Here is a 115,343-nt window from a genome sequence, read left to right on the forward strand (position 1 = left end):
GGGTTTATATGGTAAATAAGAAAAAATAAAAAGAGTCAAGAGAAAACTTGACTCTTAAAAAGGAATTTTTTATTTAAAGTCAGCATCGGAAACGCCTTCATTTACTTTGGCATCAATCAGTATTAGATTTATGCTCTGTGGGCCTAAATTTCCCGTTTTTTTAGAAGGAAAAAGAACACCATTAAACTGCTTGTAGTCACTATAAACAGTTTCTTGATTTTGTGCCGTCCCTCCCATATTGGTTGTTTGAATTTCTTTAATTTTTAAACCACTTTTTGAATCGTAATAAGAGGTCCATGATATTATTTTTCCTTTCCGAGATATCACATAGGCTTCTTGACTATTAACTGATTCAATTCCTGTTAGTTTTGTGTTTTCATCTTTTAAATATCCGATTTCAGGAAATACTCCAAGTGAAAAAGTCATTTCAGTTGCCATATCTGCAGGTAATGGTTGTCCATTAATTTTTACAGATTCTTTATTCATGATCATTCTCATCATTATATTATCATTCATCCCAAGAGAATTTTCATAGTTTGACGCAGTTCTTTTTTCAATGTTCTTAATCTTATTACCTGCTGCTTCGCCCTCGTAAGTAGTAAATGTTGAGTAAAGGGATTTAATTTTATTAACACCACCTAAAGCATCAAAGTATTTATTCAAAATACTTTCTTTTGTAACTCCAGCAGGAATCTCTTTTTTCATTGCAGGTTTTGATGTTGGTTCTCCGTATTTATCGTAATAATTAATTGTATAATCGGAGTTTTTTTCTAGATTTTTAAGTACATCAAGACCTTTACCTGTAATAATTATTCGAGCATTATCTCCTTTAAAATATTTTAAAGCTGCATTTTGAACCTCCTCTAAAGTAACTGCATTAATGTTTTTTAGATAATCTTCATAGAAATTATCGGGTAAATTGTATTTAGCTATATTCAAAGCAAATCGGGCAATTGTTTTTGGTTTTTGAACATTCCTTACGAAATTACCAATGTATTTAGCTTTTGAATTTTTAAGCTCTTCCTTTGAAGCCTTTTGGTATCGTATTTTATTGATTTCTTTTTGAATTTCAACTACAGCGCTGTCAGTAACAACATTTCTAACGGCAGCACTAGCCTTAAAGGTTCCTGCTCCTTCTAATTTATCTTGAGATATGTTTGAATAAGACCCGTAGGTGTACCCTTTGTCTTCTCGTAAATTCATGAATAAACGAGCTGTTCCACCACCTCCAAGAATATTATTAGCTAATAATGCAGCATAGTAATCTTTATCTCCTAAAGTTAGGTCTATTGAGTTAATTACAGAAACTTCAGATTGAACAGCGTTTGGCATATCAATAAAATTGATTTCTGTGGCACTTACATTTTTAGGTTTTGGTGTTGTTGATGATGGAATAACTCCTTTTTTCCATGAATCAAAATATTTTTCTACTAGTTTTTTAGTTTTTTTAGTGTCAATATCACCAACGATAACTAAATAAGCATTATTAGGTTTGTAGTAAGTAGTGTAATTATTTTTTACATCTTCCAAAGTAATTTGATTAATACTTTCTTTTGTGATGAACTCTCCATAAGGATGATTTTTACCATACACTAATGCGTTTTCTACCCTTCTTGCTATTGCTTTTACATTTTTTTCATTGGATTTAATACCTTCTAGCGTCCTTTCTACAGCTTTATCAAATTCCTCTTTAGTAAATAGAGGATCCTTAACACCTTCAGCCATTAATTCTAATATTTCAGTAAAGTATTTGGTTAACGATGAGGCATATGCTCCATTACTTTTGTAAAAAATAGAAGCGCCTAAATAATCAATACGTTCATTAAAATTGTCTTTTGAAATTTTTGAAGTGCCGCTTCCTAGAAGGTCTCCCATTAATTCAGATACTCCAGCCTTATTTCCTTCAATTAAAGGGGGGTTATCAATAGTTAATGATGCTGAGACACGCGGAAGTTTATGGTTTTCAACCATAATAACTTTTAATCCGTTTGATAGATTAAATTTTTGAGCTTTCCCTAATTTAATTTTAGGGGAAGGCCCTGGTTTCGGTTGGATACTTCTATCTATTTGTTGCGCTGTAACAGCAAAAGACATGGTTACCAATGCTACTGCTGATGCTATAATTTTCTTCATATTATGTCTAGTTACTGGAATTATTTTTTTGACTCTGGCAAATACTCCATTACCAAGCGTTGTTTCTTATTTAAGTACTTTTGAGCTACTGTTTGAATTTCTTTTCTTGTGATGGATCTGTAAATATCGATCTCTGTATTAATAAGGTTAGTGTTGCCATAAAGTACGTTAAATCGAGCTAATGAATTGGCAATGCCCTCGATGTTTGAGTTTGAGTTTACAAAATCATTTTCAAACTTGTTTTGTAACTTTTGAAAGCTTTTTTCAGAAATTAATTCATTTTGAATTTTATCAATTTCTACATCAATTTCTTTTATTAGATCATCAAGTGTATTCGCTCCTAATGGAAGCGCATATAAGATGTAGGTTCCATAATCTTCTTGACTTAAATTAAAAGCACCAGCTTGAAATGCCATTTTTTTCTTGTCAACAAGTTTTTTATATAGTACAGAGCTTTTACCACTGCTTAAATAGGAAGAAATCATATCTAATACACGAGCATCTCTTGTCTTCATTGAGGGAGTTCTGTATGCTGCAACTATAGCGGGTATTTGAATGTTTGGATCATAAGCCTTTGCTTTAAATTCTTTTTCTATAGGGTCTTCCTTAGGAAAATTTCTTATAATATTTTTCCCTTTAGGTATCGGTCCAAAATATGCTTTGATTAATTTTTTAGTTTCTTGAATGTTAATATCTCCAGCTACTACTAGGGTAGCATTGTTTGGAATATAGAATTTTTTATTAAAAGCAAGAAATTCATCTAAAGTTGCTGCATCAAGATGTTTCATTTTCCCAATTGTAGTACCCTTATAAGGATGTTTCTTAAACATATGTTTTTTAACATTTTCAAGAAAGCGAGAATAGGGCTGGTTATCAACTCTTAAACGCTTTTCTTCTTTGACCACTTCATTTTGAGTGTCAACTCCTTCTTGTTTTATAACAGGATGCATTAATCTTTCTGATTCCATCCATAAACCTAATTCTAAATTATTTGATGGAAAAACTTCATAATAGTATGTTCGATCATCTGTTGTATTTGCATTGTTGGTTCCTCCGTTAGAGGATACAATCTTGAACCAATCTCCCTTTTTTATGTTTTTAGTGCCTTCAAATAATAAATGCTCAAAAAAATGAGCCATTCCTGTACGATTAGGTTCTTCATCTTTGGCTCCAACATGATACATTACTGATGTTGTTACGATCGGTGCAGTATTGTCTTGATGAAGAATTACATGCATTCCATTAGTTAAGTCGTACTCTTCAAAATCAACCTTCTGTGCGTTCGATGCAAGAACAAATGCAACAGTGGCAGCAAGAGTGAAAATATTTTTTTTCATCTATTACTTTTAATTTACTTTATTAATTATCAAAAATATGACTCATATTTTGGTTATTAGTTACAAAAAATAACTTTTTTTTATTTTTTTAAAAATGAATTGTTGCTTTTATGACTAGTAGATTGTGAGTTAAAGAAATAACAACTATATTTGCACCCGCAATTCTATTATAGAGTTGCGTGTTAATGTATAAACGCAAAATAAGAAGTATGTACGCAATCGTAGAGATAGCAGGGCAGCAATTTAAAGTAGCAAAAGACCAAAAAGTATACGTTCACCGCTTACAAGAAGCAGAAGGATCAAAAGTAACTTTTGATAAAGTAATGCTTATAGAAGAAAGTGGAAGTATAACAGTTGGCGCCCCAGCTATAGAAGGAGCAGGAGTTACTGCTAAGATTTTAGGTCACTTAAAAGGTGATAAAGTAATTGTTTTCAAAAAGAAGAGAAGAAAAGGTTACAAGAAAAAAAATGGACACAGACAATACTTAACTGAAATTCAGATTGAAGCAATTGCTAGTTCAGGTGTAAAAAAAGCAGTAGCTAAGAAAGAAGCTCCCAAAGCAGAGGAAGTAGTAGACGCTAATGATTTAAGCTCAAAAACTGTCTCTGAATTAAAGGCTTTAGCAAAAGAAAAAGGTATCAGTGGATACACTTCTCTTAAGAAAGCTGAATTAATTGAAGTATTAAGTAAATAATTAACCTTAAAAACTTAAAAGATGGCTCATAAAAAAGGTGTCGGTAGTTCGAAAAACGGTCGTGAATCGGAATCGAAACGTTTAGGTGTAAAAATCTTCGGAGGGCAAGCGGCAATTGCTGGTAATATTATTGTTCGTCAAAGAGGTACTCAACACAATCCAGGAGAAAATGTATACATGGGTAAAGATCATACTTTACATGCAAGAGTTGATGGTGTTGTGAAGTTTCAAAAGAAAAGAGATAATAAATCGTATGTTTCTATAGTTCCTTTTGAGGTATAAACATTGTTTATTAGTATAAAAAAAAACTGTTTCATATAATATATGAAACAGTTTTTTTTATGCTGTAAAAAAATAATAATGCTAGATGTGTAAAAAAAAGAAAGGTATTGTTAAAACAATACCTCTCAATTTAATTATCATTTTTGACTAATCCCCCAATTATCAAAATGATTCCCCTTGTATAATACACTACAAAGATGCGACTAAAAAACAGTTTGGTGAAACGGTTATGTATAGTTAGTTGTTTCAGTTGTATAAATGGAGTGATTAATTTTATATAAGGTCATAAATTAATGTTTTTTGTAGCTAATTATCAAAAAACCATTTTATTTTTAATTTTTATTAAGGTACATTTGGTACAAAAGTAATACATGTTAAAAGCAGTTATTGTTGACGATGAACCTAAAGCTATTCAGGGACTTAAGTGGGAACTTTCTAATTTTAGTAGTGATATTGAGGTGATTAAGACATTTTCAGACGAAAAAAAAGCAATAGATTATATAAATTCGAATAGTTTAGATTGTCTTTTTTTAGATATAGAAATGCCTACAATGGATGGCTTTAAATTATTACAAAAGCTAAAAAAGAGAGATTTTGCAGTTGTCATAACTACAGCATATAACGAGTATGCTATAAAAGCATTAAAAAATCAAGCAATAGATTATTTACTAAAACCGATTGATTCTGATGATTTAGAAGAAACGTTAAATCGAATAAAAACGTATCATTCAAAAACAGACAGTACACAAAAATTTGAAAAAATTCTAACGAGTTTTAACGAACAATTTAATAGAAGAAAAATAACTATTAGTACAGATGGTAAACTAATATTTTTGGATGAATCAGAAATTATTTACGTAGAATCTGATGGAAATTATAGTTCTATATACATGGTACAGAATAAAAAAATTGTAATTACAAAGAAATTGAAGGAAGTAAACCTATTACTTCCAGACGATCAGTTTTTTAGAATACACAATTCTTTCATTATTAATTTAAATAAAATTAAGGAGTTTTTGAAGGCAGATGGTTACGTTGTTTTAGAGGGAGGGCATAAAATCCCTGTTTCAAGACAAAAAAAATCTGATTTTCTCGATAAATTTTAACTTTGATGGATAAAAAAGGGCTAGTTTTTTTCTTCGTAATGTTTTTTTCGGTTATGGCATTTGGGCAGCATAATCTGTCTGAAAATGATGAAATCATTAATGAATATTTTGAAAAGAAATTCCAAACATTTTTTGAGGTGGAGGCTTATTTTGAGCCTTTTAAATTTAGTAATTATGATCGACATAATTTACTAGAGAAAAGCTTTAAGTATGGAAATGAATTTGGGAAAATATATGCATATAATTCGATTGGAAAAGCTCAGAGAAATAAATCTTTATATAGAGAATCAATAGAAAACCATGATAAAGCTTTAAACATTTCTAGGAAAATAAAAGAGATTCCTGCAGAAATAACTACGTTAAATCTTATAGGAGTTGTTTATAGGAGACAGGAGAAAATTAGAAGTGCATTGAATTATCATCAATATGCTCTTGAATTACTTAATAATTATGAAGAAGATACTGAAAATATTATGCGTAATAAAAGTATCTCTCAAAATAGTATAGGTAATATTTATCTAACTTTAAAGCAATACAAGCTTGCTCTTGATAAATTTGAAGAAGCAATTGTTACTCAAAGAAAATTATCTGATAAAAGAGGTTTAGCGATTAATTATCAAAACATGGGGCTTGCTTATCAAAATCTGGGAGATATTAACGCTGCGCTGGAAAACTATAATTTATCTTTAAAGTATAATAAGGAGATTAAATCAGAATTAGGGAAAGCTATATGTCATAATAGTATTAGTAATATTTTGATAATGAGAGGGGAATACCTTAAGGCTTTTGACGTAATTAAAGAAGTAAGGTCCATAGTTGACGGAATGGATAATAGTTATTATTCAGGAATTTTTTATAATACTTATGGGTATTGTCAAGTAAAACTTTTAAGATTAAAAGAAGCTGAAAAAAGTATTAAAAAAGCTCTTCAAGTAGGAATTAAGTATGGTTTACCTAAAATTTTTAATAAATCATACGAGTACCTTTCAGAAATATATTTGTTACAAGAAAATTATAAAAAAGCTTATATGTTCTATAAAAAATCAATTGAGGGAGAACGTAAAACTTTTAATGATAGAAATGTACTTTATGTAAATAATTTAATTAATAAATATGACAATGAAGTTAAGAATAATAAGATAAAAGGATTAGCAAAGGAAAATGAGATAACAAAGCTTAAATTAACTCGTAATAGAAACGTATTAGTTATAGCTCTAGTTTCGATAGCCTTGTTTGGTGTTTTACTTTATGCAATATACGGACAGAGGCTTCTGAATGATGAAAAGAAAATTCTTATGCTTAAACAAGAAGCACTCCAAAGTCAAATGAATCCTCATTTTGTTTTTAATGCATTAAATTCAATAAAACTTTATATTATAAAAAACGAACAAAAGAATGCAGTATTCTATTTAAATAAGTTTTCAAAGTTAATAAGGAGTATTTTAGAGTCCTCAAAAACGAAAGAGGTTAGTTTAAGTGAAGAGTTGAAAACGATGAAATTATATATGAGTATTGAAAACATGAGATTTTCAAACGAAATAAATTACATCGAAAAAGTTGATGAGGCTATAAATCTTGATAAAGTAAAAATTCCACCACTAATACTCCAACCATTTTTAGAGAACGCTATTTGGCATGGATTATCTTCAAAGAGAGGCGATAAAAAAGTTTCTTTGAAAGTAACTAAATGTTCTGATGATTACTTTCAAATCGAGATCGAAGATAATGGTGTTGGTAGGTATCAGGCTTTTAAAATAAAAACAAATAAATCATTAAAGAGAAAATCAATAGGGATAGAATTAACAAAACAAAGGCTGAGAAATTTTTCCGATAGTTTTCAGAACAATTATACTTTGGAATACAGTGATTTAATAAAGAAAAATGGGGATCCAAAGGGAACAAGAGTTACTTTAAAAATTCCTTTAAGTTAAAAATCGAAAGAAAGTTGAATAGATATTGGATGTTTGTTATTATCCAAGTTACTAATTGAAATGCCAAGTAATCTAACGGATTCTCTTAAATTTTCTTGAAAAAGAAGTTCTTTTACTGAGGGAAAGAAATCCTTTTTTTTTGATATAAAATTTAAAATTGTTTTGCTTCGAGTTTGTTGAGTAAAATCGCTGTATCTTATTTTTAAGGTAATGGTTTTTCCTTTCGTTTTTGAGTTAATCATTCTTTTTTCTAGTTCATCTGCAATACTTTCTAGACGTTCCAGCATATATATTTCAGAAGAAATATTATCTATGAATGTGCGTTCTGCTGCAATTGATTTGCGAGTTCTATCGGGTTTCACTTCGTTTTTTTGAATACCTCGAACGATATGGTAGTAATGATTTCCTGATTTTCCAAACAATTTAGTTAGCTCTTCAAGAGATTTTTTCTTTAAATCAGCACCGTCAAAGATGCCAAGATTATGCATTTTGGCTGCTGTAACTTTACCGATGCCATAAAATTTATTAATTGGGAGTTCTTCTAGAAAATTAATAACTTCATCAGGATTTATAGTCTTTTGTCCATCAGGTTTATTAAAATCGGAGGCCACTTTGGCTAAGAATTTGTTAATAGAGATACCTGCGGATGCTTTCAGTTGAAGTTTTTCCCAAATTTTCTTACGTATTTCCTGAGCAATTAAACTTGCAGAGGGATTTCCTTTTTTATTTTCTGTAACATCTAGATAGGCTTCGTCTAGCGATAAAGGTTCCACTAGATCGGTATATTCATGAAAAATGGTTCTAATTTTAGAAGAGATTTCCTTATATCGAGCAAAACGAGGTTTCACAAAAACCAAATGAGGACATTTTTTTCGAGCCAAAATACCACTCATCGCTGATCGAATTCCATATTTTCTAGCTTCATAACTAGCTGCCGAAACCACACCTCTAACTTCACTTCCTCCGACAGCCACAGGTTTTCCAATTAATTCAGGATTATCTAGTTGTTCAACGGAAGCGTAAAAAGCATCCATGTCAACATGAATTATTTTTTTAAAAGGTGGTTGGAGTTTCATTTAGTAAAAATAAAAAACTCTCGAGATAATATCTCGAGAGTTTCTAGCTGTTTTTTATCAAGTACTTTTTATTGATGAGTTCTTTTAGAATAATTTTCTGGCAATATCATTACCATTTGCGAAAATTAGTAATGCAAGTAAAATAATGAAGCCTATTATCTGTGCATATTCTAAAAATTTATCGCTGGGCTTTTTACCAGTAATCATTTCCCAAAGCGTAAACACTACATGGCCTCCATCTAAAGCAGGAATTGGTAAAAGATTCATGAAACCTAACATTATAGATAAAAAGGCAGTAATACTCCAGAAAGCATACCAACTCCATGCTGAAGGAAATACATCTGCGATAGATAAGAAACCACCTAAACCTTTGTAAGCTCCAGTACTAGGATTAAAGATTTTTTTCAATTGCTTGACATAGTCTGTTAAAGTTGTCCAAGTTTTTTGAAAACCTTTAGGAATCGCCTCAGTAAAAGAGTAATTAAAGTTAGCTAGTTTATAATATCCTAACCTCTCAAGTTGTTCTTGAGATAAGTTAACTGGATAGGCACCTATTTTTCCTTCCTGAGAAATTTTTACATTTACTGTTTTTAGTTCTTCGCCTCTTTTTACATTTAATGAAATAGTTTGATTCTTATAAGTTTGAAAACTACTAACAATTTCATCGTAGTATTTGAGTTTTGTTCCATTGACACCAACGATTAAATCTTTTTTTTCTAGCCCAGAATTTATATTCAATGAACTGTCACTCAATTTTGCAATCATGAATGGAACTCTTAATGAAATTAGAGGACGTTCTAATTTTTCCTTTTTGTCGATTAGTTGAGCAATAAAGTTTTCAGGAATTTGTTTTGTTATAGTTTTTCCATTCCTTTCAATAGAAAATACTTCCCCATTAATAAATTTGGCTGTAAGTTCCCGAAACATTCTTGGCTTTTCACCATCGATATTTATAATTTTGTCTCCAGTTTTTAAGCCTAAATTCATAGCTAATGAGTCTTGTACCCAAACACCATCTTTAACATTTTCATTAGGTATAAACTTTTCTCCATATCCCCATAATAAACAGATGTAGATTAAAATACCTAGAATAAAATTTACGGTGACACCTCCTAGCATTATGATTAGTCGTTGCCAAGCTGGCTTCGATCTAAATTCCCATGGTTTCGGTTCTTGCTTCATTTGCTCCTTATCCATGCTTTCATCAATCATACCAGCAATTTTAACATACCCACCCAGAGGAATCCAACCGATTCCATAGACAGTTTCTCCAATTTTCTTTTTAAATAGTGAAAATTTATAATCGAAAAATAAATAGAACTTTTCAACTTTTGTCTTAAATAATTTGGCAGGAATGAAGTGTCCCAATTCATGAAGAACTATAAGTAGTGATAAACTTAAAATAAATTGAGATGCCTTTATTAAAATTTCCATAAAACGTATCGTTTCTATATTTTTAAAATCTGACAAATGTACGTTTTTAAAAAGAGTTCTAAAAGTTTGAAGCCTAATCTATTTTTTCTTTTAACAAACTTTTCGTTTCAATGGAATAAAAACGATTTTTAAAGCTGTATTTTTGTGATACACAATTTATTCAAAATGGATCTACTGTTCTTTAAAAAGTCAAAGAATACGTTTATATTTTTTATAGTTTTTATGGCTGTTGGGTTACCGTTTTACTATCATCTAGTAAAGGTGGAAAACAGATTACCTATACTTAATCCCAAAGATATTAATCCAAAACTTGTTGATGTATCCTTAAGGGGAAAATCAAAAAATCATACGGTAGCAAACTTTAAACTGATTAATCAAAATGGAGATACTATCACTGAAAATAATTATAAAGATAAAATCTATGTAGCAGATTTCTTTTTTACGAGGTGTAAGAATATTTGTATTGTCATGGCTAGTAATATGACAGACCTACAAAATTACTATATAAATGATGATGATATAGCGTTTCTGTCACATTCAGTTACTCCAACCATTGATAGTGTTTCTGTACTTCGCAATTATGCTGATATGAAGGGTGTTATTGATAGTAAGTGGAATGTAACTACAGGTGACAAGAAGCACATATATGATTTAGCTCGTAAGAGTTATTTCGCAGTTCTAGATGAAGGAAACGGAGATGAGAATGATTTTATACATACAGAAAATTTCGTGCTCATCGATAAAGAACGAAGAATAAGAGGTATTTATGATGGGACTAAGAAGGAAGAAATACAGAAAATTATTAAAGATATTTCAATCCTAAAGGAGGAGTATAAAAAATAGTTTATTACAAAAGGGACTTTAAGCCTAGTTCTTCTTAGAATTGTTGAAGTTTATTTTTGGTTACCGTTATCGTCAAAATTTTTACCGATCTCTATTTCCGTTTTTACTACTGAAACAGCCAAAGATATAAGCATAATAGCCATTGGTTGCCAGCTTACGTGCTTAAATAGATAAACAAATAAAAGAGCCATTATAAAGGAAATTGCCGAATATTTAAAAAATTGTTGCACAAAAAAAGCATTAGCAAATTTCCATACTGTTTCGTTTTTCATTGTTTTTGGTGTTCTATATCCATAAATTGAGCTAATTTTTTTAGGAGGAAATAGATAAAATATAATACTAAAAAAAAATAGTAGACCGTTAATGGAAATTACATAGTAATAAGGATTCATATTTTAGTTTTTTATTACTGAAATTATAGATTTTAAAAATAAATTAATGTCTGCATTTTTTGTCAGCCCCATACGAACAATTACCATTTCTTGTTCTGGTAATATAAAAACATTTTGTCCTTGATAGCCATTAAAAGAATACATGTCCTTGGGTACGTCAGGATATCTATTTCCTGCATTTAGCCATATCTGAGCTCCATACCCCCCATTCGAAGTTGGCGTTGGCGTTGTTGCATAATCGACCCAATCTTTATCAAATAATTGTTCACCGTTCCAATTACCATTGTTTAAATATAAAAGTCCTAACTTAGCCCAATCTCTTGGGGTTGCCCAAGCATAAGATGATCCTACGTAATTTCCATTCATATCGGTTTCTACTAACATTGAGTTCATGCCTATTTTATCAATTAATGCTTGGTACCAGAAATCTAAATATTCTTGATGAGAGTCAAATTGTTGTCTAAGAATGCCTGATAGTAAGTTTGTAGTTCCAGAAGAATAATTCCATGTCTCATTTGGTTTTCCAACAAAAGGTTTGTCAATTTGTACTTTTGTCATATCTTTTTCTAAAAATAGCATTTTAGTCACATCAGAAATGGTATTATAATCTTCTTCCCATTCAAGTCCTGAGTTCATTTGAAGTAAATTATGAATGGAGATATTTTTTCGATCATCATTTTGCCATTCCGAAATCGGCGCTTTGTCGAAAACATTTAAGTGTCCTTGACATTGTAAAATTCCGAATAATGTACCCGTAATACTTTTTGTCATTGACCAACCTAAAATTTTAGAGTTCTTGGTGAATTCAGGTCCATATTTTTCTGCTATAATTTGATTTTTATAAACAACAACAACAGCTCTTGTTTTATTAATTGGGTTAAACATTGATTCTATGGCTGAATTCAATTTTTGATAATTAATATTTTTGAATATTGTATCTTCCTGTGGTTTATTTCCAAAAGGAAATGAAGATTTTATGTTAGGTCTTGTTCTTTTGGGAACTAAAAAAGTTTTTTGGGTATTAAAGTCATTACCAATTAAAACACATCCTTGCCCTTTTCTGTAAATAGCTTTCCTGGTTAATAAACCAAAAACTGACCCTGAAGCTGATTTTTCTTTGCTATTGATCTTATCAGACGTTAGATTGATTGGGGAGAAATTATTGTCTGTGCTATCAGTAAACGCAAGTGTTCTACCAGCAACAAATACAGACGAGGCAGTGTTTTTTGCAGAATAGCCAGCAAGGATATTTAAACGCGGATAGTTTAAATACAGAAGAATAAAAATTATAAAAAGAATTACAAGAAGAAGGGGGAATTTAAATGATTTCATTCTAAATATTTTAAGCAAAAATAACTAATTTCAGTAAAAAAATGTATACCGATGTCTTTTGTTATATCTTGTTATCTACTAGTTTGATTTTAAAAATTTAGAACTATTATAATATACGAATAATTTATTTGATTCTTGTTTTTTTTGAAAATCAAGCCGTACCTTTGTGTTAAATAGAATAGCAAATGCCCACTATAGAGAAAATTAGAGAAGATTTCCCAATTTTAAAAAGAAAAGTTAATGGGAAACAATTGGTTTATTTTGATAATGGAGCTACTTCTCAGACTCCTCAAATCGTTATTGATGCAATAATTGATTACTATTCTAATTACAATGCAAATATTCACAGAGGCGTACATGCTCTAAGCCAAGAGGCAACAGATAAATATGAGGCGTCAAGAATAAAGATTCAAAAGCATTTTAATGCAAAAAACTCATATGAGATAATTTTGACTTCTGGTACTACGCATAGTATAAATATAGTAGCATCTGGTTATTCCTCTATTTTAAGTTTTGGAGATGAGATATTGGTATCTGCTTTAGAGCATCATTCTAATATTGTACCATGGCAAATGGTATGCGAAAAAGTAGGAGCAGTTTTAAAAGTAATTCCAATGAAAGATGATGGAGCTTTGGATATGATAGCTTATCATAAACTTTTAAATTCGAAAACGAAGCTTGTTTTTTGTAACCATGTATCAAATGCTCTAGGAACTATTAATCCTGTTAAAGAAATAATAGATTCCGCTCATGAAGTAGGAGCTAAAGTACTTATAGATGGAGCACAAGCTTGCCCTCATATTAAACCAGATTTTCAAAAATTAGATGTTGATTATTACGTAGTTTCTGCTCATAAAATGTGTGGTCCTACAGGAGTTGGTGTTCTATATGGTAAAGAAGAGTTATTGAATTTATTACCACCTTATCAAGGAGGAGGTGAAATGATTGAAACAGTGACTTTTGAAAAAACTACTTATGCTGGTTTGCCACATAAGTTTGAGGCAGGAACACCAAATATATGCGGAGGTATTGCTTTTGGTGTCGCTTTAGATTATATGAACTCAATTGGGTTTGAATTTATTATGAAACAGGAAAATGACTTGTTGAAATATGCAACCAAACAACTTGAGGAGATTGATGGATTAAAAATTTATGGTACAACTAACAAAACAGCTGTTATTTCCTTTAATATAGAAGGGATTCATCCTTATGATATCGGAACAATCCTCGATAAATTAGGAATAGCTGTTAGGACAGGCCATCACTGTGCGCAACCTATTATGGACTTCTTTTGTATACCAGGTACTGTAAGGGCTTCTTTTGCTTTTTATAATACGAAAGAGGAGATAGACATATTGTTGGGAGCTATAAAAAAGGCACAAATGATGTTGGTTTAAAAAGTATAAGAAGAAAATTTTCTAATTCTTCTAAGTGAAAGTATTAAAAAATGAATTTTTTCATAAAAAAAGCATCTTGAATGATTTCGAGATGCCTTTTTATTTTTTACAAGTTTTATTCTTCTTAGTCTCGAGACAAGAAAAGCTGTATTATATACCAGAATAATAACATTAAAGATGCAAATAAACCTAAAGCTGCAGGAATATAATCTTCGGTCGAATATTTGTGAACCATATTAGAAGTTTGATATAAAATAGAACCTCCAGCTAAAACACACATTCCTACAGAAAACCACAGACCTAAGTTGAAACCAAAAATTGCTCCAGCAATAACTAAGGCTATAGCTATGAAAAACCCTAAAGCTAAACCAGCTCTAATAAAAGAAAAATCTTTTTTAGTGATAAATACAATTGAAGATATTCCTGTAAATAAACCGAGGGTTACAATAGCTGCCTGATTTAAAATTTCGAAACTATTAGTAGCATTAATAGCCATATAAATAAGGGGGACAAAGATAAATGCTTCAGCAAAAATATAAATGGAATATGCTAAATACTGAACATTTTTATCCGAAGTTTTCATCGCAGTACTTTCAGCATAGTTTGTAACGAGCATAAAACCGCCTAATAAGATTAACCATTTATATCCATCCAACATAGATAGTGCAAAGTTTACAAGACTGGCACTTTGTAGGAATAAAAACTCAAAAACTAAAAAAAGAAAAACTCCTCCTGCTACATGAGAATATGTTTTTTTATAAAAAGCTATTCTTTCTTCTTGAGATACTTGTGCTGCTAAAACTTTAGTGTTGTGTATATTTTTCATAATAAATATATTTTTTGGCAAATATATTCATAATAGTGATAAGGATACTAATTACTTTCAAATGAAAAACGGCATCTAATTTTAGATGCCGAAATAAAAAGTTTTTAGTTACTATCTATATTTGTAAAGAGTTCTCCTCTTTTTTACTTTACCATCTACAATTGCTTGTAAGTAATAAAGTCCTCTTTTCAAATGAGATAATTTTAACGTTGCATTGGCTTTATTATTAATAAGGTTAACTTTTTCTTTGAAGACCTGTTTTCCAATACAGTTATAAACGATCAGTTCTATTGTTTTATTTGTTGACCCTTTTATTTTGACATAGCTGTTTCTTGCAAAAGGGTTTGGGAAAACTCTAAATTGTGTGAAATAAAAATCATTAGTATTACAACTACCTAAAGTTGCTCCATAGTGTAAGTAAAAATTAACAAAGTATTTTGGAACACAAATTGACTTTCCCCTAAAGCACATTTCAACACGATTGAGCTTCTTTCCACACCTAATATCTATTACCTTTACGGTTGTACTGATATTTATAGAGCATCCCTTAGCATCTGTAATTTCAACAGAATATGTTGTGGTTTTTGAAGGCTGAATAATATTACTAGTTGTTATAGCCCCATTATTCCATCGATATGTATATGGAGGATGACCACCTTTAACTTCTGAAACATTAATAGTTGTATAACTAGTTTCATATCCGTAGTAAATTGTTTTCTCATCAGAGATAACCGCTGATAGAGGTTCATTTTCTGAAATTTTAAATGAGGTTGTTACTGTGTTACCCAAAGCATCTTTAACTTCAACAGAATAATTTCCGGCAATAAGTTCCGAAATAGTATTTTCTTCAGTTAGTGCGCCATTACTCCATTTGTATGTATAAGGAGAGCATCCTCCCGAAATAGATACTGTTGCTTTTCCATCCTGATTTCCATTACATGAAACACCTGAAGTTATTACCCTATCTATCATGAGAGATTTTATTAACAACTGTGTAGATACAGGGAAATGATCAGATACAGTGTTAGTATAGTTAGCGTTGTAGAATTCGTAATGAACACGTTCGGAAGTTGTGATATATTCTTCATTTAATTCATTAGAAAGCATGATATGATCTATCATATTGTCTCTTGAAACATATGATCTGAATCCAAGATCACTTAAAGATGAAGATACAATGTTATAGTTTTCAGAATCCTCTATAAATGAATTATAAGTAGATATAGTGGTTGTGACATCTGCGACAGTTTCATCTACGTCGTCATTATAGTCCCCTAAGAGAACAATATTTTTATCAGCATAAGATGTATCTAGAGAATCCTTTAAAATTTGAATATCATATCTTCTCATATCGTAACGATTCTGAGCGTCTTTACGACTATTCGCTCTGGCATGAATATTTACAAGATTGAATTCCTTTGTATTTCCGTCTATAGTAATATTAGCTGTAATCATAAATGGCAACCTTCCACTGGCGTAAAATCTCGTCTTATCATTTGAAGGGTAATTTACAAGTGCCGATTCGTCTCCACCATTATAATATGGATGAATTGACTCTAATAATACTTTTGAATCTGTAACCGATACTGTGTTCTTATTATAAATAAAGCCGATATGTTGTTTCGGTTCTTTGCTATCGTTAGGGTAAGAAGTAGCACTTGAAAGAATAAATTTATAATTAGGTAGCTCATTAATCATTTCTGTGAAAAGAGGAATATCAACAATTTCTTGCACAGCAATAATATCGGCATTAAGAGCTTGAATTACCTTTTTTACGCTGTCTTTCTGTATAGCGTCTGAATTCGGACTTCCAGCTGAAGGTGAATTTGACTCATCACCAAACCATTCAATATTCCATGTTGCTATGTCTAACGCTTTTGATTTGTCTACTTCGATAAAAATATCTGGTACTTCGTAATTATTAGCACATGCAATATCTTTACGATTTCTTGGTAAAATTTGATAAGTATTTCTAAATCTACTTATTACACCTACTATTTCATTGCAAGATTGTGGTTGTCCTAGTCCCACAATACTCTTAACATCCATATCTATTCTTATATCTGCTTTACCGCTTTTATCCGTAAGCGTATAATTTGAATTTCCAAAAAAGATATTTCCTGGATCAGGGAATTTTGGATTTTTAATGCGAACTAGCTCTCCAGGATGTGCTGACAATTGGCTTAACGTTATTGTTTTAGGTTTGATTGAGATCGAAGATTTTCCGTTTTTTATAACTTCTGCAACTGAACTAATCTGAATTTGATTATTAAAGCTACTTCTTATTCCAGTCACTGTTATAGAATCACCAATCATAAAAACACCATCACCATATATTTGCTTATCAAAAATAGCAATTCCTCCTGTATTATCTTGTAAATAAGCAGATCCAGAAAATTGATCTGATACGGTTAAGGTTCCTGTAATAGTAACAGTTTCACCTTCTGATTTGGTTCTTGCTTCTACAATAGGTATAGCTTTGGTTGCCTGAGGCTCTAACTCATTTTTCTTACCAGGTGTTGGTATTGCTTGTACGTAAGATTCTGTATTTCTCGCTCCACCACTACCATTTTCGAAGCGTTGAGATGAATGGATATTTTTATTACCAGCACCATTTTCATTGACTTGAGGTTGGTCTTTATTTAAAAGTTTTTTTAGCTCAACATCATCAGCATCATTGGTGTCGTACACAAAGGCATCAATAAGGTTTTCGGTACTGATTTTTGAATTATTAGGATAATCAATTGCATTTCCCAAGTATAGCGCTACTGCGTCAGCTCCATTTTGAAGCCCATTACTATTAAAAGTAAGGGAAGAAACATTAGGTACACCAGCGTTTCCAATAACAAAATAACCTTCATTATTGGTTTTTTGCCCATCTAAATCATAAGTAGCATAACTTTGATTATTTGAACCGTTATAAAAAACTAGAACGAATCCATTAAGGCTTGTGTTTCCTGTTCCTCCATCATATAATTCTACGAATTCTTGAGTGTCAGTACCAGGTGTGTCCGCATCTACTTCATTGATTATAATATTTGAAGTTGATTTTATTTCGTTTCCTTGCAATTGAATATCATCAAAACCAGCATAATCACTTCCTCCGTTTTGCTTTACACTTATGGCAAAGCTAACTGATTTTACTGAATTAGGAATGGTTTCCTCAATAGTAATCCATCCCTTAGTGTTGTATGTATTTCCCAATGTTACAGGTATTGTTCCTTGAGATTTGTTATCATGAAAAAGCTCATAGTTAATACTATCACCATTTGACACATCATAGTCAACAACATTAATAGCAAATGATAACGATACATCGGTATAATTCGAAATATCTACATTTTCAAAAATAATAGTACCTCCATCAGCAGAACCACAGTTACCATCTAGGTCTCTTACACCGAAAAAATGATTATCACTATTAACTGAATTTATAGAGCCAACATTTTTTACAATATCCCATATGTCTGATCCGTCTGTACATTTCACAGGCGAATTAACGTATTTCCAGGTATCATTTAAGGTCTTTTCAAATCCTTGAAAAACAATTGCAGATCCTACAGGAGGATTTACTTCTTCAAGGGTGGTTAAATTTACTTCAATACTATTTGATGAAGCATTTCCAAAAGCGTCAATTGCTCTTATAAAAAATGTATACGTTGTGTTTGGTGTTAAGTTAGTAACTGTAAAATTTGTTTTAGAGGTGGCAGAAATTTGTTTACTATTGTTAAATATTTGATAAGCGATTACACCAGTGTTGTCAGATGAAGCAGTCCAAGACAAGTCAGCAGTTGTTTGTGTTATGTTCTGAACACTTAAACTAGTTGGAGTTGATGGAGCTTCATTATCTCCATTATTAGAGTTGAAACGATTTTCAGCCTGTGGCCCACCCCAAATTGATGTAGCAAAGGCAGGATTATCAATAAAAGGGTTTCTATTTCCTTGAATATTTGATATGATAATATTTCTGTTAATCTCATGCATTGAAACCGGATCCTCTGCATTCCATTCTAAGAAAATATCCATCATTTCATTATGGTACGTTTTTTTTCCAGTTCCGACATCTTCAGGAGAACATTGATTTCCATATCGTAAATACATATACATCATCATTCGAGCAATATCTCCTTTCCATTCGTCACCAGGGTACCAACCATTAGAAACATTTCCTGCGTTTCCAGCTCCGTCAGCAAAAGGCGTACTTTGCCTGTTACTGTTCATTTTAACATCACTTGCTCTTAAATGATGGGCATCAGCCCCTGCTCCTTTGGTTCCCAGATTGGGTTTTCCTAAAGATTTAGGAAAAGTGTGTTCTCTATTCCAATCACCGGTATTTCCACCATTATCTTCTTTTGAGCGTGAACGATCATTAATGGAGGTATTGTCGTTATCATTATATCCATAAATAAGAAGTACTTTGTTTTTGTCAATAGGGTCTAAATCAGCTTGCTTAAGTGCATTCCAAACACCTGGTGTGTAGCTTAAAAATGTGGTATGGGTACTTGAAATAAGTACAGAAAGATCATTTTTAAGCTCTTTTCCTTTTTGGTTAACATTTATGGAATTGTAATAATCTGGGATTTGAGCAAAAACATTGTTTTCCTGTAAAATAACAAATATCAATGCTATTTTAAATAGAAGGGCCGTGTTTTTCATTGTTGGGTTTTTGTAATTTAAATATAATTTATGGGGTGGAGGATATTCGACAAAATTATAAGTTGTTAATGTTAAGAGTGTTAATGAATAGTTAACTTTATTTTTTTTGAAACTCAATATTTAACGACAAAATAATTTTATAATCCTTAAAAAGTCAACTATTTTTCTTACTATTGTTTTTTTGATACTTATTTAACAAATAGTATTGTGTAAAGCAGTCCTTTTTAATAAAAAAGAGTTACTACATGAAACAATTAAACTTTCTAATTTTATTTTTTATTGTAATTTATTCTTCTTTTTCTCAAGAGTCAGAAAATAGCTTTGATTCCTTAATTTATAAGGCTTCAACAAGGGGTAGTTTTTTATTTTTAAAAGTTACCACAGAAACTGCATTATATAAAACAAATGAAAAAGAAAAAAGCTTTAAAGTTTCCACTAAAGATCAAAAAAGACTACTTGATTTATTAAATGAAATAGAATTTGCTGAAATACAAAAATATAAAGCTCCAACAGATAATCATTCTACGGACAGAGCGAAACAAGCTGAGTTTTTATTAATTAAAGGGGGAAATAAATACAAATCATCTATATTCGATGATGGAAATCCTCCTCATGAGCTTAAAAAGATAATTAATGCAATGATGAGTTGTGTAAAATAAAAAGATTGAGAAGATTCTCAATCTTTTTATTTTGATAAAATGTTCAAATATTTTTTTTATTTTAAAATTTTAAAATAGCACCCAATAAAAAGTTTCGTGTAGCTTGAGGATAATAACCTTGTACTTCAAATGAAGTAGGCCCTGTCCAGTAGTCTAAATAGGTATATCCCCTATCAACATATTCTTTGTTTAAGATGTTGTTAATGAGTCCGGTAAAGGTTATTGTTTTGATTACTTTCTCTAGAGATAGCTCATAACTAATATTAAGATCAGATACATAATAGCTTTTTAATTTCGAAGCCTTTGTATCTGTATTACTTAAATATTGTTCACCAACAAATTTAGATAATAATGCTACTTGTATATTCTTTTCGGGAAAATAAGTAAATATATTTCCAGCAATAATACTTGGTGAAAAAGCAATATTAGTATTTCCTATATTACGTTTAGTACCATCACGGTCTAGTTTGAAGTTTTTTATTTTATTACGACTTATAGTAAGGTTTTGTTGAATATTGAATTTCTTATTAACTTTAATATTAGCATCAATTTCTAGTCCCAAACGGTAACTATCGTCTACATTTTTGCGTAAGTACTCTCCAACATCATTCAAGCCACCAGTCTGAATTAATTGATTTTTGTATTTCATGTAGTAAATATTAGAGCTTAGTTGAATTTTTGTGTTTTTTAGTCTCCATCCCAATTCAAAGTCATGTAGGGTTTCGTGCTTTACATTTTTGCCATTCTGAAAATCATCACGATTTGGCTCTCTATTAGCATTAGCATAGGAAGCATATATGCTGTTTTCATCATTTATTGTATAGGTAACTCCAGCTTTAGGATTAAAGAAACTAAAAGAGGTGTTGATTTCAAGTGGGTTTCTATCAGCAGTTAACCCTTTAGTTTTGTAATCAATAAATCTACCTTGTAGGTCTACAAAAGTTTTTATGTTATCAGAAACATTAAAAGTAAACTTTGAAAAAATACTGAAATCACTTTTTTTAGCATCACTTGTGTAGTATCGATCTCTAATCGAAGTGCCCTCTGTAATCTTTTTTGCCCAAATAACTTCTCCAAAATGAGCTCCGGAGTAGTAACTGTATGACGCACCTGATGTTATCTCGAAATTATTTTTCTGATAGGTTATATTTGCATTGGCTACATAAAAATCATTATTTAACCAACGACGAACTATTAAGTCTGTTGCAGGTGTTCCATCCCAGCTTGTACCAGTTGCATCAACAAGACCGTTATATTTCGTTACAGGACTATTTTCTTTAAATTGTTCAAAGTATCCTTTCCCCTTAGTATAATTAAATCCAACGTTGGTAGTTAATCTATTTGATATTTTTTCATTCCAATGTAATTGATAATGATCTTGCCAGTAATTATCTGTTTCATTGTCGTAGGTATATGGATTTTGGCGACGATCTTCGTTCAGTTGTTCTTTTGTTAAACCAAACCAGGCTTGATATGTTTTTTCCTGACCGCCAAAAGTAAGCGCTTTTATCAAAGTGTTTTTATCTTTATAACTTCCCTGAAGAAAATATGATTTTAAATCTGTAAAAGCACGATCTATGTATCCATCTGAATAAATATTGGAAAGCCGTCCTGCCAATTCAAAGTTTTCATTAATTTTTCCAGTAGTGAATTTTATAGTGTGTTTTCTGGTTCCATACGAACCAAAGGAGTTTGAAATTTCACCACCAGCTTCATTAGAAATGGCATCGGTTAATATATTCAAACTTGCTCCAAAAGCTCCAGATCCATTGGTAGAAGTTCCAACGCCACGTTGGAGTTGTAAGTTTTCAGTTGACGAAGCAAAGTCTCCCATGTTAACCCAAAAAGTACCTTGGCTTTCTGCATCATTATAAGGAATACCATTTATAGTAACATTTACGCGTGAAGCATCTGAACCTCGTACACGAATATAAGTATACCCTATTCCTGAACCAGCGTCTGAAGATGATGTAACAGAAGGTAAATAATTTAAAAGTACAGGAATATCTTGACCTAGATTACGTTTTGCAATTTCTTTTTTTGATAAGTTTGAGTGTGTAACAGGGGCGTCTGCTTTTACTCGAACAGCTGATACTAAAACTTCTTCTAACACATTATCTGTAGTGATAAGTTTAAATACTAATTTTTTGAAGTTATTAGTGTTGATTTGTTGTTTAATCGTTTTGTATCCAACGAATGACACCTCAAATAAAAAATTACCTTTGGGCATGTTTAACTTAAAATTCCCTTCAGCATTAGAAATAGTTCCTTTTTTTTGAGATGAAACAATAATTGTAGCTCCTTCCAGTGGTTTATTTTCTTGATTAATTACTTTACCAGTTACAAAAGTATTTTGTGCATTCGTTCCCAGAGAAATAAGCAAAAGTGTTAAAAAAGTTATAGTTTTTACTTTTTTAAGCAATATGTAAAGTGCCATTATATATATTTAAAGAGAATAAAAAGAGATTATTATTCTAAAGTTAATTTTGTTCAAAGCCAAAAGCTTTTCTATTTTCCCTAAACAGCATTACCTGTTCTAGGTTCCATGGGTATGATCTCAGCTTTTTTTTCCTAGGTTTTACTTTTTACTTAAAGTATGTTTTTAGAACAATTTTTAAATAATAAATAAAAATATAGATTTAACTCTAGATTAAAAAGGCACCCCTTTTGAGAACGATGCAAAATTAAAACAGAAAATTAAAATAGCAATGTTTTAATAAGGAATAGTTTAAAAAAACATCTAAAAATAACAGAAAAGTATGCCATGTTTTAAATGCATATTTATAATGCTGGATTTTAAGGTGCTATCTCGGAGAATTTATTTGCGATAATTTTAATATTTTAGAGGAATAAACAGGAATTTTATGAGTAAACTATTCAAGGCTGTTGTCAATAATAATTATGATTTTGATTTTACGCCAGAACAAATTAGTGAATTGGATATGGTGACTGGATCTGACACAAGCATACACGTTCTTCATCAAAGTAAATCATTTCAAGCAAAAGTCATAGGGAAAAATTTTATAGATAAACTCTATAAAGTGGAAGTAAACGGAAACAATTATGATGTAAAATTACATAATTCGTTAGATGTATTTATTGATAAATTAGGTCTAAATACTAATTTATCAAAAAAAGAGAATTATATTAAAGCTCCTATGCCTGGATTAATCGTTTCAGTTGATGTTTCAGTAGGTCAAGAAGTGAAAGAAGGACAGGGAATTTTGGTGCTGGAAGCGATGAAAATGGAAAACACGTTATCAGTCCCAAGAGATGGAATCGTAAAATCATTGTTAGTACAACCAAGTTCTAAGGTTGAAAAAAATACATTATTAATTGAAATGGAATAATTATGAAAAAGATTTTAGTAGCCAATAGAGGGGAAATAGCTTTGCGTGTAATGCGGACAGTAAAAAAAATGGGAATTAAAACAGTAGCTATTTATTCGGATGTAGATAGAAAATCACCACATGTAGCTTTTGCTGACGAAGCTGTATGTATTGGATCTGCGCCATCAAATCAATCGTACCTTTTGGGAGATAAAATAATTGAAGTTGCAAAAAAACTTAATGTTGATGGAATTCACCCTGGATATGGCTTTTTAAGTGAAAATGCTTCATTTAGTGAAAAAGTAAATAAAAATGGAATAATTTTTATCGGACCTAAGCCAAAAGCTATTCAAATTATGGGAAGTAAATTAGCAGCAAAGGAGGCGGTGAAGGCATATGGAATTCCCATGGTTCCAGGAATTGATGAAGCAGTAACAGATGTTAATTATGCAAAAGAAGTAGCAAGGAAAATAGGTTATCCTATTTTAATTAAGGCATCTGCTGGTGGTGGTGGAAAAGGAATGCGAATTGTATATAAAGAAGAAGATTTAGAAGAGCAAATGAATAGGGCTATTTCTGAAGCGGAATCAGCTTTCGGAGATGGAGCTGTATTTATTGAAAAATATGTAGCCTCTCCAAGGCATATTGAGATTCAGATATTAGCAGATAATAAGGGGAATACAATTCATTTATTTGAAAGAGAATGTTCTATTCAGAGAAGACATCAAAAAGTAGTAGAGGAAGCTCCATCAAGTGTATTAACTTCTGAGCTTCGATATGAAATGGGAGAGGCAGCAGTGAAAGTAGCAAAAGCATGCGACTATAGAGGGGCTGGGACGGTAGAGTTTTTGTTAGATGAAAATAAAAATTTTTATTTTCTTGAGATGAATACACGTTTGCAAGTAGAGCATCCGGTAACAGAAATGATTACGGGAATTGATTTGGTAGAACAACAGATCAGAATTGCACGCGATGAAAAATTAGCATTTAATCAAGGAGATGTCACAATTAAAGGACATGCTCTTGAACTAAGGGTATATGCTGAAGATTCTCTGAATAATTTTGCTCCCAGTATAGGTATCCTTGATACGTATAAAGTACCTAAAGGCACAAATATAAGAGTGGATGATGGTTTTGAGGAGGGAATGGAGATTCCAATCTATTACGATCCGATGATAGCAAAGTTAATCGTATTTGGACAAAGTAGAGAAGAAGCAATTGAGTTAATGAAACAAGCAATTAATGATTATCAGATAAAGGGAATAGAGACAACTTTACCCTTTGGAAAGTTTGTTTTTAATCATGAGGCATTTACCTCTGGGGATTTTGACACCCATTTTGTGAAAAAATATTACACCTCTCAGGCTTTAAGTGCTCAATACAAACAAGAGGCAGAAATCGCAGCAAGGTTAGCCTTGTATGCTTATTTAAAGGAAAAACAAGTTTTAAAAACATGTTAATTTTTGATTTTTAGGTTATCGTTGGAGAATATAGTTTTTTCTATGAGATGGAAAATATCATTTAAAACAAATGTAATTTATAACTTCTAACAAAAACATAAAGGAACTTTAAAAATAATGGATACAAAAATAGAGGATTTACAGCATAAAATTGCAAAAGCAAAAATTGGTGGAGGTCAAAAACGAATTGATAAACATCATGAAAACGGGAAATTAACAGCTCGAGAAAGAGTCTCATACTTTCTAGATGAAGGATCTTTTGAAGAGATTGGAGGTTTGGTAACTCACCGAACCACAGATTTTGGAATGGGAGATAAAAAATATTTTGGAGATGGTGTAATCACTGGATACGGAACCGTAAATGGAAGATTAGTATATATTTTTGCTCAAGATTTTACAATCTTTGGAGGATCGTTATCTGAAACTCATGCAGAAAAAATATGTAGGGTTATGGATTTAGCCGTTAAAGTAGGAGCGCCATTAGTAGGACTAAACGACTCTGGAGGTGCTCGTATTCAAGAAGGAGTTCGATCGTTAGGGGGGTATGCAGACATTTTTTATAGAAATGTACAAGCATCTGGAGTCATTCCACAAATTTCCGCAATTATGGGACCCTGTGCAGGAGGTGCTGTTTATTCACCCGCGATGACAGATTTTACTATTATGGTTGAAAACACCAGTTATATGTTTGTTACAGGACCTAATGTGGTTAAAACAGTAACAAATGAAGAAGTAACATCTGAAGAATTAGGAGGTGCAAGTACTCATGCAACGAAATCAGGAGTGACGCATTTAACAGCAGAAAATGATGTTCAATGTCTAGAAAATATTAAAGTATTATTGAGTTATTTACCACAGAATAATCAGGGAATTACTCAGAGGCTCCCTTTTGAGTTAGGTACAGAAATCAGAGATGAGCTGAAAACCATTGTTCCTGATAATATTAATAAACCCTATGATATGCGCTCAGTGATAGAAGGTATCGCTGATAGCAATTCTTTTTTTGAAATTCAAAAAGAGTATGCAGATAATATTGTTGTGGGTTTTGCCAGGCTTGCGGGAAGAAGTATTGGAATTGTTGCAAATCAGCCAATGAGTTTAGCAGGGTGTCTGGATGTTAATAGTTCAAAAAAGGCTGCAAGATTTACTCGTTTTTGTGACTGCTTTAATATCCCATTATTAGTTTTAGTAGACGTACCAGGATTTTTGCCAGGAACAGATCAAGAATGGAATGCTATTATTACAAATGGAGCAAAACTATTGTATGCATTAAGCGAGGCAACTGTGCCAAGAATAAGTGTAATTACAAGAAAAGCATATGGAGGTGCTTATGATGTTATGAATTCGAAGCACATAGGAGCTGATATGAATTTTGCATGGCCAACTGCAGAGATTGCAGTAATGGGGGCAAAGGGTGCAAGTGAGATTATTTTCAAAAAAGAAATTTCAGAAGCGGACGATTATGAGGCTAAGCTAGCAGAGAAAGAGGCAGAATATGCAGAGAAGTTTGCGAACCCATATCGTGCAGCAGAAAGGGGGTTTATTGATGAAGTAATTTTGCCAGAGGAAACAAGAAGAAAGCTTATTAAGGCTTTCGCGATGTTAGAGGGAAAAAAAATAGAGGTACCAAAAAGAAAGCATGGAAATATACCTTTATAGGAATGTTTTTAAATCATATTAAAACTGTCTTGTTAATTTAATTAAGACAGTTTTTACTAAGTAATTATAAATTATCATCTAGTATAATTTGTTAATTATTTTATCTGTGATTTTTTAGCCTTAAAAATTAAAATTAGTTTTGTTTAATATTGATTATGTATTTATTGAGGTTGGATAAACAATAAAAAAATTTTATTTACAAAAATAAACGACCTCTTTTAAAACCGAAGTTTCTTACGGCTATCTTTTTTCTCTGAGAGATGTTTCTTAGCTTTCAACCTTTTTTGGTGAAGTTTTTTGTTGTATAAACTTTTTTTTCTAGGTTTAGAAATGATGGTAGCTTGTGCTAATAAGCTAAAAAAACGAATAATGACTAGTTCTTTATTATGATGTTGAGAACGAGTTGATTGGGAAGACATTCTAAGAACTCCATTACTGGAAATTTTATTTGATAAGTTTTTTAGTATTAACTCTTTTTCTGATTTAGAGAGTCCTTGTGACGTTTGGATAAAAAAACTGAGTACTACTTTTGACGCTACTTTATTAATATGTTGCCCTCCATTTCCAGAACTCCTAACAGCTTTAAAGTTCAGTTCTCTAAAAATAATAGTTTTATTCATCTTTTAGCACTTATTTAAAGAGTTTTTTATTTATTTCTCAAGTATATTTTCTTCTTTAGATGAATATAGGTTTATTTTTTCTATTATTAGTTTATCTATATATTCCACTGATTTTTTTAAACGCATATCAAGGGAACCTTTTATCAAAACATAAGGTTTTTTATATTTTTTTAGGGTATTTTCAAATGCTTCAAACATTTCTTGACGCTGGTTTGGGCGATCTCTTAAATTATCAGCTTCCCAAGGTATATCAATATACGTTAGTAAGTACAGATCATAAAAGTTATTTAGGGCTGCTTCATTCAATTTCGGATCGACAAATCCGTTGTAATATTCTTCTGAGTAAACTTTTGTTTCGAGTAGGTTTGTATCACATATAAGAACTTTGTTTGCGCTTTTTGCTGCTTTATTTTCGAGTTTCATTTGTCCTTCTGCAATAGGAAGTAAATCGGTTTTTTCACAAACTTTTTGCTCTCTATTCCATTTGTTTTGAAGAAACTCTCTGGCATATTCTGGAACCCAAGAGGTATTGTAATATTTTGCTAATTTTTTAGAAAGTGTCGTTTTACCTGTGCTTTCTGGTCCGAATAAAACTACTTTAACTAAATTAATAGGTTGCTGTTGATATTTTTTTTCCATGCGTGATATCCTAAAATTGCCATAAATGTAAAAATAATATATTGAATACTTGTGAAGGTAAGTCCCTTGTAAAAGTAAAGAGGAATTGAAATAATATTACCCACGATCCAGTAAGTCCAATTTTCAATTTTTCTCCTAGCCATTAGCCACATTCCCACGAAAAATATTGCTGTAGTAATGGTGTCTGCATAAGCTGTCCACCCATTCCATTTATCTAAAATATTATAAACTAAGTAAACAAAAGCCAACGTTAGAGTAAATATAATCAAACTAATTTGTTTTTCCATTGATGTCATCTTAGATATTGGAGTTACATTGTTTTCGTCGATCTTTCGAGTCCAAATATACCAGCCATAAATACTCATGAAAAAGTAATAGATATTAATCATCATATCGCCAAAGAGTTCCCATTTTAATAATAAATATGCAAAAATAGAAGTACTAATCATCCCAGAAGGGAACACCAAAACGTTATTGTTTTTAGAAAACCAAACTGATAGAAAACCAAAGATAACTGCTATAATCTCTAGCCAGATGTCAATAGAATCGTATAAAGAATATTGACCAAAGAAGAAATCAAAAAGTTGGCTCATAATTACTTCTATCTGATTTAACAATTTTAAGTAGGATAAGACCATTGTCTATAAGCTCGAAAGTATTTTTTATTTCTGAACTCAATATTTTCATCACTTCATCGTATTTACCATATACTTGCGTGCTTAGTGGATTTTCCATAACAGTAAGTCCGGAAGTTCTCATTTTTTTAATGAAATTTATAATAGGTTCTTCAAATTCATTTTGAAGAGGCGTAAGTGTAAGTTCTACTGAAATATTCATCGGTGAAAATTGAAAAACAAATATAAGTCTATTTACTTAAAAGTGTTGTTAGGTATTAATTTGTTATTCTATTGTATACTGTAAATTTATTTACTGGTCTTAATTTTTTATATAACACATATAAAAAAGAACTCCTTGTTAATTACCTAATAAGCATACACACAAGTAAAATCTTCAATTTCCAAAAAAAACACTCGATAATCACTTGTTTTTCCATCATAAAGAATTTTCCCAATAGTATGATTCGTTTCAAATGAAAAGTCTTCAATATACATGTGATTTAAGAATAACAATTTTTTTTTTCCATAAATTTTATAAAGACTTTCTTTAGCGCCCCAAACAATGGTTAATTTACTTACTAAAGCATCATGGTTAGCTATTGATTTGTAGGCTTCAATTGGTGTAAATTTATGTGCTATTTTTAATATTTTATCACGTCTTTTTTCAATATCAATTCCTACAGGTATCTCCGAAGAGATTATTATACCTGAGAAGATGAACGAATGTGTTATTGAAATAAATTTACCATCTCTCAGATGTGGTTTTCCAAAAATATCATAACTAAGGTCTTGGTCAGAATAACCTTCAAGTTCCAATAAACAGCGAATACTTAAAAAACCTCTTTGGTGTATTTCAGACTTCATGTTCATTAGTTTCTTTTTACTTTTTTCAGTCAAACTAAATCTGCAAGATAAGTCATCTATAGATTCTTCGATTTTCCAAATTAATACTTTCGTATTTTTATTGACAATTACTGTTTTATACAGAGGCATAAGTTAAAAAGTTATTCCGTAAATTTGTTTTATAAATTTATGATATTAAATATACAAAAATATGAGCGCAAATACAGCAACATACATCCCATACAAAGTTAAAGATATTTCTTTAGCTGATTGGGGTAGAAAGGAAATAGAGTTGGCAGAAGCTGAAATGCCAGGTTTGATGAGTTTACGCGAAGAGTACGGAGAAGAACAACCTTTGAAAGGAGCAAGAATTGCAGGATGTTTACATATGACAATTCAGACTGCTGTTTTAATAGAAACTTTGCAAGCTCTTGGTGCAGAGGTAACATGGAGTTCTTGTAATATTTTCTCTACTCAAGACCAGGCAGCAGCAGCTATTGCTGCGGCAGGGACTTCAGTATATGCATGGAAAGGAATGAATGAGCAAGAGTTTGATTGGTGTATTGAACAAACGTTATTTTTCGGAGAGGAAAAGAAGCCTTTAAATTTGATTTTGGATGACGGAGGAGATTTAACAAATATGGTTCTTGATAAGTATCCACATTTAGTTGATGGAATAAAAGGATTGTCAGAAGAAACTACCACAGGAGTTCACCGTCTGTACGAGCGTATGAAGAATGGTACATTATCAATGCCGGCAATTAATGTAAATGACTCAGTTACAAAATCAAAGTTTGATAACAAATACGGGTGTAAGGAGTCTGCAGTTGATGCAATAAGAAGAGCAACTGACGTAATGTTAGCTGGAAAAAGAGTTGTAGTATGCGGTTATGGAGATGTAGGTAAAGGAACGGCTGCTTCTTTTAGAGGCGCAGGAAGTATCGTGACTGTTACAGAAATTGACCCAATTTGTGCTTTGCAAGCTGCTATGGATGGTTTCGAAGTTAAGAAATTAGAAACTGTTTTGAAAAACGCAGATATCGTTATTACAACAACAGGAAACAAAGACATTGTTCGTTCAGAGCATTTTGAAGCAATGAAAGATAAAACGATTGTTTGTAACATAGGTCATTTTGATAATGAAATTGATATGGCTTGGTTAAATGAAAATCATGGTAATACAAAAGTTGAAATAAAACCACAAGTAGACAAATACACAGTTAATGGAAATGATATTATTGTTTTAGCTGAAGGACGCCTTGTGAATTTAGGATGTGCAACCGGGCATCCAAGTTTTGTAATGTCTAACTCATTTACAAATCAAACATTAGCACAACTTGAATTATGGAATAACGCTGAGGCTTATAAAAACGAAGTATACATGCTTCCTAAGCACTTAGATGAAAAAGTAGCGAAATTACATCTTGCAAAGATAGGAGTAGAGCTGACCTCTTTACGACAAGATCAGGCAGAATATATTGGAGTTACGGTTGAAGGTCCTTTCAAACCAGAACACTATAGATACTAGAAAATCAGTAAATATTTTTAGAATCAAAAATTATATTATAAGTCCTGTAGCCTATGCTGTGGGACTTTCTTGTTTAAAGATGGTACGATTCACAGATAACTATTTCGCATATAAACCAATCCCTTTCTACCTTCTAACAGATAAAAAAAGAAAATGTAGCCTATAGATTATGTTCCTCCTTCTTTTATTCTTTGTGATAAAAAAATCAATTACGGTACAAAATTTTAAAGACAGATCATATTAGGAAGGTTGTGATTTCATAAATATGTTCATTTTTATGCATTAAAAACAATTTTTAGATAATTTAAGATATCTTTGGACTTCATTTTTTGAAATTGAAGTATAAAAAAACACACTTTAAAAGTGTGTAAACTTATCAAAGGTGTTTTAATATTTTCTATGGGATTCCTCTTAAATATTCAAAGATTCTAATACTTCTACTAATTTAGGATCAGAGGGCCTAGGTGCTTGTGCATCCACAATATTTCCTTCCGGGTCAATTAAAATGAAGTGAGGTATTGCATCTATTTTATAGTTTTTTATAAATTCTGATTCCCAGTTTTTATCGGCAATTAATTGAGTGCCGGCTAACTTTTTATCAGAAACCATATTTTTCCAAATATCGTAATTCTTGGTTTCATCAATTGAAATTCCAACGAATTCAATATTCTTATCATGGAATTTTTCTTCAATATTCTTTAAGTAAGGAATTTCATTTTTGCATGGTTGACACCAAGTAGCCCACACATCAATAAAAACGTATTTACCTTTTAAATTATCTAAAGAAGTAGTACCTCCTTTGTGATTTTTATAATTTTCAAACTTTGGAGAAGTTAATCCTTGCGCAAGATTCTTTTTTATGTAAATTTTTTTATCATATTTTTTTGTTATAGATTTTTTCATTTTTGTGATACTTCTTTTTTGAGTAGCAATGAATGAACTATCTAATACTTTTTCTTCGAGTCTTTTTTCAAAAGATTCTTCGTAAGATTTTAACTTAGCCTCAAAGTCTTTCCTTGGTAATTTGTATAGTTCTTCAACATCAAATTTTTCTTTAATTAGAGTAGATTTTGCTAAGAAGTTACTCTCATCAGCTCCTTTTCCAGTATATGTAATGGTTTCATCAAACTTTTTAGTATCAAGAGTTAAATTAACTTCACTTCCATTCTTAAGGAAAAGAGATGTGTATTCTGTTCCATCGAATATGTAATGAATACCCGTTTTGACTTTTAAAGTATCACTAAAAGCTCCTGTTTCATTTACTTTTATAACTTTTCTAGTTTTTGCCTCATAGTTGTTAATTTCTAGCGAATCTGAATTTCTATTGGTGATGTTACCTGTAAATATTACATAGTCCTTTGGTTTTTCATTACAAGAAGTAATAGCAAGTGAAGCTAATGCAAGATAAATAAATTGTTTCATTTGAGTATATTTATACCGTTAAGTGTAAATCTAAATTAATGAATTTATGCGAATTTTGACTTTTCTAAGTTGCCCTAATTTTAAAACGCAAATGATGTGATTTTTTTAATGGAAGTCTTTAAAAACTTATAATATTATTAACCTACAGGCTTTTCATATTTTTAAGTTATGACAAAAAATTAATTTAAAATAAGAGAAATAATTTGATCTTATTTTTTCAGTGTTTTAAAAAAAAGTAGCATATCTATAATTACGTAATTATATCGCAATGTTTAAAAAAGAAAATGAACAAGTATTTATATGTTAAATGTTTACTTATCGTATTAATTTATCTTTGAATTATAAATCAAAAAGTCTCAATAATTAAATTGAGACTTTTTGATGTCAGTTTTTGTCATGTTATTTGTTATTCCTTAGGAATTCTTTCATCAATCATTTTTAATGGAAAGTCACCCATTAAGTCAATCATGTCTAGAATATCTCTCACTTTCTCTTCTTCTTCTGCTTGTTCAGTAACGAACCATTGTAAAAACACCTCAGAGGTGAAGTCTCCAACCTGACGAGCTTTTTTAAATACATTATGGATCGATTTAGTTACTGCTATTTCTGCATCTAAAGAAGCTTCAAATATACTCTTTAAGTTTTCATATTCATGTGTAATACCTTCTATTGTAGGTGAAAGAGCATTACCTCCATTGTCATTGATAAATTTGAAAATTTTCATCATATGTGATCTTTCTTCTTCTGCTTGATTATAGAAATATTGTGCACTATTTCTTAATTCTCGTTGATCACACCAAGAAGCCATAGCTAAATATTTGGATGAGGCTTTTTGTTCCATCATAACTTGATGGTTTAATAAATCGACAACTTCAACATGTAGAATCATGTTTCTTCTTACTGCAGTTTCCATATTAATTGTGGTTTAGGTGTTTGTACATCAAAGATAAGTATTAAAACAATGATTTAATAACTTGATATACAATTTAAAAGTAGTCTTAGTAAACTGAAATAATGAAAAAATAAGGATGGCTTTTTAGATGAAAATTGATTCTACAAGGTCTTTCAAGTCTAAAAGTTGAGGTATATCTAGATATAATAAATGCGATTTATCTGCTACCAATAAAAGAACATAATTATCTCCATTAATAAGCATTTCTAATTTATCAAAACTAGTGTAATATATAATTTTTTTTCTTAAAGCCAATAACTGACAAAATGTAAGCTCAATAGTTTTGTAACCTAGATCTAATTGGTAGGAATTTCGTTCTGACGAAATGACGCAATATTTCTTACTCTTTAAAGAAGCTTCCATAAATGCAAATATATTATTTTAAATTAATCTAAACAAGATTAGAGTTGCCAATTCAGTATATTTTTTATAAAATTAGTGTTTAATACAAAACAAAAAACACCTTCTATATCTATAATAGATGTTTTGATAAAATAATATTTAATTGCTTAAATCTTTAAAGAATCTAATACTTTTATTAGGTATTAATTTAAAAAGAAATGAGTTTGTGAGTTAATAGTATTTTCCCTTGGATCAATCAAAATGAAACGAGAAAAACGATCAATTTTATAGGCTTTAGTAAAATCAGAATTTCAATTATTGTAAGCTATTTGATATTGTTTATTTTTTTGTTTAAAACCATATTTTTCCCGTTTCTACATTTATAATTTACAGAGAGTCAAAGTTCTGATTGCCTATGTTTTTTTGATAGTTCGACATGTTTATTTATGTTTTTTTAACATGATAATAACCTTAATTACTAGGGCTAGTATATATTATTATTTGATGATTTGTACTTGTTTAAACGATTGAAATTTATAGCTTAAGCGATTTTAAAAGTTTCATTAGTTCTGGATCGGAAGGTCTTGGTGTTTTTGAATCTATAATGTTACCTTCTGGATCAATTAAAATGAAACGAGGAATGCCATTAATTTTATAGCTCTTAATAAAATCAGAATTCCAGTTATTATCAGCAAATAGTTGAGTTCCTTTTAATTCCTTATCTACTACCATTTTTTTCCATAATTCATGATCTTTCTTTTGATCTATTGAAATTCCAATAAACTCAATATTTTTACCATGAAATTCTTTCTCAACTTTTTTTAAGAAGGGAATTTGATTTAAGCATGGGATGCACCAAGTAGCCCATATATCAATAAAAACATATTTGCCTTTTAAATCATCTAAGGAGGTAGTTCCTCCAGTAAAGTTTTCATAATTTACAAATTTTGGAGAGACCATTCCTTTGGTAAGAGAAGATGTTTGATTGTAATATTTTTCTATGTAATTAATAATGGTGTTTAAGCGTTTTTCTTGATCCGCTACGAAGATTGAATCTGAATTATTATCCAAAAGTCTTTTTTTGAAATTAGCAGTATAAGACTTTAACTTTGCATCAAAATCTTCTTTTGATAAATTGAAAATTTCTCTATTTTTAATGAGACCTTCCTCTAATAAGAATGCTTCGGCTAAAAAGTTACTTTCTGTTGCACCCTCTCCTGAAAATGATACGGTTTCATGAAAATTTTTAGTATCAAGTGTCATATTCAGTTCTAAACCATTTTTAAAATAGGCAGTTGTCTTTTCTTTACCATCGAAAATAACATGCAAACCAGATTTAATATTTAAGGTATCACTAAAAGTACCATCGCTATTTAATTTGATTGTTTTTTTAAACCCTGTTTTTGGATTTAAAATAAGAAGTGAATCAGAATTTTTATCTGTGATTTTACCTGAAAACGAAAGGTAGTTTTTGGGCTCTTTTTTACATGCGATTATTGATAAAAAGGCTAATGAAAAATAAAATAGTTGCTTCATTATTTGAGTTTTATTAACTGTTTTTAGTAATCTTCTAAAGTAGTGAATATATATTAATTATTTGCTCATTACATATTTCACAATATCTAATATTTTAGAGAAAGTACACACTATTTTATGGTGAAACTTTTTAAGAGTGAGAAATGCTTATATCATCTGTAATTTTAAATATAAACGAACATTAATGAGATTTAATACAATTAGAGAGAATATTTAATAAAAAAATGAAGACTATGTAAAATAATTGAAAGATAAAAAGTAGAAGGAGAACACTATTTGATTTTACTCTACTTTTATAATATTATGATTTTTTTAGATTTAATTATCCGCTATCCAGCATCTAATTTTTATCTCTTTGGAATGCTGTTCGTTTACCTCAATGACATAAGCTTTGTTTTTGTATTCGTAAAAAAAATCTTCTGCATCAATCGCCCAGAAATAATGTTCATGATGTTTTTTACCATAGTCAGCTCCAATTTTACCCTTGAATTCTATAGAGGCTTTCCATTTAGAAGAGTGAGTTTTATGTCGTTCAACTAGTTCCCAGTACGCGACTTTACCTGCAGGAACAAAAATTTCATTATTACTATTTATTATGACAGTGTTATCATTAGGAATACAGAGAGTATTAGTTCCGTCAATAAATACATGTTTTGAAGATTTTAAACCCGTACCGAACCCTTGCGAATATAAGTCAATTGTAATTGAATTATCAAGTTCTGTTCTTAAAGGTATTTCTATTTTTCCCCCAACCTCTTCCTTTATGTCACCAGTTATATTCCAGTGAACATAGTTATGAATGTCAAATTCAGAACTACCTGGAAATGGTAACCAAGTATCTTTACTACTACTATTTTTATGAACTCTAGTTACAGAATATGGAATTCTTTTAAAATCGCTGTACGCCTCTTTTGATTTTTCGTTACAAAGAAAACCTTTTGTTCTATAAAGAGAGGACCAATTATGTTTTATGTTTGGGTTTTGTCCCTCACCACAGACATACTCATTGAAATAAACTCCAATGGGAGTTTCTTCTCCTAAATTTATCAGTCGGGCAAACCGTTGTTTTATATCGTCAATATTTCGGAAATTGATTCTGGTATTGACGCTTATATCTCTTAAATTATAACCATCAATTTTGTGCCAGTTCCCAAAAAAAGAACTTAACTTCCTAGATTTTTTTTTATGATAGACGGTTTTTGACCTTTTTATGAAAAGGTCGTAGTCGTCTGTTTTACCTTGTTCAGATGAAGTTAATTCATTAACTTGGTCGTTACAACTTAATGAAGAAAAAAATAGTGTTAAATAAAAAGTTTGTATCAATTTATTTTTCATATTAACGTGTTTATAATTTTTTATAAAAAATGAAACAACTCGTAACGGAAATTATTTAAATTCTTAGAACTTTAATTGCTGTCAGACAGTTTTTGATTCTAAAAATTAAAATACGATGAGTTGTTTTTGTGTTAATCGGCAAAGGTAGTACAAGTAATTATGCCTAATTATTAAAATGTCTTTTTATTTTTTATAAAGTGCAATTTGTTTGTTGTTTGCTCCACTATCAAAACTAATACTAATTATAGTATTAGTTAGGTTTCTTTGATTTTTAAGTTTCTATACTGGACATTAGAGTCATTTTTTTCTTATAATCTTTCAATAAGATAGACTAAATGAAAATACAAGGAATTATTAACTAATGATATTTAAGCTCAAGTTTGAGGAGAGTATTCATTTTCATTGATTTTTGGTCTGTAAAAACATCAACATTTTTGTAATTTAATTATACAACTAAATTGAAATTTTGTTTTAAGGTGTTTATTATTAATGTTTTATTTCTAGTAGAAAAAGTATTGTAAAATATTTGTATTAGTAAATATGATGAGATGTTAATAATTAATTGAATGGAGTATTAACTATTTCAAAATTTCATGATTCTAAAAAAAATAGAATGATTTGATATATTTTTTGTGTAAAATGGTCAGCGAACATTTATTTCTATGTATAGTAAAATCTGCTTTACAATTAAAATTACAATCTTATAATAAGAATAAATACTTAGCAAAGCTTCTAACAATTGTTGTCAAGTAAGAAAAGAAATTGTTTTAATATTCAGTAGATAATTTATGTGTGTTTTAAAATAAATAGAGGAACTACAAAATGTAGTTCCTCTTATTAAGCTTATAAGTAATTATTATAACTTTTTTAAGATAAATATTTTATTTTAATTATCGTGGATTACAGCTCTTATTTCAAATTGTTTTTGAATTGTAGAGAATACACTAATCTGATAAGCGTTTTTAGGGTTCTTAAATTCACGGAAGAAATCCGCAGCATGGACATACCAAAAATGATGACCTTTATATTTACCAGCTCCATAATCGGCTCCAACTTCACCTCTAAATTCAACAGGAACTCTCCAATCTCCATCAAAATTTTTATGACGTTCGTATAATGTCCAAGTAACCTTTTTGCGTCCAGGAACCATTATTCCAGTAGCAGATCCACCTATAGTAATTATTTTAGTAGTTGTCGAAGTATCAGAATAAGATGCCGAAAGCGTAGCAGTAACCGATGTTTCACCTTCTGCTACAAGAGGTAGGCCAATTTTTCCACCTGCTGTTAGAGCCAGTGATCCCCCAACCTCATATTTTACAGAATGGGTATCTCTGAATTCCCATTTTATTGGAGCTTCCATTCTTCTAGGTTCATTGTCGTAATTTCTTACAGAAATAGTTTCCTCTATTGGTTTCCAAGGTGTGTAGTCAGATATATTTTCTCTATCATAAAAAGACTCACCTACAGGTCTAAATTCGGCCTCCCAATATTGTGAAGGGTTAGGGTTGGTTCCCCAACCTAATCCTCGATCATTAATAAAAACTCCAACAGGTAATTGCGAACCAGAGTTCAATATTTCAGCAAATCTTGCTTTAGCAGAACCTTCATTATCATATCTAAAATTAACATCTCGGCTTAAGGTTTTTAGATGCTTACCACTAATTTTCTGCCATTCACCAACGATAGGTGCTTTCGAACGATGCGAAGTATCAACATCAAAATATTTTATATTGATTGTTTTTCCTACTTTGATACCTCTATCCTTTTGTTGACTAGGGCTTGACATAATTTCTTCTTCTTGGTTTTGACAAGAGAAAAAAGTTGCGAATAATAGAGCACTGCTCATTAAAATTAGTTTATTTTTCATTTTCTTTTAAATAAAGGGTTAAAAAACACATGCATCATTAACAGCTACTTAAACTTATAATTTACATGCTACATTATACAAAAAAGTTCATGGTAAAATTGAATTTATATAATCTAAAAAACTACAGATTCTTAATCGTTCTGTATTGTATTTTAGGGATTAATAAATTAAAAAAAATCATTCTTCACTCGTTGTAGTCTTAATAAGATGAAAAACTTTTATGAATACTCTTTTTAGTTTTTTTGAAAGAATGATTTATCGTGTTTTTTAGTTAAAATAAAGTTTTTTTTAACATTTGTGTTTTGATTATTTTGTTTTTAAGTTTTTGAATTTTAAATCTTTGTGTTTGGTTTGATTTTGCGTATTGAGCTGATATGTTAAAGTTTGGTTTTTTGATTTTATAAAATGATTAATTTGATTAAAAAAGACTTGTTACAACTTATTTTATAAAAGAAAAGGCGCTCAATGTGTAACTATTTTTTCAACTAATAATATAGAATTTAACGGGAGTATATCATTAGAAGTTTTAATATTTACGAAAATCATGCATCTATTTTTAAATAGAGCTTTTATTTCCTTATAATGAGTTAGTATTAATTTTATTTGAATGGTTATAATATTTAATTATTGTGAAATAAACACAATGTAATTCTAATAGTTTTTAAATAAGATTTCTCAATGCTCTAATAAAACTAATGGAGGTCTTGATATTTCTAAAAGTATTATTAAAACAAGAAGTTTTAAAAAAAAATAAAATAGAGGGACTTACAATTTGTCCCTCTATCTCTAAGAATTTATTTTTTATTTTATTTAAGGTAAAAGCACATGTTTTATTGAAATTACATGCTTTAGTATAAAAGATTTTAGAGGTGTAATTGAAATTTATCAATAATTTTGAAGCAAATCTAAGAACCATCGTTTTTATAATTTTGAGGGTTTAGGGGCGATATTAATAATTGTTAAAAACAACTCTTCATTCTATTTAGTGGTATAAAGGAAAAAAGTATACCTCTATACTCTTTTCAATCAAAAAAATAAATTTATTTGATCATAAATAACCTTAAAATATAATTTATTTTAACATAATTTCCTTGGTGTTTTTTTTTTATTTAGCTGTTTTAGAGTGTTTTGTTTTGTTGTGAAATAAGTATTTTGCCTAATGTGTTAAAGTTTTTTTAGGAGGTGTTATTGCTAGTTTAACAAGTATGAAATGTACTAGGAAGTTGCTTTAATTAATTAAAAAAGAGGCTAGTCGTATAGCCTCTTTTAAGTGATCAATTATAATAAAATATATAAGAATTATTTTTGCTGTTAAACAACTCTTATATTTTACTGACCCAGGCTCTTACTCTAATTTCTTTCGAGTATTCTTCATTTAAATCTACTAAATAAGCTTTTGTAAGAAAATCAGCAAAGAAATCTTTGGCAAGAACAGACCAGAAATAACTTCCATGGTGTATTTTTCCAAAATCAGCACCAACTCTACCTTTAAACTCAAGTGGAACTCTCCATTTAGTTTTAAAGTTTTTATGACGTTCTACTAACTCCCAATTGGCTACATGACCAGCAGGAACCCATATTCCATTTCCACCACGTATAACTTCAGTAATTTTTTTTGAATGGCTTCCACCACCACCAGCAGATAGTCCAACAGCAACTTCTATGCTTCCTTTAGTAACTAGAGGTACTCCGATACTTCCACCTACTTTTGTGCTAATATTACCGGTAACATTCCAATTAGATTCATTACTCGTTTCAATTCTCCATTCACCTGATAATTCCATGAATTTTCTTTCTCCTGAATTGTTTACTTCAGATCTTGAAGCAGTCCCTCTGATTCTTTTGAAAGAGGTAAAATTAGTATTTTCATTATCGAAGTCATTGATAGGTTCTCCTGTAGCCCTAAACTCAGCATGCCAATCTTGTTCTGAGTTTGGGTTTGTACCCTCTCCTAAATTACGTTCATTAATAAATACACCTTTTGGTTGGTCTGTTCCTCTGTTAAAAACTTTAGTAAATTGCTCTTTAGCATCGTTAACATTATTATAATTGATATTAACGCTTTCGCTGAGTTCTTTTAAATTTTCTTTGTTGAGTGTTTTCCATTCTCCATTAATAATTTCTTGTTTTCTAGATTGATTTTTTCTTGAAAAGTCACTTTTAATTTTTATTGCAGGGCCGTAAACAAACTCTACTTGATTTTGATTAGTAGTAGGTTCTTCATTAATCTTATTTTCACAAGAAAATAAGAATGTCACTAATAAAGAGCTACAGATAATAATTCCTTTTTTTTTCATGTTTTTTATAATTTAGGATTTATAATAAAACAGATGGTTTTTTACGTCAGCATAAAAAACACATCGTATTTTTAATTTTAAAAGGAAACACGTAAAAATGTTTAAAAGTATTGCGTATATGTTTATTTAGTTTTTTTTTAAGTAATCAAATAAATGATAGTAGTATATAAATCATGCATAAAATAAAAATATCAACGTATTTAAATAATCGTAATTTATTGTGAACTATTATATTAATAAAGTTTGATTTTTTGTTTCGTCAGAATTTACCTTAAAGTTGGATCTATATTATAATAAAAAAAATGTTAATCTGTTTTATTTAAAATGCAAGAGTTTATGGTAAGTGTAATCGAAAGTATTTAAATTTTTCAATATTGAATAGCAAAAAATAACAGTATACTCCATAAATTAATTCAAATATTTAACGATAGAAGTTCGTGTTTAAAATCTGTTAAATTAATGCAACCAACCATCTCTATCTAAACTTCTATATTGTATTGCTTCAGAAATATGATTTGGTAATATAGCCTCTTCATTAGCTAAATCAGCAATGGTTCTTGAAACTTTTAATATCCTATCATATGCTCTGGCTGATAAGTTTAAAGTTTCCATAGCTTTTTTAAGAAGTAATTTACTATCCTTTGATAGCTTACAAAATAGTTTTATATGTTTAACATCCATTTGTGCGTTGTAATGTAAATTACTAATCGCTTGAAATCTTATTGACTGTTTTTCTCTTGCTTTAACAACTCTTTCTCTAATATTAGAACTACTTTCACTTTCTATGTTGTTAGAAAGTTTTTCAAAAGAAACTGGAGCTACCTCCATATGAATGTCTATTCTATCTAATAATGGACCAGAGATTTTATTTAAATATCGTTGGACTTCTAATGGCGACGAAGAAGTAGGAGTGTTAGTGTTATAAAAAAATCCAGAAGGACTAGGATTCATACTAGCTACTAACATAAAACTACTTGGATAGTTTACAGTAAATTTAGCTCTAGAGATAGTTACTTCTCTATCTTCTAGTGGTTGCCTCATTACTTCTAAAACACTTCTTTTAAATTCAGGAAGCTCATCTAAAAATAAAACGCCGTTATGAGCAAGGGATATTTCACCAGGTTGAGGGTATTGTCCTCCTCCAACAAGTGCTACATCTGAAATGGTATGATGAGGTGAGCGAAAAGGTCTTTGATATACAAGACCTGTATTTTTAATCTTACCAAAGACTGAATGAATTTTAGTAGTTTCTAAAGCTTCGTAGATTGTCATGGGAGGAAGAATTGATGGGAGTCTTTTTGCAAGCATAGTTTTTCCTGACCCCGGTGGACCTATGAGAATGATATTATGTCCACCAGCAGCAGCGATTTCCATACATCTTTTAATTCCTTCTTGACCTTTCACATCAGAAAAATCAAATTCTGATGATTCTAAATGTTGACTGTACTTCGCTTTTATATCAACTTTTGTTGATTGTATTTTAGATGTTCCGTTTAAATGATTTATAACTTGTGTTATATTTTTTACTCCCAAAATATTTAATCCATCAACAATACCAGCTTCTTCTGCATTTTCTTCAGGTAAAATAAAATGTTTGAAACCCTCTTCTTTAGCCTTTAAAGCGATTGATAGGGCTCCTTTTACGGGTTGAACGCTACCATCAAGTGATAATTCTCCCATTATTATATAGTCGCGAATGTTTTCAGAATTAATTTGTTTTGAAGCGGCGAGAATTCCAATGGCTATTGTAACATCGTAAGAAGCGCCTTCTTTACGAATATCAGCTGGAGCCATATTAATAGTGATTTTTTTTCCGGGGAGCCTGTACCCAATGTTATTAAGGGCAGCAGAAATGCGATACGAACTTTCTTTAACGGCATTATCAGGTAAACCGACTAAATGGTAACCAATTCCTTTTCCAATATTAACTTCTACAATTATAGTTGTCGCTTCTATACCAAATACGGCACTACCAAATATTTTTTTTAACATAGCTTTTTTATTTGTATAAATATAGGTATTAAAAAATAAATAACATATTATCAATGTTTACAAGTAGATAAATATGTATTTATTAGTTAGTTTTTTGATGTGTTTTTATACAAATAAAAAAGAGGAAGTATCTTTTAAATATACTTCCTCTTTTTTTATTCTATTATAAACTTTTAATTTATTTCTTTAAAACGATTGATACTAGTTTTTAACCACTTTTCATAAGTGTCTTTATCGGTATATTGCTCTGGTGAGTTTAATACTTCTAAATTTGGACTCAAAGCAACATAAAAAGGTTGAGATGCTATTTTGAAATTAGCCGTTTGAAGCGTAGCCCATTTGTCACCATAAGTTCTAATTCTTTTAAGTTTCCCGTTAGGTTTAATGTAATCGAATTGTTCTTCCTTTGAAAGCATTTTTTGATGATCATCAACATAGAGCGAAATGATAATAAAGTTATTGCTGAGCATCTTATAAATATCAGGCTGACTCCAAATATTTTCTTCCATTTTTCTGCAGTTTACACAAGCCCATCCAGTGAAGTCTAATATTACAGGTTTATTAACCTCTTTGGCATGAGCAAGTCCTTCTTCTATATCTTTAAAACAGGTTAAATTTAAAGGACATTGATTGTCATCTTGTTTGTAAATACTGTGGAACTTTGGAGGAGCAAAACCACTTAATAACTGGCTTTGATCCCATGTAGGTTTTTGTAAAACACCAGGAGCTAAATAGACTGCAATTCCAAGAACTAAGACACCTAATAAAACTCTAAACATTGATACTTTACCATATTTTTTACCAATTAGTCCAAAAAGATATAGTGCCATTAAAACAGCTAATATAGTCCATATACCTATAAATATTTCTCTTTTAAGAAGATTCCAGTGACCAACTAAATCAGCATTAGATAAAAATTTAAAAGCAAGAGCTAATTCTAAAAATCCAAGAGAAACTTTAACAGTGTTTAACCAACTACCAGATCTTGGTAACTTGGCCATCCATTTAGGAAAGTTTGCAAAAACAGCGAAAGGTAGCGACAAAGCTAAACCAAATCCAACCATACCAGATGTTAATAACATAGCTCCTCCATCCGAAGATAAAGATCCTGCCAATAACGAACCTAAAATTGGTCCCGTACAAGAAAAAGAAACAATAGCTAATGTTAAAGCCATAAAGAATACTCCTAAAATACCACCTACACTAGATGCATTATCTGCTTTATTTGTCCAAGATGCAGGCAAGGTTAATTCGTATAGTCCAAAAAATGAACCTGCAAAGAAAACTAGAACAACGAAAAAGAAAATGTTTAACCAAATATTAGTTGAAATATTATTCAGTATTTCTGGATCTAAGGTATCAAGAAAATGAAAAGGTAGGCTTAAAAGGCCGTATATTAGAACTATAAAAAAACCATATAATAATGCACTTCCAGATCCACTTTTGGAGTTTTTTTCATTTTTCTTTGTAAAGAAAGAAACTGTTAATGGAATCATTGGGAATACACAAGGTGTTAAAAAGGCCAATAAACCTCCTACGAAACCGAGTAAAAATACATTAAGTAGACTACTATTCTTTTTTTCACTTTCTTTGGAAGTTGCTCCTTTGAGCATCGACTCATTTTTTAGATCTAATTTAAGAGACTCAGATAGAACCTTACTTCTTTCGTCTAATTCTGTGACTGTTTGTACTACTTCTCCTCCTTTTAGAGAAAAGGTAAACGTGAAGTCTTCATCAAAAGGTAAACAAAATTCTTTACAAACCTGCGCATCGAGATTAAGCATTATTTTAGTCAGCGCAGTGTCTTGAACGGTAATACGTTGTACTAAAGTAGCTTCGTCAACAAAGAAAATCTCGTCTTTTCCCCAAATTTCACTGAATTCAGTTTCAGTTTCACTTTCTTCAGCTTTACCAACTAAAGTATAACCTTCCTCACCTTCAGCGGGAGAAATAGTCATCGGTAAAGAAGCGTCTTCTGGATTGAATTGGGAATACAAATGCCAGTCTTCAGCAATTGATATTTCAAAAATTAAATCGTATTCAGTGTCTGATACTTTTTTAACAGATGGTGTAACTTCCAAGGGAGCGTCATCAGTTTGGGAAAAAGTAACAAAACCTATAAAAAACAAAAAAAGAGTAATAAGTTTTTTCATTCTATAATAATTTACAGGGGTTGATATATAATATTTGTAAAATACTGGTTGATTCCTTTTTTGGTACGAATCTTTGATCTTGTCTCATACCAATAATCCAAATTACTTCATCTTTACTGGAACAAAGCAACCATGTATTTTGTTTTTCTATTAATGATAATTTTTCATCTTTAAAATATTTACTAACTTTTTTCCTTCCCTTCATTCCTTTTGGAAAAATCAAATCGTTAGTTTTATATTTTCTAACAGTCAGGGGGTAATTTAGTAAATTTTTATCAACATAAATAGAATTTTTATCTAAATATGTCATTTTTTGAACGTTTTTAAACATCAAACTTACAGGCACTGAGATATTTGAGGAGTTTCTTTCTATAGAATACTCTTTATCAGGGGAATTAAGTTTGTGAAGTGGTAAAAGTAATAAAAATTCTCTGTCTTTTTGTAAAGTATGTGATTTTGTTCTTATTAATTTTCCGTTTTCTGCATTTATTAATTTATAGACGTCACTCCATTTTGTGAAACCATAGGGGTGCAAAATCTGGTACAAATAAATATTCGGATTAGATAGCTCTTTAATTTTTTGAATGTCAATTTGTAAGATATCACCATGTTTTTTAGAAACTTTTCTAGTGACCTCTAAAGTCATGTCGTTAATTATTTGCTGGCTATCTCTTAAATATGTAATTGTATTGGAAAATGAACTAAGAAAACTAGGATTGATTTTTTTTAAAGTTGGAATGATTTCATGACGAAATTTATTTCTTAGGTACTTTACTTCGGAATTACTGCTATCTTCTCTCCAACTAATTTTATTTTTAGAAGCGTAATTTTCTATTTCATCCCTAGAGAAGAGTAAAAAAGGCCTAATAATATAGTCATTCTTTTTGGGAATGCCTGTTAAACCAGTTAAACCGCTTCCTCTTGTTAAATTGATTAAAAACGTTTCTAAATTATCATCTGCATGATGTGCTGTAACAAGGTAATCATAATCAAAATCGTCAATTAAAGAGGCAAACCATTCATATCTCAGTTCTCGAGCAGCGATTTGAGTTGAAGTTTTTTTCTTTATAGCATAATTAAATGTATCGAATTTTGTTGTGTGAGTCTTTACTCTTAGCTTTTTTCCTAACTCTAAAACGAATAGTTCATCGTTGTCACTTTCCTCTTTTCTTAATTGAAAATTACAGTGAGCCAATGAAAGGTCATTAAATATTTTTTTTAGTAAATGAGCAGCAACCACACTATCAATACCACCTGATATTGCTAAAACCAATTTTTTTCCAAAAATAAAAGGAAATTCAGCGTTTAAATGCTCAAGAAGTTTATGCTCCATTTGATCAAGAAACCTGTGTTTTTGTATGAAGCCAATTGATAATATCTTCTAGGAATTCTTCTTTACAAAAGTCGTTTTGTAATTCATGATACCCACCTTTAATTAACTTTAATGTTGCTAGACTCGAATTTTTAACAAATTCTTCTGAACCTCTATAATCAATGATCTTATCATCAGTTCCATGAATTACTAACATAGGAGTAGCCAACTTATTTGCATTTGAGATAGCCCATTCGCCAGCATCAATAAAATCTATAGAAAAATTAGGGCTTACCTTATCATGAACTAAAGGGTCTTCAATATATTTTTGAACTTCTATAGGATCTCTTGAAATGTCATTAGGGTCTAATTCATTTCCAAGTGTTATTGATGGAGCTATTTTTTGAACAACTTTGCCTAAGTATAATTTCCATGCAGGCGGCTCGAATGCAAGACGTAAAAAAGGGCTCGTGGCGATTACTCCGTTTAGAATATTTTTTTTACGTAAAACATAGTTAATAACAGCATTACCTCCCATTGAATGACCATATAAAAACAATGGAAAGTTGCCAAACAGATCTTTCGCTTTGTGTATTAATTCTGATATGCTGTCTAGTACAAAAGAGTATCCGGGATTATGGCCTCTTTTACCTTTTGTTTTTCCATGGCCGAAGTGATCAAATGCGATGACAGCAAAATCGTTTGCTACGAGTTTTTGAGCAACATGTTGGTATCTACCAGAATGTTCTCCCATTCCGTGAATAATTACTACAACAGCTTTGATCTTCTCTGGTTTCCAGTACTGTGCAAAAAATAGTGTTTCATGAAATGAGTAAGTGAAGCTCTCTTGAGTCATATTGATTTCTTAATTATGATTTTGTTTGCAAAATATAAAAGGTAAGTAAAAATAAAGCATTAATCAAATTATTTTTTTCTCTTATCAATTAGTTAAAACATGTTTCATAGCTTTAGCTTTTAGTAAACATTCTTCATATTCCTTTTCAGGTATAGATTTTGACGTTATGGCGCTCCCAACCGAAAAGGAAAGATATTGGTTACTTTTGTTATACAAAATACTTCTAATGATTACATTAAAATCGAAATTCCCGTCTGGTGTAAAGTATCCAACGGTCCCTGAATATAAGCCACGTTTGCTTTCTTCAAGCTCTTCTATTATTTTCAAGGCTGATACCTTGGGTGCACCTGTCATACTGCCCATTGGAAAAGTTTTCTTGATAATATCAACAGGGTGTGTTGAATCATCAACAGTTGAAGTTACGGTAGAAATCATCTGATGTACCTGTTTAAATGTGTATACATTACATAATTCTTCAACATTTACGCTACCTTTTTTGGCTGTTTTTGATAGGTCATTTCTTATAAGATCAACAATCATTATATTTTCAGACCTTTCTTTATCATCTCTGGAAAGATCAAAGGCAATCTTATCATCATCAACTTTATTTACAAATCTTTTTGCTGTACCTTTAATAGGCTGGGAAATTATTTTATTATTCTCTTTTTTAATGTACCTTTCTGGGGATGCTGAAAGTAAATAAAGATCTTCTTTTCTGAGAAACGTGGCGAACGGAGGTTCGGATATTGCATTTAAATGTTTATACATTTCGTAAGAATCAATATTCACGTTCTCTACATAAAATTCCTGACAAAAATTAGCCTCATAAATATCCCCTTTGTGGATATGATCTAAAATTTCTGTAACTTTTTGACGGTATTGATTTTTGTGAATTCTTAGTTTTATTTTAAGCGAGTGATTATCTTTCGGTTTTCTTATTTCATAATTGATAATAGTTGGATTAGCTTGCGTAATTTCTTCAAAATCTTCCTCTAACTCGTCATCTATTAAATTTAAATAGCTAAAAACAACATTTTTATCTTTTATCGTTATTAGTTTTTGCGGTTGAAAAAAGAACAAATCAGGAAAATGAAGGCTATCTGGATTGTTAGATTCTAATGCCTCAACGTCATTTTTAACATCGTATGAAATATAACCAAAAATATAATCTTTTGTTAGTGATTGGTATTCTTTTAGCTTTTCAAAAGCATTAAAGTAGTCTGTTTTGATCGAGGTAAACTCTTCAACAGCAAGCATACAGTCAAAAGAGCTATATTTTTGCTGGTAATTATTTGAGTCTAGCCATACAACCGTTTCATATTGTTTAGACCAATCAAATAATTTTTGTTTGAATTCAGTTGGATTGTCTATTGAAAAATTGCGAATCACTCTTTGCATTGAGCAAAAATAAGAAACCCAAATAAAACAAATGTAAATGAGCTACGAAACTTAAATCAGATAATTTCTTTTTACTACATTTAGCAGAATAAATATATTACTATGCTTAATAAATTGTTTAAAAATATAGGCCCTGGTACTCTTGTAGCTGCAGCTTTTATTGGACCGGGTACAGTTACTTTATGCACGTTGGCAGGAGTTCATTTTGGAACACATCTTTTGTGGGCTATGTTACTCTCAATATTTGCCACCATTACACTTCAGGAAATGGCTGCAAGGTTAGGTATTATTTCTCAAAGAGGCTTGTCAGAGGTTTTAAGAAGTGAGTTAAAAGAACCAATACTAAGGGGCTTTATGATATTTCTCATTCTTTCTGCTATTGTTATTGGTAATGCTGCGTATGAAGCTGGTAATATTAGTGGCAGTGTTATCGGGATAGAGTCTATTACAGGGAGTTTTAGTATAAAATTTGGGACTTTTTCTTTGAACTTTTTTAGTATTCTTATTGGTTTAATAGCATTTGGACTATTGTTAATTGGAAATTATAAGGTATTGGAGAAGGTTTTAGTTATTCTTGTTCTATTAATGAGCATATCTTTTGTTATTACAGCTGTGATAACTAAGCCAAGTTTATCAGCTATTTTAAAGGGGGTGTTTTTGCCTACTATTCCTGAAAATAGTCTTTTTACTATTATGGGTTTAATAGGAACAACTGTAGTGCCATACAATTTGTTTTTACATGCCTCTTTGGTTAAAGAAAAATGGAAAAATAAAGAGGGATTAACGCTTGCTAAAAAAGATACTATTATTTCAATTTTGATGGGTGGAGTGGTGTCTATGTCGATTATCATTTCAGCCTCTGGTATTTCATCTGGAAGTATCAATAATGGAGCTGATTTAGCTTTAGGTTTGGAACCTTTATATGGCTCATATTCAAAGTTTTTTCTTGCTATTGGGTTGTTTGCAGCTGGTGTAACATCTTCCATAACAGCCCCTTTAGCCGCTGCTTTTGTTGTTAAAGGGTGTTTAGGATGGAAAGGTACCATGAAGTCAATTAAGTTTAAGTTAATTTGGGGAGGGATTTTAGTCTTAGGAGTTATTTTTTCATCCATAGGGATAAAACCGATTGAGATTATCAAGTTTGCTCAAGTAGCTAATGGAGTATTATTACCTATCATTGTTGGAGTCCTCCTCTGGATAATGAATAAGAAAAATGTCTTGGGAAAATATCACAATACAAGACTTCAGAATTTTATTGTATTGTGTATACTGGCAATAACTATCTTTTTGGGGCTGAGGAGTATTCTAAAAGTATTTAATTTATTATAAATGGTTGTAGATATAAATTGTGATGTTGGTGAAGGAGTAGGTAATGAGGATTACCTTTTACCTTTTATTTCCTCTTGTAATATTGCCTGTGGTGGGCATGCGGGTGATGCTAATATTATTAACGAGGTTATACAATTGGCAAAAAAGTATCATGTTAAAGTAGGTGCCCATCCATCATTTCCAGATAGAGAAAATTTTGGGAGGAAAGTTATTAATATTCCTTCAAATAAGCTGAGAAAAAGTCTTGAAGATCAGATTCTACTTGTAAAGGAGAGTTTGATGAAATTTGGTTTAAGCATGCATCATATAAAAGTACATGGAGCTCTTTATAATCTTGCTGCTGTTGATGAGAAAACAGCCCAAGTAGTGGTAGATACTGTTTTGGAATGTTGTCCAGAAACCTATTTATATGTTCCCGATCAATCAGTTATTTCTAAGTTAGCAAAGGGTAGAGGAGTTCAAATAAAGTATGAGGCTTTTGGAGATAGAAATTATAATGAAAATTTAACACTTGTCTCAAGATTACATAAAAATGCTTTAATAAATCAAAAAGAAGAAGTTTTTTCGCATATACTCACTGTTTTGAACACAGGAAAGGTGAGAACGATTACAGGTAAAGAAATTCCTTTATTAGCTGATACATTCTGTATTCATGGGGATCATAAAAACGCTAATGAGTTGGTTAAATATCTCTTTGATGAATTTAAGGCTATTAAAGTTGAAGTAGCTAAGTTGTAGTAAATGGATAACTATTATTTTTTAGAACTAGGGCTAATCAAAATTTAAAACAGCGTTGCTTTGAATAAATTTGAACTAAAATACAAGATTTTCGGAGACCAATCTATCATAATAGAATGGGAAAAGACAATAGATGAGGTTATTCTAGAAGACATTATTGGCCTAAGACAAAAAATTATCGATTCCAAACTTTTTCTACTTGATGATATAGTGATGGGTTATAATTCAATGACACTTATTTTTGAGAGTAATCTAGTTGATTTTAAAAAAAATATTCAAGAATTAAAAAAATTATATGAAACCCAACCTATATTAAATAAAGTAGAGCGTATACTGTGGAAAATACCAGTATGTTATGATAGAAAATTTGGGATTGATTTAAATGAAATTATCAATAATAATTGTATTTCTATTGATGAGATAATCAATTTACATACAAAAATGATTTATACCGTTTTTTTTATTGGTTTTTTACCTGGTTTCTTGTATTTAGGAGGTTTAGATAAAAAGCTCCATATCGACCGAAAAGATACGCCAAGACTAAAGGTTTCCAGAGGTTCTGTAGCTATCGGTGGAAGTCAAACTGGTATTTATCCAATGGAAAGCCCGGGAGGTTGGCATATTATAGGCAGAACTCCTGTTTCCTTTTTTGATGTAAATAAAACTGAACCATGTTTTGCAAAACCTGGAGATAAATTAAAGTTCTATTCGATTAGTGAAAAGGAATATTTAGCAATAGAGAGAGAGGTGTCCACAGGAAAATTTAACTTAAAAAAAGAAGTTTTATGATAAAAGTTCTTTCTTCTGGCTTTTATGCATCAATACAAGACTTAGGTAGATATGGATACCGGTCTATTGGAGTTCCATTAGGAGGTGTAATGGATTCTTATTCAGGTAAGTTGGTTAACATTTTATTGGAGAATAATTTGAATGATGCTGTTATAGAAGTGTTTTTTGGAGGGGTACGATTGTTGTTCTTAGAAAACTGCTATTTATGTGTATCGGGAGCAGATTTCTCTGTATCATTAGATTCTAAATTAATTAGGTTAAATGTTCCTTTTTTTGCTAAAAAAGGAAGTGTTTTAGCTTTTGGGAAAAGAAAATATGGCGCAAGAACTTATATTGGTGTCAAAGGAGGAATTAAAACAGATAAGGTTCTTAAAAGTAGAAGTTGGTTTGAGGGAATTACTTCAAACACGAAACTAGAAAAAGCAATGCTACTACCTTTCCAGAATAATTTTAAGTACCAGTTGAACAACTTTAGAGGAGTGATTAGAACTCCATCAAATTTTTTTTTAAATAATAATATTCAATGTTTCGAAGGGGCAGAATTCAACTTGTTGTCTAACGAGCAAAAAAAAGCCCTAACAAGTCAGCACTTTGTAATATCGAACGACAATAGTAGGATGGGATATCGTTTAAATAAATTAATACCAAATAATTTTGGTTCAATGTTGACATCTGCAGTTTTGCCTGGTACAGTGCAACTTACACCATCTGGCAAATTAGTTATATTGATGAGAGATTGTCAAGTTACAGGAGGTTACCCAAGAGTATTGCAATTAACTGAAAATGGAATCAACCGATTAGCTCAAAGAACAACAAATGATAGTTTACAGTTTATGATAAATAAAAGTCCCTACATTTAAAATTTAATGTAAGGACTTAATTTTATAAAGGATTGATACTTTTATTTTTCTTTTTCTATGTTAGTTATAACTTTATCATTTTTACTTATAGTATTTGAAGAAACGACACTATCATAAATAGTAACTTTTTGAATTTCGTGATCTATTTTTTCTGAATTTGCTTCATGATCAATATTGCTTTTAGACGAATGTCCCCCTAAAATAGGAGCAATTACTAACCCAACTAAGCAAGTTAGCTTTATTAAAATATTCATAGAAGGACCAGAGGTATCTTTAAAAGGATCACCTACTGTATCACCTGTCACTGCTGCTTTATGAGCATCTGATCCTTTGTATGTCATTTCACCATTTATTTCAACTCCAGCTTCAAATGATTTTTTGGCGTTATCCCATGCTCCTCCTGCATTATTTTGGAAAATAGCCCACATTACTCCTGAAACACATACACCGGCCATGTATCCGCCTAAAGGTTCTGCGCCAAATATAATTCCAATAATTACTGGTGTTATTATGGTAATTAATCCGGGTAATAACATTTCTTTTAATGCTGCTTTTGTTGAAATATCAACGCATTTAGCGTATTCAGGTACGCCTGTTCCTTCCATAATGCCTGGTATTTCATTAAATTGTCTACGAACTTCATGAACCATCTCCATAGCAGCTTTACCAACAGATTGCATTGCTAATGCTGAAAATATAACAGGAATCATACCGCCAATAAATAAAGCAGCTAATACATCGGCTTTAAAAATATTGATTCCATCTATCCCAGTAAAAGTAACATAAGCTGCAAATAAGGCAAGTGCTGTTAAGGCTGCTGAAGCAATGGCAAAGCCTTTTCCGACTGCGGCAGTTGTATTTCCAACAGAGTCTAAGATATCTGTACGCTCACGAACATGTTCTTCTAGGTCGCTCATTTCAGCTACACCTCCTGCATTATCTGCAATAGGCCCGAATGCATCAATTGCTAATTGCATAGCTGTAGTAGCCATCATCGCGGAAGCTGCTAATGCAACTCCATAGAAACCAGCAAAATAATAAGACCCGTAAATCGCAGCTGCAAATAATAGAACAGATAAAAAGGTAGATTTCATCCCTACAGCTAAACCAGCAATTATATTAGTTCCAGCACCTGTAGCACTATTTTGTACAATATCTAAAACCGGTTTTTTACCTAGACTTGTGTAGTAAGATGTAACAATAGATATTAAGGCACCAACAGCTAATCCAATACAAGCAGACCAAAATACATTAATTGAGTTTACTTCTTGTATTCCTTCTCCAAAATAGTTCATTTGTAGAGTTTCGGGTAACATCCACTTTATTAAGAAAAAACTTGCTGTTAATGTAATGATAATTGAAATCCAATTTCCTAAATCAAGTGCTTTTTGAACTTGAGCTTCTTTAGCTGAATTATCTTTAATTCCAACTAAAAATGTACCTATAATTGATGATATTATACCAATTCCAGCAATCACTAAGGGTAACAGTATGGGCCCCATGCCATTAAAGTCATCAGTGTAATTAGTTCCAATTGACATGTCTCTTATTAAATAGTTTCCTAAAACCATTGCAGCTAATACCGTAGCAACATAAGAACCAAATAAGTCGGCTCCCATACCTGCAACGTCTCCAACATTATCTCCAACATTGTCAGCTATCGTAGCTGGATTTCTAGGATCGTCTTCGGGTATTCCCGCTTCTACTTTTCCAACTAAATCAGCGCCTACGTCAGCAGCTTTAGTGTAAATACCTCCTCCAACTCTTGCAAATAAAGCAATGGACTCAGCCCCAAGAGAAAAACCAGCTAGTGCTTCAAGTACAACTGTCATTTCATTGTAGAAATTATTTTGATCAACAATGAATTGATTGATGAATAACAAGAAAAAAAGTCCTAAACCTAAAACGGCAAGACCGGCTACACCAAGGCCCATTACAGTTCCACCTCCAAAAGAGACTTTTAAGGCTTGGGGTAAGCTAGTTTTTGCAGCTTCAGCAGTACGAGAATTAGCATCTGTTGCAATTCTCATTCCTATATTTCCAGCTAAAGCTGAAAAAATTGCTCCTATTATAAATGCTGGAACAATCATTATGCTTGTTGTTGACACTATTTTAGATATAGCAAATAAAGCTAATGAAGCAATAATTACAAAAATTAATAATAGGCGGTATTCAGCAGCTAAAAAAGCAAGAGCGCCATCTTTTATGCTTTTTGAGATAGATTGCATTTTTTCATTACCGGCAGCTTGTTTTTTCACCCAAATCATTTTTATATACATAAAAATGAGTCCAATGATTGCCAGTATAATAGGCGCATAAATCATGTTTTGTTTCATGTTTTTTGTTATTTGATTAGTTATAGTATTGTAAATATAACTAAATCAATGAGCAATAAAAAACTCTCAGAGTTTTCTGAGAGTTTTTATTTGTATAATTTATTACTATCTAAATAGTGAAATTTCCTTTACTTTTATGTTCGCTTTCTTTATAACGATCAATGCATTTTTGAAGAATTTCGTAAGCCTCATTAGCATCTCCCCAGTCTCCAACATCTACTTTTTTCTTTTCTAGATCTTTATATACTTGGAAAAAATGTGTGATTTCATCTTTTCTATGAGGATTTAAATCGGAAAGATCGTTGTATTTGTTCCAGATAGGATCAGAAACAGGTACACAAACTATTTTTTCATCTGGCCCCTTTTCATCAGCCATATGAAAAACACCTATAGGCTTTACTTCCATAACGCACATAGGAAAGGTAGGTTCTGCTCCTAAAACTAATACGTCTAAAGGATCTCCATCTAATGCAAGCGTTTCAGGAATAAAACCATAATCACCAGGATACATCATCGAAGAGAATAACATTCTATCAAAACGTATTTTTTTTAATTCGAAGTCATATTCATATTTATTTCTACTTCCTTTTGGAATTTCAATTAAAACGTCTACTGTTTGTTTTTCTTTTGCAGTCATATACTTGTTAACTTTTCTTCGTTTTCTAAAATAAGATGGCAAACTTAGCTATTTTTTAGCTTTTTTCAGTTAAAAAACTCTTATTTTATAGAGAGTTGGATTTATAACCCTGGCTTTATACCAATTCTAATTGCAAATTTAGGTGTTGGAAGTACTAGTGGCCCAGCTGGAGGAGTATAATTACTTCGCCATATGGCATCGATTCTAAGGAATCTAAGATTTCCATAGCCAATATTTTCAATACCTACTCCATATTCGTAATAAAGATTGTCAGGGGTGTTGTATTTTATGTTAGAGAGATTGATTGCTCTATTATCATTTGAGATACTACCATAAGCAGCTCTGAAAGTAATCAAACTTCTTAATTTAAGCTTTTTTAATAAAGGAACTCTATTAAAAATAAAACCATTAAAATGATGTTCTAAATGTGTCGCTGCATAAGCGTCTGTAACAAAATCATAATAATTTAGTAAAGAAAAAGTGTTCTTAACTAGAGAGAATGATTGGTTTGCAGGTATAGCACTTAAGATTCCGATAGGTACAGTTCCAAAAGTTTTTCCTGCTTCAAGCGTTGCGTCTAATAAACCTAATTCTCCTAAAAGTATTGGGTGATTGTATTTGAATTGAATCTTGTCATAATCATGTGTTCCGTTAAAAGGTCCCTTATAGCCCTTTCTATAGTTTAGTATTAATGTGGGAAAAATATTTCGTCCAAATCTTCGCTCTACCCCCAAGCCATAAACGAATCTTCCTGGTGTATAAGATAAATATATATCAGAAGCAACATCAATTGTTTCTGATTGAAAATTATAGTTTTGATCTAAATAACTCATAGAAAATTTTTCCTCGGAAGCTGAACGTATTTTTGAATGTGAAAAGTTAAATCCAACATGAAAATTCAACTTTATTTGATAATCAAAGTTAGTAGCGAATTTTTGAACTTTTGATAAGAAAAAATTATCACCTCTATTAAATAAGGCAGTTGTTCCAAAAGTATTTCCTAGTAGCTGTGTTGTATTCAATAAATTACTTCCTAATTGTTCAATATCATCCTGATAAGCCAAACCAACACTAATTCTAGGTTTGTATGACAAAAGATATTTACCTTCTATTCCGTATTTTATTTTTTTGTCTTTAAATCCATAAGCAATATGTCCAGCTAATCTGAAACGATCATCCTTTGTTTTAAAGGATCTAAAACCAAGTTTTGTTCTAAAACCTTCTATTTGATTATTCGCAAATAATGTCCATAATGGACCTATTTGAAAATCAAGTCCAGTATTAATATAACCATTAGCGAAGGTATTAATAACTCCTGTTATTGTTTGTATTCTTTTTTTATTTTTAACTGTATTAATTATAGCATAAGTTTCGTCATCAACAATTTTTGCCGATTTATTCCAAAACTCTTCATCTCTTTCAAATTGATTGGGTCTAATTTTATTCAGTTTTTTTCTGTAAAAATCTTGTGGTTTTGGATTATCAAGACTGTAATTACTAAAAGAAACAGTTTTTTTGATGGTGAGCCCTTTATTAGATTCGTTTTTATCAATTAAAGTAAAATCACCACTGTAAGTATTTTTTAAAGGAAGATAAATACTATCATTTTTAACTTCAAATTCTTTGTCGAAACTTAAACCTCTAACAAAATTTAAATTAATGCTCTTGTGAACAGCCATTTTAATTCTTTTTACAGAATAGCTTTTGTCAGCAATCCAAACATTACCTTGAAAGGCTAAATCTCCATTTCGTCTGGGAAAGAAATATATGTTATAAAGTTTCTGATTGTTGCTTGAAATACTATCATATAGCACATAGTCATAGGTTGCGAAACCATTGGATGATAGTGGGCTAACGAATGATTTTTGTAAAAGACGGATGTTGTTTTTGAATATATCAATATTTTGAAATGTATTTGACATTCTATCAAAAACGAACCCTTGTGCACCTAATCCTTCTTCCTTTTCTGCTTTTATATCTTCCCTGATAAGATTTTTTTCATTATTTCCATAAACTTTTGTTATGATTTCTTGAAGATAAATTGGTATATAATAGTTGATTCCATCATTATCGTATTTGATTTGCTTTATGTCATCTTTATAGCTTTTTTTAAAGATGCCTTTTAGAAATACTGTATCGAGGTTATTCAAACCAATTTCAATAGCTGAGTGTTTTTTGTATTCAAAGTGATTAACAAGTTTTAAACCAAGTTTTCTTTTTCTCTTCCAGAGTTCTTTTAGTATTTTGTAAGCTGGATTTTCTTCTTTTTTTAAACGCTTTTTTGGCTTTGTAACAACAACAACTTCTTCAAGCTGGTTTGATTCTTCCTTAAGAACAATATTTAAGTATTTAGTTTTTTTATTAACTTTTATCACTTGGCTTTCAAATCCAATAAACGATATTTCTAGTGTACCTCTATACTTTTTTGTTTTTAAAAAGAACTTCCCGTCATCGTCTGTAATTGTTCCGTGTGTTGTTTTCTTTAATATAACATTTACAAAAGGAAGCGGATTATTAAACTCATCAACTATTTTTCCTTGTATTGTAAGCTGGGCACTTATCGATGAGGTTATCAATAAAAATAGATATAGAATTTTATTTTTCATTCATTTTTTTTTACTTCAAAATCCTTTTGATTATGAAAATCAAAAGGATTTTGTTTTTTATTCTTTGTTATGAGGTTATTTAATATATAAAACCTCTTTTACTGCTTTTATAACATCATCAGAATTCGGTAACCATTTTTCGAGTAAAACAGGAGAATAAGGAGCTGGAGTATCAGCTGTGTTTATTCTTTTAATTGGGGCGTCTAAATAGTCAAACGCTTCCTCTTGAACTCGAAAAGTAATTTCTGAAGAAACATTACCAAAAGGCCATGCTTCTTCTAAAATAACAAGTCTATTTGTCTTTTTTACAGACTCTAAAATTGCTTTATGATCCATCGGTCTTACTGTTCGTAGGTCAATGATTTCTATAGATATTCCTTCCTCTGCTAACTTATCCGCGGCTTTATATGCTTCTTTAATTATTTTTCCGAAAGAAACAACAGTAACATCAGTTCCTTTTCTTTTAATATCAGCTACACCTATAGGTATGATATATTCTCCTTCAGGTATTTCCATTTTGTCACCATACATCTGTTCTGATTCCATAAAAATTACTGGATCGTCATCCCGTATTGCTGCTTTCAATAGTCCTTTAGCATCATAAGGATTTGATGGAACAATAACTTTTAAACCAGGACAGTTTGCATACCAACTTTCGAAGGCTTGCGAATGTGTTGCTGCTAATTGTCCTGCAGAAGCCGTGGGGCCTCTAAATACAATAGGACAATTAAATTGGCCTCCACTCATTTGTCTAATCTTAGCAGCATTATTGATGATCTGGTCAATTCCAACCAATGAGAAATTGAAAGTCATATACTCAACAATGGGACGATTTCCATTCATTGCAGAGCCAACAGCAATCCCTCCAAAACCTAATTCAGCAATCGGAGCATCAATAACACGTTTTTCTCCAAATTCATCAAGCATACCCTTACTAGCTTTATAAGCTCCGTTATATTCAGCAACCTCTTCTCCAATTAAATAAATCGTTTCATCCCTACGCATTTCTTCGCTCATTGCTTCGCAAACGGCTTCTCTAAATTGTACTGTTTTCATACGTTTTATAAGTAGTTGTTTATCAAGTCTGCAAAATTAAGAAAAATAGATTTAAAAAAGTGAATTTGTTTATGATAATAGAATTCTAAAAGTGTTAAAATGTGTGAAAATTTTGAGAACGTAAGCCTGTTTTTGAGTTTTAGCTATTCATCGATTCCTGAGAGGCTTTTTGTTTAATGTAGGTAGTTTACCTAATTAATTTTATAGTTAAATTATAAATTTTTATTTTTCATTGTAGTAAATATTAATTTTTTAGTTTTAATGGTGTTTTTATTTTCTAAATATAAATAGAGTTGTAATCATTATTGTCATTGTAAGACAATAATTAAAACTCTTTTTTTTGTAATAAAAATACTATGCGTGCATAGTATTTTTTAAAAAAAATCCTTAACTTCGTCGTTCAAATAATGATTTTTAAAAATAACGATATATGAAAATATTAGTATGTATAAGTCATGTTCCAGATACCACTTCAAAAATTAACTTTACAGACAATAATACCAAGTTCGATATAAACGGAGTTCAATTTGTGATTAATCCATATGATGAGTTTAGTTTAACAAGGGCAATGTGGTTTAAAGAAAAGCAAGGTGCTAAAGTTACAGTTGTTAATGTTGGTGGAGCTTCAACTGAACCAACGTTGAGAAAAGCTTTAGCGATTGGAGCAGATGATGCAATAAGAGTAAATGTAGAGCCTACTGATGGTTTGATGGTAGCAAAAGAGTTGGCAGAAGTTGTTAAAAAAGGAGGATATGATCTTGTTTTAGCAGGAAAAGAATCTGCTGATTACAACGGTCAAATGGTTCCTGGAATGCTTGCTTCTTTAGTGGATTACAATTATGTGAATGGATGTGTAGGTATTGAAGTTGAAGGTACTAACGTCTCTTTAGAGCGTGAAATAGATGGGGGAGAAGAAAAGGTTTCATCTGTTTTACCAATGGTTGTAGCAGGTCAAAAAGGAATTGTTGAAGAAAAAGATTTGCGAATTCCTAACATGCGAGGAATTATGATGGCTCGAAAGAAACCGTTGAGTGTTGTTGAGTCTTCAGGGGCAGTAGCAGCCACATCAACTCAAACTTTTGAAAAGCCAGCTCCTAAGGGTGCTGTAAAACTTGTAGATAGTGTGGATGAGTTAATCAATTTATTGCATAACGAAGCAAAAGCAATATAAAAAGTAAAATTAACTTGACGTTTACTTATTACAATATAGTATCGTCAAATTCAAAAAATATAAAATTATGTCTGTATTAGTTTTTGCCGATTCATCGGAAGGAAAATTTAAAAAAACAGCTTTCGAAGTTGTTTCATACGGGAAAAAAGTAGCTGAACAGTTAGGTACTGATTTAGTAACATTAACAATTAATGGTGGAGATGCTTCAGAATTATTTGTGTACGGAGCGACGAATGTTGTAGAGGTTAAAAACGACTTATCTTCATTCAATGCAAAAGCTTACGCATCTGTTATAGCTCAGGTTGCTGAGTCAAAGTCGTCAAATTTAGTGATAATTGACTCTAGTATTGATGGATTGACGGTAGCTCCTTTGGTTTCTGTTATATTGGAGGCTGGTTATGCTTCTAATGTTGTTGCTTTGCCTGAAAGTACTGATTCATTTGTTGTAAAAAGAAAGGCCTTTTCAAATAAAGGATTCAATAATACTATTATTTCTACAGAAAAAAAGGTAATTGGGTTAGCTAAAAATTCTTTTGGTGTATTTGAAAATCAAGTAAATGGTAATGTTGAGAGCTTTGAGGCGTCGTTAACTGAATTAACAGTTAAATCAGAATCTGTTGATAAAGCTACTGGAAAAGTTACGATTGCAGATGCAGATGTTGTTGTGTCTGGTGGTAGAGGGTTAAAAGGGCCTGAGAATTGGGGGATGGTTGAAGAATTAGCTGATGTACTTGGTGCAGCTACGGCTTGTTCAAAGCCTGTTTCAGATTTAGGGTGGAGACCCCATAGTGAGCATGTTGGGCAAACAGGTAAGCCTGTGGCATCAAACCTATATATAGCAATTGGTATTTCAGGAGCTATTCAACATTTGGCAGGAGTAAACGCTTCCAAAGTTAAGGTTGTAATTAACACGGATGCAGAGGCGCCTTTCTTTAAGTCGGCAGACTATGGAATCGTAGGAGATGCATTTGATGTTGTACCTGAATTAATAGAAAAACTAAGAGCTTTTAAAGAAAGTTAAGATTTAGTAGTAATATTCTTTTCAAGAAAATAGTAAAGAACGCATAATTTTATTAAATTGTGCCCACTTATAAAAGGCTGTCTACAACTTTAACAAAGCCTAAGTTAGACAGTCTTTTTTATTTTTGTTGATGATAAATGGGTCTTATAAAACTAACTATTAAAGGAATTTCCTACAGTCAAACTCAAAGCGGTGCATACGCTTTAGTATTGAGTGAAGTCGAAGGTAAACGAACATTACCAATTATTATAGGTGCTTTCGAGGCACAGTCAATTGCAATAGCGCTTGAAAAGGAGATTAAACCTCCAAGGCCGCTAACACATGATCTTTTTAAAACATTTGCAGATCGATATAATATAAAAATAAAGCAAGTAATCATCCATAAATTGGTAGATGGTGTGTTTTTCTCAAGTTTACTATGTGAGAGAGATGGAGAAGAAGAGGTTATTGATACAAGGACATCTGATGCCATTGCACTCGCTGTTCGTTTTCAGGCACCTATTTTTACTTACGAAAATATTTTAGATAAAGCAGGTATTTATTTAAAAATTGATGAGGACCTTTCCGATATTATAGAAGAAGGAGATGATGAGTTTGAATTAGCTTTAGATACTGATGAAAATACTTTTTCAGATATGTCTATTAATGAACTGCACAATCAGTTAAATGATGCTGTTGTTAATGAAGACTATGAACTTGCGGCAAAAATTCGTGATGAGATAAGTAAGCGATCTTAAATTATTAAAAATTTAATAAGAATGAAAAAAGTATTAACTTTTTTAATGCTTTGTGTTTCTTTTGCTTTAACAGCACAAAGCATTCAGAAAACATGGAGGTTTTCTTCAATACAAAATATAGACGGAAAGGAAATTGTATCTGTTAGTAAAAATGATACCTTCGAGTTATCAGAGAGAAACTTTAAATACACTTTAGCGTCAAAGGATAGTCTAAAATCTGTTGGAACATACATACGTCAGAATAATTTGCTGATTTTCAATTACTCCTATCCAAAGGATACAGTACGATATTACAATATTATAGAATTGTCCGACACTTCTTTAGTATTATCAGAAAAAAATATACTATACAAATTTTATAAAACACAAACGAATCAAGCTTTATCTAGTGATGGTTCTTTTGGAACTAACCCATTAGAGATGAAGAAGGAAGAGATTATTCCTAGTCAAGGGTTTTCTATTAAAAGCATTTTAAGAGGAAGTATTGGAATGTTTGTTCTTCTTCTATTAGCTTTTGTTTTAAGTTCTAATAGAAAAGCTATTGATTGGAAAACAGTAAGTATTGGATTGGCTTTTCAAATATTAATAGCTATTGGGGTGTTGAAAATCCCATTAGTGCAGTCGGTTTTCGATTTTATAGGTAAAGGTTTTGTTAAGATTTTAGAATTCACGCAATCAGGAAGTGAGTTTTTATTTAAAGGGCTGATTTCCGATATGGATACTTTCGGATTCATTTTTGCTTTTCAAGTGTTGCCAACCATTATTTTTTTCTCAGCATTAACTTCTTTACTATTTTATTTGGGGGTTATTCAGAAAGTAGTTAAAATTATGGCGTGGTCGTTAAGTAAAGTTCTTAAAATTTCTGGAGCAGAAAGTTTATCTGTTGCAGGAAACATATTTTTAGGTCAAACAGAGGCCCCTCTACTTATTAAAGCATATCTTGAGAAAATGAATAAATCAGAAATGCTTCTTGTTATGATAGGAGGGATGGCTACTGTTGCAGGGGCAGTTTTAGCTGCATATATTGGGTTTTTAGGAGGAAATGACGAAGCGTTAAAACTGATGTATGCAAAACATTTATTAGCAGCTTCAGTAATGGCCGCTCCGGGCGCTATTATTATATCTAAGATTTTATATCCTCAAAATGAAAAAGTTAATACTGATGTGCAGGTTTCTCAAGAGAAAATTGGGTCAAATATTTTAGATGCTATTGCGAATGGTACTACTGAGGGATTACAATTAGCAATGAACGTTGGCGCTATGTTACTTGTTTTTGTTGCGTTTATTGCAATGATCAATGGTATTCTTGGTGGGATAGGTAGTTTTGATGGAATAGCATATTTTAATTGGAAATTTACTTCGCTAAATGAGTTTATAGCAAGTTCAACACCATATGATTCTTTAAAATTAGAGTTTATTTTAGGGTACATTTTTGCCCCTTTGATGTGGTTAATTGGAGTGGCTAGCGAGGATATGGCACTTATGGGACAGTTGCTCGGAATAAAACTTGCAGCTAGTGAATTTGTTGGTTATATTCAATTAGCTGAATTAAAAGATGTTTCTAACGTAACTCATTTCACTTTCAATAAATCGGTAATAATGGCAACCTATATGCTTTGTGGTTTTGCAAACTTTGCTTCTATTGGTATTCAGATAGGCGGTATAGGCTCATTGGCTCCAGGTCAACGAAAAACGTTATCTGAGTTTGGTATAAAAGCACTTATTGGAGGGACGATTGCTTCTTTAATGTCAGCTACTATTGCAGGAATGATTATTGGATAGACAATGATTTAAAAAATATAAAAAGCACCAACGATTTTGTTGGTGCTTTTTTTGGGTATGGATTTTGTTTCCGCTTATGTAAAAATATCCTATGAAAAATATACTTAGCGTACTACTCCTCTTTTTGATTACAGCGGTTCAAAGTCAAAAACAATTGGCATTATCTTCCTTACATATCCATACCGTCAACGGGTAATAGGGCGATTAACACATTACGATATGACTTTTTACAATGCTAAGCAAAGGGTAATGGAAGGAGAATTGCGATTTCCTCTTGGCGAAGGGCAAGAAATAGCGCGTTTGACCTTGGAGATAAATGGAAAACAAAGAGGAAGGCTTGTGGAAGTGTCGTATACCCTACCGATCACTATTTCGGTAGATGGCGAAACTATGGTAAATGCGAATCCAGTTAGGCCTACATCTAGAAATAATGGAATCACTAGGCAACACAACAATGTGCCCAAGCATAAAGAAACTTTACAAGTAGAGAAAAGAGAGGTGCAAACACCTTATATATATGCGCTAGAGTTTTTTAAAGATAAAGGAAATGCGTATCTGTTCTACCTCAGACAAAGAGAGAGCTATAAAGAGCTACCACACTATTATTTGGATGTGTCAAGCTTCTTTTACTCGAAATTTAAGGCAGAAAAATATGTTGCTAGAATCTTATCTAATATGGCCGAGTTATATCCAGATAGCTACCAAGAACTAAAGGCATTGGCCTATCAAAATATGGGGCTTTGCCAAAAGGTATATACTGTTTTTTGGGACATTATCTCAGGAAAAATATACAAAGAGCATCCCCAAGCAAGAGTTTTTAAAGGGATGGAAGCCATAGCTAAAAAGGAGATAAAATTACTCTATGCAGCATACAAAGAGGATTTGGATCTCACTATAATTCCAAAAGAGTTTCGCACAGATAAAATAGGTTATGATGTAAGAGTGGTAATCGATTGGAATCACAACGATACCGAGATTGATTTACATATCATCGACCCTAATAGAGAAGAGTGTTATTACGCTAAACCAACAACAAAACAAGGCGGCGTATTATCCAAAGATGGAACCGAAGGGTTTGGGTCAGAGTGTTTTCATCTAAAAAAGGCACAAAAAGGATTTTATTATATCAAAATCAACTATTTTGGAGATAGAAAGCAGAAGCTCGAAACCCCGACATTCCTTAAAGTTACCATATATACAAACCAAGGGAAAAAGAATGCTAGTAAAGAGGCTAGCGTAATTCGATTAACTCGAAAAGACAAGGAAGAAATAGTGGCAAGGATAAAAATATAAGACGCTATTTTCGTTAATAACTTATGAATAGAAAGTTGAAAAGCTTTCGCATTAAATGTCAAAGCTTTTTTATTTTTACAGATTATATTTAGTTGTAAGAATTACGAGAGAAATGAAACAATATTTAGATTTAGTAAAGCACGTTTTAGAAAGTGGAAATGAAAAAGGGGACCGAACAGGTACTGGAACGAAAAGTGTTTTTGGATACCAAATGCGTTTTGATTTGGAAAAAGGTTTCCCTATGGTTACCACCAAAAAACTACATTTAAAATCGATCATTTACGAATTGTTGTGGTTCATAAAAGGAGATACTAATATTCACTATTTACAAGAGAATGGGGTTCGTATTTGGAACGAGTGGGCGGATGAAAATGGAGATTTAGGGCCGGTTTATGGCCGCCAATGGCGAAATTGGAATAGTGATGAGATAGACCAATTAAAGGAGGTAATAGCAACCCTAAAAACCAATCCGAATAGTAGAAGAATGTTAGTTTCTGCTTGGAATCCTTCGGTTTTACCAGATACTTCAAAATCCTTTAGCGAAAATGTAGCCAATGGCAAAGCAGCATTACCACCCTGCCATGCTTTTTTTCAATTTTATGTTGCAGATGGTAAACTATCTTGTCAATTGTACCAAAGAAGTGCAGATATATTTTTAGGAGTGCCGTTTAATATTGCTTCGTATGCCTTGTTAACGATGATGGTTGCTCAGGTGTGTGGTTATGCGTCAGGAGAATTTGTACATACCTTCGGAGATGCCCATATTTATAACAACCATGTGGAGCAACTAGAATTGCAATTGTCAAGAACGCCTAAAAAACTTCCGACGATTAAAATGAATCCGAAAATAAAGGATATAGAAGCATTCACTTTTGAAGATTTTGAATTGGTAGATTACGATCCGCATCCCCATATCAAAGGAAAAGTCGCTATATAAGTAACGAACAATAAAAAGAGAAAAGGGGGTAAATAACTGAAAAAATATTTTTTATAAACGTTTTTTAGTTATTAATCCAATATAACTTTAGGCATAAGAAATGCAAAAACTTTCAATAGAGGTTTGTACAGAAATTACAGAGATTTATATTTTTGTGTATTGATTGATTTTGAATTCAATATTATAGAAATTAAATAAAAAAACAATTTTTATCAAATGATAACGGTAATTGCAGCCATAGGAAAAAACAATGAATTAGGGAAAGAGAATGAACTCATCTGGCATCTTCCAGCAGATTTAAAAAGGTTTAAAAAGCTAACTTCTGGAAATACGATCATTATGGGGCGTAATACATTTGAAAGTATTGGAAAACCGTTGCCAAATAGGACTAATATTATTGTAACAAGAGATCCAAATTACAAGAAAGATGGATGTTTGATAGCTAATAGCATAAAGGAAGCTATTAGTTTTGTAGAAAAAGGTAAAGAAATCTTTATTATTGGAGGAGCCCAAGTTTACAAGCAAGTATTAGAAAATGATTTGGTTGATAAGTTAGATATTACCTATATAAACGCTTCATTTGACGCCGATGTTTTTTTTCCTGAGATTAATGCAAAACAGTGGAAAGAGGTAAGTCGAAAACGCTTTGAAGCAGACGGTCAAAATAAATACGATTATACTTTCGTTTCCTATAATAGAAATAAATAAATTATGTCAATACAGCTTACTTCGTTAACAAAGAATTATAACGAACAAATAGCCGTTAATTCTATTTCTTTTGAGGCAAGGAGAGGGGAGATAGTCGGTTTTTTAGGACCAAATGGAGCAGGAAAGTCTACAACAATGAAAATATTAACAGGTTTTGTAAAGCCTAGTAGTGGGTTAGTAACTGTATGTGATATCAATGTTGTTGAAAACCCGATTGAAGTACAAAAAAAAATAGGGTATTTACCTGAGCACAATCCACTTTATTTGGATATGTATATAAGAGAATATCTACAGTTTCATGCAAGCATACATAAAGTAGAGAAAAATAAAATAGATTATACTATTGAAAAAGTCGGGTTACTCCCAGAAGTACATAAGCGAATAAAACAATTATCAAAGGGGTATAGACAACGTGTAGGTTTAGCAGCAGCAATTTTACATAATCCGGAGGTTTTAATTTTAGATGAGCCAACAACAGGATTGGATCCAAATCAACTTGTAGAAATTCGTCAATTAATTAAAGAATTAGGTAAAGATAAAACAGTATTATTATCGACTCATATAATGCAGGAGGTTGAAGCGATTTGTGATAGGGTTATAATTATCAACAAAGGAAAATTAGTGGTAGATAAATCCTTAGAAGAACTTAAATCTGGTGAAAAACAAGTTATAGAAGTTACTTTTGATTATAAATTAGAAGAACAGTTTATAAAAAGGCTTCCTAATATTTGCGGGTTTAAAAACACAATTGAAAATAATTGGATATTAGAGTTCGAAACCACAAAAGATATGCGTCCTGTTATTTTTGATTTTGCTCATGATAATGGGTTAAAAATTCTTGGTTTAAATAAGGAGAATAAAAATTTAGAAAAATTATTTCAAGAACTAACCAAGTAGTTCTGCAAAAAAATAATAATGCCTATCATAATAAACTGATAGGCATTACTTTTTTAGTACTCTATTCTTTTAAAAATAAACTTAGTTGTTTCTTCATCTTCTGAAGAAATTACAAGTACTTTGGTGTTTTTATTGTAAGAATACCTAGTAATAAGTCGTGGGTCATTCCTACCATAAACAACAGCATAATAGTTGTAGAAATAAGGTATTAGGTTATGAAATAAAGAATAATATTGACTGCAACCAAAATCATCAGGATCTCCTGTTTTTGTTACAATTAAATTGTAAAAACCAATTGTACCGCTGTATAAAGGTCCATTAATAACAGGGTCTTTGTCTATTTTTCTAAATCCAGCATGGAATTTATAACAATATGGATCATCAATTGATTCAATAAAGTTACCTGATACTCTAAACTTTAATTTAATATCTTGTTCTAAATGAACATTATTTGTGCTCCATACCATTTTATAATTCCCAGAAATTAACCTTCTAGCTTCTCTTATTGTAAATTTATGAGAAGATCTAGCTTCCATTTTAAGATTATCAATATTATAATTATCTTCTTTATCTTGAGAACAAGAAATTCCTGTCAAGATGATAATAAAAGAAAGACAGATAATAGTAGAAAGAGTCTTCATATTTACTAATCTATTTTGCTAAAAACAAATTTTGTAGTTTCATTATCTTCTGATAAAAGAGTTAACTTTCCAGAAGTTGCATCATAGGTAAACTTTGTGATCATAGTAGGATCTTCTACATTATTTAATACGGTATCTGGATTCCAGAAAAATGGAGCAAAGTTCTCTAAAATTTGCTCTGCTTCATCACATTCAATAGGTCTAAAAGTTTCTTGATCGACATGTTGTAATAAAAGAAGTGAGTAAAAACCTATTTCGCCCATATATTTTGACCCAACTCGTGTTGGATTTGCATCTATTTTTCTCAATGAAGCATTAAAATCAAAACAATATGGACTGTTTACTGATTCTATAAGTGGTCCGTCAGTTCTAAATCTTAATTTGATTGATTGGTTTCTATGAATACCTGTACTACTTTGTGTTAATTCATATTTACCAGCTATAATTCGTCTTGTATTATTTCTTGATTCTTTTTTAAGTTGTTGTTTATTTATTTCTGTATTTACTGATTCGCTTAAAGCGACTTCTTCTTCAGTTCTATTAGAAGAACACGAGTATATTAATAAACTTAGTACTGTTATTTTAAAAAAATTATTCATAAATATTTGTTTTTTAGTTTAAATCAGCAAAAACATAAGGCTCTATAGTGAGTGCTTTGTATAACAATGTTATTACTGACCTAGTTTTAAGTTAAATTCCTTTTTGTGGCCCACGTATTTGAATGAAACTTTTAATTATTCATTTGATAAAATTCCCATTCACTGAAAAGATATCACTACAAATTAAACCAAATTAAAAGTTTTTTTTAATCAGGGATTTTGATGTAATTATGATAGGGTTTTTACGAGTTGTTTAGTTTGAAGGTTGATGGGTTTTTAAAGAGTGTTTTGCTTTATTAGATACCAAACTGATTTTTATTTTAATTGTTTTAGATAATATTATTTTTGATACTATGCTGATATATAAAATATAATTATTTGCTATCGCTAAAGGATAGTTTTGATACTCGCCTTTGGTTTGTTTTTATGCGTGTTTTAGGGGTGTTAATAGGGTGTTAATCCCTGTTGTTTTTGTTTTGAAATCGCAATATTTTTGTGGCGAAAATACATTAATAAATATGAAATTAGCTAATATCAGTATAATTTTATTGATTAGAAGTAAGTAACACATAAGGCGTGAGAAAAGGCATAGGGAATAAAATCGTTTTTTTTATCCGAAAAAGGGGATTCCTAATGATTGAAAGAGATTTCATTGACCGTATAAAGTTCTTGATTAATTAGTAAAAATAAATTTATATAATAGTTGATCTTGAACGTAATAAAGAAATTATGAGCGTTTTTAATCAGGTGGAATAATAAAATTTAGCTCACAATACATATTAAATTAAATAAAAAAGATTTTTTGGTAAATATCAAAGCAAAACATTTATTGTAAAACAAATATTTAAATTTAACCTAATCAAAAGAAATAAATGAAGAAAGTATATAAGTGGATATTAATTTTTATTCCGTTAATAGTAATTTCGTGTCAGGACAATGTTGTTGATACGATTGACAATGGTAAGGTAATGAGACCAGTTCAAAAGAAAATGATATCAGAAGACAGTCAAATAAAAGTATTAAATTGGCTTTCAAAGCAAATTTTTAAAGAAGGTGGTAAATCTTCATTATTGGAGGAGTTCGAAGATAATGATAGGGTAAGCTTTTCAAAAGCACTTGCTATCTTCGATAAAGAGAAACAAGAGCAAAATTCAAAAGAAAGTTTAGAGGCTCAACAGCGAATTGAAAAAGAAAATCTTTATTATAAAAGTTTTTTAAAGAATTCAGATTTCACTTATTATAAGCCTTCAATAGGCAATAAAGAGCGTGACTTTATAATTGCTTTTGTACCTCAATATGAAAAAAAATCATACTTGCTAGGTGTCAATTCCTTAGGAAAAACAATCATGATTCCTTCAAATACATCTCCAGATTATCCCGTCTTACTCTTAAACAGTGTTGCAGGAACAACACATGAACTAAACTCAGATCTTACAATTAAAGCAAAAGAAAAACTCAGAGAATATATTAAAAATAATACCAATGCAAATACAAATAAAGTTAGAGAAGAATTTTTAAGGTCTAAAGAAGATCTACCTCATCATATAAGAGATCGTAAAATTAATTGGTATACGCCATTACCATTCATTAATAATTCAGGTATTCAAAGACATTTGTAATTAGTTATTGCTAATTAAGTTCTAAAAATAAAATAAATCATACGAATTTATTCGTATGATTTATTAGTGTAATAATCTGATAAAAATGTCAAATTAATAGACAAAAACAGTTGTAATTTTTTGTTTACTTAAGCCATCAATGTTATTGTACTTGGTAAGGCATTGATAAATTTCCTGATAATATTTCATAAACTTCATATACCCCTAGTAAAGGTAGATTTGATTTAGAAGTATTAACCTTCATGCGGGCAGAAACAGCATCAAATTTAAAGGTAGTTTTATTATTTACAAATGCCTTTGGAATAACTACTGTCATTGAATTTTTGTTTTTAACAACTTGGTAACCAGGAGAATCCATGTACATTTTCATCCCAGGATTCGTAGGAGGTAACTGTACGTTCAAATCACCATCTTTAAATTCCTTTACAGACAACCCTCCTTCTACTCTAGAATCATTGACCAATAAAACCCAATGAGAATGCCATACAGCTCCATCATTCTTATAATTTCTGTCATTATTCTCATCCCATAAAGGAGTGTCATCAAAGTCTGGATGAGATGTAAGTGCCATGGCTACAATACCTTCAGTATCTCCAAATCCGACATCATTACTATTTAAATCTGTCGGAAAAACATACCCCAGAACAGTTGCTCCATCTTGTTTACCTATTGGTTTTGGTATGGTTTCACCCGCTATGCCTGCCACACTAACTGTCATTTCTATTTGTTCTAAATCATCATTATAAGTTGCTGTAGCACTTGTAAGATTAAAGTTTTGATTTATAGAGGGTGTTACAGATGTTTCATTTTCCTCAGAGCATGAGTTTAGTAAGGGGGTGAAGGCTAAAAGGAGTATACCTAAAATTTTAGATAATTTCATATTAAATTCTTTTTTAATTATTTAGTAACAACACTATATGGAAGTGATAAATCGGTAGAAGCTATAGAATATACTTTATATACTCCAAGCATTGGATAACTTGAATTTGATGTGTTAACCTGCATATATGCTGTCACGGCATCAAATTTAAATTGTGTTTTATTATTCATTCGGTAAGCAGGTATTGCTACTTTTATAACATTTCCTTTTGTTATAACAGGAAAACCTGGAGAATCCATATACATTGGCATTTTAGGATTTGTTGGAGGTAGGGTAACGTTGTTATTATCTGGATCAAACTGTTTTACAAAAAGGTTATTACTAACATTTGAATCTTCTGTTAAAACAACCCAGTGTGGATGCCAGATAACGCCATCATTTTTATAATTACGATCATTATTTTCATCCCACAGAGGAGTGTCATCAAAATCAGGATGTGAAGTTAAAGCCATTGCGACAATACCTTGAGTATCGCTAAAACCAACATCACTCGATTTTAAATTAGTTGGAAAAACATATCCCAATACAGGGGCTCCATCCATTTTCCCAAATGCCTTCGGAATGGTGTTACCTGCTATTCCTTCCGTTTCAATACTAAACACCAATTGATCCAGACGACTATCGTAGGTCACAGATGTATTGGTTATTTTTAAATCAGGTGACGAACTAAAATTGGGATCCTCATTTTCCCCCTGACTAAAAGCAGCTAATGTAAATAGGGAAGTTATAAAATAGATTGCTATTTGTTTCATATTATTTAATTAGGATTACTAACTATTTTGTTTTTTAAAAAAAAATTATGCTCCTTTAACATCTTCCAAAGAAGCTCCAAAATTTATGTGTAGTACATTTCCATTAGGAGTTAAAAGAGCAGGAACTGATTTAAGACCAGCCTTTTCAGCTTCATCAATTCTGTTTTTTGTATCACCTAAATTTACAATTTCTACATTATCTAAGCCTATTAAGTTGATGATGTCTTGTTCAGCACTAACGCAAACTGGACAACCTGCATGATAAAAGATAGATTTACTCATAATAATTAATTTTTTTAATTTGTAGCAATATTGCTGATGCAAATATAGTAAGGATTCCTAACAAAAAAAATTAATTTTGCTTTTTTTAAGAAGATAAGTTTTAAATGAGGCTATTTTGTGCTAAAAGGATGTGCGATTTATTACAGTACAAAAGAGTTTATTTTTTGAAACCAAGTTTTAAACGAGGTTTGTGGGGTGACAGTCTCATAATTATTTAATTGCAGTGTCAATATCACTCCGTTATCATATATTATGGGTGTTAACCTAAGAATTTTAATTCTCAACTTTTAAGATATTTCCCTACCTTTTTGAAAGGTAAGGAATATATTTTATAAGAGTTTTACATGTTTAACTATTCTATTTTATTAAAAATAAAAAGTGTCGTTTTACTATCTCTGCTAAGTAGCGTTAATCGTTTATTACTAGTGTCATAAGTAAATTTTTTAATCATTAAGAATGGAATAAAGTCTCTGAAAATTTGCTCTGCTTCGTTGCATTCTAAAGGTTGTGAGGTTTCTGGGTCAATATGTGGCGGAAAAAGAAAACGATGAAACTCAATATTACCCATATATTTTGAACCAACACGGGTTGGGTTTAAATCAATTCTTTTTAAAGAGGCTTTAAAATCAAAGCAATAAGGACTGTTTACTGATTCCAATATAGGACCGTAAGTTCTAAACCTTAGTTTAATTGATTTATTTATATGTAATCCTGAGCTACTTTCTATTAATTCATATTCACCCGCTATAATTCTTCTTGTATTTCTTCCTGCCGAAATCCTTCTTGTATTCTTTTTTGCTTCTTTTCTTACTTGTTGTGATTTATTTTTAGTACCGATAGAGTCACCTAAACCAGCGTCTTCTATGTTATTTGAAGAGCATGATATTAATAAACTAAGTATTGATATTTTAAAAAAATGATTCATAAAATTTGGTTTTAGTATAATTTTAATAGGAAAAATAATTCTATTTTCAGTTTTCTCTTTTGAGTGAAGTTTTGAATTATTTATGTGATAACATTCCCAGTTTAATAGAAAGATATCTCGACAAATTAAGTCAAATTATATATGATTTGTAATAGGGGGTATTAATGAAATTTCGTTAAGGATTTAGTTTGTTGTATGTGTTGTGTGGAAAATCAATGTTAAGAATAGGTTTTTATTTTAGTTTAATTTTTTGATAAAAACTGATTTAATTAAAAATTAAGTCTTCAAATTTTACCTCGAGTCATATAATATAATTTCGGAGTAAAAATTGAATCCTCTTAAAAAACAAGTATCTTATTTGCATCCGAAGAGTAATGCTGATGAAGTAATGTGTATTTTCTTGTTTTCCGTGAGGTAATTTCAAAATAGAATAGATCTTGAAAAATCAGAAATAAAGGCGCTTCACAGAATGTTATTATGTCTAATAATTTAGAGACTGATTTTTCTAAAATAATTATCAAAACAAAAGGAAGATATAGAAAATATCGGACAAGGTGTGGAGTTTTTTTAGTATTATAAATATACAATAACCAGTAATTCCAATGATTAATGAAACGAGATTTTTGAACTAAAAGTTCAAGTTTTGGAGCCAATAAAAATGGACAGATTGGTATCCAAGCAGACCAATGAAATTTGGTGTTAATGTTTGTAAGTCAGAAGGAATACCTATTAAGATTAATAAAGGTTGGTATTGGAGTCTATCATATGAGGATATTGTTTTTGTTAATCCTGACTCAATAACTTACAATATGTATGATGAGATTAAAATCAAAGAAGGGGTAATATTTTAATTAGGTTCAATACTGAAAGTTCCATACAATGGAAATAATTATACTTTTACATACAGGTATCAGTATTTTAAAATAAATGAGAACGGAGAGTTATATGATTTAAGTTTTTGTCAAGGATAAATTTCGTTTTAGAAGATTTTTTTTCGATTCATGTTACCAATTTAATTTATTTAAAAAGGATACAATGTTTGAGATAATTTTATTAAAAATAAAAGTGATTAATAAGAAGGATTTCAATAAAGAAACTTGTTTATTTGTGAAATCAATTATTTAAACCTTTAGAGTTATTTCAATAATAAAAAAACATTAACATTCCAGATGTAATATATTATACTTGAATGTTTATGACTACAATAACTTATTTAGTAACTATTTTACTTCTATGAGTAGTATTTCTTTTATTATTAAATAATTAAAAGGAAAAATTCTAATGTTACTATTCTTAAATATTCCTAATTTATTTTGATCCATTTTTTTGTGTTAATTTATTTAACCTCTTGTAAACACTTACTAAATTAGGTTAGTTCGCAACAACAATTTTTCCATTATATTTACTAATCAAGCAGGTTACTAATTAGGCGGGTATAAACTGACACTATTATAACTTAGTTGCTTTGGTAACATGTGAGGCATATGTCCCCTTCCAAGGTGGGTAACCTAAATATATTTGTCTATCTACTATGTGATGATTACCTTCTTGTTTGAAAATTTCATCTAAAATTTTAATGGGTATATGTTCTACTACATCGTTAAAAATAATCAGATCAAATTTCTCATGATTTTGTAAAGGTGATTCTATTGCATCATGTAATTCTACCTTTACATATTGAAATATTGTACTTTCTCAACATGTATTCAGTTATTACAATATGATGCGTATCAATATCTAAACTATGTACTTTGCAATTTTCATACTGTTTTACAATTTAGATAGATATACCAGCTATTCCACATCTAAAATCCAAAATCTTTTTATTGTCAAGGTATAAATGTTTTTGAAAAGACTTTTTTTAAGATGTAAGTTGCTGTTTAAATAATTGTCAAGATTTTTTTCAGTATAAGTTACACCGTTTTCAAAATGTATTTGTATCATCAAAAACAATTGGATTTAATTTTGATTGTTAAAATGTTACATTTTTTAATAGAGACTGACAAGAAAAGAGTTGTCAACTAAAAAATATATTTTATTCTCTAGAGTAGCTTATATTCTCGTAATTATCACTGGTGTTTTTAGAGATAGACATATAGATAAGAGACGAGAGCTTAATTAGTTGACTCACTATTATTTGTCTATGAATAACCTTTTATCCAATACTTTATCGCTGATATGCAAAAAATAAAGACAAGTACTGACTTATTTAGAATGCTTAATACTAAAAATAAAATTAAAAAGCTTGATTTAGCTAAAAAGCTGATGTTTTTATTTTTAGGATTTTTATTGTTAAAAGAGAATGTTAAGAAAAATGAGATCTAAACCAAACTTTTTTCCAAATTCTTTTTAGGATTTCAAAGGATACTTTTTCTGAATATGATGCTAGATTGTCGGTATTTGAGGTAGTAATATTATCTTCAGAAACGTCAATTCTATAAAGCAGAGATAAATAAACGTTAAAGTCTGTCTTAATCAGATTTCGTATGGTTTTGTCTAGTTTTTCCTTTAGTTGAAAAGGCAATTCGTCTTTTGAAAAATGACAGTCTAATCCAACCAAGGAAAAATCTTTGTTTAATTGTAAAATTAATTCTTCATACAATTTTCCTTTGTAGATATCATTTAATAAGTCTTTGCTATCATTGTTTTTTGAGAGCATATTTTTTTAATTCAATTTATAATTGATAAATTGTTCATCCAATGAACAAAGAAATTTATTTGATATTTTCACTTTAGTACTTCTGCTTGGTAAATTTAATTCTATTTTTTCTTCAGCATCCCAAACGGTAAAGTGTAAACTTTGTGAACCTTTATTTGTAGCGAATAAATGTTGCAAATCTTTGATGATTTTCTCTTTAATTTCGTTTAACGGTATGGTTATTGTAATTTTTTTACACAGTTTATCCATAATGTCTTGAAGGAGTGTAAAATCAGTAAAAGAAACTCTAGGGTCTCCTTTTATACCTTCTTTATTTGTCCATCCAGGCTTTACCATCGTCTTTACAAAAACAAATGAATTAGGAACTAAAAAATGTTTATAAAGTAAATATTCTTCTCCAAAAATTCTAAATTCAAAGCTATCGCCATAATCTTCTATTGTAAAAGCAGCCCAACCTTTTCCCATTTTAGAAACTCGGTGCTGTACATCGGTAACAATACCAGCGAAACTGAGAGCCATCCCTTCATATTTTGCCAGCTCTTTATAGTGACTTAAAGAAGCGTTGCAAAACTTTAATTCATTTTTAAAATCGTCAAGAGGGTGCGCAGAAATATACATTCCTATAACCTCTTTTTCCTTAGCTAAAAGCTCCATGGTTCCCCAAGTATCACAGAGAGGTATGGTAGGTTCTGGTAGTTCAACAGCTGAAGCTTCTCCGAACAAGGAAACTTGTGATGAGTTTTTATTTTCTTGATATTTATTTCCGAAGCGAAGTGCTTTTTCTAAAAAAGTTTGATTTTTTTCATCTAAAGCAAAGTATTGTGCTCTGTGTGTGTTGGTAAAAGAATCAAAGCCTCCGGCCAAAATAAGTCCTTCAAAAGCTTTTTTATTTGCAACTCTTAAATCAACGCGCTTGGCAACGTCGAAAATAGAGGAATAATTACCGTTTTTTTTACGTTCATCAATAATTGATTTAACCGCAGTGCCGCCTACACCTTTTATAGCAGCCATTCCAAATCTAACAGCTCCTTCTTGATTTACAGAGAATTTAGAAAATGATTCATTTACATCAGGGCCTAATACCTCAAGCCCCATTCGCTTACATTCTTCCATAAAAAAAGAAACTTGTTTAATGTCGTTCATGTTATTTGAAAGAACAGCAGCCATATATTCAGCTGGATAATGTGCTTTTAAGTAAGCTGTCTGATAGGCTACCCAGGCATAACACGTTGAATGTGATTTGTTGAAAGCATAAGAAGCAAAGGCTTCCCAGTCTTTCCAAATTTTTTCGAGTTTTGTTTCATCATGACCATTAGCTACTGCCTGTTCAACGAACTTAGGCTTCATTTTTTCAAGAACAGCAATTTGTTTTTTACCCATTGCTTTACGAAGCACATCAGCCTCGCCTTTAGTGAAATCAGCTAATTTTTGTGAAAGCAGCATTACTTGCTCTTGATAAACGGTAATTCCATATGTTTCGGCTAAATATTCTTCCATCGCGGGAAGATCATATTCAATTGGCTCATCTCCATGTTTTCTTCTAATAAAAGAAGGAATATATTCTAGTGGACCAGGACGATAGAGAGCATTCATAGCAATAAGATCTGCAAATACAGTAGGTTTTAATTCACGCATGTATTTTTGCATACCAGGAGATTCGTATTGGAATATTCCAACCGTTTCTCCTCTTTGGAAGAGTTCATATGTTTTTACATCATCAATAGGAAAGCTTTCTGGATCGAGATCAACATTATGACGTGCTTTTACAATTTTTACTGTATCCTTGATTAAGGTCAATGTTTTTAACCCCAAAAAATCCATTTTAAGTAGTCCGGCACTTTCTACGACAGAGTTGTCGAATTGAGTGACATACATATCGGAGTCTTTTGCTACGGAAACAGGTACGAAATTGGTGATGTCATCAGGAGTAATAATAACGCCACAGGCATGAATTCCTGTATTGCGAACAGAACCTTCTAGAATAACAGCTTGACTAATTGTTTCGGATTCTAAACCGTTTCCTTGGGCTATATTTCGAAGTTCTTCAACGCTTTCTCGCTCTTCTGAACGAAGTCCTGCAATTTTACCCTTACTTTTATCATCATCACCAAAAATATTTTTCAGTTTTACCCCAGGTATTAATTTCGAAATTCGATCTGCTTCAAATAATGGTAAATCTAGAACACGGGCGGTATCTCTAATGGATGATTTTGCAGCCATGGTCCCATAAGTAATAATTTGAGCTACTTGATTGGCTCCATATTTATCAATTACGTAGTCCATTACACGTCCTCTACCTTCATCATCAAAGTCGATATCGATATCGGGCATTGATACACGTTCTGGGTTTAAAAAGCGCTCAAAAAGTAAATCGTATTTAATTGGATCAATATTGGTAATAGTTAAACAGTATGCTACTGCAGATCCAGCTGCTGAGCCACGCCCAGGCCCAACAGATACCCCCATTTCTCGAGCAGCTTTAATGAAATCCTGTACAATTAAGAAATAACCAGGGTACCCTGTATTGGCAATTACCTCAAGTTCAAAATCTAAGCGCTCTTTGATGCTCTCAGTTATTTTATCATATCTTTCTTCTGCTCCTTCATAAGTTAACGCTCTTAAATAATTATTTTCTCCACGTTTACCCCCATCTTCTTTGTCGGCTTCATCCTGGTACTGATCAGGAATATCGAACGCTGGTAGTAATACATCTCTTGCCAAAGTATATTCTTCTACTTTGTCTACGATTTCTTGAATATTGATAATAGCATCAGGAATATCTGCAAACAGTTTTTTCATCTCTTCAGATGATTTAAAGTAATATTCTTCGTTAGGTAAGCCATAGCGATATCCTCGACCTCGACCTTTAGGTGTAGCTTGTTTTTCACCATCTTTCACACATAATAAAATATCGTGTGCATTGGCATCTTCTTTATCTAAATAAAAAGTATTATTAGTTGCAATTATTTTTATACTGTGCTGTTTAGCAAACTTTAAAAGTGTTGTGTTTACAGCGTTTTCATCTTCTTGTCCATGACGCATTAATTCAATGTAAAGATCATCACCAAATTGTTCTTTCCACCAAAGTAAAGCTTCCTCCGCTTGTTTTTCACCAATATTTAAAACTTTACCAGGAACTTCACCATATAAGTTACCTGTTAAAACAATGATATCCTCTTTATACTGTTTTATTACTTCTTTATCTATCCTTGGAACATAATAGAATCCATTGACATAGGCAATGGAGGCCATTTTTGCCAAGTTATGATATCCTCTCTTATTTTTGGCGAGAAGGACAACTTGATATCCGTTGTCTTTTTTAGACTTGTCAGTATGATTTTCACACACAAAAAACTCACATCCAACAATCGGTTTTATAGGAGTTTCAGCAGATTTATTATACCCTAATACCTCTTTAACGAAATGAAAAGCCGCCATCATATTGCCACTATCAGTAAGTGCGACTGCAGACATACCATCTTTCGCGGCAGCTTTAACAATACCGCTAATTTGAATCGTTGATTGTAATACTGAAAATTGTGTGTGATTATGGAGGTGAGCGAATTTTACATTTTCTAGTTTAGCTAGGCCTTCAGAAGTACTATGTGTTGAAATATCATTCGCTTCAGAAGATTTTCGTTTACGAATTTTATCACTTTCTTTTTTTAGGTTCAGATGCTTTAAGCCAATAACCTTAATAGGCATTGGGTTGCTTTCGGAATATTTATCAAAATAATCTTCTGATACATCTAATTGTTCCTGAGTATACTGACGAAGCCTAATTAATTCAAGGAAGCAACGTGTTGTTGCTTCAACATCAGCAGTTGCATTGTGCGCTTCACCAAATCCAACTCCAAACAAAAAGTTATGAAGTTCGGTTAATGTTGGTAGTTTGAACTTACCTCCCCTTCCTCCAGGGATTTTACAAAGTTCAGCCGTATGTTCTGTACAGGTATCCAATACAGGAAGGTCAGTCAGGTTATTCTTAACACCTAAACGATGGAACTCACATCCCATGATATTTACATCGAAACCAACATTTTGACCAACAATGAATTTTGTTTTTTCTAAGGCTTGATTAAATAACGATAATCCCTCAGCTAAAGAAATACCTTCCTCAATGGCTAGATCAGTGGAGATTCCATGAATACGTTCAGCATCAAAAGGAATATTAAAGCCTTCAGGTTGAATTAGAAAATCATTATGTTCTACTAAATTTCCCATTTCATCATGTAACTGCCAAGCAATTTGAATAGCTCTTGGCCAATTATCGATATCGGTAATCGGTGCATTCCAACTTTTAGGCAGTCCAGTTGTTTCGGTATCAAAAATCAGGTACATTTTTTTATATTCTGTTTGAGGTCTTATGGTTCTGTTAAATGTGTAAAAATACAAAGAATTTACGGGGTATTTTGAAAAGGATTATTCGTGTTATCAACATCAAAAGGCAAATGAAATTTTGGAAATGGAGAAGTGAAGTGCTTTTTTTAAAGAAAGATTTATAAAATTTAATTCTATTTTAAGGGTAATTATAAATAGTTCTCATTGATATGAAAAAAGAGGAGGCTAATTGATCATTAATTCTTAGTTGACGTTTTAAAATAAATTGAATTAACCGGTATACTTTATAAAAATTTTGTAGCTTTGCAAGCTCAAATTAATAATCAAGGTACGTGTACCTTACAAATTAAAATTATGCCTGTAAAAATTAGATTACAAAGACACGGTAAGAAAGGAAAACCATTTTATTGGGTGGTTGCTGCAGATTCAAGAGCAAAAAGAGATGGACGTTTCTTAGAGAAAATAGGAACTTATAATCCTAATACGAACCCTGCTACAATTAACTTAGATGTTGATAGTGCTGTAAAATGGTTGCAAAATGGTGCACAGCCAACAGATACGGCAAGAGCAATTTTATCTTATAAAGGCGCTATGTTGAAAAATCACTTAGCTGGTGGTGTAAGAAAAGGTGCTTTGACAGAAGAACAAGCAGAGGCTAAATTCAACGCGTGGGTTGAAGAGAAAAGTGGAAAAGTAGCAGGTAAAGCTGAAGATTTAGCTAAGGCGCAAGAAGATGCCAAAGCAAAAGCTTTGGAGGCAGAAAAAGCGACAAATGAAGCACGTATAGCTGCTAAAGCTCCAGTGGTAGATAATGAAGACGCTACTACAGAAGAAGCTAGTTCTGATAGTGAAGAATAACAACGTGAATACGGTAATGCATAAAGACAATTGCTTTTATCTTGGCAAAATCGTAAAAAAACATAGTTTTAAAGGTGAAGTAGTAATCAAGCTTGATACTGATGAACCTGAACTATATAGAAATTTGGAATCAGTATTTGTCGATTTAGGCGATAATCTGGTTCCTTTTTTTATTGAAAAGTCTTCTCTAAGCAGAGGCACAATGCTTCGGTTGAAATTTGAAGGTGTTGATAGTGAGGGTGATGCCGAGGCGATACTTAAAACCGGGGTATATTTACCTTTAGATTTGTTGCCAAAATTATCAGGAGATAAATTTTATTATCACGAAATTATAGGTTTTAAGATAAAAGATAGTTCTTTTGGATCAGTAGGAGTTATAAAAGAGATCAACGATTCGTCTTCACAACCGTTATTTGTAGTGGAGAAGGATGGTAAAGAAATTTTTATACCTATGATAGATGATTTTATCAAAAAAGTAGATCGTGAAAATGAAACTATAGAGGTGGTTACGCCTGAAGGTTTGATTGAGTTATATTTATAAGTAAACATTGAAAATTATTCAGCTTGTAAAGTAGAAGCCTACCATTTTTACCTTAATCATAAGGTAAAATAATGGCATTTTTCGTGGTAGTCTAAATTTTATCAAATTGGTTTTATGTTTTCAAGCGTCTATTTTTACACTTCTTCTGCTACAGTATTCTTTTCTTGAATTCCAAAATAAATACGCTCGGCTTTTTTTCGATTATGAAAAATCTGTTTGTCGAAACTTGTTAACTTCCAGGAAGTATTCTCTTCAGGTTTTTCAGGAGCAAATCTCGCAATTTTGGCATCCTCCCATATTTCATATTTTGTAACCATTACAGTGAAAAAGCTTAAGATAGATTTGATTTTTCTTAAAAACTTATTTTTAATACTCATTTGTACAAATACAAATATATCAACTTTATTAGATGTTATGGGGGTAAAAAAAGTGGTTATGATATATTGGTTAGATCTTACTTTATTTCCGGTTTTATTGGTCCAGTAGTTTCTGTAAGATGCATTTAGTGGTTTGAATTTAAAAGACCAATCATTATGATAATAATCTCCTTTTTCGATACCAAATAATTTACGGAAAATAAAAGGCTGTTTTCTGTATTTTCCTGAGCTAATCCCTTTTGTTTCTTCTTCTTCTATTGAAACTGAAAAGTTTACAGTATGTAAATCTTTCTTGTCTGAACCAATAAAACGGTGTACTTTAAAAGCATGTTCAATTTCACTAAAATTATCGATAACCACATTAATAGGAGCTTCAAATTTTTGTGAAAATTTTCCTACCAGTGAAAAATTATCCTCCATAAAATCAGGAAACTTTTCAGTTGTATCTTCATTAGCAACCCATATGACTCCATATTTTTCCCAAGTTTTTAAATTATGTATTTTACAAACTCTTTTTGGAGCAGAGGGGCTACTGGCCATTCCTTTATGATTTATTTTCCATGCATGATATGGACATATTAATTCAAAGTTTTTGTCTAATTTTCCTTTGGCTAAATTAGCCCCCCTGTGAGGGCATGCTGAAGGAACTGCTTGAGGTTTATTTACTTTATTTCTAAATAAAGTGAATTTATTATCGTTGATCACTATTTCAACTATTTTTTTTCTTTTTAATTTAGAAGAAAGCAAAACAGGATGAGGGTATCTTAGACTATATGAGTTTTTCATTTTTAAAATTTGTTTATTTATCGTAGTTAACTTTAAATTAATTTATGTTTTATTAATTCTTAGGAGGAAGCATGAACCATTCTTGCATGCCCCAATGTATTCCCCTCAATTTTTCCTTTTGAGTTTATAAGGTATTGATTACTTAATTCTTCCGGTCCCATATCACTTAGTAACTTTAAATTACATTCTTTAATAAAGTTAGGAGTTTCTTCAGGTGCTAGTCCAAATAAAAATGGTTCTTTTATTTTTTTCAACCATTTTGCTAATTTCTTACCACCATAAGTAGAATGATCACCTAAAACAAATGACTTTATGGAATAGTCAAAGACAATGGAGCTTCCTTTTTTACATAGGCTTACAAAATTAAGTGTTTTCTTCACGTCTTTTTCAGGAAGGTAATAAGAAACCCCTTCCCATAAGAACAGTGTTTTTTGGGTAGTTAAAAAACCGTGTTTCTCAAGTGATTCTCTCAGGTCATCTTTGGTGAAATCTAAGGAAACAAAAGTGTAGTTTTGTGGAGGTGTGAACGAAATTTTTTTATTTAAAACTTTCTTTTTTTGTAACTGTGTTGAATGTATGTCTACCTCAAAAACTGAAGCATTTCTCAGAGCTTCTTGGAATCTAATACCTCTAGTATCGTAACCAGCTCCTAAGATTACTAACTGCTCAATATTATTAGTTATTTCACTCAAAAGAATTTTGTCAAAATGTTTTGTTCTTGTGATAATGTAATTATAGCTGCCTGGCGCTATTTTTTCAAGAATCTTTTTTTGTAAGCTATGAGGTTTTATTGAGGTAAGTAATTTATAATTGCTTTTTAAAAAATGTTTTGCAAGATAGTCTTTACATTTTATTTCGAGATCAGCATCTTGATGAGCAGAAGCTCTCAGAGCAGCAACGGACTCAGCAGATTTAATAGCTTTATTTTTTTGATTTCTCATGTCTAAATTTATTTTAATAGGGTGTTAATTTATTTTAAGCTGCTCTCTTTAGAGCAGCTTTTTGTTATGTGCTCTTATGTTGTTCTTTTGTTTAGATTAGGGTTGTAAGCTAGTACTACAGATCCATTTGATTTTCCGTTGTGTTTGTCGTAGTAAATAATGTCAGTATAAAAATAAATTACATCAGATCTAAATAATATCTTTTTTAAACTAACTTCTCCCCAAAACTGATCAGAAGCTAGATTACTTAGGAATTTTCCTTCAATTTTTACGATAAGCATTGATGATAACTGATTTTTTCTAAAAGACTCATAGCTAAGTCCTTTCTTTTTCCAGTCTTTGAGAACTGAGTTGAAAATATTATGCTTAAAAGCGAAAGCAAACATTACATAAGATATTTGATTGAAGCAGATATTAAATTCAACTGAATTAAAATGACCTGTGTCATCAATATAGCAACTTTCAGGAATAGAAAATTCACCTAAAGCTTTGATAAGATAAGATTGTTTTTCATCTGTTTGCTCATTATTTGGCAGAATTATTTGAGATTTTTTCAAATAAGTAGTATGCTCCATGTAAGGAGTTAAAATGTCAGATTGAAATATAGGAGGTACCGGAACGGTACTAGGTACCGAACAATTATCTGTAAATGAATTCATGTTTTTTAATTATTGTTGTTACAATATATTTTTTTCTCTTCAGTTAAAGGAAGTCCATCTTTTAATGTAATGCGATACATCATTGTTTCTTCCTCCTTTGAAACTTCCACATGGATATCATCTGTCGGAGCTTTTTTTCTTCCTGAAGAATGAGCTAAAAATCTATTATCCCAAATAATCAAATCACCTTTTTCCCATTGTATTTCTTTTACAAATTCTTGTTGCTCAGCAAAGTCAAATAGCTCATTTAGTACTTTTTTTGATTCATCAAGTCCCTTGTTTTTAATTCCGATAGTAAAGCCTCTTGAAGCATAAATTATTTTTTCTTTCGTATACGGGTGTGTTATTACTGCAGGATGTGCAACAGGTGCTTGGATGTAATCAATCATTTCCAGAATTTCGCTAACATCTAACCCTACGTCTTCAGGTCTTACTTTGTATTTGTAACGACCACTATGTAAAAATTCAACATCTTCAATAGCATTTTTTAAGTGTAAAGGAAGATTTTTGTATACACTAGACATGTCAATGAATCTGGTTGTTCTGGGGCTTTTCAATGGCAAAATTTTTGGCATTAACATTGTGATTAACTTAGGATCTTCTTCGAATGCTGTATCTGAGTGCCAATAGCCTCCTGTTCTTGGTACACCTATTTTTTGGGTGTTGCCTTGTTTTACATTGGATGAAACAAAAATTAAATCATGTTCTGGATGATTATAGTTTTTTTGTAAATATGGTATTGGTTCGCCCATTAAGTGTGCAAAGTCACAAAATTGTTTTTCTGTTAATTCATTATTTTTTATAACAATTATTCTGTTTTTGTAAAGTAAATCTTGTAACGTTGAAATTTCTTGTTTATTAATATTAGACAAGTCGGTTTCTACCGCCACTCCGATTGAGAGTAATGTTTTTTTCATTTTGGTGAAATTATCGTTTGGTTATTTTTTTGGGTTAAGTTGTATTTGAAATAGTCAGTAAAAAAATAGTGATATGAAAAATGACTGCATGGTATTGTAAGTTTATTAGTTCTGTGAGTCAAATATACTTTCTGAAAAGTAATTTAACAATAAGTACTTGCCCTATAGGTTTATAGGGGAAATGTCTAGCGTTAATTCGGTTTGTCTTGAGTTTTTAAGCAGAGATTTGGAATAAAAACAATCTTAATTTGGTGTTAAAAAATGTATTTTTGTTGTTAAAAACTGAATTTTATAACGTGAGTTTAATAGAGCAATTAAGAGAAAGAGGTGGTGGGCAATGTGAGTTGTGTACTTCTAAAAAAAACATAGTAGTTTATGAAGTTCCTCCTGTTTCAAACGGAGGGTTTGATGGAAGTTTATTGGCATGTAAGGTGTGTGTAGAACAAATTAAAACTCCTGAAAAAATGAATGTTAATCATTGGCGATGTTTAAATGATTGTATGTGGAGCGAGTATACTGCTGTGAAAGTTGTTGCATGGAGAATGTTACATCGATTAAAAAAGGAAGGTTGGTCACAAGACTTATTGGACATGATGTATTTAAATGAGGAAGAATTGAGTTTTGCTGAAGCTTTGGGAGACCACTTGGATGAAAGCGAAAAAGTGATTCATAGAGATATTAACGGAACTATTTTACAGGCAGGAGATAACGTGGTTTTGATAAAGGATTTGAAAGTGAAGGGCTCTAGTATGGTTGCCAAGCAGGGAACGGCTGTAAGAAGAATTTCTTTAGACCCAGAAAATGCCAAGTATGTTGAAGGAAGAGTAGGAGGTACACAAATCGTAATTATTACGGATTACGTGAAAAAAATGGCTTAAAAATAGTTGTTTCTAACACAGTAACTTTAGTATGTTTAATGGTTTGAAAAATGAATGAAATAAAAAAGAGATTAGATTATCTAATCCCTTTTTTATTTTTTGGGTAGCATTATTTTTCTGCATTGAAATAAACTTTATAAAATTTCATTTTTTTATCTTCATCAAAGCCCCTTTCTAAATATTCAGAGGAAGCGTCAGGCGCGTCCACATCGATTTTAATTTGAATATTAGTGTCTAATTTAATTTCAGTTTTAAATTTACTCTTTTCTTTTTTTAATACAGCATCGGAAACATCGAAATTATTTCGGATTAAAACATCATTTAGTTTTTCAAAGTGCTTTTTGTAATCTTCAAACATATCTTTATGTTTATCTTCTTCAAATACATCATCTTTAAAATTATGATAATCCACACTTTCATGCTCTTTAAAATAATCAACAGTATTGGCTAAAAAAGAGCTTTGTTCTTGCTTTCCAAATTCCGGTTTAATTACTTCTTCTGAAAATTCTTTACATAATTCAAGATAATTTTGCGTATGTAAGTTTCTGTCATCAGCATATTTTACGTTCAAAAAATTTTTAATCCAATATTGTGCATCATAGTTATTATTATCAACAGATAAAACAACAGTGCCCTCAACATCTGAGGAATTTAGAATCAAACAACCTTTATCCAGTTTTTTTGTCGAAATACCTTTTTGAACAACTACATCAAAACTTTCTTCTTCATCTAAATAAGTTTGAAAGAAATCTACTTTACTTTCAATTTTAAAAATTCCCACAGCTTCGACCAATACATCTCTATACTCAAGTCCTTCAAAATAAGCAACAATGACATCACCCGTTTTTATATTAGCTGAATTTGATTGCTCGTATAGGTGATTGACAATATTTTTAGAATGTTCAATAAAAGAATCTTCATTCTCAAAAATATCTGTAGAATATTTATTGATTTCGTTTAATCCGATATCAGAGTGATGATTAAAACGATAGCTTTGAGTAACAGAGCCAAAAGGCTTAAGAAGGAATGGGAGTAGTAATTCATAACTTTCTTCATCAAAACGGACTAAACTTTCAGAAAAAGCATTTTGCCCACTATTGTATTTGTTAGCGACTTTATGAATGATACATTTATTGAGTTCAGCGCGGGTTCTTTTAATCATTATACTAAAAAATTGAGGTACAAAAGTACATGAAAAATTTAATTTTATTTGAAAGGAGTGTTTGATAGATGTAAAAAGTAACTGTCTTTATGAAAGAGATTAAGTATGCGTGTTGTATATTTTAATAATCCTTGCTAAAATAACGGATGTGTTAAATAAAGAGGGTTTTTAGATGAAAACAAGTAATGATTTTTAATTTTTAATTTATATTTTAACTAAAAATAATTTAAACAAAAAAATAAATGAAAATATTAGGAATAGGATCAAGAATTAATCATTCAGAGCTGGGGTTCGGAGTTGTAACCAATGTTGATAGCAAGTATTATTGGGTTACTTTTCAGCATAAGGGAATAGAAACAATTCCTATAAACGATGAGTTCGAAGTTATTGAGGCAATTCATGAAGAAGTTGATTCTGTTAGTTTTTACGAAGTAGAGCATACGCTTAGAAAAATATTAAAACAGTGGAGTGATATTTCGGAAATAGTACCTATTGCAGATAAATACAAAGGAGGAAAGTTGATTATTGAGCCCTCCGATACGAATTTAGTATCAAAAGAAATTCCAATTGATACTTTTTTTCATAAAATAGTTATGGTTCGCGACAGAATAAGGGTTATGGAGCAAAAGATTAATTCTAGTAAAACTTTGGACGATCAAGATAAAATAGATTTACAGCAGTACATAACAAGAATCTATGGAAGCTTAACAACTTTTAATGTACTTTTTAAGTTAAAGTCAGATCAATTTGTCGGATCAAAATCAAAGTAAAATTTAAAGGTTAAGTTTTAGTTGCTCCGGGAGTAGTTTAAAAGATTTTCTATGAAATGGAGTAGCTCCAAACTTCCTAATGGCGTTTCTATGCTCTTTTGTTGGATATCCTTTGTTTTTCTTCCAGTTATATTCAGGGAATTTTTCATTAATTTTAGCCATATAATCATCTCTGTATGTTTTTGCTAAAATAGAAGCGGCGGCAATACTCATATATTTGGCGTCTCCTTTAACAATAGTTTCAAAAGGTATATTTTTATAAGGCTTGAATTTATTTCCATCAATTATGATGAATTCAGGAGTAGTTTTAAGTTTATCAATCGCCCTATGCATTGCAGTAATTGAAGCTTGTAAAATATTCAAGTTATCAATTTCTATTTGATCTACGAATGATACGCCAAAACAAATTGCGTTTTCTTCAATAAAAGGTCTAAGTAGCTTACGCTGTTTCTCAGATAGTTTTTTTGAGTCATTGAGTAGCTCATGAGAAAAATCTTCTGGTAAGATAACAGCTGCGGCTACGACAGGACCACACAAACAACCTCTTCCAGCTTCATCTGTTCCAGCTTCAAGAGAAAATGTACTATACTTTAGTTCCAACATACTACAAATTAACAGTTTTCAAGGAAAATATAGATGCTTTTTTTCGTTTTATTATTTTACTTTTGCCAGTATGAAGAAAATCTTGTTAATAATATTGTTTTGTTCGTTTGGAATTCAGGTGGTTTCTCAAATACGTAGTATAAATGATGGTTTTACGAATCCTCAAAATGGACAAGGTATAATGGATAGGCAAGTTGATAGTCTTAAAGGAGAGGTTAAAGTAAAATTAAGCGGAAAAACAAAATACACAGATTATAAAATTATTTCACAAGACAATGATACAACTATTGTAGATACTACATTAACAATTAAAAAATATTATAAATTTAATTTTACGAGAAAAGATAATTTTGAACTATTAGCATTTCATAATCAGGGGCAAACTTTCAATAAACTAGCATATGATTTTGAAAACACTTCAGAGTGGCCTGATATTGGTTTTAAAGCAAAACAGTTCAATAATATTGACCTTAAAGATGTAAACTATTATCATGTTCCGACACCTACTACTGAAATTATGTACCGCACAGGTTTGGAACAGGGACAAGTTTTGGACGCTTTATTTACTGTAAATTTCTCAAAAAGATTCAATATTGGTATAGCCTATCGAGGACTAAGATCTTTAGGTGCGTATCGTAGATCTTTATCGAGTACAGGTAATTTTAGATTTTCATTTAATTATGAAAGTCCAGAAGGGCAATATGCCATAAAAGGACATGCAGTAAACCAAGATTTTATGAATCAAGAAAATGGAGGGCTTACGGAAACGTCTTTAAACGCATTCTTGATAGATGATCCTAATTTTAGTTCAGATAGGGGGCGTCTTGATGTTAATTTGAACGACGCTGAAAGTGTTTTAGAGGGTAAAAGGCTTTTTGTAGAGCAGACTTACAAAATTATTTATTCGAGAGATACCATTAATGATAAAGATTTTTCAAATCTTAAAATAGGACATTCTTATACAAGAAACTCCAAACTCTTTGAGTTTAAACAAGGAACTGCATCCGATTTTTTTGATACAAACCGGGTTGGAGAAACTTTTACCAATAAAACAAATTATTTGGTGCATAACAACCAGATATTTCTCGATTTTAATTCAAAATATGTGCTGGGTAAATTCCGAGTAAAGTCTGGATATACAACTTATAATTATGGTTATGAAAATCTACAAAATAATTTGGTTGATATTCAAAACAATAGGCTCAAAGGAGAAGCGGTTTCTTTTGGAGCAGATTGGAGGGGAAATGTTAAAAATTTTCAAGTTAAAGCAACTGGAACTTTAACTCCCGGCAGAGGTAGGTTGTCTGGAAATAACTTGTTAGTAAGTGCATTGTATAAAAAAGACAGCATTTTTTCAATAAAAGCTAAATTGCACATTAACAATAAGATGCCAGACTTTAATTTTCTATTGCATCAGAGTAATTATAATAAGTTTAATTGGGATAATGATTTTGCGAATATTGGAAGGCGCATTTTGGGAGGAGAATTTGAAAGCAAATGGGGTAGCGCTTCTTTAAATATTTCAAATATAGATAATTACACTTATTTTGATAAAGATGGATTGCCAAAACAACACAAAAAAAATATTAATTATTTAAAGGCTAAAGTTTCTAAAGAGTTTAAGGCTTGGAAGCTTCGACTAGATAATACGATAATGTATCAAAAGGTTGCTGATGGAAGTCAAGTTTTAAGAGTTCCAGAATTTGTAACTAGGAATACTCTTTATTATATGGATAGTTGGTTTAAAGGATCGCCTTTATTAGTTCAGATAGGTGCGACTTTTAAATACTTTACTAAATATAAAGCAAATGCTTATAACCCTTTATTAGGTGACTTTACTATTCAAAATGAAACAGAAATTGGATACCCAACAATAGATCTTTTTTTTAATGGAAGGGTTCGTAGAACAAGAATTTATTTTAAAGCAGATAATATAAGTTCATTTTTCTTAAAGAAAAACTATTTATCCGCACCGAACCACCCTTATAGAGATTTTGTAATACGCTTTGGTTTGGTATGGAATTGGTTCATCTAGAAAAAAATCTCTCAACTAATTTCGATTCTTCTAATAAATAGCAACTGAAAAAGTTAAAATTACATTTGTTTGTTGCTATCGGGGGAGAAGTTTAAAAAAAAATAATTATTACTTTTGTTAAATAAATATCATAAATTAATTGCAGTATGTTTTCTAGAAAATTGCTACCCATTGTTATTATGGTAATGAGCTTTTTTGCTTGTGGAGTTTTACCAGAACAAAATACTTTTGAAACTTTCTCTAATACGGTTGAATTAGGAGTGCTAGGAAATAAGAAAAAATCTATATATAAAACGAACTTTGAAGTATCAAGTATTCCTTATTATAAAAAATTTATTAAGGTTTCAGTTACAGAAAAGAGTTTTACAAAGAAGATCTATAAAGAATATCAAAAAGTTATTAAAGAAACAGGCGTTTCGGAAGAATTTAAATATGTGGACTCTTTGAAAATTAAACCTAAGTTTATGGATCTTATAATTGAAGATAAAGCGTTGGTTATTGAGTCTTTAAATGATTTAGATAATACAAATGTTAAAAACTATACTCGAAATATGCCTAAGACAAAAATAGTTTCAGGGTTAAGAGTTGTGTTTCAAAATAATGTTAAGGAAGATTTTAAAAAAGCTGATGCATTATATTTCAGAACAGATCAACAAAAAAAACAGACTATATATCTTTTTAAAAATGGAAAACAAATTGCCGTTTTGGATACATCAAAAGCTTTTATTTTTGGTGTAAAATTATCCTCTTTTTGTTGGGGAGGTATCGATGCGGAAAAGATAGGTTTTGTTTCTTTAGTGTCTGATGGTGAAAATTGTACTATACAATCAAATAGAGACCCTAAAAAACTAGAAAAAAAACATAAAAAAAACTATTTTAATTATTAAAAAATAAATTAGGTATGAAAAAAAAAATATTATTTGGATTATCAATATTATTTTTAATAGCTTGTGAAGCTATTTTTGTAGAAGATATTTCAAAAAGTTACATTACGCTAATAGCCCCCTTAAATAGTGCATCCATAAAAACAGGAGAAATTAGTTTTCTTTGGGAGAAAGTTAGTGAAGCCGATAACTATCAATTACAAATAGTTTCACCTTCATTTTCAAACCCAAGTCAAGTTATATTGGACACAACTGTTTTACCTAATACATTTGTTCATAAGCTCAATCCAGGTGATTATGAGTGGAGGGTAAAAGCAAAAAATAGTGATTATGAAACAATGTTTGAAGCAAATACTTTTACAGTTATAAATTCTGAAATTACGAATTCAGTAACAGAGCTATTATCACCAAAATCAGAAGAAACAACTAATATTTCAAATCAAAATTTAACGTGGTCTGTTGTACCCGGGGCCATTGATTATAGGGTTCAAATTTATAGCCCGGATATACAGGGGGTGTTGATTGATGATGTGATTGTAACTGAAACAGAATACAGCTATGATTTTTCGGAAGGCGACTTCACATGGCAAGTGAGACCGCAAAATGATTTTCAAAATGGAAAATATGTAAACAGAAAGATTACAGTAGATACAGAAAAGCCGAATGTGCCGGAGAACCTATTTCCTAAGAATAACCATATTCAATCTGAAAGTTCTATTGACTTTTCATGGGGTCGAATAGATGTGGCTGGAACACCAGAGGTAGATAGTATTTATGTTTTTTCTGATGTGAATTTAACAACGTTAATTTTTAAAGGTTTAGGAGTAAATAAGTCATACAACAAAGAGGGGGTAGAAAAAAATACTTATTATTGGTTTGTAAAAGCTTTTGATAAGGCAAATAATGAAAGTGAAAAAAGTTCAGTTTTTCAAATTACATTAAATTAGATGCTTTTACTTACTGAAAGTCAAAGAAATTGAGTCTAATTAAGACTGTTAAAAGAGGGTTGAATTTTTTAGATTAAGAGTTTAGTATTGATTTGTGAAAACAGTTTTTTAACTTTTTTTTAACCTTTCGTTTTTTTTCTTCAAAAAAATGATTAATTTAGATGTATGCAATAAAAACATTGCTACTCAATTACCTTCTATATAAATAGTTATCTGTATTTAGATATCTTAATTTTCTAAAATATACTCCCTGTGAGTAATAGTCATTTTTAACCATTAACAAACTAACAAACTATGACAAAAAATTACTTTAATCTATTTTTTACAAACGTCGATAAAGTTATTGGCAAAAACTTTAAAATTCATTTTTTTAGAAAAAAATATGAGTTTCTTCTAACAATGTTGTCAAATCTTCAATTACAAAAAAAGACGCACAAATCTTACCATACGCTTTTGTTTCAAGAAGTCAATTCTTCTAGTTTGCAAAGGAATAATAAATATTTTTCCAAACCCTATTAAGTATAAATAGGTGTATCATCATTGGACAAAAAGATATGACGTTGCTATTACAAAATAGTCATATTTTTTGGCAAAGTATTATCTATTTGTGCAAAGGATTTACATTCAGCTAAAAAATATTAAGGAGTGCTTCCTTTATATAATCCAAAACTTTAATTCTTAAATAATAGAAAGAAGTTAGACGATTTATTGTCTTATTCTTTACTATTTATGGCATGGCTATTAACCAACTCTTTCTAAATATTAGAGCTGGGTATTTTTATAGCATGTGAAGTGTTTATTAGTATTTGGTTTTTTAGGGGCAACGATTTCAATAAGTGAATTTTATTAAAATTAAACAATTAAATGAGTATTTCAACTATTGCACTTTGTGTTAATAATGACATAGAATGGTCAGAAACTAAGCTTAATAACACGATGAAAGTACTTCCAAATAAATTAATAAAAAAAGCGAAAACATTTCGATTTTGGAATGATAGGCAAGCTTTTATATTGGGAAAATTACTTGTTAAAAGGGTTTTGGAAGAGAATTCGAAATTTAATTTATGTGATATTCAATACAATTCATATGGAAAACCATATGTTAAAGGAGATATATCCTTTAGTGTATCACATTCGGGATCATATGTTATTTGTCTATTTTCTCTAACAACTAATTCAATAGGTGTTGATATAGAAAAAATAGATTCAAAAATTAATCTTAATGATTTTGAAGAAGTCTTAACTACTAAGGAGAGTTTAAGAATAAAAGATTCTAAAAGTCCAAAGGATACTTTTTATGAAACTTGGACAATTAAGGAGGCAGGGATGAAAGCAGATGGAAGGGGTATGAATATTCCTTTGAACGAGATAGATATAAGTTGTGAGAGTTTAAAAATAGAAGAGAAGAAATGGTATCATTATCCTTTGGATATTGAAGAGAATTATAAGTGTTCATTGGTAGTCGATTCTCCTGAGTTTTTCGTCTGCTTTAATAAGATTAATGACGAGGAATTAATGAATTATCGATTTTTAGCAAACTAAGATTCTCGTTGTTGTTTTGGGAATAACTTTAGTCTAAATAGCTTTCAATAAGCTATTTAGACTAAAACAAAAAAACACCTTGAATAAAGGTGTTTTTTGCTCCTCTTCTTGGGCTCGAACCAAGGACCCTCTGATTAACAGTCAGATGCTCTAACCAACTGAGCTAAAGAGGAATGTATGTATGTTTAACGTGTGAATCAGTGATTTTCACGTTGCTTTTGCTCCTCCTCTTGGGCTCGAACCAAGGACCCTCTGATTAACAGTCAGATGCTCTAACCAACTGAGCTAAGGAGGAATTTAAATACAACTTTTCACAAATTGCGAGTGCAAATTTAATAGAAATTAACGTATTTGCAAAATAAATATTGATAAAAAAATATTTTTTTTGTTTTTGTTTTGATAGTCAGTGCTTTGTTTGGTTTGCTGAAATTAATCTAATTGTAGTTTAGTCAAAAAAAACTCAACTTTAACCAGTTAAAATAAGAAGGAAAAAAAACTTAGTTTTTACTAAAAGTTGTACTTTTGTAGCTATTATTCTTAGAATTTATCTAAATATTGAATTCTTAAAAAAGAAAAGTATAGCATACAATATGGACAATTTTTCGTTCCTAAACGCAGTACACACAGGTTTTATCGGTGATTTGTACGAACAATATCAAAGAAATCCTGACGGAGTAGAGCCTAGTTGGAGGAGTTTTTTTCAGGGATATGATTTTGCAAGCGAAGACTATTCGCAAATCAATGATACCTCATTTGAGGTGCCAGAGGAGGTTCGTAAAGAATTTTTAGTCATTGATTTAATAAATGGATATCGTACAAGAGGTCATCTTTTTACGAAAACAAATCCTGTAAGAGAGAGGAGAAAGTATACTCCATCTCTAGATGTTGAAAATTTTGGACTTACAAATAATGATTTGACAACTGTTTTTAGAGCAGGTGAAATATTAGGTATAGGTCCTAAGAGTTTAGCAGACATTATTCAGCATTTACAAACTATATATTGTGATAGCATTGGCATAGAATATATGTATTTGCGAAATCCGGAAGAATTAAAGTGGTGGCAAAATCGTTTAAATCAGAACGACAATCATCCAAAATATTCGAATGAGGTAAAAAAATATATCCTTTCTAAGCTAAACCAAGCAGTAGGTTTTGAGAATTTTTTGCAAACAAAATATGTAGGGCAAAAACGATTTTCCTTAGAAGGAGGAGAAACTTTAATTCCTGGAATTAGTATGGCTTTAAAGGATGCTGCTGAATCTTATGGGGTTAAAGAATGTGTTCTAGGTATGGCACATAGAGGCCGTTTAAATACATTAGTTAATATTTTTAGAAAACCTGTTAAAGATCTTTTTAGTGAGTTTGAGGGAAAAGATTTTGAAGATCAGGATATTGATGGAGATGTTAAATACCATTTAGGTTTAACATTAAGCAAACAATTTAAAGAAGGACAGGGTATTAAAATGAATTTGGTTCCCAATCCATCCCATTTAGAAACAGTAGATGCTGTCGCAGAAGGTATTGTTAGAGCTAAAATTGATAATGAGTATGATGGTGATAGTGGTAAAATTTTACCAATATTAGTGCATGGTGATGCGGCAATCGCGGGACAAGGGATTGTATATGAAGTTATTCAAATGGCCCAACTAAATGGTTACAAAACAGGAGGTACAATTCATGTAGTTGTAAATAATCAAGTTGGTTTTACAACGAATTATCTTGATGCACGCTCTAGTACTTATTGTACAGATATTGCTAAGGTAACTTTGTCACCTGTACTTCACGTTAATGCAGATGATGCCGAAGCTGTTTGTCATGCAATGCAATTAGCTGTTGAGTTTAGAATGAAATTTAAACGGGATGTATTTATAGATTTATTAGGGTATAGAAAATATGGACATAACGAAGGTGATGAACCAACATTTACCCAACCAAATTTATATAAGGCAATCTCTAAACATAAAAATCCAAAAATAATTTATTCAGAAAAATTAAAATCTGAAGGAACTGTAGATGATTCATATATAAATCGCTTAACGACTGAGTTTAAGGAAATGCTTGAGTATGATTTTCAAGAATCAAAAAAGCAAGAGTCTTCTCGGGTTAATGAATTTATGCCAGAAGTTTGGGACGGTTTTGTTCGCAAACAGCTTGAGGCTATGCTACAACCTGTTGATACTTCATATGAGCTTGATAAGTTAAAAGAAATAGCAAAGATAATATCAACCGTTCCAGAAGGGGTTAAATTTGTAAGAAAAGCGAATAAAATTTTAAAGGATAGGGCTAAACGAGTTTTCGAAACCAATCAACTAGATTGGGGTACTGCTGAAAATCTAGCGTACGGAACGTTGCTGGAAGAAGGATATAATGTTAGAATATCGGGTGAAGATGTAGAGAGAGGAACATTTTCTCATCGTCACGCGATAATGAGAGATGAAGTTTCAGAAGAGAGAATTAATCTTTTGAATACTAATAGGAATAACAAAGGTAAAATGACAATTTTTAATTCTCATTTATCAGAATATGGTGTTCTTGGGTTTGATTATGGATACGCTATGGCTTCTCCTAACACTCTTACTATTTGGGAAGCGCAATTTGGAGATTTCGCTAATGGAGCTCAGATTATGTTTGATCAGTACATTTCTTCAGCAGAAGATAAATGGAAACTTCAAAATGGATTAGTTATGCTTTTACCTCATGGTTATGAGGGACAGGGGCCAGAACACTCGTCGGCAAGAATTGAACGATTTTTACAGTCATGTGGTAAAGATAATTGGACTATTGCAAATTGCTCTACTCCTGCAAATATGTATCATGTACTACGAAGGCAGATGAAACGTGATTTTAGAAAACCGTTAATTGTTTTCACACCAAAAAGCTTATTACGTTTACCTAAGGCCGTGAGTAGTATTGAAGAATTAGCTTCAGGAAGTTTTCAAGAAGTTATTGACGATACGATTGATCAAAATAATGTAAAGAAAATGGTGTTTTGCACAGGTAAAATCTATTATGATCTTTTGCAAAAGAGAGAAGATCTTAAAAGATTTGACGTTGCTTTAATTAGAATAGAGCAGTTATTTCCGTTACATAATGATAGAATAAAGGAAATCATGGATAAGTATCCAAATGTAGAGCGTTATGTTTGGGCTCAGGAAGAGCCCAAAAATATGGGGGCATGGACTCATATGTTAGAACGCTTTGAACTGGCTCGCTTAGAATGTGTTTCAAGGAATTACCGCTCAGCACCAGCTGCTGGATCTAAAAAGCGTTATGAACGACGTCAAGATACTGTGATGGCAAAAGTCTTTGATTTGGATGTAGAAACATTCCGAGAATTAACAAAAAAATAGAGAATAATAAATTCAGATATAAAATTTAGAACTGATGGTTTTAGAAATGAAAGTTCCTTCTCCGGGGGAATCAATTACCGAAGTAGAAATAGCAACCTGGTTAGTTGAAGATGGTGATTATGTTGAAAAAGATCAGCCGATTGCCGAAGTTGATTCTGATAAGGCTACATTAGAGTTACCAGCGGAGGAAAGTGGAGTAATCACCCTAAAAGCTGAAGAAGGAGACGCTGTTGAAGTGGGGGCTGTAGTTTGTTTAATTGATATGGACGCTCCAAAACCAGAAGGAGCTACTACTACTACTGTAGAGGCAGAGTCTGTAAAAGAAGAAAAATCACCAACTCCAAAAGTTGAACTAGTGCAAGAAACATATGCTACAGGTGCGGCTTCACCAGCAGCAAAAAAAGTGTTAGCAGAGAAAGGAATAGAGGCTTCTTCTGTAAAAGGAACAGGTAAGGATGGTAGAGTGACCAAAGAGGATGCTATAAAAGCCGTTCCTTCGATGGGAACTCCAGGTAATGGAACACGCACTACAGAACGAAAGAAACTTTCTATGTTACGTAGAAAAGTAGCCCAACGTTTAGTATCTGTAAAAAATGAAACTGCTATGTTAACAACATTTAATGAAGTTAACATGCAACCGATATTCGATTTACGTAAGGAATATAAAGAGATTTTTAAAGAAAAACATGGAGTTGGTCTAGGGTTTATGTCATTTTTTACTTTAGCTGTAGTTAGGGCTTTAAGAATGTATCCAGATGTAAATTCAATGATTGATGGAGACTTTAAAGTATCTCACGACTTTCAAGATATTTCTATAGCGGTTTCTGGGCCTAAAGGTTTGATGGTTCCGGTGATTAGAAATGCAGAAAATCTTTCTTTTAGAGGAGTAGAAAGTGAAGTAAAACGATTAGCTTTAAGAGCAAGGGATGGTCAAATTACTGTAGATGAGATGACAGGAGGCACTTTCACCATTACAAATGGAGGAGTGTTTGGTTCAATGTTATCGACTCCTATTATTAATCCCCCTCAGAGTGGTATATTAGGAATGCATAATATAGTCAATCGACCAGTTGCTGAAAATGGTCAGGTTGTTATAAGACCAATAATGTATGTGGCTCTTTCTTATGATCATAGGATTATTGATGGGCGGGAGTCTGTCGGATTTTTAGTAGCGGTAAAAGAAGCTCTAGAGAATCCAACTGAGCTATTAATGGATAATAATCCAAATAAAGCATTAGAGTTATGATAGGTTTATCTATATCAAATTAGATTAAATGTACAAAATATTTGAATTAAAATGCCTCTTACAGAATAGTCAGAGGCATTTTAATTTATTGTTGTGCTACTACTAGTAATACTATATTTTTTGTAATTTTCAAATTATAATTTATATCAGGAGTTTGAATATAAAAAACAAAACGATATTCTTTATTCAAGTTAGAAGGAAAGCATTTAGCCACTTTTTTTACTTTTCGTTTAAAGTCCAATCATAATTAGAATATATAATTTCTGCACCATCTTGAATTTTAATACTTGAGTATTTATTTAAATAATCGATGAGCGTAATACTTGAGGTAAAATCCTCTTGATACCACTCAAAAATTTTAGAAACTTCTACACGATTAATTGATATCTTATTCTTGGTAGGATCATTGATAAAATGAGTCATTAGCTTTTCAAGCTTTGTATTTATATTTTTTTCAGTAAAAGCGAAGTTAACAAATTTAGGTCCAGATTTTGAAGCTGCGTTTATACCTACATGAATTCTTGGATCATCATGCCATCTTCGTAGAATTTTATGCTCGATATAATCTAATGAATACATTTCATTTCCTACTTTGGCAAATGGTATTTTCCATGCGTTCCTACCTTTTCGCTTTATAGTAGTTATTTTTTTAAGAGGGTAGCTATCTAATATTAATTTTATAGTATAGGCATTGTAAGTATTAATCCAAAAAGCCTTCGCTTTATCTGTAGACCAATTTTTTCCTGGAATAGTTTTTTCAAGCTGTTTTAAATAAACATTTAAAATAGCTTTATTTTTACGTAATCCAATATAATCAACATTCCCATTTTTATCGACATATGTTTTTAATAATGCATCAAAAACATCAGTTTGAGCTTTTATTTGAAAGCTGATTAGAGTAAGCAGGTAGATTGTAATTATTTTTCGCATAATTTTCCAGTTTTTGAATTTCTAATAAAATTTTAGACGCATACTGTTGATATTCATTACACTTTAATTAAAATTACTATAGTATAATTCCTATTTCTTACTTATCAAAATAAGTGTAGTATTGTTAAATAAGGATCTATTCTATTTGTGGATTACAACATTAGTATCGTCAATTCTTTATTAGATTAAAATAGTGATTTTTAACGTTTATAATTAGTTTTCATCAAAAAAATAAAACTAATTCTGTTAATTTATGTTAAAAAAAGTTAATTATTATTTAATTTTTTAACAGAGGGTTGTAGGGTATTTGTATTATAGCTACTTTGTTGCATATTTAAATTATTAAAACCCTTCTATAATATGAAAAATTACTTTTTCAAAATGGCTTTTTTAGCCATAATTGTACTGTGTACAACAAATTTAAGTGCACAAAAGACTCTCAAAATTGGTGATGAATATGATTCTGACATTAAAGTAACTAAAACTTATCAAAGATTCAGAAAGTCAAAGTTGAACAAAGGTTCTAAAGAACTTGTTTATCAAAAAGAATTTTATTCTAAAAACTCTTCTTACATTAAACTTTATTTTAAAAATTTTGATTTAGCACCTGGAGATTATCTCCAAATTCAAGGTGTAAATTCAAAAGAGTCAATTGTATATGGAGGTAAGGGAAAGATAGTGGATAGTCAAAAGACTATGATTAGCGATTTCTGGTCAAGAGTCATTTTTGATGATAAAGTAACTGTAAAACTATATTCATTAGGAGAAGTATCTAGTCATAACGGGTTCGAAATCACTAAAGTTGCTTATGGTTACAGTGAAGAGAAAATTATGAAGAAAGTTTCTTCTCAGATAAGGTCAATCTGTAGTTCTGATAATAAAGAGCGAATAGCTTGTTATCAGGGTACACAAATGTATGAGAAAGCCAAGGCTGTTTGTCGACTATTGATTAATGGTAGTAACTTATGTACAGGTTGGTTGTTAGGAAGTGAAGGTCACTTAATGACAAATGAACATTGTATAGGTTCTGCAAGAGATGCACAGAACACTGATTTTATATTCAATTATCAATATCAGGGATGCTCTGGTAATGCAACAGCACAGCGTGATATTGTAGCAGAATCATCAACATTTATTAAAACTAGTTCTTCATTAGATTATACTTTGGTAAAACTTCCTACGAATCCTACTGCTAAATATGGTTATTTAAGTTTAAGTAAGAAGATACCAGTTAAAGGAGATAGGATTTATATCCCGCAACATCCTGGAGGAAGAAGAAAAGAAATTTCAGTAAAAACGGATAGAGATGGAACAACTGGTGGTTTTTCAAGGGTATATTCTAGTACGTCTGGATCAGGAAAACAGGTTAGGTATTATGCAGACACCGAAGGAGGTAGTTCAGGTTCTCCAGTGATTGATTATTCTTCAAATTTAGTAATTGCCATTCACAATACTGGATTATGTCCAAATGGCTCGTATGGAAGATGTGATAACTTGATTAGTTCAATTGGCAGCAATATGCCAACAAATGGTGTTGGTGGTAGTACTGGCGGTGGTGGAAATCCATCATGTACTAGTACTGTTTCATCTTTTCCATATAATCAAGATTTTGAAAATACACTTGGTAAATGGAAGCAAAGTACGAGTGATGATTTTAACTGGGCAGTAAATAGAGGAGGAACAAGGTCAAGAGGGACAGGACCTTCATCAGCTAGTTCAGGGTCTTATTATTTATATATGGAGTCATCTTCTCCAAATCACCCTTCTAAATCAGCAATTATTAATTCTCCATGTTTTAATTTAAGCAAGGCTAATAAAGCTACGTTTAAATTCAACTATCATATGTATGGATCATCTATTGGTAATTTAAAATTGCAAGCTAGTACAGATAAAGGAAAGTCGTGGCTTACTATTTGGCAAAAGTCTAACAGTCAAGGTGGTTCTTGGTTGTCAGCATCTGTAAATTTAGGAAACTATATTGGTAAAACGGTTCAGTTAAGATTCAACGGAACTACAGGTTCTTCGTATACAGGAGATATAGCGATTGATAAATTATCATTATCTACGAGTGGATCAGGATCGTCTGATGGACAAAGTTCTATAGTCAAGTTGAATATAAAACTTGATAGATATCCTGAAGAAACTACATGGGAAATTAAAGATAATAAAGGAAAGGTGGTATCGTTTGGAGGTCCTTACTCTCGCACTAGTGGATCAACAATAACCAAAGATATTAAATTAGCAAATGGTTGTTACAGTTTAGTTTTTAAGGATAAAGTTGGAGATGGTATTTGTTGTAGATTTGGAAGTGGATCTTATAAATTATCTACTAGTACAGGTACTACATTAGCTTCTGGAGGTAGATTTGGTAGATCTGAGACTAAAAATTTCTGCCTAGGGAATAGTACAGAAATAAATTTCGAATCTGAATTTGTGCCTACAGGCGAAGTTGTTGATGATTTAATTATATTTCCAAATCCAGTTTCAGAGGTGTTGAACATTAAAATACCAGAAAGAGACTTTAATGGAACTTATAGAATTATAAATCTTGAAGGAAAGGATGTAGGTGATGGCAAGTTAAGACAAAATATACCTGTAAATTTACCGCCATCAATATATACGCTGGAAGTTAAAACAATAAAAGGTACATACAAAGGAACCTTTGTTAAAAAAGAAAATAAATAACATAACTAAATAAATATTTTAACAAGAACTGTTCGGAAAATCCGGACAGTTCTTGTTTGTATAAGGATATAATTGCATTTGTCACACAATTCTTATATAATATTACATTCTATATAATGGAAAAGATGTTATGTTATTAGGTTTCTTGACTACAAAGTATTAGTTGTCACTTTTGAATTTTAGTACTATTAATATTAAAATATGATATTTAGCTTGTTAAATAGTTTGATTATTAATACTTTAATGTTTTAATACTAACCAAAGCCCATATAAAAATGAAAAAATACCTTTTTAAAATGGTTTTTACAACCATATCCTTTTTGTGCGTAAATATTACAAACGCTCAAAAAGTTTTTACAGTTGGAGATGAGTTTGACTCCGATATTAGAGTAACTAAATTATATCAAAAATTCAGAAAATCAAAAACAAAAAAAGAAGCAAGCGAACTTGTTTATCGGAAGGAGTTTTTTTCAAAAAAATCATCTTACATAAAAATATATTTCGAGAATTTTGATTTAGCGCCTGGTGATTATCTTAAACTTACAGGAGCGAATACAAAAGAATCAATTATATATGGAGGAAAAGGAAAGATTGTTGATGAAAAAATGACTATGATAAGTAATTTTTGGTCCCAAATACTTTTTGATGAAAAAGTAGTCTTAGAACTCTATTCTACTGGTTCAGCAGTGAATTATAATGGATTTGAGATCAAAAAAGTAGCCTATGGTTATAGTGAGGAAAAGATTATGAAAAAGCTAGTAGGACAAGAGTCAATATGTGGATCAGATAATAAAGAGCGTATAGCTTGTTATAAGGGTACAGAAATGTTTGAAAAAGCGAAGGCTGTTTGTAGATTATTTATTGGAGGAAGTTCACTCTGTACTGGTTGGCTATTAGGAGAAGAGGGTCATTTAATGACAAATAATCATTGCATAGGTTCTTCTTCTTCAGCAAGTAATACTGATTTTGTGTTCAATTATCAATATGATAATTGTTCAGGAACTACACTTGCTAATAAAGATGTTGTAGCTTCTTCGGCAGCTTTTATAAAAACAAATTCACAGCTTGATTATACACTTGTTAAATTACCAGTAAACCCGACAAATACATATGGATATTTAAGTTTAAGTTCCATAGCTCCTTCAGTAGGTGATCGTATTTATATACCACAGCATCCCGGTGGAAGAAGAAAAGAAATTTCCGTTAAAACAGACACAGATGGTACACCAGATGGTTTTTCAAGTGTATACGCAAGTACGTCTGGTTCTGGACAACAAGTTAAGTATTATGCAGATACAGAAGGAGGGAGCTCGGGCTCTCCTGTAATTAATTATACAACGAATTTAGTTATTTCTATTCATAATACAGGTGGATGTCCTAATGGGTCATACGGGCGTTGTGATAATTTAATTACTGATATAGGATCTGATATGCCTAGCAAAGGAGTTGGCGGAGGAACTCCACCACCACCAACGCAAACTTGTACTAAAGTTATATCTTCTTATCCTTACACAGAAAGTTTCGAGATTAATGATGGATGGAAACAGCTTTCTAATGATGATGGTGATTGGTTAAGAGACGACAATGGTACTCCTTCTAGAAACACTGGTCCTTCTAGTGGTGATGATGGGGATTTTTATATGTTTTTGGAAGCATCTTCTAATAGTAGTGCAGGTCAGATAGGAAGTAATGCTACTGCTGAATTATTGAGTCCGTGTTTCAATTTAAAAGAGGTAGTTAATCCTAGGTTTTCTTTTAGTGCCCACATGTATGGTGATAAAATAGGTTCTTTGAAATTATTAGGCTCTACTGATGGAATCAATTGGAAATCTTTGTGGGAAAAATCTGGTAATAAAGGGAATAAATGGTTGAAAGAAGAGGTGAGTCTTACTAACTATCTAGGAGAAGAGGCTTTTCGCTTGAAGTTTATAGGTACAACTGGTGATGGGTGGACTAGTGATATTGCCATTGATAACATCGTTTTAGCTACTGATAAACCAGGAGGTGATGAAACCTCCGTTACATTAACTATTAAATTTGATAATTATCCTAAAGAAACTTCATGGGTTATTAATGATGATAAAGGGAATTTGATGGCCTCAGGAGGAGCCTATGGAGACCAAAAAGGAGGAACTGAAATTAAAGTCTCGAATGATTTAATAAAAGGATGCTATGATTTAATCATAAAAGATTCATATGGTGATGGTATATGCTGTAAATACGGATCAGGATCATATACGCTTATTGATGATAAGTCAGGGGCTATTCTAGCTTCAGGAGCAAAGTTTTCTAGCTCAGAAACTACTTCATTCTGCATAGGTGAAGACTCTTATGAGGGTGCAGTAGAAAATTTTGACTTTAGCGGTGAAATTATAAATGATTTGATGATTTATCCAAATCCAGTTCAAAAAACACTACGGTTTAAAATTCCTGAAAGGAAGGTAAAAGGTAAATATAAAATATTAAATGCAGCAGGAGGGGTTATAATGGAAGGTCAATTACAAGAAATTATACCATTGAACGGGGTGTATGAAGGTATCTATATTTTAGAAGTTGAGACTGATAAGGCTAATTATACTAAAACATTTATTAAAATAAAATAGCAAAACTTTTTGTTTTAAACAAAACCTAAGATTTTAAAGTCTTAGGTTTTTTATTTTTTTATAGGTCGAAACCTATATCAACGCCTAATTTATTGGCTATAATTTTTGTAATTCTTTTCTTCACTTCTGGTATTTTAACACTTTCCAGAACTGTATTAGCAAAGGCATACATAAGAAGAGCTTTTCCTTCTTTTTTAGGTATTCCTCTTTGTTGCATGTAAAACAGAGCTTGATCATCTAGCTGACCAATGGTACATCCATGAGAACACTTTACGTCATCAGCAAAAATTTCCAATTGTGGTTTCGCATTAATAGTAGCTTTATCACTGATAAGAATATTGTTATTTTGTTGGTAGGCATTTGTTTTTTGAGCCTCTTTTTCCACGATAACTTTACCATTAAACACACCTGTCGATCGCTCATTATATATACCCTTATAATCTTGATGACTTTCACAATTTGGTTCTATATGATGTACCAAAGTATGATGATCTACATGCTGTTTTCCTTCAATAATCGTTATCCCTTTTAATATGGAATCTATCCTTTCTCCCTTTTGATAAAAGTTTAAATTATTTCTTGTAATGTTTCCTCCAAATGAAAAAGTATGCACTGAACAAATACTTTCTTTCTGCTGTTCAATATATGTATTGTCTATTAAGGAAGCATTTACATTATCATTTTGAATTTTATAGTAATCTACTGTTGCGTGCGTATTTGTGTAAATTTCTGTAACACTATTTGTTAGTACAGGATTTTCAGTTAGACTTTGATGGCGCTCAATTATTTGAATATGAGAATTACTGTCAACTACAATTAAATTTCTTGGTTGAACCATAATAGCCCTCTCTTTACCTGTTGCGAAATTTATAATCTGAATAGGTTTTTGAACTTCTATATTCTTTGGAATATGAATAAAAGCCCCCTCACAAGCAAAAGCAGTATTTAACGAAGTCATATTATCCTGCTTAGCAATTTTATTGAAGTAATTATCAATAATAGTTTTATATTTAGGTTTAGAAAGAGCGGCAGACATCAGACACACATCTATTACATCATGCGTTGTTTCAGATAAGAAAGAACTGTATTTTCCGTCAATAAAAACAATTTTATAGCTGTCAATATCGTGAATAAAATATTTTTTTACATCTGCTAGTTCTATAGCAATGTCATGCTCAGGAAAAAGACTATAATCTTCTTTTAGTATCGAATTTAGGGAAGTATATTTCCATGCTTCTAATTTTTTAGAGGGAAATCCTAACGTTTCAAAGTCTTGTAGGGCTTTTGTTCTTATTTCATGAACATCTGAATTGATGTCTCTTCCATTTTCAAAAGCTACGTATGACGATAATAATTTTTCTTTTAACTCCATTCTTGATAGTTGTAATTTCAAAGGTTAAATTTTACTCACTTGGTGAAGTATAAATTTTAACATTTTAACTATTCATTTCTTCTTTAATCCAGTCATATCCCTTTTCTTCAAGCTCTAAAGCTAAAGAGGCATCACCTGTTTTTACAATTTTTCCATCATGTAAAACATGAACATAATCAGGTACTATATAATCTAGTAAACGTTGATAGTGTGTTATTACAATAACAGCGTTATCTTTTGATTTTAGCTTGTTCACTCCATTAGCTACAATTCTAAGAGCATCAATATCTAAACCAGAATCTGTTTCATCTAGGATAGCCAATTTAGGCTCTAACATTGCCATCTGAAAAATCTCATTTCTTTTCTTTTCTCCTCCAGAAAATCCTTCATTCAAAGAACGAGATAAAAATTTTCGATCAATTTCTAATAACTCAGATTTTTCACGAATTTTTTTCAGCATATCTTTTGCTGGCATTTCCTCAAGACCTTTGGCTTTTCTTGATTCATTAATAGCTGTTTTTACAAAATTGGTAACAGTAACTCCAGGAATTTCAACCGGATATTGAAATGATAAAAATATTCCAGAATGAGCTCTCTCTTCTGGAGCTAACTCCTCGATATCTTCACCTTCTAATTCAATTGAACCTGAAGTAACTTCATACTCCTCTTTACCAGCAATAATTGAAGATAGCGTACTTTTTCCTGCTCCATTTGGTCCCATTATTGCATGAACTTCACCAGCTTTAACTTCGAGATTGATCCCTTTTAAAATGGCCTTATCCTCTACTTCTGCATGTAAGTTTTCTATTTTTAACATTCTAATCTGTATTGTTTAAGCTTTTGCTTAAGTATGCGTTTTGTTTTATTTTTTAACTTAAATTATCCGACACTACCTTCCAGTGATATTTCCAAAAGTTTTTGAGCTTCTACAGCAAACTCCATTGGAAGTTTATTGAGGACTTCTTTACTAAAGCCATTTACAATTAAAGCAATAGCTTTTTCTGTATCGATACCTCTTTGGTTACAGTAGAATAATTGGTCTTCTCCAATCTTACTAGTGGTAGCTTCGTGTTCGATTTGTGCTGTTTTATTTTTAGCTTCGATATATGGAAATGTGTGAGCTCCACATTCATTTCCCATAAGCAAGCTATCACACTGTGAAAAGTTACGTGCATTTTCAGCACGCGGACTCACCTGAACCAATCCACGATAACTATTTTGAGACCTACCTGCAGAAATTCCTTTTGAAATGATTGTAGATTTTGTGTTTTTTCCAAGGTGTATCATTTTTGTACCAGTATCTGCTTGCTGAAAATTATTAGTTACTGCAATGGAATAAAATTCACCAACAGAATTATTACCTTTTAAAACACAACTAGGGTATTTCCAGGTAACGGCAGAACCAGTTTCTACTTGAGTCCATGAAATTTTAGCATTCGTTTCGCATAAGCCCCTTTTTGTTACAAAGTTAAAAACACCACCTTTACCTGTGGCATCTCCAGGAAACCAGTTCTGTACGGTTGAGTATTTTATTTCTGCATTATCTAAAGCAATCAGCTCTACAACCGCAGCATGTAGTTGGTTTTCATCTCTTTGAGGTGCGGTACAGCCTTCTAAATAAGAAACATAGCTGCTTTCGTCTGCTACAACTAAAGTTCTTTCAAACTGTCCAGTTCCTCCTTCATTAATTCTAAAATAAGTAGAGAGTTCCATAGGACATCGCACTCCTTTGGGAATATAACAAAAAGAACCGTCAGAGAATACGGCTGAGTTTAAGGCAGCATAAAAGTTATCTTTTGGAGGAACAACAGAACCTATATATTTCCTCACTAGTTCAGGGTGTTCTTGAATTGCCTCTGAAATAGGCATAAAAATAATGCCTTTTTCAGCTAACGTTTCCTTAAAGGTTGTAGCAACTGAAACAGAGTCCATAACTACGTCAACAGCAACATTAGCCAAACGTTTTTGCTCATCTAAAGAAATACCTAATTTTTCAAAAGTAGCAAGTAGCTCAGGGTCAACCTCATCTATGCTGTTCAGTTTTGGTTTCTTTTTAGGAGCGGAATAATACGATATAGTTTGAAAATTAGGTTTTTCGTAATGGACGTTTGCCCATTCGGGTTCTTCCATTTCTTTCCATATCTTAAATGACTCTAAACGCCAATTAGTCATCCATTCCGGTTCATTTTTCTTTTTGGAAATAGCTCTAACAATATCCTCATTTAAACCATTTGGAAACTTTTCACTTTCAATATCTGTGTAAAAACCATATTCATATTCTTTGGTTTTCAGTTCCTCTCGTAAATCGTCTTCCGTATATTTACTCATCAGCTGTCAATATTCTTTATTCTATTTGTGTTATTATAAGGAAAAACTCTCACCGCACCCACAAGTACGGTTGGCATTAGGATTATTAAAAACAAATCCTTTGCCGTTTAAACCTCCAGAATATTCTAGTGTTGTACCTACTAGATAAAGGAAACTTTTTTTGTCAACAATGATTTTAACGCCATTATCTTCAAATAATTTGTCATTTTCCTCTTGTTCATTATCAAATTTTAAATCATATGATAAACCTGAACAACCTCCACTTTTAACTCCAACTCTTACATAATCGATTTTAGCGTCGAAGCCATCTTCAGTCATTAATTGAACAACCTTTTTTTTTGCAGTATCTGATACTTTTATCATACTTGTAAATAGATTAATATCCTAAATCAACTACAAAGATAATGACAAAATATGATTTATATCATTTTTAAGATGAATATCGTTTATAAAACCATAGATTATGTCGATAATTATGATTAATTTCGGTAGTTAGGATTATTTACAAAGCTCGAATCCGTTAATGTTAGAAGAAAGGCTTTTAAATTCTTTTTTTCATCGTTTGTTAAATGAACGCCGCCCTCATTTACCGTTTTCATTAGAGGATCTATCGTTTCGGAGTTTTTTAAACCCTCTGAGTAATGGTCAATAACCTCTTCAATTGAGGAAAATCTACCATCATGCATGTACGGTGCAGTGAATATTAGATTTCGTAAAGAAGGGGTTCTGAATTTTCCATAATCAGAAGGATCTCCTGTTACACTGCCTAGGCCTAAATCACTAAATTCAGAGTCGAGTCCATTGTTGCGAAATTGATTGTCAGTCCAAAGCGGGTTTTGTGTACCTCCGTGACAATGAAAACAATCTCCTTTATTTTCGTTGGTAAATATTTGGAAACCTTTTAATTCTTCATCTGATAAGTTGGTTTTTCCTTCTAAAAAATTATCAAATTTAGAGTTTGCAGAAATCAAAGTACGTTGAAATTGAGCCAATGCTTTTGCTACCAATAAAGAATCTATTTTTGTGGTGTTAAAAGCCTTTAAAAATAAATTTGGGTATTCATGATGCGTCGTTAGTTTCTTTATTATAGTTGTCCAATTACCATGCATTTCTTTGGGGTTACGTATAGGAGAAAAGACTTGTCTTTCGATACTTAATTCTGAACCACTCCAAGTAAATCGTTCACTAAAATTCCAAGCCAAATTAAATAAGGGCATTGCATTTCTATCTCCTTTAATTCCGTTAACGCCTTCACTAAGTGATTGAATATCTGAAAAAGAGTTTTTGGGGTTGTGGCAACCTGCACATGATTGGATATTATTCTTTGATAGAATAGGGTCAAAAAAAAGTTTTTTACCAAGGTTAATTCCTTCTTCCGTTAATGGGTTTGTTTCAGGAATTATAGGTGCGATTAACTTCTTCTTGAATATTTCGGGTATTTCTAAATCTACTTTTTTAGGTGTGTACGTTTCAATGTCATTACTTGGTGAAGAACAACTTAGAGTAAATAGAGTAAATAGAGTAAATAAGAGTATTAGGGGCCTCAATTTAAAGTGCACTAATGATTTAGTTATTGCGTAATTTCACCAATTCTAAAAACATCTTTTCCATTATCAGACATATCTAGTTGTGCATCAAAATTCATCATCAAATCTGTACTGCGTTCGTTTAAATCCCATGGATGAGGGTTTTTAAACCATTCTGCTAGGTTCATTTTTACTTCTATTGTTGCATTGTTTTTTAATGAAATGGTTCCTAAATCTAATTTAAATGATGTATCTTTTATTGAATCATTAACAGCATTATATGCTTTTATAGCATGGAATAAGTAAGGTTTTTCCATGCCTAAGGAGTCTTTATATTTACCCTCAAGTTGTAAAAAATGATACCCTCCTGGTTTATCTGATTCTACATTCCAATTTACAGCATTTAAATCGGGATAAGCTCCCGAGATATTATCGTCGTCATTAAACCCAAAAGTAAAAGATAATTTATAAGATCCCTCGGAGATTGTTTCAGGTAATTCATAGAATACCTCATCATCTAGCGTAATCAGTTTATATCCTTGAAACTTAATAGTATCATTATTGCTTTTTGTTATGTTAACTCTTGATATCAAGTATTTTAGGTGTTCGATGCTTATTTTGTTTCCTTTTTGATTCTCGTAGTTGAATTTTCCAAAGTCATCACTACTTATAGGTGTATCGTCCCAATTGTGAGTGAAATGTAATCGAAGTGAGATTTGTTTAACAGCTTCGTCATTATCAGAACTGCAACATAGCATGAAAAAAGACAAAAATGTTATTATAATTTTATTCATAATCGCTATTTTTATTTCATGTAAATATACATTTATAATATTTTTATTTAAGTTTTACAATTAAAATATCTGAAAACCCTTTGTTAATAAGGACGTCTTTATCATTGCTAATAGTCTCTCCAACGCCTATAATTTTTCCATCTTTAAGCTCAATTGCATCAAAGCAAACATCGATATTTGAACCACCAAAGTTTTTTTGCCAAAGGATATTGGCTTCAGAGTCAATTTTTAAAATCCAGGAATCGTTTTGGCCTTTATTCTGAATATTTTTAAAAGTACTTCTTGTACTACCAGATAATAAGAAATTACCATCAGATGTTTGATGAATAGAGTTTCCTGAATCAAAATTTATTCCTCCGATATTCCTTTTTGATAATAGTGATCCATCGTAATCAATTTTTATAATATAGAGATCTGACCCTCCATAATTTTGGTTTATATCCTTGTCTTTGCTTCTGCTATTTCCAATAATTAACAAATCCCTATTGTTAGTTTCTACAATGGCTTTCGCTTCGTCGATTTCTGAGCCCCCAAAGTTCTTTTGCCAAATAAGTTTTCCAGAATTACTTATTTTAAGGATCCAGAAGTCATAACTTCCTTTATTATTGGTAATATCAACATCATGACTATCAGAGCTACCAACAATAATAAAGTTGTTGTTTTGAGTCTGAACTATTCCGTAAGGAGTGTCTGTAAGGGTACCCCCATAGTATTTACTCCATTCAATTAGTCCAAGCGAGCTCAATTTGATAATCCAAAAGTCCCCACCAGCATGCAATGATTTTGCGTTAAAGTTTCCTTCCCCAATTGAAGCTGTAACATCGATTTCTCCAGTAACTAAAAAGCCACCTTCTGAAGTTTCGATTATAGCAGTTCCGAAATCTTTACCAAGAAAGCCTATACTTTTTTGCCATTCAATGATACCTTCTGAGTTAAGTTTCAGAACCCAAAAATCTTTATCGCCTTTGTTTTGAGTGAGGTCAAGATCTGAGCTTTCTGAATACCCAATTACTGCAAAGCCTCCATCTTTTGTTGTAATTATTTTTTCTCCCCTATCATTGTTACTTCCACCAAAAGTCTTTACCCATTCCAATTGATCATTATCAGAATATTTAATGATAAAGAGATCAAAGCTTTCATTCTTTTTTAAAATAAAATCATAATCGTTACTTTGAACGTATCCAAGGATAGCATATCCTCCATTCTTACAGTTTACAACGGATTTTGCGACTTCATTTTTTGATCCTCCGAAAGTTTTTATAAATTCAATTTGTCTCATTGAAAAAGAATTTATTTCAACTTTCTTAGAGCTACAGCTCATTATTAGAGCTATAAAAATTTTAAGCCTAATGAATTTAAATAACAATATTTATTAGTTTAGTATTATTTTTTTCGTTTTTGTATTGACCTTGACTAAATAAACTCCTGTTGAAAGATTACTTATGTCTAATTCAATTTTAGATGAATTTAAGTCCTTTCTTGAAATAATTTTTTTACCAATTATGGATATAATATCTAGGTTTTTTATTTTCCCTTTATTTATGGAAATTACAAGCTGCTTTTGAGTAGGGTTTGGAAATATTTTTACATTGATTTTATCTATTTTATTTTCGTCTATATCTAAAGTTCCGCTTTTTTTTACAATATATAGCCCACGATTTATATCATTGATTATTATACTTCCACTGGAGAAATAAGGGTATATACTCCAGACACCATTAAAAGCGGTGTTATCGTTTTGAGGGTAGGTGTCAAAGTAGCCAATTTCAACCATTGGATTTGATGTAGAAAATATATTCGAAATATCAAAAACTCTCATGCCAGCAGTATAATTAGATAAAAAAAACTCATTATTTTTGACGTATCCGTTATGGTCAATAGCCTTAGTTTTTCCAAAATGAGTAAAGGATAATTTCGGGTTCTCCAGGTCTTGTAGATCAAAAATTAATGATCTTGTATTCATTCCAAAGTTTTGCTCATCTTTTTCGTCACCTAAAATAAAGTAACGATGATCATCTGTAAACCAACCTTGATGTGTGTAGCCAATTTGAGGATAATTTAATGATGAAATCTTTACAATATTAGTTTTGTCCGTAACATCAAGAATGATGATTTTATTTTCATTACTTCCAATATATATTTCTTTGCCACGATGAATAGTATCAGGACCAGAATAAGTAATTACCTGAGCATCATGAGAGTATCCTTCGATTCTATAGTCGCCAATATAAGAAGGAGATGTCGGTGTGGTAATATCAATAAATATGGGACCCCCCCCATTTATCTCCCTACATCCTAACAAATATGCTACTCCTTTAGTCTCATTAATAACAATATTATGACAGCTTCCAACTCCAGTGTAAATAAAATCAGCATTAAAGTTTTGTTCAGAGGTAGCTCCTCGGAGTTTTGTTAGATCGAAAACTTGCATTCCATGTTCTCCAACATTATCAGCTACGATAAAAGCATGATTATTAAAAACTTTAATGTCTCGCCAATGACTACTCCCTTTATTTGAGTCTAATCTACCTAAAAAAACTGGGTTTATAGGGTCAGTAATGTCTATAAAGGCAGTACTGTTTGACATACCAGCGATCGCATATTCTTTATTTGTTTCCGGATCCGTCCATCCCCAAACGTCACTTCCGGTGGGAGTTCCATTTGAGTTAGCTAAAGTTTTTATAGGAATAAAACTCATTAAGTCAAAGTTATTGCAAGGATATTCATTAGCCATGCCATTGATGCAGGGAGTTTGAGACCTAACAGTAGAAAGCAACAAAAAAAAGAAGATAAAAGGTAATTTTTTCAGCATATCATACAATTAAAATAGAGGTATAGTAAATATATAAAATATTGAAATACAATGCTTAATATATTTTATTCTCTTATGCTAACTATACTATGTTAATTCTGGATATATGAGTATCTTTGTGAGATGTTAGAAAATAAAAATCAAGGAAGAACCTCATTGTCAAAGTTAGGTGAGTTTGGCTTAATAGATCATTTAACAAAGCATTTTACATTACAGCATTTTACATCAGTAAAAGGAGTAGGGGATGACGCGGCAGTTGTAGGGTCATCTGATAAACAGACGCTAATTACTACAGATTTATTGGTAGAAGGAGTGCATTTTGATCTAAGTTATATGCCATTAAAACACCTTGGTTATAAGGCAGTAATGGTAAATCTATCAGATGTTTATGCCATGAATGCAGAAGCTGAGCAAATAACGGTTTCTGTTGCCGTTTCTAACCGATTTTCCTTGGAGGCATTAGAAGAGCTTTATTCAGGAATTCAATTAGCTTGTAGTAACTATAAGGTAGATTTAATTGGAGGAGACACAAGCTCATCGAATAAAGGAATATTGATTTCGATAACAGCAATTGGTAAAGCTAAAGAGGAAGATGTCGTGTATAGAGATGGAGCGAAACCGACTGATTTGATTGTAGTTTCTGGAGATTTAGGAGGGGCCTATTTAGGTTTGCAAGTATTAGAGAGAGAGAAGCAAGTTTTTGAGGTAAATCCTCAGAATCAACCAGATTTAGATAATTATTCTTATATTATCGAAAGACAGTTAAAACCAGAAGCAAGAAGAGATATACCAAGACTTTTAATGGAGCTTAAGGTGAAACCAACATCTATGATTGATATTTCAGATGGATTATCATCAGAAATTTTTCATATCTGTACTCAAAGTAGAGTAGGTTGCAAAATATATGAGGACAAGCTTCCATTAGATCCGCAAGTTATTTCTGCATGTGAGGAGTTTGATATTGACTCAACTATGGTTGCGCTCAGTGGAGGTGAGGATTACGAATTATTATTTACGATTTCAATAAATGATTTTGATAAAATTAAAGGAAATCCAAATTTAACGGTTATTGGTCATGTTACTGAAAAAGACCAAGGACTAAACCTTGTTACCCGTGCAAATCAAGAGATAGCTCTAAAAGCTCAAGGCTGGAATTCATTTAATTAGTCAATTTTACAATGTTTTAAATTTATGAGAGGGTTTCCAATATCTCTTTGGAACGATTATTCATATTTAGAGACCTGAGTTTAGTGATCAAGCTAATGCTTTTAAATTCAGATAAAATTTATCTAGAGCAAGTATCATGAACATCATTATTAATGAATTAAAAAATAAATTGTTTTTTAAAAGAGGCTCCCCTAAATTTAGTGCAGCCCTTTTTAAAATGTGACAAAACGCACAATCTTGTTTATTTATCGAATGATATCATGCTTAGACAAATAGTTTTTTCTCACAATATAAATTAAGTTTCACCTTGTAGGGTACTTTATAACATTCAATTAGATTTTTACTTAAAATTACTTGTGAAATACACTTACATCTAGAAAAAAAACAAAGTTACATTTTGACTTCTATTTATGATTATTTTGAATAAGAGTTGGTTGATATTTCCTCATCTTTGTGTTCTTAATTTAAGCTATCAATGAATTCAAGAATATTAGCGTTGCTTGCAACATCAATAGCAACTATTATTTATGGGGTCACTTTTACCGTTGCAAAGGATGTGATGCCTGTGTACTTAAAACCATTTGGTTTTATAGTTTTGAGAGTTGGAGGAGCAGCTATTTTATTTTGGTCAATTGGTTTTTTTATTAAAAAACAAGCCATAGAAAAAAAAGATTTTAAGAGAATTGTTATTGCATCTTTTTTTGGTATTGCACTTAACATGCTTACTTTTTTTAAAGGACTTAGTTATACAACACCAATTAGCGCTTCTGTAATGATGT

General features: G+C 31.2%; 93 protein-coding genes and 2 tRNA genes (2 of these 95 running past the window's edge). 40 read left to right on the forward strand and 55 right to left on the reverse strand.

Going from position 1 to position 115,343, the window contains the following annotated elements; all coding sequences use genetic code 11:
- Positions 1-29: the 3' end of a DMT family transporter gene (locus ACSIGE_RS10635; protein ID WP_440879850.1), read on the forward strand. The gene continues 844 nt to the left of window position 1, outside the view; 29 of the gene's 873 nt are visible here — the last part of the coding sequence; its start codon lies beyond the left edge, outside the window; it ends in the stop codon at positions 27-29.
- Between the two features lie 40 nt (positions 30-69).
- Here the strand turns inward: ACSIGE_RS10635 and ACSIGE_RS10640 are convergent, their stop codons facing one another.
- Positions 70-2,133, reverse strand: a complete 2,064-nt coding sequence (locus ACSIGE_RS10640; RefSeq protein ID WP_440879851.1) for an insulinase family protein — start codon at positions 2,131-2,133, stop codon at positions 70-72.
- A 20-nt stretch (positions 2,134-2,153) separates the two neighbouring features.
- On the reverse strand, positions 2,154-3,470 hold the full coding sequence (locus ACSIGE_RS10645; protein ID WP_440879852.1) for a M16 family metallopeptidase: 1,317 nt from the start codon (positions 3,468-3,470) through the stop codon (positions 2,154-2,156).
- Positions 3,471-3,679: 209 nt separating this feature from the next.
- On the opposite strand from ACSIGE_RS10645, the gene rplU reads away from it, so the two are divergent.
- From rplU to ACSIGE_RS10665, 4 genes are all read left to right on the forward strand, one after another.
- Positions 3,680-4,165, forward strand: a complete 486-nt coding sequence (gene rplU / locus ACSIGE_RS10650) for a 50S ribosomal protein L21 (RefSeq protein WP_440879853.1) — start codon at positions 3,680-3,682, stop codon at positions 4,163-4,165.
- A 21-nt stretch (positions 4,166-4,186) separates the two neighbouring features.
- Positions 4,187-4,447, forward strand: coding sequence for a 50S ribosomal protein L27 (gene rpmA / locus ACSIGE_RS10655; RefSeq protein WP_440879854.1), 261 nt, complete (start codon positions 4,187-4,189; stop codon positions 4,445-4,447).
- Positions 4,448-4,818: 371 nt separating this feature from the next.
- Positions 4,819-5,553, forward strand: a complete 735-nt coding sequence (locus ACSIGE_RS10660) for a LytR/AlgR family response regulator transcription factor (RefSeq protein WP_440879855.1) — start codon at positions 4,819-4,821, stop codon at positions 5,551-5,553.
- Between the two features lie 5 nt (positions 5,554-5,558).
- The gene (locus tag ACSIGE_RS10665; RefSeq protein WP_440879856.1) at positions 5,559-7,484 is read left to right on the forward strand and encodes a tetratricopeptide repeat-containing sensor histidine kinase; all 1,926 of its coding nucleotides are present in this window, start codon (positions 5,559-5,561) and stop codon (positions 7,482-7,484) included.
- Here the strand turns inward: ACSIGE_RS10665 and dinB are convergent.
- Together dinB and rseP are read right to left on the reverse strand one after the other, a co-directional pair.
- Positions 7,481-8,560 (reverse strand): DNA polymerase IV, encoded by a 1,080-nt coding sequence (gene dinB / locus ACSIGE_RS10670; protein ID WP_440879857.1) that lies wholly within the window; start codon positions 8,558-8,560, stop codon positions 7,481-7,483. The two genes, ACSIGE_RS10665 and dinB, sit on opposite strands and share 4 nt — an antisense overlap.
- Before the next feature lie 84 nt (positions 8,561-8,644).
- On the reverse strand, positions 8,645-9,994 hold the full coding sequence (rseP, locus tag ACSIGE_RS10675; protein ID WP_440879858.1) for an RIP metalloprotease RseP: 1,350 nt from the start codon (positions 9,992-9,994) through the stop codon (positions 8,645-8,647).
- A 165-nt stretch (positions 9,995-10,159) separates the two neighbouring features.
- Between rseP and ACSIGE_RS10680 the strand changes: the two genes are divergently transcribed.
- A complete protein-coding gene (locus ACSIGE_RS10680) occupies positions 10,160-10,837 on the forward strand; it encodes an SCO family protein (protein ID WP_440879859.1) in 678 nt (225 codons plus the stop codon).
- 50 nt (positions 10,838-10,887) lie between these two features.
- Here ACSIGE_RS10680 and ACSIGE_RS10685 read toward each other — a convergent pair whose 3' ends face one another.
- Both ACSIGE_RS10685 and ACSIGE_RS10690 read right to left on the reverse strand, forming a co-directional pair.
- Entirely contained in the window at positions 10,888-11,229 is a 342-nt protein-coding gene (locus ACSIGE_RS10685; protein ID WP_440879860.1) for an SdpI family protein, read from the reverse strand.
- Positions 11,230-11,232: 3 nt separating this feature from the next.
- On the reverse strand, positions 11,233-12,561 hold the full coding sequence (locus ACSIGE_RS10690) for a serine hydrolase domain-containing protein (protein WP_440879861.1): 1,329 nt from the start codon (positions 12,559-12,561) through the stop codon (positions 11,233-11,235).
- Positions 12,562-12,746: 185 nt separating this feature from the next.
- On the opposite strand from ACSIGE_RS10690, the gene ACSIGE_RS10695 reads away from it, so the two are divergent.
- Entirely contained in the window at positions 12,747-13,958 is a 1,212-nt protein-coding gene (locus ACSIGE_RS10695; protein ID WP_440879862.1) for an aminotransferase class V-fold PLP-dependent enzyme, read from the forward strand.
- 124 nt (positions 13,959-14,082) lie between these two features.
- Here ACSIGE_RS10695 and ACSIGE_RS10700 read toward each other — a convergent pair whose 3' ends face one another.
- Together ACSIGE_RS10700 and ACSIGE_RS10705 are read right to left on the reverse strand one after the other, a co-directional pair.
- Positions 14,083-14,784: a Bax inhibitor-1/YccA family protein gene (locus ACSIGE_RS10700; protein ID WP_440879863.1), complete on the reverse strand. Its 702-nt coding sequence runs from the start codon at positions 14,782-14,784 to the stop codon at positions 14,083-14,085.
- A gap of 111 nt (positions 14,785-14,895) precedes the next feature.
- Positions 14,896-19,440: an endonuclease gene (locus ACSIGE_RS10705; RefSeq protein ID WP_440879864.1), complete on the reverse strand. Its 4,545-nt coding sequence runs from the start codon at positions 19,438-19,440 to the stop codon at positions 14,896-14,898.
- 245 nt (positions 19,441-19,685) lie between these two features.
- On the opposite strand from ACSIGE_RS10705, the gene ACSIGE_RS10710 reads away from it, so the two are divergent.
- Positions 19,686-20,099: a hypothetical protein gene (locus ACSIGE_RS10710; protein ID WP_440879865.1), complete on the forward strand. Its 414-nt coding sequence runs from the start codon at positions 19,686-19,688 to the stop codon at positions 20,097-20,099.
- A 61-nt stretch (positions 20,100-20,160) separates the two neighbouring features.
- Here ACSIGE_RS10710 and ACSIGE_RS10715 read toward each other — a convergent pair whose 3' ends face one another.
- Positions 20,161-22,536 carry a TonB-dependent receptor gene (locus ACSIGE_RS10715; RefSeq protein ID WP_440879866.1) on the reverse strand — a complete coding sequence of 792 codons (2,376 nt, stop codon included), beginning with the start codon at positions 22,534-22,536 and terminating at the stop codon, positions 20,161-20,163.
- Positions 22,537-22,963: 427 nt separating this feature from the next.
- On the opposite strand from ACSIGE_RS10715, the gene ACSIGE_RS10720 reads away from it, so the two are divergent.
- From ACSIGE_RS10720 to ACSIGE_RS10730, 3 genes are all read left to right on the forward strand, one after another.
- Entirely contained in the window at positions 22,964-23,449 is a 486-nt protein-coding gene (locus tag ACSIGE_RS10720; RefSeq protein WP_440879867.1) for an acetyl-CoA carboxylase biotin carboxyl carrier protein subunit, read from the forward strand.
- A 2-nt stretch (positions 23,450-23,451) separates the two neighbouring features.
- Positions 23,452-24,888 carry an acetyl-CoA carboxylase biotin carboxylase subunit gene (gene accC / locus ACSIGE_RS10725; protein ID WP_440879868.1) on the forward strand — a complete coding sequence of 479 codons (1,437 nt, stop codon included), beginning with the start codon at positions 23,452-23,454 and terminating at the stop codon, positions 24,886-24,888.
- A 117-nt stretch (positions 24,889-25,005) separates the two neighbouring features.
- Positions 25,006-26,547 (forward strand): acyl-CoA carboxylase subunit beta, encoded by a 1,542-nt coding sequence (locus tag ACSIGE_RS10730; RefSeq protein WP_440879869.1) that lies wholly within the window; start codon positions 25,006-25,008, stop codon positions 26,545-26,547.
- A gap of 218 nt (positions 26,548-26,765) precedes the next feature.
- On the opposite strand, the gene ACSIGE_RS10735 is transcribed toward ACSIGE_RS10730, so the two are convergent.
- The 5 genes from ACSIGE_RS10735 to ACSIGE_RS10755 form a co-directional block, all read right to left on the reverse strand.
- Complete coding sequence (locus ACSIGE_RS10735) at positions 26,766-27,167, reverse strand: peptide chain release factor-like protein (protein WP_440879870.1); 402 nt, start codon at positions 27,165-27,167, stop codon at positions 26,766-26,768.
- A gap of 30 nt (positions 27,168-27,197) precedes the next feature.
- Complete coding sequence (locus ACSIGE_RS10740) at positions 27,198-27,806, reverse strand: AAA family ATPase (protein WP_440879871.1); 609 nt, start codon at positions 27,804-27,806, stop codon at positions 27,198-27,200.
- Positions 27,770-28,399, reverse strand: a complete 630-nt coding sequence (gene pnuC / locus ACSIGE_RS10745) for a nicotinamide riboside transporter PnuC (protein WP_440879872.1) — start codon at positions 28,397-28,399, stop codon at positions 27,770-27,772. Before pnuC ends, ACSIGE_RS10740 begins: the two co-directional genes overlap by 37 nt.
- Complete coding sequence (locus tag ACSIGE_RS10750; protein ID WP_440879873.1) at positions 28,383-28,643, reverse strand: hypothetical protein; 261 nt, start codon at positions 28,641-28,643, stop codon at positions 28,383-28,385. Before ACSIGE_RS10750 ends, pnuC begins: the two co-directional genes overlap by 17 nt.
- A gap of 146 nt (positions 28,644-28,789) precedes the next feature.
- A complete protein-coding gene (locus ACSIGE_RS10755; RefSeq protein WP_440879874.1) occupies positions 28,790-29,416 on the reverse strand; it encodes a 4'-phosphopantetheinyl transferase family protein in 627 nt (208 codons plus the stop codon).
- Positions 29,417-29,477: 61 nt separating this feature from the next.
- Between ACSIGE_RS10755 and ahcY the strand changes: the two genes are divergently transcribed.
- Entirely contained in the window at positions 29,478-30,794 is a 1,317-nt protein-coding gene (ahcY, locus tag ACSIGE_RS10760) for an adenosylhomocysteinase (RefSeq protein ID WP_440879875.1), read from the forward strand.
- A gap of 411 nt (positions 30,795-31,205) precedes the next feature.
- Here the strand turns inward: ahcY and ACSIGE_RS10765 are convergent, their stop codons facing one another.
- The 12 genes from ACSIGE_RS10765 to ACSIGE_RS10820 form a co-directional block, all read right to left on the reverse strand.
- A complete protein-coding gene (locus ACSIGE_RS10765) occupies positions 31,206-32,216 on the reverse strand; it encodes a TlpA family protein disulfide reductase (RefSeq protein WP_440879876.1) in 1,011 nt (336 codons plus the stop codon).
- Positions 32,217-32,622: 406 nt separating this feature from the next.
- A complete protein-coding gene (locus ACSIGE_RS10770; protein WP_440879877.1) occupies positions 32,623-33,129 on the reverse strand; it encodes a ferritin in 507 nt (168 codons plus the stop codon).
- Positions 33,130-33,252: 123 nt separating this feature from the next.
- Positions 33,253-33,531 carry a hypothetical protein gene (locus tag ACSIGE_RS10775; RefSeq protein ID WP_440879878.1) on the reverse strand — a complete coding sequence of 93 codons (279 nt, stop codon included), beginning with the start codon at positions 33,529-33,531 and terminating at the stop codon, positions 33,253-33,255.
- A gap of 513 nt (positions 33,532-34,044) precedes the next feature.
- The gene (locus ACSIGE_RS10780) at positions 34,045-35,046 is read right to left on the reverse strand and encodes a TlpA family protein disulfide reductase (RefSeq protein ID WP_440879879.1); all 1,002 of its coding nucleotides are present in this window, start codon (positions 35,044-35,046) and stop codon (positions 34,045-34,047) included.
- A 318-nt stretch (positions 35,047-35,364) separates the two neighbouring features.
- Positions 35,365-36,381 (reverse strand): hypothetical protein, encoded by a 1,017-nt coding sequence (locus ACSIGE_RS10785; protein WP_440879880.1) that lies wholly within the window; start codon positions 36,379-36,381, stop codon positions 35,365-35,367.
- An 886-nt stretch (positions 36,382-37,267) separates the two neighbouring features.
- Complete coding sequence (locus ACSIGE_RS10790; protein WP_440879881.1) at positions 37,268-38,248, reverse strand: ETX/MTX2 family pore-forming toxin; 981 nt, start codon at positions 38,246-38,248, stop codon at positions 37,268-37,270.
- 1,322 nt (positions 38,249-39,570) lie between these two features.
- Positions 39,571-40,545, reverse strand: a complete 975-nt coding sequence (locus tag ACSIGE_RS10795) for a hypothetical protein (RefSeq protein ID WP_440879882.1) — start codon at positions 40,543-40,545, stop codon at positions 39,571-39,573.
- 456 nt (positions 40,546-41,001) lie between these two features.
- Positions 41,002-42,537, reverse strand: a complete 1,536-nt coding sequence (locus ACSIGE_RS10800) for a YifB family Mg chelatase-like AAA ATPase (RefSeq protein ID WP_440879883.1) — start codon at positions 42,535-42,537, stop codon at positions 41,002-41,004.
- 173 nt (positions 42,538-42,710) lie between these two features.
- Positions 42,711-44,690 carry a cytochrome c biogenesis protein CcdA gene (locus ACSIGE_RS10805; RefSeq protein WP_440879884.1) on the reverse strand — a complete coding sequence of 660 codons (1,980 nt, stop codon included), beginning with the start codon at positions 44,688-44,690 and terminating at the stop codon, positions 42,711-42,713.
- 1 nt (position 44,691) lies between these two features.
- Positions 44,692-46,023, reverse strand: coding sequence for a tRNA lysidine(34) synthetase TilS (gene tilS, locus ACSIGE_RS10810; protein WP_440879885.1), 1,332 nt, complete (start codon positions 46,021-46,023; stop codon positions 44,692-44,694).
- Positions 46,024-46,027: 4 nt separating this feature from the next.
- A complete protein-coding gene (locus ACSIGE_RS10815) occupies positions 46,028-46,858 on the reverse strand; it encodes a lysophospholipase (RefSeq protein WP_440879886.1) in 831 nt (276 codons plus the stop codon).
- A gap of 84 nt (positions 46,859-46,942) precedes the next feature.
- Positions 46,943-48,256, reverse strand: coding sequence for an anthranilate synthase component I family protein (locus tag ACSIGE_RS10820; RefSeq protein WP_440879887.1), 1,314 nt, complete (start codon positions 48,254-48,256; stop codon positions 46,943-46,945).
- A 102-nt stretch (positions 48,257-48,358) separates the two neighbouring features.
- On the opposite strand from ACSIGE_RS10820, the gene ACSIGE_RS10825 reads away from it, so the two are divergent.
- From ACSIGE_RS10825 to ACSIGE_RS10840, 4 genes are read left to right on the forward strand one after another with little or no spacing between them, the layout of a single operon-like run.
- Positions 48,359-49,585, forward strand: a complete 1,227-nt coding sequence (locus tag ACSIGE_RS10825; RefSeq protein WP_440879888.1) for an Nramp family divalent metal transporter — start codon at positions 48,359-48,361, stop codon at positions 49,583-49,585.
- On the forward strand, positions 49,586-50,323 hold the full coding sequence (pxpA, locus tag ACSIGE_RS10830; protein ID WP_440879889.1) for a 5-oxoprolinase subunit PxpA: 738 nt from the start codon (positions 49,586-49,588) through the stop codon (positions 50,321-50,323).
- Between the two features lie 60 nt (positions 50,324-50,383).
- Positions 50,384-51,112, forward strand: coding sequence for a 5-oxoprolinase subunit PxpB (pxpB, locus tag ACSIGE_RS10835; RefSeq protein ID WP_440879890.1), 729 nt, complete (start codon positions 50,384-50,386; stop codon positions 51,110-51,112).
- Complete coding sequence (locus ACSIGE_RS10840; RefSeq protein ID WP_440879891.1) at positions 51,109-51,972, forward strand: biotin-dependent carboxyltransferase family protein; 864 nt, start codon at positions 51,109-51,111, stop codon at positions 51,970-51,972. Before pxpB ends, ACSIGE_RS10840 begins: the two co-directional genes overlap by 4 nt.
- Positions 51,973-52,013: 41 nt before the next feature.
- Here the strand turns inward: ACSIGE_RS10840 and ACSIGE_RS10845 are convergent, their stop codons facing one another.
- From ACSIGE_RS10845 to ACSIGE_RS10860, 4 genes are all read right to left on the reverse strand, one after another.
- Entirely contained in the window at positions 52,014-54,308 is a 2,295-nt protein-coding gene (locus tag ACSIGE_RS10845; protein ID WP_440879892.1) for a sodium-translocating pyrophosphatase, read from the reverse strand.
- Positions 54,309-54,417: 109 nt separating this feature from the next.
- Positions 54,418-54,945: an inorganic diphosphatase gene (locus ACSIGE_RS10850; RefSeq protein ID WP_440879893.1), complete on the reverse strand. Its 528-nt coding sequence runs from the start codon at positions 54,943-54,945 to the stop codon at positions 54,418-54,420.
- 101 nt (positions 54,946-55,046) lie between these two features.
- The gene (locus tag ACSIGE_RS10855; protein ID WP_440879894.1) at positions 55,047-57,551 is read right to left on the reverse strand and encodes a DUF5686 family protein; all 2,505 of its coding nucleotides are present in this window, start codon (positions 57,549-57,551) and stop codon (positions 55,047-55,049) included.
- Positions 57,552-57,626: 75 nt separating this feature from the next.
- On the reverse strand, positions 57,627-58,607 hold the full coding sequence (locus ACSIGE_RS10860) for a pyruvate dehydrogenase complex E1 component subunit beta (RefSeq protein ID WP_440879895.1): 981 nt from the start codon (positions 58,605-58,607) through the stop codon (positions 57,627-57,629).
- 430 nt (positions 58,608-59,037) lie between these two features.
- Between ACSIGE_RS10860 and ACSIGE_RS10865 the strand changes: the two genes are divergently transcribed.
- The 8 genes from ACSIGE_RS10865 (at position 59,038) to gldA (ending at position 67,153) form a co-directional block, all read left to right on the forward strand.
- Positions 59,038-59,778 carry an electron transfer flavoprotein subunit beta/FixA family protein gene (locus ACSIGE_RS10865; protein WP_440879896.1) on the forward strand — a complete coding sequence of 247 codons (741 nt, stop codon included), beginning with the start codon at positions 59,038-59,040 and terminating at the stop codon, positions 59,776-59,778.
- A 67-nt stretch (positions 59,779-59,845) separates the two neighbouring features.
- Complete coding sequence (locus tag ACSIGE_RS10870; protein ID WP_440879897.1) at positions 59,846-60,799, forward strand: electron transfer flavoprotein subunit alpha/FixB family protein; 954 nt, start codon at positions 59,846-59,848, stop codon at positions 60,797-60,799.
- Between the two features lie 137 nt (positions 60,800-60,936).
- The gene (locus ACSIGE_RS10875) at positions 60,937-61,536 is read left to right on the forward strand and encodes a bifunctional nuclease domain-containing protein (RefSeq protein ID WP_440879898.1); all 600 of its coding nucleotides are present in this window, start codon (positions 60,937-60,939) and stop codon (positions 61,534-61,536) included.
- Between the two features lie 21 nt (positions 61,537-61,557).
- Positions 61,558-63,318, forward strand: coding sequence for a nucleoside transporter C-terminal domain-containing protein (locus ACSIGE_RS10880; RefSeq protein ID WP_440879899.1), 1,761 nt, complete (start codon positions 61,558-61,560; stop codon positions 63,316-63,318).
- Between the two features lie 219 nt (positions 63,319-63,537).
- The gene (locus ACSIGE_RS10885) at positions 63,538-64,611 is read left to right on the forward strand and encodes a YfaP family protein (RefSeq protein WP_440879900.1); all 1,074 of its coding nucleotides are present in this window, start codon (positions 63,538-63,540) and stop codon (positions 64,609-64,611) included.
- Positions 64,612-64,723: 112 nt separating this feature from the next.
- Positions 64,724-65,548, forward strand: coding sequence for a thymidylate synthase (locus ACSIGE_RS10890; RefSeq protein ID WP_440879901.1), 825 nt, complete (start codon positions 64,724-64,726; stop codon positions 65,546-65,548).
- 216 nt (positions 65,549-65,764) lie between these two features.
- Positions 65,765-66,256 (forward strand): dihydrofolate reductase, encoded by a 492-nt coding sequence (locus tag ACSIGE_RS10895; RefSeq protein WP_440879902.1) that lies wholly within the window; start codon positions 65,765-65,767, stop codon positions 66,254-66,256.
- Between the two features lie 3 nt (positions 66,257-66,259).
- Positions 66,260-67,153: a gliding motility-associated ABC transporter ATP-binding subunit GldA gene (gldA, locus tag ACSIGE_RS10900; protein ID WP_440879903.1), complete on the forward strand. Its 894-nt coding sequence runs from the start codon at positions 66,260-66,262 to the stop codon at positions 67,151-67,153.
- A 53-nt stretch (positions 67,154-67,206) separates the two neighbouring features.
- On the opposite strand, the gene ACSIGE_RS10905 is transcribed toward gldA, so the two are convergent.
- Positions 67,207-67,794, reverse strand: coding sequence for a hypothetical protein (locus tag ACSIGE_RS10905; RefSeq protein ID WP_440879904.1), 588 nt, complete (start codon positions 67,792-67,794; stop codon positions 67,207-67,209).
- A gap of 5 nt (positions 67,795-67,799) precedes the next feature.
- Entirely contained in the window at positions 67,800-68,393 is a 594-nt protein-coding gene (locus ACSIGE_RS10910; protein ID WP_440879905.1) for a hypothetical protein, read from the reverse strand.
- 872 nt (positions 68,394-69,265) lie between these two features.
- On the opposite strand from ACSIGE_RS10910, the gene ACSIGE_RS10915 reads away from it, so the two are divergent.
- Positions 69,266-70,012, forward strand: coding sequence for a hypothetical protein (locus tag ACSIGE_RS10915; protein ID WP_440879906.1), 747 nt, complete (start codon positions 69,266-69,268; stop codon positions 70,010-70,012).
- 142 nt (positions 70,013-70,154) lie between these two features.
- On the opposite strand, the gene ACSIGE_RS10920 is transcribed toward ACSIGE_RS10915, so the two are convergent.
- The 4 genes from ACSIGE_RS10920 to ACSIGE_RS10935 form a co-directional block, all read right to left on the reverse strand.
- Positions 70,155-70,892 (reverse strand): hypothetical protein, encoded by a 738-nt coding sequence (locus ACSIGE_RS10920; RefSeq protein WP_440879907.1) that lies wholly within the window; start codon positions 70,890-70,892, stop codon positions 70,155-70,157.
- A gap of 17 nt (positions 70,893-70,909) precedes the next feature.
- On the reverse strand, positions 70,910-71,644 hold the full coding sequence (locus tag ACSIGE_RS10925; protein ID WP_440879908.1) for a hypothetical protein: 735 nt from the start codon (positions 71,642-71,644) through the stop codon (positions 70,910-70,912).
- A gap of 45 nt (positions 71,645-71,689) precedes the next feature.
- A complete protein-coding gene (locus tag ACSIGE_RS10930; RefSeq protein WP_440879909.1) occupies positions 71,690-71,926 on the reverse strand; it encodes a thioredoxin family protein in 237 nt (78 codons plus the stop codon).
- A 352-nt stretch (positions 71,927-72,278) separates the two neighbouring features.
- Positions 72,279-72,851, reverse strand: coding sequence for a hypothetical protein (locus ACSIGE_RS10935; RefSeq protein WP_440879910.1), 573 nt, complete (start codon positions 72,849-72,851; stop codon positions 72,279-72,281).
- A gap of 686 nt (positions 72,852-73,537) precedes the next feature.
- Between ACSIGE_RS10935 and ACSIGE_RS10940 the strand changes: the two genes are divergently transcribed.
- Positions 73,538-73,702, forward strand: a complete 165-nt coding sequence (locus ACSIGE_RS10940) for a hypothetical protein (RefSeq protein ID WP_440879911.1) — start codon at positions 73,538-73,540, stop codon at positions 73,700-73,702.
- 1,454 nt (positions 73,703-75,156) lie between these two features.
- Here the strand turns inward: ACSIGE_RS10940 and ACSIGE_RS10945 are convergent.
- Together ACSIGE_RS10945 and dnaE are read right to left on the reverse strand one after the other, a co-directional pair.
- Complete coding sequence (locus tag ACSIGE_RS10945; RefSeq protein WP_440879912.1) at positions 75,157-75,510, reverse strand: hypothetical protein; 354 nt, start codon at positions 75,508-75,510, stop codon at positions 75,157-75,159.
- A gap of 6 nt (positions 75,511-75,516) precedes the next feature.
- On the reverse strand, positions 75,517-79,851 hold the full coding sequence (gene dnaE / locus ACSIGE_RS10950; protein WP_440879913.1) for a DNA polymerase III subunit alpha: 4,335 nt from the start codon (positions 79,849-79,851) through the stop codon (positions 75,517-75,519).
- 354 nt (positions 79,852-80,205) lie between these two features.
- Here dnaE and ACSIGE_RS10955 point away from each other — a divergent pair, with 354 nt between their 5' ends.
- A complete protein-coding gene (locus ACSIGE_RS10955) occupies positions 80,206-80,709 on the forward strand; it encodes a 30S ribosomal protein S16 (protein WP_440879914.1) in 504 nt (167 codons plus the stop codon).
- Between the two features lie 16 nt (positions 80,710-80,725).
- Positions 80,726-81,250: a ribosome maturation factor RimM gene (rimM, locus tag ACSIGE_RS10960; protein ID WP_440882210.1), complete on the forward strand. Its 525-nt coding sequence runs from the start codon at positions 80,726-80,728 to the stop codon at positions 81,248-81,250.
- A gap of 134 nt (positions 81,251-81,384) precedes the next feature.
- Here rimM and ACSIGE_RS10965 read toward each other — a convergent pair whose 3' ends face one another.
- The 4 genes from ACSIGE_RS10965 to ACSIGE_RS10980 form a co-directional block, all read right to left on the reverse strand.
- The gene (locus ACSIGE_RS10965) at positions 81,385-82,413 is read right to left on the reverse strand and encodes a Rieske 2Fe-2S domain-containing protein (RefSeq protein WP_440879915.1); all 1,029 of its coding nucleotides are present in this window, start codon (positions 82,411-82,413) and stop codon (positions 81,385-81,387) included.
- Between the two features lie 59 nt (positions 82,414-82,472).
- Positions 82,473-83,354: a class I SAM-dependent methyltransferase gene (locus ACSIGE_RS10970; RefSeq protein ID WP_440879916.1), complete on the reverse strand. Its 882-nt coding sequence runs from the start codon at positions 83,352-83,354 to the stop codon at positions 82,473-82,475.
- A gap of 74 nt (positions 83,355-83,428) precedes the next feature.
- Positions 83,429-84,013 (reverse strand): FcoT family thioesterase, encoded by a 585-nt coding sequence (locus tag ACSIGE_RS10975; RefSeq protein WP_440879917.1) that lies wholly within the window; start codon positions 84,011-84,013, stop codon positions 83,429-83,431.
- Positions 84,014-84,018: 5 nt separating this feature from the next.
- Positions 84,019-84,930 (reverse strand): TauD/TfdA dioxygenase family protein, encoded by a 912-nt coding sequence (locus ACSIGE_RS10980; RefSeq protein ID WP_440879918.1) that lies wholly within the window; start codon positions 84,928-84,930, stop codon positions 84,019-84,021.
- 296 nt (positions 84,931-85,226) lie between these two features.
- Here ACSIGE_RS10980 and ACSIGE_RS10985 point away from each other — a divergent pair, with 296 nt between their 5' ends.
- Positions 85,227-85,808 (forward strand): PhnA domain-containing protein, encoded by a 582-nt coding sequence (locus ACSIGE_RS10985; RefSeq protein WP_440882211.1) that lies wholly within the window; start codon positions 85,227-85,229, stop codon positions 85,806-85,808.
- Positions 85,809-85,917: 109 nt separating this feature from the next.
- Here the strand turns inward: ACSIGE_RS10985 and ACSIGE_RS10990 are convergent, their stop codons facing one another.
- On the reverse strand, positions 85,918-86,970 hold the full coding sequence (locus ACSIGE_RS10990; RefSeq protein ID WP_440879919.1) for a nucleoid-associated protein: 1,053 nt from the start codon (positions 86,968-86,970) through the stop codon (positions 85,918-85,920).
- A 242-nt stretch (positions 86,971-87,212) separates the two neighbouring features.
- Here ACSIGE_RS10990 and ACSIGE_RS10995 point away from each other — a divergent pair, with 242 nt between their 5' ends.
- The gene (locus ACSIGE_RS10995) at positions 87,213-87,740 is read left to right on the forward strand and encodes a hypothetical protein (protein WP_440879920.1); all 528 of its coding nucleotides are present in this window, start codon (positions 87,213-87,215) and stop codon (positions 87,738-87,740) included.
- Between the two features lie 3 nt (positions 87,741-87,743).
- Here the strand turns inward: ACSIGE_RS10995 and ACSIGE_RS11000 are convergent, their stop codons facing one another.
- Positions 87,744-88,343, reverse strand: a complete 600-nt coding sequence (locus ACSIGE_RS11000) for a ribonuclease HII (protein ID WP_440879921.1) — start codon at positions 88,341-88,343, stop codon at positions 87,744-87,746.
- Between the two features lie 70 nt (positions 88,344-88,413).
- Between ACSIGE_RS11000 and ACSIGE_RS11005 the strand changes: the two genes are divergently transcribed.
- The 4 genes from ACSIGE_RS11005 to ACSIGE_RS11020 all read left to right on the forward strand — a co-directional run bounded on the left by ACSIGE_RS11005 (position 88,414) and on the right by ACSIGE_RS11020 (position 93,751).
- Entirely contained in the window at positions 88,414-90,378 is a 1,965-nt protein-coding gene (locus tag ACSIGE_RS11005; protein WP_440879922.1) for a putative porin, read from the forward strand.
- Between the two features lie 146 nt (positions 90,379-90,524).
- Positions 90,525-91,265, forward strand: a complete 741-nt coding sequence (locus tag ACSIGE_RS11010) for a hypothetical protein (protein WP_440879923.1) — start codon at positions 90,525-90,527, stop codon at positions 91,263-91,265.
- A gap of 14 nt (positions 91,266-91,279) precedes the next feature.
- Positions 91,280-92,209: a hypothetical protein gene (locus ACSIGE_RS11015; RefSeq protein WP_440879924.1), complete on the forward strand. Its 930-nt coding sequence runs from the start codon at positions 91,280-91,282 to the stop codon at positions 92,207-92,209.
- Positions 92,210-93,073: 864 nt separating this feature from the next.
- Entirely contained in the window at positions 93,074-93,751 is a 678-nt protein-coding gene (locus tag ACSIGE_RS11020; RefSeq protein ID WP_440879925.1) for a 4'-phosphopantetheinyl transferase family protein, read from the forward strand.
- 99 nt (positions 93,752-93,850) lie between these two features.
- Here ACSIGE_RS11020 and ACSIGE_RS11025 read toward each other — a convergent pair.
- Positions 93,851-93,924: transfer RNA gene (locus ACSIGE_RS11025), tRNA-Asn, on the reverse strand.
- A 48-nt stretch (positions 93,925-93,972) separates the two neighbouring features.
- Positions 93,973-94,046: transfer RNA gene (locus ACSIGE_RS11030), tRNA-Asn, on the reverse strand.
- 295 nt (positions 94,047-94,341) lie between these two features.
- On the opposite strand from ACSIGE_RS11030, the gene ACSIGE_RS11035 reads away from it, so the two are divergent.
- Positions 94,342-97,101, forward strand: a complete 2,760-nt coding sequence (locus ACSIGE_RS11035) for a 2-oxoglutarate dehydrogenase E1 component (RefSeq protein ID WP_440879926.1) — start codon at positions 94,342-94,344, stop codon at positions 97,099-97,101.
- A gap of 34 nt (positions 97,102-97,135) precedes the next feature.
- Positions 97,136-98,347: a 2-oxoglutarate dehydrogenase complex dihydrolipoyllysine-residue succinyltransferase gene (gene odhB, locus ACSIGE_RS11040; protein ID WP_440879927.1), complete on the forward strand. Its 1,212-nt coding sequence runs from the start codon at positions 97,136-97,138 to the stop codon at positions 98,345-98,347.
- A gap of 219 nt (positions 98,348-98,566) precedes the next feature.
- Here the strand turns inward: odhB and ACSIGE_RS11045 are convergent, their stop codons facing one another.
- A complete protein-coding gene (locus ACSIGE_RS11045) occupies positions 98,567-99,277 on the reverse strand; it encodes a DUF547 domain-containing protein (RefSeq protein WP_440879928.1) in 711 nt (236 codons plus the stop codon).
- Between the two features lie 360 nt (positions 99,278-99,637).
- Between ACSIGE_RS11045 and ACSIGE_RS11050 the strand changes: the two genes are divergently transcribed.
- Positions 99,638-101,962: a trypsin-like peptidase domain-containing protein gene (locus ACSIGE_RS11050; RefSeq protein WP_440879929.1), complete on the forward strand. Its 2,325-nt coding sequence runs from the start codon at positions 99,638-99,640 to the stop codon at positions 101,960-101,962.
- 275 nt (positions 101,963-102,237) lie between these two features.
- Positions 102,238-104,565, forward strand: a complete 2,328-nt coding sequence (locus ACSIGE_RS11055) for a trypsin-like peptidase domain-containing protein (RefSeq protein WP_440879930.1) — start codon at positions 102,238-102,240, stop codon at positions 104,563-104,565.
- 58 nt (positions 104,566-104,623) lie between these two features.
- Here the strand turns inward: ACSIGE_RS11055 and sufD are convergent, their stop codons facing one another.
- The 8 genes from sufD to ACSIGE_RS11095 all read right to left on the reverse strand — a co-directional run bounded on the left by sufD (position 104,624) and on the right by ACSIGE_RS11095 (position 113,397).
- Entirely contained in the window at positions 104,624-105,937 is a 1,314-nt protein-coding gene (sufD, locus tag ACSIGE_RS11060) for a Fe-S cluster assembly protein SufD (protein WP_440882212.1), read from the reverse strand.
- 64 nt (positions 105,938-106,001) lie between these two features.
- Entirely contained in the window at positions 106,002-106,754 is a 753-nt protein-coding gene (sufC, locus tag ACSIGE_RS11065; RefSeq protein WP_440879931.1) for a Fe-S cluster assembly ATPase SufC, read from the reverse strand.
- Between the two features lie 62 nt (positions 106,755-106,816).
- Positions 106,817-108,265 carry a Fe-S cluster assembly protein SufB gene (gene sufB, locus ACSIGE_RS11070; RefSeq protein WP_440879932.1) on the reverse strand — a complete coding sequence of 483 codons (1,449 nt, stop codon included), beginning with the start codon at positions 108,263-108,265 and terminating at the stop codon, positions 106,817-106,819.
- Between the two features lie 33 nt (positions 108,266-108,298).
- Entirely contained in the window at positions 108,299-108,628 is a 330-nt protein-coding gene (locus tag ACSIGE_RS11075) for a HesB/IscA family protein (protein ID WP_440879933.1), read from the reverse strand.
- Positions 108,629-108,744: 116 nt separating this feature from the next.
- Positions 108,745-109,812: a cytochrome-c peroxidase gene (locus tag ACSIGE_RS11080; protein ID WP_440879934.1), complete on the reverse strand. Its 1,068-nt coding sequence runs from the start codon at positions 109,810-109,812 to the stop codon at positions 108,745-108,747.
- 23 nt (positions 109,813-109,835) lie between these two features.
- Entirely contained in the window at positions 109,836-110,585 is a 750-nt protein-coding gene (locus ACSIGE_RS11085; protein WP_440879935.1) for an MbnP family protein, read from the reverse strand.
- Positions 110,586-110,628: 43 nt separating this feature from the next.
- Positions 110,629-111,864 (reverse strand): hypothetical protein, encoded by a 1,236-nt coding sequence (locus ACSIGE_RS11090; protein WP_440879936.1) that lies wholly within the window; start codon positions 111,862-111,864, stop codon positions 110,629-110,631.
- Between the two features lie 93 nt (positions 111,865-111,957).
- The gene (locus tag ACSIGE_RS11095; protein WP_440879937.1) at positions 111,958-113,397 is read right to left on the reverse strand and encodes a choice-of-anchor B family protein; all 1,440 of its coding nucleotides are present in this window, start codon (positions 113,395-113,397) and stop codon (positions 111,958-111,960) included.
- A 123-nt stretch (positions 113,398-113,520) separates the two neighbouring features.
- On the opposite strand from ACSIGE_RS11095, the gene thiL reads away from it, so the two are divergent.
- Complete coding sequence (thiL, locus tag ACSIGE_RS11100) at positions 113,521-114,564, forward strand: thiamine-phosphate kinase (protein WP_440879938.1); 1,044 nt, start codon at positions 113,521-113,523, stop codon at positions 114,562-114,564.
- A gap of 475 nt (positions 114,565-115,039) precedes the next feature.
- Positions 115,040-115,343 carry the 5' portion of a DMT family transporter gene (locus ACSIGE_RS11105; protein ID WP_440879939.1) on the forward strand. Its footprint extends 596 nt past the window's final position, so only the first 304 of its 900 coding nucleotides appear in the window; its start codon is at positions 115,040-115,042; the stop codon falls past the right edge of the window.

The sequence above is a fragment of the Tenacibaculum profundi genome (assembly GCF_052050075.1).
In the GTDB taxonomy this organism is placed as follows: Bacteria; Bacteroidota; Bacteroidia; order Flavobacteriales; family Flavobacteriaceae; genus Polaribacter.

What these genes read in the sequence shown, in the direction of transcription:
- ACSIGE_RS11085 (WP_440879935.1), bottom strand. Translation starts at nt 110,585, where the DNA reads ATGAATAAAATTATAATAACATTTTTGTCTTTTTTCATGCTATGTTGC.
- ACSIGE_RS10845 (WP_440879892.1), bottom strand. Translation starts at nt 54,308, where the DNA reads ATGAAACAAAACATGATTTATGCGCCTATTATACTGGCAATCATTGGA.
- ACSIGE_RS10715 (WP_440879866.1), bottom strand. Translation starts at nt 22,536, where the DNA reads ATGGCACTTTACATATTGCTTAAAAAAGTAAAAACTATAACTTTTTTA.
- ACSIGE_RS10910 (WP_440879905.1), bottom strand. Translation starts at nt 68,393, where the DNA reads ATGAATAATTTTTTTAAAATAACAGTACTAAGTTTATTAATATACTCG.
- ACSIGE_RS10935 (WP_440879910.1), bottom strand. Translation starts at nt 72,851, where the DNA reads ATGAATCATTTTTTTAAAATATCAATACTTAGTTTATTAATATCATGC.
- ACSIGE_RS10750 (WP_440879873.1), bottom strand. Translation starts at nt 28,643, where the DNA reads ATGAATATTTCAGTAGAACTTACACTTACGCCTCTTCAAAATGAATTT.
- ACSIGE_RS11015 (WP_440879924.1), top strand. Translation starts at nt 91,280, where the DNA reads ATGAAAAAAAAAATATTATTTGGATTATCAATATTATTTTTAATAGCT.
- rimM (WP_440882210.1), top strand. Translation starts at nt 80,726, where the DNA reads ATGCATAAAGACAATTGCTTTTATCTTGGCAAAATCGTAAAAAAACAT.
- ACSIGE_RS10720 (WP_440879867.1), top strand. Translation starts at nt 22,964, where the DNA reads ATGAGTAAACTATTCAAGGCTGTTGTCAATAATAATTATGATTTTGAT.
- ACSIGE_RS10965 (WP_440879915.1), bottom strand. Translation starts at nt 82,413, where the DNA reads ATGAAAAACTCATATAGTCTAAGATACCCTCATCCTGTTTTGCTTTCT.
- rseP (WP_440879858.1), bottom strand. Translation starts at nt 9,994, where the DNA reads ATGGAAATTTTAATAAAGGCATCTCAATTTATTTTAAGTTTATCACTA.
- ACSIGE_RS11005 (WP_440879922.1), top strand. Translation starts at nt 88,414, where the DNA reads ATGAAGAAAATCTTGTTAATAATATTGTTTTGTTCGTTTGGAATTCAG.
- ACSIGE_RS10880 (WP_440879899.1), top strand. Translation starts at nt 61,558, where the DNA reads ATGAAAAAAGTATTAACTTTTTTAATGCTTTGTGTTTCTTTTGCTTTA.
- ACSIGE_RS11050 (WP_440879929.1), top strand. Translation starts at nt 99,638, where the DNA reads ATGAAAAATTACTTTTTCAAAATGGCTTTTTTAGCCATAATTGTACTG.
- sufB (WP_440879932.1), bottom strand. Translation starts at nt 108,265, where the DNA reads ATGAGTAAATATACGGAAGACGATTTACGAGAGGAACTGAAAACCAAA.
- ACSIGE_RS10920 (WP_440879907.1), bottom strand. Translation starts at nt 70,892, where the DNA reads ATGAAATTATCTAAAATTTTAGGTATACTCCTTTTAGCCTTCACCCCC.
- accC (WP_440879868.1), top strand. Translation starts at nt 23,452, where the DNA reads ATGAAAAAGATTTTAGTAGCCAATAGAGGGGAAATAGCTTTGCGTGTA.
- sufD (WP_440882212.1), bottom strand. Translation starts at nt 105,937, where the DNA reads ATGGAGTTAAAAGAAAAATTATTATCGTCATACGTAGCTTTTGAAAAT.
- ACSIGE_RS10710 (WP_440879865.1), top strand. Translation starts at nt 19,686, where the DNA reads ATGAAACAATTAAACTTTCTAATTTTATTTTTTATTGTAATTTATTCT.
- ACSIGE_RS11010 (WP_440879923.1), top strand. Translation starts at nt 90,525, where the DNA reads ATGTTTTCTAGAAAATTGCTACCCATTGTTATTATGGTAATGAGCTTT.
- ACSIGE_RS10995 (WP_440879920.1), top strand. Translation starts at nt 87,213, where the DNA reads ATGAAAATATTAGGAATAGGATCAAGAATTAATCATTCAGAGCTGGGG.
- ACSIGE_RS10755 (WP_440879874.1), bottom strand. Translation starts at nt 29,416, where the DNA reads ATGCCTCTGTATAAAACAGTAATTGTCAATAAAAATACGAAAGTATTA.
- ACSIGE_RS10660 (WP_440879855.1), top strand. Translation starts at nt 4,819, where the DNA reads ATGTTAAAAGCAGTTATTGTTGACGATGAACCTAAAGCTATTCAGGGA.
- pnuC (WP_440879872.1), bottom strand. Translation starts at nt 28,399, where the DNA reads ATGAGCCAACTTTTTGATTTCTTCTTTGGTCAATATTCTTTATACGAT.
- ACSIGE_RS10980 (WP_440879918.1), bottom strand. Translation starts at nt 84,930, where the DNA reads ATGAAAAAAACATTACTCTCAATCGGAGTGGCGGTAGAAACCGACTTG.
- ACSIGE_RS10970 (WP_440879916.1), bottom strand. Translation starts at nt 83,354, where the DNA reads ATGAGAAATCAAAAAAATAAAGCTATTAAATCTGCTGAGTCCGTTGCT.
- ACSIGE_RS10875 (WP_440879898.1), top strand. Translation starts at nt 60,937, where the DNA reads ATGGGTCTTATAAAACTAACTATTAAAGGAATTTCCTACAGTCAAACT.
- ACSIGE_RS10800 (WP_440879883.1), bottom strand. Translation starts at nt 42,537, where the DNA reads ATGTTAAAAAAAATATTTGGTAGTGCCGTATTTGGTATAGAAGCGACA.
- dnaE (WP_440879913.1), bottom strand. Translation starts at nt 79,851, where the DNA reads ATGTACCTGATTTTTGATACCGAAACAACTGGACTGCCTAAAAGTTGG.
- pxpA (WP_440879889.1), top strand. Translation starts at nt 49,586, where the DNA reads ATGGTTGTAGATATAAATTGTGATGTTGGTGAAGGAGTAGGTAATGAG.
- ACSIGE_RS10905 (WP_440879904.1), bottom strand. Translation starts at nt 67,794, where the DNA reads ATGAAGACTCTTTCTACTATTATCTGTCTTTCTTTTATTATCATCTTG.
- ACSIGE_RS10815 (WP_440879886.1), bottom strand. Translation starts at nt 46,858, where the DNA reads ATGACTCAAGAGAGCTTCACTTACTCATTTCATGAAACACTATTTTTT.
- ACSIGE_RS11090 (WP_440879936.1), bottom strand. Translation starts at nt 111,864, where the DNA reads ATGAGACAAATTGAATTTATAAAAACTTTCGGAGGATCAAAAAATGAA.
- ACSIGE_RS10790 (WP_440879881.1), bottom strand. Translation starts at nt 38,248, where the DNA reads ATGAAAAATAAACTAATTTTAATGAGCAGTGCTCTATTATTCGCAACT.
- sufC (WP_440879931.1), bottom strand. Translation starts at nt 106,754, where the DNA reads ATGTTAAAAATAGAAAACTTACATGCAGAAGTAGAGGATAAGGCCATT.
- ACSIGE_RS10825 (WP_440879888.1), top strand. Translation starts at nt 48,359, where the DNA reads ATGCTTAATAAATTGTTTAAAAATATAGGCCCTGGTACTCTTGTAGCT.
- ACSIGE_RS10990 (WP_440879919.1), bottom strand. Translation starts at nt 86,970, where the DNA reads ATGATTAAAAGAACCCGCGCTGAACTCAATAAATGTATCATTCATAAA.
- ACSIGE_RS11035 (WP_440879926.1), top strand. Translation starts at nt 94,342, where the DNA reads ATGGACAATTTTTCGTTCCTAAACGCAGTACACACAGGTTTTATCGGT.
- ACSIGE_RS10890 (WP_440879901.1), top strand. Translation starts at nt 64,724, where the DNA reads ATGAAACAATATTTAGATTTAGTAAAGCACGTTTTAGAAAGTGGAAAT.
- ACSIGE_RS10640 (WP_440879851.1), bottom strand. Translation starts at nt 2,133, where the DNA reads ATGAAGAAAATTATAGCATCAGCAGTAGCATTGGTAACCATGTCTTTT.
- ACSIGE_RS10885 (WP_440879900.1), top strand. Translation starts at nt 63,538, where the DNA reads ATGACTTTTTACAATGCTAAGCAAAGGGTAATGGAAGGAGAATTGCGA.
- thiL (WP_440879938.1), top strand. Translation starts at nt 113,521, where the DNA reads ATGTTAGAAAATAAAAATCAAGGAAGAACCTCATTGTCAAAGTTAGGT.
- ACSIGE_RS10645 (WP_440879852.1), bottom strand. Translation starts at nt 3,470, where the DNA reads ATGAAAAAAAATATTTTCACTCTTGCTGCCACTGTTGCATTTGTTCTT.
- ACSIGE_RS10740 (WP_440879871.1), bottom strand. Translation starts at nt 27,806, where the DNA reads ATGGAAAAAAAATATCAACAGCAACCTATTAATTTAGTTAAAGTAGTT.
- ACSIGE_RS10855 (WP_440879894.1), bottom strand. Translation starts at nt 57,551, where the DNA reads ATGAAAAATAAAATTCTATATCTATTTTTATTGATAACCTCATCGATA.
- ACSIGE_RS10690 (WP_440879861.1), bottom strand. Translation starts at nt 12,561, where the DNA reads ATGAAATCATTTAAATTCCCCCTTCTTCTTGTAATTCTTTTTATAATT.
- ACSIGE_RS10780 (WP_440879879.1), bottom strand. Translation starts at nt 35,046, where the DNA reads ATGAAGCAACTATTTTATTTTTCATTAGCCTTTTTATCAATAATCGCA.
- ACSIGE_RS10930 (WP_440879909.1), bottom strand. Translation starts at nt 71,926, where the DNA reads ATGAGTAAATCTATCTTTTATCATGCAGGTTGTCCAGTTTGCGTTAGT.
- dinB (WP_440879857.1), bottom strand. Translation starts at nt 8,560, where the DNA reads ATGAAACTCCAACCACCTTTTAAAAAAATAATTCATGTTGACATGGAT.
- ACSIGE_RS10795 (WP_440879882.1), bottom strand. Translation starts at nt 40,545, where the DNA reads ATGAAAAAAAAAGGAATTATTATCTGTAGCTCTTTATTAGTGACATTC.
- ACSIGE_RS11095 (WP_440879937.1), bottom strand. Translation starts at nt 113,397, where the DNA reads ATGCTGAAAAAATTACCTTTTATCTTCTTTTTTTTGTTGCTTTCTACT.
- ACSIGE_RS10775 (WP_440879878.1), bottom strand. Translation starts at nt 33,531, where the DNA reads ATGGAAGCTTCTTTAAAGAGTAAGAAATATTGCGTCATTTCGTCAGAA.
- ACSIGE_RS10820 (WP_440879887.1), bottom strand. Translation starts at nt 48,256, where the DNA reads ATGCAAAGAGTGATTCGCAATTTTTCAATAGACAATCCAACTGAATTC.
- ACSIGE_RS10865 (WP_440879896.1), top strand. Translation starts at nt 59,038, where the DNA reads ATGAAAATATTAGTATGTATAAGTCATGTTCCAGATACCACTTCAAAA.
- ACSIGE_RS11045 (WP_440879928.1), bottom strand. Translation starts at nt 99,277, where the DNA reads ATGCGAAAAATAATTACAATCTACCTGCTTACTCTAATCAGCTTTCAA.
- ACSIGE_RS10770 (WP_440879877.1), bottom strand. Translation starts at nt 33,129, where the DNA reads ATGGAAACTGCAGTAAGAAGAAACATGATTCTACATGTTGAAGTTGTC.
- ACSIGE_RS10940 (WP_440879911.1), top strand. Translation starts at nt 73,538, where the DNA reads ATGAAATTTGGTGTTAATGTTTGTAAGTCAGAAGGAATACCTATTAAG.
- rplU (WP_440879853.1), top strand. Translation starts at nt 3,680, where the DNA reads ATGTACGCAATCGTAGAGATAGCAGGGCAGCAATTTAAAGTAGCAAAA.
- ACSIGE_RS10700 (WP_440879863.1), bottom strand. Translation starts at nt 14,784, where the DNA reads ATGAAAAATATACACAACACTAAAGTTTTAGCAGCACAAGTATCTCAA.
- ACSIGE_RS10860 (WP_440879895.1), bottom strand. Translation starts at nt 58,607, where the DNA reads ATGAAAACAGTACAATTTAGAGAAGCCGTTTGCGAAGCAATGAGCGAA.
- ACSIGE_RS10840 (WP_440879891.1), top strand. Translation starts at nt 51,109, where the DNA reads ATGATAAAAGTTCTTTCTTCTGGCTTTTATGCATCAATACAAGACTTA.
- ACSIGE_RS10850 (WP_440879893.1), bottom strand. Translation starts at nt 54,945, where the DNA reads ATGACTGCAAAAGAAAAACAAACAGTAGACGTTTTAATTGAAATTCCA.
- ACSIGE_RS10680 (WP_440879859.1), top strand. Translation starts at nt 10,160, where the DNA reads ATGGATCTACTGTTCTTTAAAAAGTCAAAGAATACGTTTATATTTTTT.
- tilS (WP_440879885.1), bottom strand. Translation starts at nt 46,023, where the DNA reads ATGGAGCATAAACTTCTTGAGCATTTAAACGCTGAATTTCCTTTTATT.
- ACSIGE_RS10870 (WP_440879897.1), top strand. Translation starts at nt 59,846, where the DNA reads ATGTCTGTATTAGTTTTTGCCGATTCATCGGAAGGAAAATTTAAAAAA.
- ACSIGE_RS10730 (WP_440879869.1), top strand. Translation starts at nt 25,006, where the DNA reads ATGGATACAAAAATAGAGGATTTACAGCATAAAATTGCAAAAGCAAAA.
- ACSIGE_RS11055 (WP_440879930.1), top strand. Translation starts at nt 102,238, where the DNA reads ATGAAAAAATACCTTTTTAAAATGGTTTTTACAACCATATCCTTTTTG.
- ACSIGE_RS10765 (WP_440879876.1), bottom strand. Translation starts at nt 32,216, where the DNA reads ATGAAACAATTTATTTATCTTGCATTAGCTTCACTTGCTATTACTTCT.
- odhB (WP_440879927.1), top strand. Translation starts at nt 97,136, where the DNA reads ATGGTTTTAGAAATGAAAGTTCCTTCTCCGGGGGAATCAATTACCGAA.
- ACSIGE_RS11020 (WP_440879925.1), top strand. Translation starts at nt 93,074, where the DNA reads ATGAGTATTTCAACTATTGCACTTTGTGTTAATAATGACATAGAATGG.
- ACSIGE_RS10945 (WP_440879912.1), bottom strand. Translation starts at nt 75,510, where the DNA reads ATGCTCTCAAAAAACAATGATAGCAAAGACTTATTAAATGATATCTAC.
- ACSIGE_RS10735 (WP_440879870.1), bottom strand. Translation starts at nt 27,167, where the DNA reads ATGAATAAAACTATTATTTTTAGAGAACTGAACTTTAAAGCTGTTAGG.
- rpmA (WP_440879854.1), top strand. Translation starts at nt 4,187, where the DNA reads ATGGCTCATAAAAAAGGTGTCGGTAGTTCGAAAAACGGTCGTGAATCG.
- ACSIGE_RS10705 (WP_440879864.1), bottom strand. Translation starts at nt 19,440, where the DNA reads ATGAAAAACACGGCCCTTCTATTTAAAATAGCATTGATATTTGTTATT.
- ACSIGE_RS10955 (WP_440879914.1), top strand. Translation starts at nt 80,206, where the DNA reads ATGCCTGTAAAAATTAGATTACAAAGACACGGTAAGAAAGGAAAACCA.
- ACSIGE_RS10785 (WP_440879880.1), bottom strand. Translation starts at nt 36,381, where the DNA reads ATGAAAAATAAATTGATACAAACTTTTTATTTAACACTATTTTTTTCT.
- ACSIGE_RS10975 (WP_440879917.1), bottom strand. Translation starts at nt 84,013, where the DNA reads ATGAATTCATTTACAGATAATTGTTCGGTACCTAGTACCGTTCCGGTA.
- ACSIGE_RS11000 (WP_440879921.1), bottom strand. Translation starts at nt 88,343, where the DNA reads ATGTTGGAACTAAAGTATAGTACATTTTCTCTTGAAGCTGGAACAGAT.
- ACSIGE_RS10685 (WP_440879860.1), bottom strand. Translation starts at nt 11,229, where the DNA reads ATGAATCCTTATTACTATGTAATTTCCATTAACGGTCTACTATTTTTT.
- gldA (WP_440879903.1), top strand. Translation starts at nt 66,260, where the DNA reads ATGTCAATACAGCTTACTTCGTTAACAAAGAATTATAACGAACAAATA.
- ACSIGE_RS10695 (WP_440879862.1), top strand. Translation starts at nt 12,747, where the DNA reads ATGCCCACTATAGAGAAAATTAGAGAAGATTTCCCAATTTTAAAAAGA.
- ACSIGE_RS10805 (WP_440879884.1), bottom strand. Translation starts at nt 44,690, where the DNA reads ATGAAAAAACTTATTACTCTTTTTTTGTTTTTTATAGGTTTTGTTACT.
- ACSIGE_RS10925 (WP_440879908.1), bottom strand. Translation starts at nt 71,644, where the DNA reads ATGAAACAAATAGCAATCTATTTTATAACTTCCCTATTTACATTAGCT.
- ACSIGE_RS10915 (WP_440879906.1), top strand. Translation starts at nt 69,266, where the DNA reads ATGAAGAAAGTATATAAGTGGATATTAATTTTTATTCCGTTAATAGTA.
- ACSIGE_RS11075 (WP_440879933.1), bottom strand. Translation starts at nt 108,628, where the DNA reads ATGATAAAAGTATCAGATACTGCAAAAAAAAAGGTTGTTCAATTAATG.
- ahcY (WP_440879875.1), top strand. Translation starts at nt 29,478, where the DNA reads ATGAGCGCAAATACAGCAACATACATCCCATACAAAGTTAAAGATATT.
- ACSIGE_RS10665 (WP_440879856.1), top strand. Translation starts at nt 5,559, where the DNA reads ATGGATAAAAAAGGGCTAGTTTTTTTCTTCGTAATGTTTTTTTCGGTT.
- ACSIGE_RS10895 (WP_440879902.1), top strand. Translation starts at nt 65,765, where the DNA reads ATGATAACGGTAATTGCAGCCATAGGAAAAAACAATGAATTAGGGAAA.